Genomic DNA, 113,051 nt, shown 5'->3' on the forward strand with positions numbered 1-113,051 from the left:
CTAACAAAAAGGAATCCATCAACCGACAAACGTCGATCAACGGGGTTGTGCATCATGCACTGGCTTTTAACACACTGTTGAGTTCTCAAGAAACGCACGCGTTCATCCTCACCAAAACCCCGAACCCGGGATCCTCGCTCAGAGGCGTTCATTTCGTTGTGTCTTAACTCTTTCAGCCGTTCAAGTCCCTGTCAAATTGACCGGACCTGCACAACCTGCGGGAATTAAGCGCCGCCCCCTTTCGGAGACAACCCCTCTAACTTACCAGCCCGTCCGAACCGGTGCGAAACCATGACGGACGACCATGAAGGTAGTGGGATTTGCCGGGCTTCTCCGCGGCTCCGAGGAACCTCCGGACCGCCCTGCGCGAAGCAACTCTAGCAGCCTGTGGCACCTGCTTCGGCCCACTCAGGTAATCAGGAGGTTCTTCCCTCGCCAGCGGACGCCCAAACCTTGCCGATGAACTCCCCTTGGCGGCCCCGCGGCGCAAGTCGACGGCAAGCCATCCGCAATCGCCCGCCGCTACGAATGTACCCACGAGCAGACTGCGCTCTCGGAGGTGCCCGCCATGACCCGCTCGGAGTTCGACGACATCCGCGCCTTCCTCGCCGACGAGACGACCCAGGCCGGAGACCTGCTGAGCATCGCCAGGATGCTGATCGACGATCTCGAGCACTCCCGCATGCGCGAGGCCATTCTACGCACCCACTACCTGCGCCTGCTGACGTCCGCACGGGCGACTGCGGCTGCCGACGCCGCGCACGCGCCGGATCCCATGGCGTTCCTCAAGCACGAGCTGGCTGAACACGGCCAGTTGCCCCAGGGCGAGGAGACCGTGCAACGCGTCCTTGCCGACGCCACCACGGCGGCCGCGTTGCTCGCGTGCTTGGAGGAGTCGCCTCAGCGGCCCCATCGTCGCGGCGTGCGCCTGCGACGCTGCGTCAGCACGGGCAGGACGCTCCCCCGCTGAAGGGCCCGGCGCGGTGACCCGATGACGACTCCCGGCATACCCGCCGTTGGCGGACCGGCTGCGAGACTTCACATATGTGGCAGCGAGGGCTGAACTGGGCAGCAATCCTCCTCGTCGGGATATTCGGCTTGATGTGGGTCGGCATCGTTGTTTACGCCGATCACTTCTCGTCCCTGTGGATGCGCATCGTGCAGGTCGTCTTCGGGCTCCTGCTCCTCGGCTGGGCCGTGCAGAAGGCGATCCAAATGATCGATAAGGCCTGAGCGCCATGGACGACAACCTCTACGAGATCGGCCGGGACATGGGGGACGACCTCCAGCTGTCGATCATCGACATGTACCGGGACCGGCTGCCCTATCTGCACCGCATCGCCGAGATCGACGACGAGGTCTCACGGGGCATCTCGCGTTGGGTTCGCGAGGAGGACCTCCGGGACTCCGACACGTACGTGAACCCGCTCGACGAGCCGGACGCCTACGCGGAAGCGGACGGCTGGAACCGGTGACCGCGCGACCGGCTCAAGGCTGGTATGGCGGCGCCACGTCCCACCCCATCTCGGCACGGGCGCCAGCGGCGGAGGCTCCGCGCCCGGCTGGGAGTTCTGTACGGCCAGCCGGGTGCCCCACTCGATGTAGCCGGCGAACGCCGCCCTGAACTCCGGATCGTCCGGCAACCCCACCTCGTCGGCCGAGTCCATGAGCAGGCTGACCCACCTGCGGCGTTGCGGCTCTGTGATCGCCCTGCCCAGGTGGTGGCGGAGCATGTTGGGGTATCCACCGCGTTCTCCGCCGGCCCATTCGCAGATCGTAGGAACTGCCTCATCCGACATGTAATCATGTAGGCGCGGCTGTGGACCACGGGACAAGGCAGGCCGTGAATACCAGTTATCGGTGAAACGGAAAAAGTCCCCGGCCACCGGGTGATCCGGTGACCGAGGACTTTCCTTGGTAGCGGGGACAGGATTTGAACCTGCGACCTCTGGGTTATGAGCCCAGCGAGCTACCGAACTGCTCCACCCCGCGTCGGTGTGTTGCTGACAACTATACAGCCTTCAGAGGAGTGCCCGTGACGGTCATACTCTGAAACGATCAGAGGCTCGGATCCGTTTCCGAATCCCGAGCCTCTGGCCTGGTAGCGGGGACAGGATTTGAACCTGCGACCTCTGGGTTATGAGCCCAGCGAGCTACCGAACTGCTCCACCCCGCGTCGTCTTGCTTTGTAAGCGTATCGGCGGCGCGGGGTGGGCGCAAATTGATTGCGCTAAGAGGTGCCTCCCGCCTGTGATCCGGTGGGTGACGGCGCGACTGACGGTGGTGCGGAGGCCGGCGGCGAGCTTGTGCCTGTCGGCGTCGCAGACGGCGTGGCCGAGGGTGATGGGCTCGGTGTGCCCGTGGGCGCCGGCTCCTGCTTGTTGGCCCCTTCCAGCGTCTTCAGGGCCTCCTCCAGCCGCTTCTGCGCGTCGCCGTAGGCGTCCCAGTCGGGCGGGCTCGCCTGCAGGGCCTTCTGCGCGTCGTCGTACGCCTTCTTCGCGTTGGCTATCGCCGAATTGAGCGCGGTGTTGGCCTCATTGGGCTGGGTCTGTTGCTCGTTCTGCTGGGGTTGTTGCTGTTGCTCGCCGCCGAAGACCTCTTGCAGCGCCTCCTCCAGTGTGCGAGCCACACCGATCTTGGAGCCGAACGACACCAGGATGCGCTGCAGGATCGGATAGGGCTCCTGACCGCCACCCGCGGCCACCTGGATGTAGACCGGTTCGACGTAGACCAGGCCGCCCGCGTACGGGAGCGTCAGCAGGTTGCCGTAACGCACCGACGACGCACCGACGCCCAGCAGGTTGAGCTCACCTGCGAAGCGGCTCTGGAAGGCGTTCTGTGCCTGGCCGGGGCCCGGAATGGGCGTGCTGGACGGCATGCGGAGGATGCGCATCCGACCGTAGCCGGAGCCGGACGACGAGTCGACCGCCATGAACGCCGCCAGGTTGGGCCCCTGCCGTGGAACGAAGGTCGTCGTCAGCGAGAACGTCGGCGTGCCGCCCGGCATCGTGGTGGTCAGGTAGTAGGGCGGCTGCTTGACGTTCTGCTCGCCCTGCGTCGGGTCGTTGGGGACGTTCCAGAAGTCCTGGCCGCTGTAGAAGGCGGCAGGGTCGGTGATGTGGTAGCGCGAGAGCGTGTAGCGCTGCACCTTGAACAGGTCTTCCGGGTAGCGCACGTGGCTGCGCAGGTCGGCGCTCATCTCCGAGGCCGGGCTGATGACGCCGGGGAAGGCGTTGCTCCAGGTCTTGAGCACCGGGTCGTTGTTGTCCCAGGCGTAGAGCTTGACCGTGCCGTCGTAGGCGTCGACCGTGGCCTTGACGGAGTTGCGGATGTAGTTGATCTGGTCACGCGGCTGCTGGGCGATGACGCGACGGTCGGTGGACGTGTCGCGCGTCATGTCGCCGAGGCTCTCGCTCTGCGAGTAGGGGTAGTCGTCGGACGTCGTGTAGCCGTCGAGGATCCAGGTGACACGCCCGTCGATGATCGCCGGGTAGGGGTTGCCGTCGAGCGTGAGGAACGGCGCGACCTGCTGGACCCTGTCACGCGGGTGACGGACGTAGAGGATCTTGGAGTTGTCGTTGATGTCGCCTGACAGCAGGATGTTCGCCTCGCTGTACTTGGCGGCGTAGAGGAGCCGGTTGATGAACGAGCCGACGGGCACTCCGCCCTTGCCGGTGTAGGTGGTGTTCTTCTGGCCCGTGCCGCCCGTCTCCGGGTAGTCGAGCTCCTGCGGGTTGTTGGGGTTGCCGCCGGCGATGACGTATTCGGAGGACGAGGGGTCCTCGCCGAAGTAGATGCGCGATTCCTTGAGCTTGGCGCTGTTCACCAGCGGGCCCGTGACCGGCATGTCCTTGGCGTCGTAGGCGGGCAAGCCGCTGGAGTCGACCTGGTTGCCGGGCGCGGCGACGAAGCCGTAGCCGTGGGTGTAGACCAGGGCCCGGTTGATCCAGTTGTTCTGGTCTTGGGGCGGGCTGGTCAGCTCGCGCACGCCGACGATGTGGTCGGTCAGCTTGCCCGTGTTGTCGGGATAGCGGTCGACGTCGAGCGTGTCGGCGAAGCTGTAGAAGCCGCGGATGCGCTGGGTCTGCTCGTACGTCGAGGACACGAGCGCCGGATCGAGCAGCCGGACGCCGGAGACGGACGCGTCGCCGTTGGATTCGACCTTGGCCGGGTCTGCCTGCGCGTTGTAGGTCTCGACCTCGGTCTTGTCGACGTTGTACGCCTCCCGCGTGGCCTGGATGTTGCGCTGGATGTAAGGGGATTCCTTGCCCTGCTGGTTGGGCTTGACCTGGAACTGCTCGACCAGCGCCGGGTAGACGCCGCCGATCAGGATGGCCGAGAGCACGAGCAGGCCCGCGGAGACCCCGGGCAGCATGCCGCCCGGCCGGAACACACCGGCGAAGAACAGGGCGGCACAGATCAGGGCGATGATCGCGAGGATGGTCTTGGCCGGCAGGACGGCGTTGACGTCGGTGTAGGAGGCGCCGTGCACGAATCCGCGGTCAGAGAAGACCAGGCCGTAGCGGTCGACGAAGTAGGCGACGGCCTTGAGCAGCAGGAAGACGCCCAGCAGCACGGACAGGTGCGTGCGGGCGGCCCTGGAGGCGTGGACGCCCGGCGACTGCAGGCGGAACCCGCCGTAGAGGTAGTGGGTGATCGCCGCGAGGATGATGGAGATGATCACCGCGGTGAACAGGAAGTTCAGCGCCATCCGGATGAACGGATAGTCGAACATGAAGAACGAGATGTCCATCCGGAACAGCGGGTCCTGCTTGCCGAACGCCTCGCCGTTGATGAACTTCAGCCACGTCTGCCACTGGCCGGCGAACGAGGAGCCGGAGAAGAGCGCGAGCAGCGCCATGCCGACGATGAAGATGAGCTTGCGGTGGGGGTCGAGCGCCATGCGGTAGCGGTCTGCGCCGCTGCTCCCGCCGAACACCGCGGGCCCGAACATCGGCCGCATCCGGAAGGCCAGCAGCATGTTGCCGCCGGCGATGCCGACCATCAGCGCCGCTCCGACCAGGAACAGCACGATCTGGGTCAGCAGGACGGTGGTGAAGACCGACGTGTAGTTCGTCGCGTCGAACCACAGGTAGTCGGTGTAAAAACCAGAGAAGAGAAAGAACAGGGCAACGATCACCACAAGGGCGATCGCCACCGGCAGAAGCAGTCGCGGTCGGCGGGGCAAGCGCATCGCCCTGCCGGCTCCTGGGGTCCGGAAGCTCAAGGCCAACCCCTCGTCGTCATGAAAATCGGTCCGTGTCTGGCAACCTACACCGCGGTGCCAGCCCTAGGGCTAACGCATGGGCCTTGCCGAAAGTTTCATCCAGCGTCACAAGCGGGCACGTTGCCCTTGCCCGTGCGCAGCGCGTCCAGCGCCAGCACCGCGTTGTGCAGCGTGTCGGCCTTGACCAGCCGGAGCCCGTCAGGGACGGCTTTCATGGCCTCGGCGCAGTTGTCGGCGGGCGTCAGGAAGACGGTGGCGCCCGCTTCCTTCGCCCCGACCATCTTCTGGGCGATGCCGCCGATCGCCCCGACCTCGCCCGTCGGCTGGATGGTGCCGGTGCCGGCGATCCGCTTGCCCCCGGTGAGCTCGCCAGGCGTGAGCTTGTCGAGTATGCCGAGCGAGAACATCAGCCCGGCACTGGGTCCGCCGACGTCGCCCACGTTGATGTCGACGTCGAACGGGAACTTGTACGTGGCCTGCATCAGCACGCCCACCAGGGTCTGCCCCTCGGGACCCGCGATCGTCGGCACGGTGACGTCGAGCTTCGTCCCGCCCCTGGTGACGTTGAAGACGACGCTCTGGCCCGGCTTGTGTGCCTTGACCGCGTCGCCCACGACATCGACGTTTTCCGCCGGCTTGCCGTCGACGGAGTTGATCTCGTCGCCCTTGCGCAGCTTGCCTTCGGCGGGCTTGCCCTTCTCCGTGGACACGACCGACACGACCATGTTGTAAGGGATCTTGAGCTCGTTGAGCGCGGCGGCCGTGGCCGAGTCCTGGGAGTTGGACATCTCGACCGTGTTTTCCTCCTCGACCTCCTTGGGATCACGGTCGGGAGCGAAGATGGTCTCCTGCGGGACCACCGCGACGGTCGGATCGATCCAGCCGCGCAACGCGGTCAGCAGGTCGATCTGGGCGGCAGGGCCACCTTGATAGGCGACCGTGACCAGGCTCAGCGCGCCCTTGGTGGGATAGGTCTGCCGGCCCTTGATCGAGATCACGGGCTTCTTGTCGACCTCGCCGATGGTGTTCTCCGTCGGGCCGGGGCTGAGCACGACGTAGGGGACCTTCTGGAGCGCGCCCACCACGCCGAGAGCGAGCACGAGAAACCCCGACAGCAGCAGGGTCAGGGCGCGTCGTGACATGGTGGAAAGCCTATTCGCCGGCACCGACCCATTCGGCCTCGCCGTCGGCGAATGACTGGTGTTTCCAGATCGGGACGTGCGCCTTGAGCTCGTCGATCAGCCGGCGCGAGGCCCTGAACGCCTCGTCACGATGCGGCGCGGACACCGCGACGATCACGGCCGTGTCGCCCAGCGCCAGGTCGCCCACGCGGTGGACGGCGGCCAGCGCCGTCACGGGGAAGTCGGCGGCCACTTTCTCGGCCACCTGCCGCAACTCGGCCTCGGCTGAGGGGTGCGCCGAATAGGAGAGCCGCACCACCGGCTTTCCCTGGTCCTGCTCGCGGACGGTGCCCACGAAGATCGTGGTGCCGCCGGCGGCGTGGTCGCCCACGGCGGCCAGCACCTCGTCCACGGACAGCGGGGTCTCACGAATGCCGAGCAACCGGATGACGTCCACGGAAAGAGAATACCAACAAGAAATCTGCCCGCCGGGCTGCCGCTCTAATGTCGTGCCTGGTCAGGGGCGTTGCAGCAGATCACCTGGGAGTTTTCGCACCGGCCCTCACTGCCGCCTCTTCTTCCGCACCTGGCGGACGATCGCGGCGGTGCCGATCACGGCGACGGTGGCGCCAGCGGCGGTGAGCGTCGCCTCCTTGACGGGCAGGCGCCTGCCGACCACGGTCGTCCTGTTCTCGCGCAGCTCCAGGAGCTGCTCGAACGCCGCCTCGTTGGTCCACGCCGGTTTCCAGCCCGCCTCGCGCAGCGCCGTGCAGTCGACCACCCACGGGTAGACGACGTAGTGCAGGTCGGTCGCGGGCGCCGGGGTGATGCCGAGCCGGTGCAGGCGCTGCGCCGTACCGAACGTCAGCCCCGCGGGCAGCTCGAACCTGCGGATGCCGGACATCTCCTCGACCTGCTCCTGCTCCATCCACCCGTCGCACCCGACCGCCACCACGCCCGTGACGGCTCCGCGCGCCGCCAGCTCCAGCGCCGAGAGCAGGTCGTCGATGTGGCAGAACTGCCAGTGAGGGTTGCAGCCCTTCACGGTCAGCAGCCTGGGCGACTCGAAGTGGCGGGTGATCACCGTGTCGACGCCGGGGCCGACCACCGCGGCCGGGCGCAGCACGGTCACCTCGAGGCCGGGATGGCTGCGGAGCGACCTGCGTACGAGCGACTCGATCTCCAGGAAGTCGCCGACGACGCCGGTGTCGGGCTCTGCCGTGACCGGGGCGTCCTCGGGCAGGGGCACCTCGTTGTCGGGCGCGGCGCCGTACACCATCGCGCTCGTGACCAGCACCACGCGGCGGACGCGCGCCGCGGCGCAGGCCGTCAGCACGGTCTGGGCGGCTCGCAGGTTGTAGGCGCGCCGCTCGCCGGGGTCGGAGTCGACGGTGTAGTCGCCGGCCAGATGAACGAGGACGTCGATGTCGGAGATCCGGTTCGCCAAGAGCGGATCTCGTACGTCGAGCACTCTCCAGGTGGCCTCGCCGACGTCGCCGCGCTGCTCGTCAATGGCCACCACCCTGCGGAAATCCGCAGCGGATACGAGCCTCGCGAGCAGCTCGCGGCCGAGGCCGGAGGCCGCACCGGTGACGGCTACGACGGGTTGACGCGGGCGTTTCGAGGTAGGCACCAGGTCCTCACTTTGCACTGATCCGCCGTAGGACGACTAACGTGGCGGATGTGGACTCCTCCATCCTGCACGAGGTAGAGCGGTGACTGACCTGCCAGGTCGCGAAAACGACCCTAACGAGAACCCGTTCGCCATGTTCGGCAACCCTGAGCAGATGGCTCAGGCGATGCGCCAGTTCGCCGACATGTTGTCGGCGCCGCAGGGTTCAGGCCCTGTCAACTGGGACATGGCCAAGAACATCGCCCGGCACTCCGTGGCCGCCGAGGGCGATCCGAGCGTCATGGAAGGCGAGCGCCGTCAGATCGTCGAGGCGCTCAGCCTGGCCGACCTGTGGCTGAACGAAGCGACGACGCTGCCCAGCGGCGTGTCCAATCCGCAGGCCTGGAGCCGGTCCGAGTGGATCGAGAACACGGTCCCGATATGGCGAAAGCTTTGCGAGCCCATCGCCGAACGCATGGTCGAGACCATGGGCGGCGCGCTCGGAGGCTCGGGGCTGCCTCCCGAGGCCCAGCAGATGGCCGGGCCGCTGATGGGCATGCTCAAGCAGATGGGCGGCATGATGGTCGGCCAGCAGATCGGGCAGGCGATCGGCTCGCTGGCCCGCGAGGTGGTCGGCACCACGGACATCGGGTTGCCCCTGTCCGACACGGCCGCGCTGCTGCCCGGCGGCATCGCGTCGTTCAGCGAGGGCCTCGAGGTGCCGTCCGACGAGATCAGGCTCTACCTGGCTCTGCGTGAGGCCGCGCACCACCGGCTGTTCCAGCATGTTCCGTGGCTGCGCTCGCACCTGCTCGGCGCGGTCGAGGAATACGCCAGGGGCATCACCGTCGACACCTCTGCCCTCGAAGAGCAGATCCGCGGTCTCGACATCAACAACCCCGAGGCCATCCAGGAGGCACTCAGCGGGGGCAACCTGCTCAAGCCCGAGGAGACCGAGCGGCAGAAGGCCGCCCTGGCCCGGCTGGAGACCATGCTCGCCCTGGTGGAGGGCTGGGTGGCCACCGTGGTCGACCAGGCCGCCCAGGGCAAGCTGCCCTCCGCCGTGGCCCTGGCGGAGACCGTGCGCAGGCGGCGCGCCACCGGCGGTCCCGCCGAGCTCACGTTCGGCACCCTGGTGGGGCTGGAGCTGCGGCCCAGGCGCCTGCGCGAGGCGGCCGCGCTGTGGCGCGCGCTGGAGAGCGAGCGGGGGGTCGACGGGCGCGACGGTCTGTGGTCACACCCCGATCTGATGCCGACGGCCGACGATCTCGAAGACCCCGAGGCGTTCGTACGCGGTGAGCAGGCCTGGGACATCTCCCAGCTGGAGGCCAAGCCGGACGACGAGGGCGAGGGCGACAAGAGTTGAGCCTGCACCGCGACGCCGTGGCGGTGCTGTCCGGCTGGACGGCGCCCACGCCCGAGGAAGAGGCGCTGCGTACGGAGTTCCTCGAGCACCTTCGCACCCACGACGACGCGATGACGCGTGCCTGCGTGCCGGGGCATCTGACGGCGACGACGGCCGTGCTGTCGCACGACGGCTCCCAGGTGCTGCTCACCCTGCATCCGAAGGCCAAGATGTGGCTGCCGGTGGGTGGCCACTGTGAGATCTCCGACATGTCGCTCGCGGACGTGGCGCTGCGGGAGGCATGGGAGGAGTCGGGGATCTCCGGACTCGAGTTGCTGCCGGGGCCGCTCGCCGTCGACAAGCACGTCGTGTGGTGCCATCCGCCGCACAGCTGGCATCTCGACGTCGAATACGCCGCCGTGGCGCCCGAAGGGGCAGAGGCCGTGATCAGCGAGGAGTCGCTCGACCTGCGCTGGTTCCCTGTCGACGAGATCCCCGAGCTGTCCGACGAGGCGACGCGGCGACTGGCCGCGCGCGGACGGGACGCGCTCGGCTCGCGAGCACTTGGCTAGAGTCCTCTTGGGTCGTTCCAAAGGGGGCTTGCGTGGAGACTTCCGCCGTCGGCGGCACGATCGTGGTGCCGGACCGTAAACGACGCAGATTTCCGGCGACGGCGTTCACCTGGCTGGCCGTGACCCCGTTCGCCGCCTGGGCCGTCGCCCGGGTGGCCGGGCTGGAGCGCGGGTCGCTGCCCACACAGCTCATGACCGCGACCCCGTACGCGGCGGCGGGCTCGCTGATCCCGCTGCTGATCGCCGCGGTCGGGCGCAAGCGAGCCGCGACCGCCGTCGCGCTGCTCGCCACGACCGCGCTCGGTTTCAGCGTGCTGCCGAGGGCGCTGGGCACCGCGGACGCCATGGCGGGCCGGCCGCTCAAGGTCATGACGATCAACATGTTGTTCGGCAGGGCCGACGTGGCGACGATCATGCGGCTCGTACGCGAGTTCGAGCCCGACGTGCTGAGCACGCAGGAGCTGACCCCTGGGGCCATCTCCGATCTGGACGCGGCCGGGCTCAAGGAGATCATGCCGCACCGGGTGCTGGAAGCCGAGTGGAGCGCCGGGGGGAGCGGGCTCTACTCCAAGCACCCGATGCGTGAACTGCCCGACGTGATGCCGGAGATCGGGCACCGCATGCCGGCCGCGCTGGTCTCGCTGCCCGGCGGGCCGCCGATCGAGTTCGTCGACGCGCATCCCTATCCGCCCCTTGGCCGCAACTACGCCGACTGGCACGAGGCGTTGGAGGCGTTTCCCTCCGCATCGCCCGAGCGGGTGCGGATCCTCGCCGGCGACTTCAACGCCTCGCTCGACCACGCGCCCATGCGCTCGTTGCTGGCACGCGGCTACAAGGACGCGGCCGACCAGGTGGGGGCCGGGCTGATCCCCACGTGGCCGGCCAACAAGCGGGTGCCGCCGATCATCACCATCGATCACGTGCTGGTCGACCAGCGGGTCGGGGTCAAGGAGGTCAGCGTGCACGACGTGCCGGGCACCGACCATCGTGCCCTGCTGGCCGAGCTCACCGTCCCCTGAGTCAGCGCGCGGAGATCAGAGCTCGCGTGTTGTCCCAGCCTTCGAGGCCGGGGTCGAGGCGTTCGACGTCGCCGCGGGTGCGCAGGCGGTGCCAGCCGGGGGTGGTGGCGACCCTGCGCGGCCCTGGAGCCCGGGCGCGCAACGTGGCCACCACGTCGGCGTCGTCGAGGTCGGGGTCGGCCCAGCCGGGTGCGGGAAGCGCGCAGGCCAGTGCCACGGCTCCGCCGCGCTCCGCTGGGCAGATCGTGATCTCGGACCTGCCCAGCTCCCTGAACAACTTTCCGACCAGCAGCGGAGGAAGATCGGGGGCGTCCGCGGCGATCACGGCGGCCTGGTCGGCGTCCAGGCGGGCGAGGATGCTCTTCAACGGCTCGTCCTCGTCGACCACGATGACCTGGGTGCCCGGCCAGACGATCGCGTCGAGCTCGGGCACGCTGGTGATCAGGACCGGGGTGACGAGCTCCAGCCCGGCGACCATCTCGTAGGTGTCTTCGGCCACCGCCTCGAGGAACACCGCCGGGTCGACGCCCGGGGGCGCCGCCTGCGACATGCGCCGTCGTGCCAGGACCGCGGCTATGCGCGTCAACACTCCTCCGGTGCCGTGTGGGCCGCGGCGGAGAATCCCTCGAGGAACCCGCGCGCCCGCTCCGCCTTCGGATACTGTTCTACCAGCGCCCAGAACTTGGGGCCGTGGCTGGGCACCAGCAGGTGCACCAGCTCGTGGATGATCACATAGTTGATGACCCATTCCGGCAGGCCCTTGAGCCGCGTCGAGATCCTGATCGTGCCGTTCTCCGGGGTGCACGAGCCCCATCGGTGCTGCTGGTTGTCGACCCAGCGCACGCTCACGGGGTCGGGCTTGCCGTCGAGATATCTGGCCGACAGCTCCTTGGCCCGTTCGAGGAGAGCCTCGTCCGTCGGCCGTCGCCGCCGCTCTTTCGCGGCCAGCCGATCCAGCATCCGGCTCACCCATTCATCCGCGTCTTCGCCGCTCAGCCAGGCGGGCAGGAGCACGATCGTCTTGTCACCGTCGCGGTAGGCGGAGACCGTACGCCTGCGACGAGAACTGCGACGAACCTCGACTGTCTCGGGGGGCACATATGCACGGTAGCCGAGACTGACGAAATTCCACAGAGGGTGGACGTTGTTTCTGCTGGTCAGATGATTAAGAGCCGGTGAATTTGGGCACACGCCTTTCCCGATGCGCGGCCAGCCCTTCGATCATGTCGGACGATGCCATGGTCACCGGCTGTGCCAGGGACTCCCACCTCAGCGCGGCTTCCAGGTCCTGATGGTCTTGGTTCAGGGCCACTTTCGTGAGTCTTGTGGCTATGGGTGCGTTCTTCGCGATCTTCCCGGCTATGGACCGTACTTCCGACATAAGGTCATCTTTCGGGAAAGATTCATTTACTAGTCCTTTAACCGCCGCTTCCGCACCTGTCACCGTACGGCCGGCCAGGAGCATCTCCCGCGCCAGGCCCGTGCCCGCCCTCCTGGGAAGCAGATACGTGGCCGCCATACCGGGATGGAGGCCGAGCGACGTGAACGGGGCCAGCAGTTTGGCGTCGGCGGCGGCGTACACGAGGTCGCAGGCCAGCGCCACGCACAACCCCGCGCCGACGGCGGGGCCGTTGACGGCGGCGATCGTGGGGACCTCGAGCTCCGTGACCATGAGCCAGGTGCGGTAGAAGTCGAGCATGCGGTCGCGCAACAACGGCACCGCCTCCGCGCCGCGATCGCCGATCCAGGACAGGTCGCCGCCGGAGGAGAACGCGGTGCCCGCCCCGGTGATCACGACGCAGCGGGCATCGCGGTCCTTGGCCAGCGACGACATCGTCTCGCGCCATCGGGCGGTCATGGCATCGGTCATGGCGTTGCGCATGTCGGGGCGGTTGAGGGTGATGAGGACGACTCCGTCGTCATGGCGATCAACCAGGAGCTCGGTCATGCCGGGAAGCGTAACCCGGCCCGGCCGTTATGCCACGGGCGTCCCCCGGCCCACGCGTCTGCACGCTCCTGTCCCGCCCAGCCGGGCGGTTCTGCTCCGGGAACGGGCTGAAGCGGGGCGTTGTCCACAGGTGCTCCGGCAGGTCCGTGGTTATCCACAGCCACGGAGGAATCCGCACGGAATCCTGCCGACGCGTGCGAGCCTTCCCGCCATGAGGCCACGTGTGAAGCCCGCCCTCCGGCGTATCGTCCGCGACGAGCACACCCTCCAGTTGGGTGTGCATCCCCTCAGGGCCGTCATGCTGAGCGGTCTGACCCGCCCGGTCCGCGCATGGATCGAGAGTCTCGACGGCACCCGCGATCTGGAGCGAGTCCTGCGCGATGCGGGCCGCGCAGGTCTTGAAGAAGACCAAGCCCGTTCCCTGCTCGACCAGCTCACCTCGCAAGGAGCCCTCCACGACGCCTCCGCCGGTCCTGGCGCCCTTCGTGACCTCCCGCTGGCCGAGCGAGACCGTCTGCGGCCGGATCTCGACGCCCTCGATCTGGCATCGACCTCGCCCGAAGGCGGAATCGCCGTGCTGGAGCGGCGCAGGCACAAGCGGGTGCGGGTCTATGGGGCCGGGCGGGTGGGAGCGCAGGTCGTGGCGCTGCTGGCGGGCGCCGGGGTGGGCAACGTCCGGGTGTTCGATCCGGGCGTCGTCCGGCCGGGCGACATCACGCCGGGCGGTCTGACGTGGGCAGAGCTGGGCCTGACTCGCGAGGCCGGCGCGGTCGCGGTCGCCAGAAGGCTCACCTCCGGCGGCCGCACGCCACCCGTCCCCGCGCCCGCTCCACCTCCACAAACGCGCTCCGCCACCGCTCACCGCGGATCGCCGGCCACGACTTCGGGTCAAAGGTCACGCGAAGCCCGTCCATCCGCCCTCGCGGCGCGGTCACGGCCGGCCGTCCCGTCATCTCCCGCGCCAGGAACGACCCGGCCATCCCAGCCATCCCGGGCGGTCCCCGATGGCGACAGCCCGCGCCGCCGCGGCCCCGACGGCGGCCGTCCGTCCCAGCCCGATTCCGACCGCGGCCGTCCGTCCCAGCCCGGCCCCGACGCCGAGTCCGACCTTCCGTCCCGGTCTGTGGGAGTCGCTGCGTCCTCGTCCGGTTCTCGGTCTGGTGCGGCGGCGTCCGCGGGCGGGCGTGGGATTCGTCGACCGCCTGCTCGGGACACCGGGCCTCGGCCGGGCAGGGCGGGTTCGCCTGAGGAAGGCGAGTTCACGCCGTCCGTCAACGCTTTGGCCGGAGGGCCGTATCTGGGGGACACCACGGATCGGCCCGACCTCGTCGTCCTGGCGCCGGTCGGCGCGCTCGACGGGGTGCTGGTCAACGAGCTGACCGCGCTGCGCATCCCGCATCTCCTGGCGTCGGCCTTCGAGGGCCATGGCGTCGTCGGTCCGCTGGTCCTGCCCGCAGAGAGCGCGTGCCTGCACTGTCTCGACCTGACCCGGCGCGACCACGACCCGGCTTGGCCTATCGTCACTGCGAGGCTGGGTGGTTATCCGGCCGGCGAGATCGCCTGCGACTCGACGCTGGCTGCCCTGGTCGCAGCCGCGGCGACCGGCCACGCGCTTGCTCATCTCGATGGCCGGGAGTCCGCTGTGACCAACGGCACAATGGACGTAACCCCTGATTGGCGTTGGAAAAGGCGGTCCTGGACCATTCACCCGCAATGTCGTTGTATGCGAAACAATCCTTATTCGCTAAGAATGGTCATGGCATGACAACCGCGACTGACGTGCTCAGGGACGACCACGAAGGGGGGAAGCGGATCTTTCGAGGTTCGCGCATGAGTGTGAGCGATCTTCCACGCCGTGCCGTCACGCGCTCCGCCAAGCTGGCCGCCCTTCCGCTCGGTTTCGCGGGGCGCACCGCCCTGGGGCTGGGCAAACGCCTCGGCGGCAAGTCCGCCGAGATCGTGGCGCAGGAGGTGCAGCAGCGTACTGCCGAGCAGGTTTTCAAGGTCCTGGGCGAGCTCAAGGGCGGAGCGATGAAGCTCGGGCAGGCGCTGTCGATCTTCGAGGCGGCGCTGCCGCAGGAGATCGCCGGCCCCTACCGCGCCACGCTGACCAAACTCCAGGACGCCGCTCCCCCGCTGCCCGCCTCCACGGTTCACACCGTGCTCACGGAACAACTGGGTGACGACTGGCGGCAGCACTTCCTGTCCTTCGACGACCGGCCGACGGCCGCAGCCTCCATCGGCCAGGTGCACAGGGCCGTGTGGCACGACGGCCGCGACGTGGCCGTCAAGATCCAGTATCCAGGGGCGGGCAAGGCGCTGCTCGGCGACTTCGCGCAGCTGGCACGCCTGGGCAAGGTGTTCGGGACGCTGCTGCCCGGCCTCGACATGAAGGCCGTACTGAGCGAGCTGCGGGAGCGGATCGCCGAGGAGCTCGACTATCTCAGGGAGGCCGAGGCTCAGCACGCGTTCGCGTTGGAGTTCGACGGCGACCCTGATTTCCACGTCCCCGACGTCGTCGCGGCCAACGAGATGGTGCTGGTCAGCGAGTGGATGGACGGCACACCGCTGTCCCGGATCATCACCGAGGGCACCAAGGAGCAGCGCGACCGGGCCGGCCTGCTTCTCGTGCGTTTCCTCTTCTGCTCCCCCGCGCGCGTCGGCATGCTGCACGCCGACCCCCACCCCGGCAACTTCCGCATGCTCGACAACGGCAAGCTCGGCGTTCTCGACTTCGGCGCGGTCAACCGCCTGCCCGACGGCTACCCCAAGTCGTTCGGCCAGCTGACCCGCATCTTCAACCAGGGCGACATGGAGACCGTCATGCGGGGCCTGCGCAAGGAGGGCTTCATCCGCGAGGACATCCAGATCGACCCCGACGCGTTGCGGGCCTTTCTCGCCCCCTATGTCGAGCCGACCGCGGTGGAGGAATTCACGTTCAGCCGGGAGTGGCTGCAGGCCCAGGTCGCCAGCGTCACGGACCTCCGCCCCACCAACGTGGTCCGCCAGCTCAACCTGCCGACGTCGTACGTGCTCATCCACCGGGTCCATGCGGCGGGCGTGGGTGTTCTGTGCCAGTTGGGCGCCACAGCACGCTTCCGCGACGAGGTGATCCGCTGGGTTCCTGGTTTCGCCGACGACCCCGATGACGAGGCCCTGGCCATCGGTTGACCGGGGCCCGTTCCCGTTGGGCTCGACGGCGCCGCCTTCCTGCCGCGACGGACTCTTGCGGCAGGTCGACCAGGATCGATGTGCGCCTGGCCTGGGTCGAACGGGTTCGCTGACTGGACGCAACCTGGCCGGGACCGGGCGGGCGACAGGCCACGGGTCAACGAGGTGCCTGGCCGGGCTCGTCGATGAGAATTCGACGTTCGCTCTACCGCGGCTTGACTACTCTATGTAATTATGTGAATGCAGAGAGTCACGATTTGGAACGTGGAAGGACCCCCATGGATAGATCCGCGCGTCTGCCAGCGGTTACCGCCTTCGCGGCGGCGGGCCTGCTCTTCGCCGCCCCCGCTGCGAACGCTGTTGTCGACCCGTCGGCCATCGCCATCTGCCTCGCCTCCAGCGTCGGCGAGCTCACCACCGTGGTCGACCCGTCGGCGCCGGGCGTGCCCGGCGACATCCCCGCCGTTCACTGCCTGACCGGCCCCTGACCAGCGCCGTGCCTTGAGAAGAGGCACGGCAGAGATCGTGGCGAGTGATCCCGCGGCCCCGTCGGATCGCTCGGCGCGCGCGAGGCACGCGACGCCCCGCACCCCTGACCCGGCGTCCGACACCGTGCCCCGCGATGTGGCAGAGCTGCCCAGCGATGCCGTCCCGCGAGGTCCGACCGTCCGCACGGATCACCGGGAGGCTCTGCTGGGCAGCTCGTCGTTGCGGGGTGAGATCGCTGGGCCAGGTGAGACCCGTGGGGCAACGTACCCGGGAAAAAGGAAGAGCCGGGCGCTGGACGCGCCCGGCTCTCATTGTTGGGAGCTCAAGGAGAGATCCTGCGCCGGCGGCAGGATCTCCCCGATCAGAACGGGTGGCTCAGGGCCTTGCGGAGGCGGTCGTTCGCCCGCCTGACCCCACGCCGTGCCCGCTCCACGCGACGGAGGCGCACGATGAGGCGTTGCTCCTCCGCCTCTCGATGAAGCGTTTGTATTCGGTCATTCACCAACTCATGGATGAGATCCGGCACTGCGAGGCTTCTCGTCGACTGAGTGATCATCAGGTTTCGCTTTCTTGCTCGTAGGTGCGGTGTTTCAGGCAGCGACCGGGTGCTTGCGGGGACGCCCGCGCGGACGCTTGCGAGGAATGATGGTTCCCCTGAGGATGAGCTCGCCGCCCCAGACGCCCCAAGGCTCCTCGCGCTCGAGCGCACGAGCCAGGCAGGCCTTCTGGATCGGGCAGCCGCCGCAGAGAGCCTTGGCGAACTCCACGTCCTCCGGCGACTCGGCGAACCACAGGTCAGGGTCGGTACGACAGGGGATCTCGGCTTCGTCGATCAGGTCCATGATCGTCTTCGCCCCCATCTGCTTTCTCCTTTGATCGATCTTGATCTTGTTCGGGCACCTCGTGGGTGGTCGGGGGATCACGGACAAACAAGAAGGCCGCGGATCCTGTCTGCGGATCCGCGGCCTGGTGGGGTCTTCCCGGTCAGGTTATGACCGGGGTATCCCGCCAGGGATGCGGACCGCGCAGTCCACCCTTGGTGAGCTGGTTGGCCGGCAGTTCGATACGAGCGGTGTAGACAGGAGCTGCCTGTGCGGCGGCAGCGCCGAAGTGGGCGTGCGCATAGGCGGCGGCCTGACTACGGACAGACTTCTCCTGCCGGAACTTCGTGGGACCATCGACGAGTCTCACCGAGTCACGGCACGCGGAGGCGAGCCACATCGTGGCTGGCATCTTGATGCTGATCACAGTGACTCTCCTCCCTCTGAGATCGTCGGAGCAGGACTGCCCGACTCGCTTGACCAAGACCCTAAACCGGGAACCCAGGAACCGGCAACATATTTTCTACCTGCGATTTCGTTACATTTCACAGGCTCCTCGGCCTGCTGTGGGCAGGCGATTCCGGCCTACTTCGTCTGGCGGATCATCGCCTCCTGGACGACCGAGACCACGAGCTCGCCGGACGCGTTGAACATCTCGCCCCGCGCGAGGCCCCGCGCCCTCCCCGACCATGGGGACTCCTGCGCGTAGAGCAGCCAGTCGTCGGCCCGGAACGGTCCGTGGAACCACATGGCGTGATCCAGCGAGGCGCCCACGATGTCCGAGGCTCCCCAAGCCATGCCGTGCGCCAGCAGTATCGTGTCGACCAGCGTGAAGTCGGAGGCGTACGCGGCCAGCACGACGTGCAGCAGCGGGTCGTCGGGCAACTCGGCGTCATAGCGGAACCACACGTTCGTCTCGGCGCTGCGCAGCTCCGGGTTCTGGTACGCCTCCCACGTGAGCGGCGAGGCGTAGCGCGCGTCGACCGGGCGCGGGCGTGACAACCAGTCGCGCAGATCAGGATGATCGGCGACCAGCTCGTACATCCTGTCCTTGAACGTGGGAAGCGTCTCGGGATCCGGCACCACCGGCATCACGGACGCCTGGTGCGCCACGCCCTCCTCGGCGACGTGGAACGACGCCGACATCGTGAAGATCGCCTTGCCGTGCTGGACCGCCACGATGCGTCGGGTGGTGAACGAACGGCCGTCGCGGAGGCGGTCGACGTTGTAGACGATCGGGATGGACGGGTCGCCCGGGCGGATGAAGTAGGCGTGGAGGGAGTGCACGTTGCGGTCCTTGGGCACCGTACGGCCGGCCGCCACCAGAGCCTGGGCCGCTACCTGACCGCCGAAGACGCGCTGAATGCGCTCCTCCGGGCTTCTCCCCCGGAAGATGTCCAGCTCGATCTGCTCAAGGTCGAGCAGGTCCAGCAACTCCTTCAGCGCCTCGTTCACGTGGTCGGTCCCCTTCGCTTCTCCGGTCTTCGGGACAAGTGTGACGTGCCGCTGGATTCAGGCCACAAGGGGGCCTGGCTTGTCTGATGATTTCGTGCCACGGTTTCGCCGGGGTCACGGGTCAGCCGACATTTCACACGCGTCGCGGGTGAGTACGCCCCCCGCACAGCACTGGCTGGCCCTTTTCTCGAGGGCGGTGAAGATCTCGTCCTCATCCGGCGGAGGCGGCGATCTGCACGCGGTGGTTGTCGCCGTCGGACAGGAACGCCGCCAGCGCCTGCCCCTGCTCGGCAACGGCGTCGCGGTCGGCACGGGAGAAGGGGCGCAGCGGGGTGACGTGCACGGTGTCCTCCTCGACGGTCCAGGTCGCGGCGACCCTGCCGTCGACCAGGACCACGCGCTCGCCGGCCACGGAAAGGCCGCGGTGGGCGTCGTCGACGATACGGCTGCGGTCGTGATAGCCGAGGAGCGCGTTGTCGAAGGCCGGCAGGAACCGGATCGGGGCTGGTGTGCCGCGATCGGGTCGTGGCGCGTCGGGGAGGTCCAGGAGTTCCCGGCCTCTCTCGTCGCGGAAGCTGATCAGCTCGCCGCGTATCGCGGAGACGGCGGCCGGCAGTCCGGCCAGGCCTGACCATGCGCGCAGGTCGGCGGTGGCGGCCGGGCCGAACGCGGCGAGGTAGCGGCGTACCAGTGCTTGGCCCGCGGGGTCGGAGCCGTCCGTGGCGGGTGGGTCGATGTCGCGGCCCAGCCAGGACGAGATGGGGACGTTGCGCACTCCGGCCTTCGTGCGCCAGAGCCCGCGTGGCGGAAGCTGCACCATCGGGATGAGGGCGGCGACCAGCATCTCTCCCAGCGGCCGCGGACCTGGCTCCGGCCAGCGGCCGGCGACCGCCCGCGCGAGCTCGGACATCGAGCGGGGCCGGCCGTCGGCCATCACCGCGAGCCCGGCCGCGGCGAGCTCGTCGAGATCGACCCCGGCGAGCTGACTCCGGTAGACCCCGAGCACCCGCTGGCGCAGCATGGCGTTGTGGCGGGCCCGCCAGGCCAGGACGTCGTCGGCGGTCACGAGGTGGACGGTACGGCGCATGAGATGGGTACGCACCACGCTGCGCCGTACCAGCAGGTCCGAGAGCACCGCCGGGTCGAACGCGCGCAGCCGCGACCACAGCCCGACGAACGGTTCCTGCGGCTCCTGGGCCTGCAGGCCGCAAAGGTGCTCGACCGCCTCGATGACCGGCAGGTCGGCGCGGTCGAGCAGTAACTGCCGGGCCAGCGTCGCGCGGTTGAGCGCCCTGGTGTCGAGAACGGTCATCGGATCACCATGCATCGACGCGCTCGCCGGCCGGTCTGCGGCGTGACTCGGGGCGCGTGACGGCCGAGACGCGGGTGGTTCCGATGACGTTGATCCCCGTGGCCCGGTGTGTGGAGTCGTTGTGGCCGGGGATGCCGGCCTGGCCGACCATCATGGTGCCCGGGCAGGACGTGGGCGGCCTGGATTCCGGTGCGGCCCAGCTTGCGCATGCTCATGCCCTGCTCCTTCTCCGGGGCTCTCTTTCCTGGGCTCGTTCCGGCCCGGCACCCGCAGGCGCCGGCCCTGTCGCGGTTCCCAGAGAGACCACCATCGCAGGAGTAGCGGACAGGTTGTGGCCGCTTCCGGCATCCGTCTCCTGAGCGTCCGTCCTGGACGGTCGGGCGACGCCGGGGTCCTCCTCGCCGGGTCACAGAGCCCGGACGGCCAGACCGGGGTAGTCGAGGACGAGCCCTGACGCGTCGTAGGCCAGGCGGCAGGCGAAGCCGAAGACCGGCGCCTCGTAGTCGTAACGTTGTCCCTGGCCGTCGCCGGCGACCCGGACGTAGCGCTGGTCGAGGCGCTCGACGGTGAGATCGGCGGCGCGGACGTAAGCGGCCGGGGCGCCGGCTCCGCCGCCCACGGCCAGGCGCATCCGGTGCACGGGGAACGTGTTGGTCACCGCCGACGACTCCAGATCCACGTCCAGGCAGCCGCCCAGGTGAGAGGCCGGCACGCCGTCGATCCGCCAGCCGCCGTCACCGTCGCTCTCCAGGACGGTGTGCCGGAGCCCGGCCGCCGACCGGCTCCTGATCTCCGCACGCCGGGTGGCCCAGTCGCGGTCCACGTCGATCGCGTAGTCGACCGCCCAGGTCATCCTGTCCTCGACGGCCGTCGTGCAGCCCTCGACGCGGTGTCCGCCTCCGCCCGCCGGACGGAAATAGACCACCTCGAAGCCGGTGCGCGCGCCGAGGTGTCGCCAGGCCGCGGTCTCCGGTGGAGGTGCGAAGGTCATGGACATGATCGTGTCAGTCCCTGGTGTGGTCAGTGATGGCGGCACAGGGCGAGGACGGCTTCGCCGTAGCGGTCGAACTTGACCTTGCCGATGCCCGCGATCGACAGCAGTTGTTGCTCCGTCTCAGGCGCGCGTTCCGCGATCGCCTGGAGGGTGACGTCCGTGAAGACGACGTACGGCGGGATCTTGGCTTCCTTGGCCGTGGCCGTGCGCCAGGCCTTCAGGCGTTCGAGGAGGGCCTCGTCGTAGTCGGCGGGACACGTCGAGCAGCGCCCGAGTTTCTGTTCCGCGGCCGCCACCAGCGTCTTCGCGCAGACGCGGCAGCTGACCGGCGCGGCCACCTGGCGGCGTTCGCGGGACGGCGATGCGATGCGGGCCTGGGTGGAGGCGCGGCCGGTGAGGCCGTCGAGGAATCGGGAGGGGCGGCGGCTCTTGCGCCCGCCCGGCGCGCGGGCGAGGGCCCAGGACAGGGAGAGGTGCTCGCGGGCTCGGGTGATGCCGACGTAGAGGAGGCGGCGTTCCTCCTCGATCTGGTCGGGGGTCTCCGCGTAGATGATGGGCAGCATGCCGTCGGTCAGGCCGACCAGCCACACGGCGTCCCATTCCAGGCCCTTGGCGGCGTGGAGCGAGGCGAGGGTGACACCTTCGACGGGCGGGGCGTGCTGCTCGGAGGCGCGGCGTTCGAGTTCGGCCACGAACGTGGGCAGGTCGGCACCCTCGGCGGCCATGTCCTCGGCGAGGTCGGCCAGGGCTTTCAGCGACTCCCACTTCTCCCGGGCCTTGCCGCCTCCGGAGGGGGGCGTGGGGGTCAGGCCGATGCCGGCGAGGATGTGGTGGACCTCGGAGGCCAGGGGTTCGCCGGCCGCGGAGCGTGCGGCGCCGCGCAGGAGGACGACCGCCTGGCGCACCTCGGGCCGTTCGAAGAAGCGCTCGGCGCCGCGCAGGACGTAGGGGATCTCGGCCTTGGACAGGGCCTCCTCGTAGGCCTCTGACTGGGAGTTGACGCGGAAGAGCACGGCCATCTCGCGCGAGGGCACGCCCTTGTCGAGGAGCTTCCTGATGGCTCTGGCCACGCCCACGGCCTCGGCGGGCTCGTCGTCGTAGTCGGCGAACGCCGGCCTCGGGCCGTCGGGGCGCTGGGCGACGAGTTCGAGGCGGTGGGGGGACCTGCCCTTGGCGATGACGAGGTTGGCCAGGTCGACCACCTGGGGGGTGGAGCGGTAGTCGCGCACCAGCTTGATGACGGCGGCCTCCGGGTGCTCCACCGCGAACCCGGTGAGGTAGCGAGGGCTCGCTCCGGTGAAGGAGTAGATGGTCTGGTTGGGATCGCCGACCACGCAGATGTCGTCGCGCCCGCCGAGCCAGGTGTCGAGCAGGAGCTTCTGCAGCGGGTTGACGTCCTGGTATTCGTCGACGACGAAGTAGCGGTACTGCTGGCGGATCTGGGCCGCCACCTCCTGGTGCTCGGTCATCACGGCCGCGGTCAGCTCGAGAATGGTCTCGAAGTCGACCAGGTGGCGTTCGCGCCTGATCTGCTCGTACGTGTCGTAGAGGCGGGCCACCTCCTCGGCCGGCACGGGAGGGGCGCGGTGGTGCTTGGCCGCGGCCGCGACGTAGTCTTCCGGGCCGATCTGGGTGACCTTGGCCCATTCGACCTCGGCGGCGATGTCTCGCAGCTCGGACCTGTCGGGATTTCTCCGGACCTGTCGGCAGGCCTCCACCAGCACCGGCAACTTCGACTCGATCACGGAAGGCGCCTCGCCGCCGATGACCCGCGGCCAGAAGTAGGTGAGCTGGCGCAGCGCCGCCGCGTGGAAGGTGCGCGCCTGCACCCCGGGCGCGCCCAGCGCGCGCAGGCGCTGGCGCAGCTCGCCCGCCGCGCGCGTGGTGAACGTCACAGCCAGGACGCTCCGCGCCTCGACGACGCCGCTGCGGACCGCGTACGCGATGCGGTGGGTGATCGCCCTGGTCTTGCCCGTGCCCGCGCCGGCCAGCACGCACACCGGCCCCCGCACGGCCTCGGCGACCGCCCGCTGCTCGGGATCGAGACCGATCAGAACGTCATCCACGTTGTTCACCGTTGTTCACCCGTACATATTCCCAAGGAGTGGCGGCCATGCGCTTTATTCTGGCAACATGCCTGCCGGCGTATGTTCATAGCCAACAAGATGCAAACTACTGGTCTCTTCCCCCACAATGGGGCCGACCATCTGCATGGGGGAAAGGAAGGCCGTGCGAACTGCGGTCACTGTGGGTGTTCTGACGCTCGCTGCCGTTGTGCTCACACCGGTCGTCGCCGCGAATGCGACCAGGGAGCCCACACCAGGCCCTACGGTGAGTAATCCCCTGTATCCGGATGGGCTTGGGGGTCTTGCGTTAGAAACCGTCGCGTACGGCCGCCACAAGCGCCAGAGCATGGACGTGTGGTGGACTCCCGACGGCATGGAGCGCCCGGGTGTCTTCCTGATCCACGGCGGTTGGTGGTCCAGCGGCGACAAGAGATACATGAAGGAGATCACCCGGAGCTACGCCGAGCTCGGCTACACGGTCTTCAACCTCAACTACCGCCTGTCCGGCGACGCCGCCTGGCCGGCGCAGCGCACCGACGCGCTGGCCGCGATCGCGACGGCCCGCAAGCACGCCGACAGGTGGGCGTTCGATCCGAGCAACTACGTGGTGGTCGGTTTCTCCGCCGGCGGCCACATCGCGGCCGCCGTCGGCACCTACGGCGACGGCATGGCCGGCCTCAAGGGCGTGGTGGGCCTGTCGCCGATCATCTCGCCGCTGCGCGCGTACGCCGACGGCGCGAAGGCCATCGAGCGGAACAAGCGCAAGCTGCGCACCGCCGCCATCCGCCTGGCGGGCAACTGCCATCCCAAGGGCAAGTGCTCGCGCGTGTGGGCCAGCATGGAGGTGGCCTGGCACGCCAGCCGCAAGGACGCGCCGGTGCTGGCCGTGCACTCGAAGGACGAGTTCGTGCCGCCGGTGCAGAGCCAGCTGCTCAAGCAGATGCTGGGCCAGGTCGGAGTCCCCGTGACGGTCTACGCCGCGCCGGGGAGCAACCACAGCGCACCCCTCTACCGCATGCCCGGCGTGGCCGAGCGCGTGCAGGCCTGGATCGCCGAGCGCATCGGCTAGACGGCCGGGGATCAGGCGGCCGGGATTAAGCCGCAGGGTCGCGTTGTTGCACCGAGCGCCTGTCTTCCTGACCTTGGAGGGATTTCCCAACATGGCGCTCACGATCTACAGCACCACGTGGTGCGGCCCTTGCAAGCGGCTCAAGTCTCAGCTGACCCGCGAGGGCATCAGTTACGACGAGGTCGACATCGAGCGTGACCCCGCCGCCGCGGAGTTCGTGATGAGCGTCAACAACGGCAACCAGGTGGTGCCGACCGTCGTGATCGACACCCCGGCCGGCCGCGTCGTGCGCACCAACCCGTCGGCCATCGAGGTCAAGGCCCTGCTCGCGCCCGCCTGATCACCAGTCGCCGGTCAGCTCGCCGCCGTACCACGTCTCGATCAGGCGGCGGGCTATCGACACCGGGGGCGGCAGGCGCAGCTCGCCCGAGTCGAGCGCCCGCACCAGCTCCTCACGGGAGAACCAGTGCGCCTCGGCGATCTCGTCGGCGTCGGGTGTCAGGGTGGTGGTCGTGGCGTCGGCGAAGAAGCCGAGCATGAGGCTGCGCGGGAACGGCCACGGCTGGCTGCCGAGATAGCGCGGGTTGGCGATCGTGATGCCGACCTCCTCCGCCACCTCGCGCGCGACGGCGGCCTCCAGCGACTCGCCCGGCTCGACGAACCCCGCCAGGATCGACAGGCGGCCCTGCGGCCACTGCGGCCCGCGGGCGAGCAGGCAGCGGTCGTCGGGGTCGCGGATCAGCATGATCACGGCTGGGTCGACGCGCGGGAAGTGCTGGCTGGAGTCCTGCGGGCAGACGCGGATGTGGCCGCCCGCCTGGATCGTGGTGCGGGTGCCGCAGCGCGGGCAGAACTCGTGGGTCGCGTGCCAGGCCTCCAGCGCCACGGCGTAGACCAGCAGGCCCGCGTCGCGGTCGCCGAGCAGGCCGCCCGCCTGGCGCAGCCCGGCCGGCACCGGCACGCCGTCGGGCGTGTCACGCAGGCTCAGCGGGACGGTCACGCGGCCGTTTCCGTCGCCTCCGGAGACGCCGGGCAGCGGCGCGGCGACCGCGAAGTAGGCGGCTCCGCTTTCCACGCCGAGGAGATAGCGCGGCCCCGGGGGCGCCTCCGCGGTGGTGAAGAGCACCGCCTGCACCTCATCTCCCTGCCGGCGCACCAGCGTGTGACCGTTGTCGATCACCAGCACCCTGGTCGCCGGATCGGACCACGCCTGCTCCAGCCGGCGTTCGTCGGCCCGCAGCAGCACGGATCTGTCGACGGTGCCCCGCGCCAGAAGCAGTGGTCCGATGAGTTGCTCTTCCGCGGTCGTCTCCACCGATCGTCCCCTCCCGAATTCCATGTCATCCTATGACCTCGCAGTTGGCGGCCGATTAACCTATCCGGGCGACGCGATGATCTCTCTGAGCTACGATCGATGAGTTAGGTAAGGCTTACCTGATTCTTCTGGGGGTCCTCGCGTTGCGGCTCTACCTGACCGCGCTCAAACCGACCGACTCCGTGACGGACGGCTTCCTGCCCGCGGCACGCGCGCTGGGCTGCGAGGTGACGATCCTGACGGACCGGCCCGAGCAGCATCCGCACGCGGTCGCGTGCGACGTGCGGGATCCGCGCGCGCTGATCGACACGGTCGAACAGCTCGGCAGACCCGACGCGATCTTCTCCAACTCCGACCACCTGCAGGCGGAGACGGCTCTGGCCGCCGACTACTTCGGGCTGCCCGGCAAGGACTGGCGGGCGTGCGTGGCGGCCAAGAACAAGTTCCTCATGCGGCGCCGGCTGCGGGAGGCGGGGGTCGAGCGGGTCTTCACCGTACGGCTCGCGCCCGGCGACCCGGTCCCCGGCGACCCGCCCTACCCGGTCGTGCTCAAGCCGCGCGAGGGCGTGGCCAGCGAGGACGTCATGCTCGTCGAGCGAGACCTGGACCGGGCCGTGGCCGAGCTCAGGAAGCGGCGGCCAGGCGAGGCGCTGGTCGTGGAGGAATACCTCGAAGGGCCGCTGCGCACGCTGGAGACGCTGGGTGACAGCACCGGGCTGCGGGTGCTCGGCGGGTTCGAGACGACGCTGGGGCCGCTGCCGTACTTCGTGGAGGAGCGGCTCGACTGGGCGCCCGACGGGCCGCACGAGCACGTGCTGGAGGCGTTGCGGGCGCTCGGAGCGGGGTTCGGGGCCTGCCACACCGAGTACGTCGTCACCCCGCGCGGGCCGAGGATCGTCGAGGTCAACTACCGGCTGATCGGCGACCACTGCGACTTCCTGCTGGGCGACGTGCTCGGGGCGCCGCTGTTCGCGTGGATCCTGCGGGTGCACCTCGGCGAGCCGGCGCCCGCGGCCCCCGAGGCCACCGGGTACGGCAGCGCGGTCAGCCTGGTCGCCGACCGGCCAGGGACGGTCAAGCAGGCGCCCGGCCACGATTGCGTCGTCGCCGGTGACGTACGGCTCTGGCACCGGCCGTTGCGGGCCGTCGGCGACGTCGTCTCCCTCACCCACACCAACCGCGACTACCTGGGCGTCGTCCGCGCGGTCGGGCCCGACCGGGCGCGGGTCGACGCGGCCATCGCCGACTACCGGGCCCGCCGGCCGTGGGTGCTCGGATGAGCGCCAGGGAGGCGTACCTCGCCGCGCGGGTGCTGAACGCCCTGCTGCGCGAGGACTACGGCGGGCTGTCCTCCCGCGTCACCAGGACCAGGGACGGCGTCGGACTGCTGCTGGCGGACGGCCGCTGGGTGCGCCTGGCACCAGGGCTGCTGTTCCAGGACTTCGTGGTCGCCGAGGGCGAGCGGCTGGGGCTGGAGCAGGTGCTGGAGACGCTCGTGGAGGTGGCCGACCCCGCCGACGCCGAAGGGGTGGCGGCGTTCTTCGAGGAGTGCCTGGCGGCGATGACCGCGCTGGAGGCGCACGACTCCCGGGCGGACGAGGTGCTGGGGCGGCGGCCGTCGTACGAGACGCGGGCCGCGTTCGTGGACCATCCGGTCTATCCGACCTCCCGCGCCCGGCCGGGGTTGTCCGAGGACGAGCTGGTGACCTACGCGCCGGAGTTCGGGCCCGCCTTCGAGCTGCGGTGGGCGGCCGTGCCGCGCGAGGCGCTCGCGCCGGGCTCCGCCGTACGCCTTCCCGCGGAGGCCGACCCCGGGCTGCCCGTGGGGCCGCACGAGGCGCTGTTCCCCGTGCACCCGCTGACCACCGGCGAGGTGCGGAAGATCGACGGCGTACGCCTGCTCGACCAGGCCGCGGTCACCGTGCGGCCCACCCTGTCCATGCGGACGGTCGAGGTCACCCCCCTGTCGCATCTCAAGCTGCCGCTGCCGATCAGCACGCTGGGGGCCAGGAACCGCCGCTCGATCAAGCCGGGGACGCTGGCCGACGGCGCCAGAGCCGAGCTGCTGCTGCGCGAGCTGGCCGATCCGGACGTGCTGCTGGCCGACGAGCAGACCTACGCGCAGACCGGGGACGAACATCTCGCGTGGATGGCCAGGCGGCTGCCCGCGGGCGAACTCGTGCCGGTCGCCGCGTTGACCGCTCCCGGCGTGCTCGACGAGGTGGGCGACGTGCTGCCCGGCTATCTGCGGCTGCTGTTGCGGTGGAACGTACGGCTTTTCGTGCGTTACGGCGTCGCGCTGGAGGCCCACCAGCAGAACCTCGCCCTGGTCCTCGGGGGAGACCGCATGCAGCTGCTCGTCAAGGACAACGACGGGCTGCTGGCCTCACCGGCGCGGCTGGCCGCCGCCGGGGTGGCGGTGCCGGAGTTCGGGGACGGGCGCATGCTGAACGACGATCCGCACGCGCTGGCCGACGTGTTCGTGACCATCACGCTGCACCTGGCCGCCGCGGCGGTCACGTTCGGGGCACTGCCGCACGCCCGCGCGTCCGCGCTGCTGCGCGACACGCTGGCCGAGGCGCTCGCCGAGTACGGCGACGACCCCATGGCCAGGCTCCTGCGCGCCCGCACGCTCGACGCGGCCAGGCTGACCGGCAAGTCCATGATCACAGCCGGGACGCTCGTGTCGAAGGAGCGGTCCGGCGCCCGCGACATCAACAAGTTCTACGGGACCAGCGGGCCCAACTATCTGAGGAGAGCGTGAATGCCGAGCCTTGAGGGACTGGCCGTGGCGGCGCCCTCCGCCCTGGCCGAGGAGGCGACGCTGGCGGCCCTGCTGCGCTGCTGCGTGCGGGAGGTGGCCGGGCCGCGCGGCCTGGTGTGGCCGGCGCCGCCGTACCTGCTGTTGCGGGTCGCGGGCACGCTGTTGCGCGTGCGTGCCCGCGGCGGCGCCGCGCTGCGTTTCGACGGCCCGCCGGAGCGCCTGGCCGGCGGCGCGTGGCAGGCGCTGACCACGGACGAGCTGATCGGGCTGGTCGAGGCCGAGCTGGGAGGGCTCGGGTGCAACGGCGAGTTCGCCGGTCAGGTGGCGGCCAGCAGGGACGCCGTGGCGGCGATCCTGACGGCCAGGGGCACGGCCGTGCCGCCCGCCGATCCGTGGCTGGCGTCGGAGCAGGCGCTCGTGTTCGGCCATCCGTTCCACCCCAGCCCGAAGGCGCGGGACGGGTCCGGCTGGTTGCGGTACGCGCCGGAGGCGCACGCCGCGTTCCCCCTCAGGCTGCTCGGCGTGCGGGCGGACCTCGTCGCGCAGGACGGGGACGCGTCGGCGCTCGACGCGATGGGCGACGCGCCGGCGGGCTACCGGCTGCTGCCCGCGCATCCGTGGCAGCTCGACCTGCTGCGGCCCGCGTTCGGTGCCGACCTGGTCGACCTCGGACCGGGTCCCGTGGTGCAGCCGACCTCGTCCGTACGGACGGTGTACGCCCCGGAGGCGGAGGTCTGCCTGAAGTTCTCCCTCGATGTACGGATCACGAACTGCGTGCGGAAGAACGCCTGGTACGAGCTGGCCGGGGCCGTGGAGCTGACCAGGCGACTAGAACCCCTCTTTCGTGACGTGTCGGCCCGGCATCCCGCCACCCGCTGGCTGCCAGAACCCGGTTACCGTTCGGCCACCCTCAGCTTGAGGCTGCTCGAAGGGCTGGGCGTGATCGTCAGGCAGAGCCCGTGGGCCGCCTGCTCCCCCGGCGTGACCCCGGTGCTGGCCGCCGCCCTCGCCCTCGACGCCCCCGCCCTGGATCCGCTGCCGTGGTGGGAGGCGTACGTGCGGGTGGTGGCGCTGCCGGTGCTGGAGCTGTACTTCGCGCACGGCGTGGTGCTGGAGCCCCACCTGCAGAACGTCCTGGTCGGCCTGGACACCTCCGGGCTGCCCGCGCAGGCCGTCTTCCGCGACCTGGAGGGCACCAAGCTCGTCGAGGGCCGGCACGACCTCGGCGGCCTGCACCCCGACGTCGCCAGGGCTCTCACCTACGACGCCGAGCGGGGCTGGGCCCGGGTGGTCTACTGCCTGCTCGTCAACCACCTCACCGAGATCGCCGCGACGCTCGCCGGACCCGACGACGCGCTGCTGCGCGCGTTGTGGCGCGTCGCCCGCGACCTGCTGGCCCGCCAGGCCGGCGAGCTGGGCCGGCCGCTGCCCCTGTCGGACCTGCTGGCAGGGGCGCCGCTGCCGGCCAAGGCGAACCTGGGCGTGCGCTGGGCCAGGGCGGCCGACCGGGCCGCCGGTTACGTCCCGATCGCGAACCCGCTCGCATGATCAGCGCCCGCGTCGAGGCCGCCGCCACGAGCCTGCCCGCCGTCCCGGCCTACCTCTATGACCTGCCCGCGCTGGACGAGCACGTCGCGTCCGTACGGCGGGCGCTGGGGGCGGCCGAGCTGTACTACGCCGTCAAGGCCAACCCCGACGCCGAGCTGCTGCGCGTGCTGGCCGGGCACGTGGACGGGTTCGAGGTGTCGTCGGGCGGCGAGCACGCCCACGTCACGAGCCTGTTCCCGGGCATGCCGGTGGCGCTCGGCGGCCCGGGCAAGACCGACGCGGAACTGCGCCTGCCGCACCACCGCCTCCACGTGGAGTCGCCGAACGAGCTGCGCCGCCTGCTCGCCACGGGCCTGGAGGCCGACGTGCTGCTCCGGCTCAATCCCGACCTGCCGGTGGAGGGGGCGGCACTCACGATGAGCGGCCCGTTCGGGATGGACGAGGAGGGCGTGGCCGAGTGCCTGCCGCTGTTCGGCGAGCGGGTGCGGCTGCGCGGCCTGCACGCTCATCTGGCCAGCGGGCTGGACGCGGACGAGTTGCTGCGGCTGGCCGGGATCCTGCTCGGGGGCGCGTACGACGAGGTCAACCTGGGCGGCGGCATGGCGGTCTCGTACGCCGCGCCTGAGACGAGGTTCGGCTGGGAGGCGTACGGGGCGGGGCTGGCGGCGCTGGGCCAGGGGCGGCGGTTGCGGATCGAGCCGGGCCGGGCGCTGACCGTCTACTGCGGCTTCTACGTGACCAGGGTCGTGGACGTGAAGCGGGTGCGCGGCGAGGCGTACGCGATCGTGCTGGGCGGCACGCACCACCTGCGCACGCCGGCCACCAAGGGCCACGACCAGCCCTTCACGGTGCTTCCCACGGGGTCAGGGCCGGGGGTCGCCGGCGAGCCGCTGACGTTCGTCGGCCAGCTGTGCACCCCGAAAGACGTTTTCGCCCGAAATATTGTGACCACGGCCCGCGTGGGCGACACCGTGGTCTTCGAGATGGCCGGCGCCTACGCCTGGAACATCTCGCACCACGACTTCCTCATGCACCCGAAGCCGGCTTTCCACTATCTGCGATCCTGACGCTCTCGACGAGCGCCACCAGGCCGTCGGCGTCGAGCAGGTCGACCGGGCGCACCGTGCGGTTCGCGCGTACGTAGTGGAAGGCCGCGCCCACCCGCTCCAGCGGCACGCCCGCCAGCTGCGACCAGGCCAGCCGGTACGCCGCCAGCTGCACCGACGCCGCCCTGGCCTTCCTGCCCCTGGGCGGCTGCCCGGTCTTCCAGTCGACGACCTCGTAGCCGCCGGGCCGCTCGAAGACGGCGTCCATCCGCCCGCGCACCAGCCGGTCGGCGATCATGGTCTCGAACGGCACCTCGAGCTCCACCGGCCGCCGGTCGGCCCACTCGCTCTCCTCGAACCGCTCCTGCAGCTCGGCCAGGCGCACGTCGGCCTCTTCTAGCTCGTCGTACAGGTCGAGCTCGAAGTCGTCGATCAGCCGCTGCTGGTCCCAGCGCGTCTCCAGCCACTTGTGGAACGACGTGCCCCGCCGGGCCAGCGGCGCGGGCTTGGCCGGGACGGGACGGCGGATCCTGCGGGCCAGCTCGCGCGGGTCGGCGGCCAGCGTGACCAGCGACGACACGGTCAGCTTCGCGGGCAGCTCGACGGTCGTCGCGGGCCGGCGCCGGTGCAGCTCGCGCTCGCGCAGGAGCAGGTCGGTGTCGCGTTCCCAGGCGCGCAGGCGCTCCTCCTCGAACGAGCGCAGCGGCTCCCCCGCCTCTTCCTCCTCGGCGGGTGAGCCGGCGAGCCTGCCCGAAAGCGCGTCCTCGACCAGGCGGGCGCCGTCGAGCACCGACTCGTAGCGCAGCCCCTCCGGCGTGACGGGCCAGACGGCCTCGGCGGGCTCGGCGAGCAGCGGGTTGGTGGCCCCCTCCGCGAGGTCTCCGGCCCAGAACGAGACGCGGTCGGCGGTGTCGCGGATCTCCAGCAGGAAGTCGGACGGCTCCAGCGGCTTCGTCGCGGTGCCCCAGCGGTAGCCGGAGGCGATCAGGTGATAGTGGGCCCGGGTCACCGCGACGTACGCGAGCCTGCGCTCCTCCATCAGGTCGCGCTCGCGGCAGCGCTCGTCGAACGCGGCCAGCTCCTCCTTGCTCAACCCTCCCAGCCTGGGCAGATCGGCGGCGTCGCCGCGCAGGGAGTAGGGGAGCTTGCGCGGGTTGTCCGTCCAGCGGCTGTTGGTGACCGGGGTGGCGGGGAACACGCTGCCCGTGGCGATCGTCCCCTTCGAGCTGACGAGCTGCGACAACCCCGGCACGACCACGATCGGCCATTCCAGCCCCTTGGAGGCGTGCACGGTCATCAGCTTGACGCTGTTGCTCTCACCGACCCGTCCGGCCTCCAGCCCGAACTCCTCGCTCTCGGCCGCCTGCAGGTAGGCCAGGAACGCGCCGAGCGTCGGGTCCTCGGAGTCGCCCGCGAATCTGGACGCCGCGTCGAGGAACGCGTCGAGGTCGGCCCGCGCCGCGAACGCGCTCACCGTGCCGCTGCGCGCTGCCACCTCGACGTCGAGACCGAGCCGCCGCTCGACCTCGGAGATCAGGTCGGGCAGCGGTTGCGCGGTGTGGGCTCTGAGCTGGCGCAGCTCGTGGGCGAGCGCGACGAGCCTGGTGCGGGCCAGCGGCGAGAAAGCCTCCAGCCACTCCTCCCTGTCAGGCAGCTCGTCCAGCGCGTCGACCAGGCTGCCGCGCTCCTCCGCCAGGTCGGCCACCACCTGGTCGAGCGGGTCGTCCTCGCGGTGGCTCTCGCTCAGCTCGCGGGCCAGGTCTCTCGCGTGCTCCCCCAGCACCCGCAGGTCGGCGGGGCCGATGCGCCAGCGCGGCCCGGCCAGCAGCCTGGCCAGGGCGTCGCCGGCCGTGGCGTCGTAGAGGACGCGCAGGGTGGCCACGATGTCGCTGACCTCGGGCACGGTGAGCAGGCCGCCGAGGCCGACCACCTCGACCGGGATGTCGCGATCCTCGAGCGCCCTGCGCAGGGCCGGGAACTGCGAGCGCTTGCGCGCCAGGATCGCGACGTCCTGGGGCTGCACGGCGAGCGTCTTCTTGCGCTCTTGCTCGCCCCATGGCATGCCGTCGGGGGCGACCTCCTGGCCGAGGATCCTGGCGATGCCGTCGGCGATCCACGCGGCTTCGTCGTCGGCGGTCTCGTGGAAGGCGCAGGTGACGCGGCCCCGGTCGACGCGGTTGGGGCCGGGGACGAGGACCGGCACCTCGCGGGCCTCCATGCGCAGCGGGAGCTGGACGCGGGCGGCGACGTCGAGGACGCGGTCGCCGTTGCGGAAGCTGACGCTGAGCTGGCGGACCGGGGCAAGCTCGCCCGAGCTTGTCCGGAAATCTCGGGAAAAGCGGCGAAGGTTGCCGGAGGAGGCGCCGCGCCAGCCGTAGATCGACTGGCAGGGGTCGCCCACCGCGGTCACCGGATGGCCGCCGCCGTAGAGAGAGCGCAGCAGCACGAGCTGGGCGTGGCTGGTGTCCTGGTATTCGTCGAGCAGCACCACGGAGAAGCGGGCGCGCTCGATCTCGCCGACCTCCTTGTGACGGGAGGCGATCCTGGCGGCCAGCGACATCTGGTCGCCGTAGTCGATGACCTCGCGGCGGCGCTTGAGCAGTTCGTACGCCTCCACCAGCGGCAGCAGCTGCTCCCTGGCCTCCTGGACGCCGAGCGGCCTGCGCTGCGCGAGCGTGGTGCGGCCGGGCAGCGCGGCGAGGCGGTCCTTCAGCCACCCGCCCAGCCGCCTGACGTCGGAGGGCGAGCGCAGGTGCTCCGACAGCTCGCCCGCCAGCTCCAGCACGGCGGCCGTGACCGACGGCGGCCCCAGCTCGATCTTGTCCATCGGCCCGTCGTACATCGCCACCACCCGCGACGCGAGCTGCCACGACACGGCGGGCGTGACCAGGCGCATGGTCGGCTCCAGCCCTTCGCGCAGCGCGTGGTCGGTCACCAGGCGGGAGGCGTAGGCGTGGTAGGTGGACACGGTGGGCTCGTTGTCGAGGGCGCCCGGCGCGAGCAGGCCGGCCTCCGCCAGGCCGGACAACCGCTCCCTGACCCTCGTGGCCAGCTCGGCCGCCGCCTTGCGGGTGAACGTCAGGCCGAGCACGTTCTCCGGCTTGACCAGGCCGTTGGCGACCAGCCAGACCACGCGGCCGGCCATCGTCTCGCTCTTGCCCGAGCCCGCGCCCGCCATGACGACGGTCGGCTCCAGCGGAGCCTCGATGACCGCGGCCTGCTCGCGGGTGGGGGGCAGGATGCCGAGCTTGCCGGCGAGTTCGGCCGGGGTCAGCACACCTGGCCCCCGTTGTCGTTGACCGGGCAGCTCGCCCTGGCCGCGCAGGTGCGGCAGCCGTCGTTGACCTTGGCCTGGAAGAACGGGCCCGACATGCCGGTCGCCACGGTGTCGACCAGGTCCGCGGCCCAGCCGGGGTCGCGGTCGTCGGCCAGTGCTCCCTGCCGCTGCTCCAGCGCGTCCTTCTTGCCCGCCGCCTTGCCCAGCTGCACCAGCGCGGCGCCGCCCGGCTCGGCCATGCCGTGCCGGGCGAACGCGCCGAGCAGCGCCGCGAGCTGGTAGACGCCCAGCTGCGGATGGCGGTCGAGATCACCCGCCCTGGGTTTGGCGCCGCCGGTCTTGAGGTCGATGATGACCGCGCGGTTGTCGCCGTCGCGCTCGACCCGGTCGACCCGGCCCTTGATCTGCACGCCGTCGGAGAGCATCGCGGTGAACGCCTCCTCCAGCGCCACCAGCTCGCGCGGATTCTCCTTGTGCCAGCGCAGGAACTTGCCGATCATCTGCTCGGCGACCTGGCGCTGTTTGCGGTTGTACCAGACGCCGCCGAAGTCGAGATCGTTCCAGACCTGGTCGAGGCGGTCGCCGAGGAGATCCTCGCTGGGCAGGTCGGTGGCCGCCAGGACGGCCAGCGCGTGGATGACGTTGCCCAGGCCCTGGGCGGTGCTGGTGCCCGCGGCCCCGACCGCCGTCTCCAGGAGCCAGCGCAGGCCGCACTTGGTGAAGCTCTCTACCGCCGACGGCGAGATGCTGACGACCCCGTCGGGCCAGCTCAGGGCACGATCGTCGGAGATGGGGGTGAGGGCGTACCAGTCGTTGGGGTGGGCTCCCTGGACCCCCGCTGCGGCCAGACGGGCGAGCTGGCTCGCGGCTTCCCGGCGCATTTTCGCCGGCTTGGTGGGGTCGGTCACCGCGCTGCGCAGGTCGGCCACGAGCGCGGACATGGTGAGCCAGCGGGCGCGGTCGTCGACCGTGGCCGTCTCCACCGCGCCCGGCATCAGCTCGCTCAGGAACCTGGACGGCCGTTCGTCGGTGTCGTCGCCGCCCACGGCCGTCACCACGAGCCTGCGCCTGGCCCTGGTCGCGGCCACGTAGAACAGCCGGCGCTCCTCGGCCAGCAGCTTGGAGGCCAGCGACGCGGCGCTCGGCTCGGCGCCCTCGACCACATCGACGAGGTCTTCGACGCCGAGCAGCGACCCGCGCAGGCGCAGATCGGGCCAGACGCCCTCCTGCACACCCGCGACCACGACGACGTCCCACTCGAGGCCCTTCGAGCGGTGGGCGGTCAGCACGCGTACGGCGTCGCCGTCGGGCGCCCGGTCGGCCAGCGTGTCGCCGGGGATCTCCTGGGCGGCCAGGTCGTCGATGAACACCTCGGGGCCCGCTTTGGGCATGCGGTCGACGAACCTGGCCGCGTGGTCGAACAGCGCCACCACGGCGTCGAGGTCACGGTCGGCCTGCGCGCCCCTGGGGCCTCCCGCCAGGCTCATGTCGGTCCAGCGCGCGGCCAGGCCGCTGCTCTGCCACACGGCCCACAGGAGGTCTTCGGCGGTGCCCTCCTGCTGTGCGGCCTCCCTGGCGGTGGCGAGGAGCCCCGCGACCCGCTCGGCGGGCAGGGCGATGTGAGGCTCGACGCGGGTGAGCTCGCGCGCGTCCTGCACGGCGGCGACGAGCAACTCGCCGGACGAGCGTGCCGTTGACGGCCGCTCGTCGTCGCCGGCGCCCGCCTCGCGCAGCGCGGCCACGGCGTCGTTCTCGGCGATCTTGAGAGCGCGGCGGAGCCGGCGTACGCCGATCATGTCGGTGCCGCCGAGCGGGCCCGTCAGCAGCTCCTCCGCCACCGGCTCGTCGAGCTGGGCCGGGTCGAGCGCGACCCGCAACATCGTGAGCAGCGGGCGCACGCCGGGCTCCTGGGCGATCGGCACCTCATCGCCCGCGATCATCGTCGGCACGCCCGCGTTGACCAGGGCCCGGCGCAGCAACGGCACCTGGCGTTTGGCCGAGCGGACCAGCACCGCCATCCGGCGCCACGGCACGCCGTCGATCAGGTGGGCCCGCCGCAGGGTGTCGGCCACGATGGCGGCCTCCTGGCTGGTGCTGTCGGCCAGCAGCACCCGCACGTCGCCGGCCTCCGCGTCGGGGAGCGGCGTCAGGTCGCGGTGGTCGTGCTCGTGCCCGTACGCGTGGTCGGGCATGGGGGCGACCGGCAGCCGGGCGGCGACCCGGCGCGAGGCCTCCAGGAGGTCGGCGCCGCTCCTGCGGCACACCCGCAGCGCCAGCACCGGCGCGGGGCGGCCGTCGCGGGCCGGGAAACGCTCGGGGAACTGCATGATGCCCTGCACGTCGGCGCCCCTGAAGCCGTAGATCGACTGGTCGGGGTCTCCCACCGCGACCAGGTCACGACCGTCGCCCGCGAGCTGGGCGAGCAGCAGCTCCTGGGCCGGGTCGGTGTCCTGGTATTCGTCGACGAACACCACGTCGTGCGCGGCCCGCTCGCGCGCCAGCACCCCGGGCCGGGCCAGCAGCGCCGAGGCGGCCCTGACGAGCTCGGCGTAGTCGTAGGTCTCCTCGGGGTCGAGGTCGAACCTGTCCTGATAACGCTCGGCGAACCGGCCGGCCGCCGCCCAGTCGGCGCGCCCGTGCCGCCGGCCGAGCGCGACGAGGCGCTCGGCGTCGAGGCCGCGCTCGTTGGCCCGCGACAGGAAGTCGCGCAGCTCCTCGGCGAACCCGCGGGTCCTGAGCGGCTCGCGCAGCGACGGCGGCCAGTCGAGCGCGCCGTTCTCGAGCTCGCCGTGGAGCAGGCGGCGGATCTCCAGGAGCTGCTCGGGACCGGTGAGCAGGCGCGGCGGAGGCTTGCCTTCGAGCACGGCCTCGCGGCGCAGGAGGGCATAGGCGTAGGAGTGGAACGTGAGGGCGAGCGGGGTGCGGGTGGTGCGGCGCAGCCGGGCGGTGACGCGCTGGCGCAGCTCCTCGGCGGCCTTCCTGCTGAAGGTGAGGATGAGCACCCGCTCGGGATCGAGACCCCGCCGCTCGATCCGGTCGACGACGCTCTCCACGATCGTGGTGGTCTTGCCGGTGCCGGGCCCGGCGAGGACGAGGAGGGGCCCGCTCCCGTGCTCGACCACGGCACGCTGGTGCTCGTCGAGCACAGGAGGCACAACAGGGCCGCCGTTGCCGCGACGCACCAGCCGCCAGGTCTGACCACTCACAACACTAGATTCCACCAGACCACAGGGGTAGATCGTGCCGACTTGCCCGGTCTCCTCGCGCGGATCCGCCTACCGTATCGAGGCAAATATCCAGATCCCCGGCGACACGCCGCCCCGCCGTTCGCTCCGGGCTTCATCCTGCCTACGCAGAGCGATGTCCAGTAACCTGTAGTCATGCGCTGGCTGGTCCACTCCGAGACGTCGCTCTACTCCGACGAGCGGCTGGACCTCAGGGTCGCCGACGTGGAGCTGCCCGACGGGCGCCACCTCGACCGCCGGCTCGTCCGCACCGCGCCCGGCGCGGGGGCCGTCGTCACCGACGGCCACGACCGGGTGCTGCTGGTCTGGCGGCACCGCTTCATCACCGACACCTGGGGCTGGGAGATCCCGCTCGGGCGGATCGACGAGGGCGAGATGCCGATCGCGGCGGCGGCCCGCGAGGTCGAGGAGGAGACCGGATGGCGGCCCGGCCCACTGCGCCCGCTGCTGTCCGTCCAGCCGTTCAACGGGCTCTCCGACAGCCTGCACCACGTCTACCGCGCCGAGTCGGCCACCCGCGTCGCGCCGCCCGCCGATCCGCCGGAGGCCACGCGGGTGGAGTGGCTCCACCTCTCCCTGGTCCGCGGGCTCATCGCCGACGGGGAGATGGTCTGCGGCACCAGCGTGGCGGCGCTGCTCTATCTCCTGGTGGAGCACACCCCTCACGAGGGCTCGGCGCGGCCGCCCGCCGAGCCCGCACACGATCCCGGCAGGCGCCTCCTCCTGCCCGACCTGCCCGACCTCTTCTGACGGCCGGCCGCCCCGTCAGGGGAAGAGGTGGTCCACCACGCGCGCCGTGGCCTTGCCGTCGTCCTTGGGCGCGAACGTGGCGCGGAAGGCGTCGTAACGGTCCGCGTGTGCCGCCGCCACCTCGTCGATCGACCTCAGCGCGTCGATCACCTCGGCCGACGTCGAGAGCACCGGCCCCGGCGCCTGCTCGGGCAGATCGAGGTAGAGGCCCCGCTTCGACGAGTATTTCGCCAGGTCGTAGCCGTAGAACACGATCGGGCGGCCGGTGCAGACGAAGTCGAACATGACCGAGGAGTAGTCGGTCACCAGGACGTCGGTCACCAGAAGCAACTCGGCGATGTCCGGATATGTAGTGACGTCGCGGGCGATGTCGGGGACAGCGGGCATGGCCTGCATCGGGTGGGCGCGTACGAGGATCTCGTGGTCGGCGCCCAGCGCCTCCCTTGCCTTGGCGAGGTCGAGCTTGACCATGGCGTTCTTGCGGTCGTAGTCACGCCACGTCGGCGCGTACAGCACCACCCGCTTGCCCGGGGCCAGCCCGAGACGCTCGCGCACCGCCGCCGCGAGCGCGTCGCGGTCGGGCGAGGTGAGCACGTCGTTGCGGGGCAGGCCGCTCTCCAGCACCTCACCCTTGTAACCGAACGCCTTGCGCAGCACCGGCGTGGCCCACGGCGACTGCGACAGCAGCAGGTCCCAGCCGCGCACCTCCGCCGCCTGCCGGTACCAGATCGGCGGCTTCGGGTCGCGCTGCATGTGGGGCTGGTCGTTGCCGAGGTGCTTGGCCGGGGTGCCGTGCCAGGTCTGCACCACGACCTGGTCCTCGCGGGCGCGGAACCACGTGGGCAGGAACGTGTTGGTGATGATGTGGCGCGACCTGGCCAGCGCCGCGTGGTGCTCGCGGCTGCCGGCACGCACGACGGTCGCGCCGCCCTCCGGCACGAACGCGCCGTCCTTGACGATCCAGATGTGCTCGCGGTCGTCGCCCCGCCGCAGCCGCTCCTCGTAGATGGCGCGGACGCTGTCGGCGTAGAGTCGCCCGTCGTTGACGACGTAGGCGGTCGCGTCCGTCAGGGGCTCGGTGCGCTGGGCCGGGTAGAACACGCGGCGCAGCACGTGGGTGCCCGCCACGCCGCGCTCGTCGGCGGGCCGGTCCTCCTCGACCGTCACCACCGGCACGTCGAACCGCGTGGAGATCATCCGGAAGGTGCGCCCGTCGAACGTGCGCGGGTCCTCGTCGAACGCGGGCAGCGCGGCGTGGTCGACGCGCAGCGGCACGATCTCACCCGAAGGGTGGCGCACCGACATGTTCCAGGTGCCGGACGTCAGCGGCACGGCATCGCCGAACCGGTCCATGGCCGCCGGCTCGACGCGTACGGTGAACGCGTCGCCGGACCGATCCATGGGGATCCAGTAGGAAAGCCCTGACCTGTGCCGCAACGTGAGCGTGCGGGGACCGGGCGCGTCGGGATAGTCGCCGCGCAGGACGAGCACCGGCCCTTCCCAGTCCGCCGAGGTGATCACCGGCCGGATGCGGTGGGCGGAGACGACGACGCGGTCACGCCGGTCGCCGAGCACGGTGATCTCGCGGTCGCCCACGGTCGCGCGGGTCTCGACAAGGTCGGCGAGCATGACCGACGCGGCGGGGTCGCCCTTGGGCTCGACCCAGAGCCGCCGGCCGTCCTTCTCCTGCAGCAGCGCGGGCACGGCCAGCCCGACGACGACCTGCGTGCCGTCGCCCGAGGGCGTGAAGTCGGCGGCGATGCGGTGACCGCCCAGCCTGGCGTGGCCCTTGGTCACCGTACGGCCGGGCAGGGAGATCTTGAGCTCGAGGCGTTCGCCGTCGAGGGACACGCCCTTCAGCTCGGCCCGGTTGGGCTGGAGCACGATCTGCAGCGCCCTGTCGGACGTCCAGACCGGCCTGGCCCACCAGCCGGGCTTCAGCAGGCGCCCGGCCGGGCGCTCGGCCCTGCCGATCGAGAAGCCGCGCAGCAGGCCGGTGGCCCGCGCTCCCCGGCTCCAGAACACGATCTCCGCGCGCCACGTCGTGGCGTCGGGCACGGAGGGCCGGTGGCGCATCCGGCGCCGCACGGCGGACACCGCGCCGCGCACGGCGCCGCGCCAGCGCAGCGACCACGGGCTGAGCTCCGCGGTGAATCCGGACCAGTCGTAGTTGCAGCCGGGCTCGCGCGCCCCGTGGGTGGCCTCGGGGGCGAGGACCCGGCGGGTGCGCATGCGGATGGGCGGCAACCACCGCGGGCCGCGCAGCACCACGGTCGCCCAGTTGAACCTGCGGCTGCGCACGGACAGGCCCGCCAGGTAGGCGAAGCCGGTGACGCGCAGCCTGCCGTCGACCCAGACGATGTCGTCGATGTGGGTCACCGGGACCAGGTCGGAACGGCGCAGCCGGAGCAGGTCGGACGGCAACTCGTCGCTGAAGGGCAGCTCGGCGTACCAGCGCAGGCCCTTGCGGATGCGCTTGGACGGCTCGGCCGCCGCGGCCACGACCGTGGTGAGCGTCTCGCCCTCGACGAGCTCATCGTCGGGGCGGTGCTCGATCAGGTGGCAGATGACGCGGCGCGCGACCGGCAGGTCACGTTTGACGCGCGCGTCGACGCCCGCCAGGTAGGGGCGGATGAGCTGGAGCATCTCGCGCCGGCGCGCCGCGCCTCGTTTGACCGCGAGGTCCATGCGGTTCCCCAGAGGGCCGCTCAGCACCTCGGTGTCGAACGCCGCGTCGCGACCGCCTGGACCGACCGCTCGCATGACCGCTTCGAGAGGCTCGCCACGATCACAAAGATCTTGGACAGCCTTCAGGCGGTCGGCGAGCGAATCGCCGCCCTGGCTTTGGGCTGTAACGCCGGTGGCCATGGGGAGGCACCGCCTTTCGGGCCGCCATCAGTGTTCTGCCCATGGTAATGCGCGTCACATGTCACAGAATCGCCCGTTCGGCGAAAGTGCTGGTCAAGCCGCTTACTGAAAATCCGCTGAACGCCCGTCCCAGCGGGCCAGTCGCATGTCCACCCGCTCGCCGCGCAGCGGAGTGCCCTCCTCGCGCCAGTGAGCCAGGCATCTCCGCAGGTGGTCAGGGGCGGCGCCGCTGCCGTCCGCGTGCACGACCCGCCACCACGGCACGCCTCCGCCCCACGTCGACATCACCGCGCCGACCTGACGCGGACCGCCCTCGCCGAGGTATTCGGCGATGTCGCCGTAGGCCATGACCCTGCCCGGCGGGATGCGCTCCACGAGATCGAGCACCTTCTCCGCGAACGGGTTCATGGAGTCCATGAGGCCGGCCCGGCGTCGATGATCTCGTCGAACTTGCCGATCTCCACCGTGCCGCCGCCCGCCTCGACCTCGATGACGCCGTCACGCAGAGCATAGACCTCGCCGTCCTCGCCCACGAGCCGGGCGCCGAGCGCGGCCGACAACCGCAGGAGCTGTGCCACCTGCCAGTCGGAGCCCGGCTCGCCGATCAGCTGGTCGTCCCAGCGTGCCACCGCGTGCGCGGCGCCCCCGTGACCGGCCACGATCTCGTCAGATCCGCGCAGCTCGAAACCGGCCGGAGCGATGGCCTTCGCGAGCTCCGCGAAGGCGAGTGGTGACTCACGCACCACCCGCAGCTCGTATCCCATGACGGGGGACCATAGCGGATGTTTACTCCTCCCGTCGTACGGAGCCTTTCACTCCTTGCGCTGATTGAGCATGATGATCGCGCCGCAGAACGCCACCAGCGCCACCAGCACGCCGCCGCCGTACAACACCAGGCGGAGCGGGTCGGGCCCCGGAGGCGCCGGGACGGGTGAGTCCTCGCCCTCCCCGAAGTGCTCCATCCCCGGCACGACGCTGCGTTTCGCGCCGGTCAGGCTTCCCGCGGCGTTGAGCGCGGCCGCCGCGTCGACCACGCCGAACCCCGTCTGGTCGTCGTAACCGGCGGCGGGCCGGCCCCTGGCGCTCGACGACAGCGCCTGGGCCACCTGCTCGGGCCGCATCTTCGGATGGAGCGACTTGATCAGCGCTGCCACACCCGCCACGAGCGCGGCGGCCGAGCTGGTGCCCTGCGACATCTCGTAGCCGCTCCTGCGCTTGACCACGGGCACGCCGACGCCGGGCGCCGCGACCATCACCGACAGGTTGTCGCTGCTGAACGTCGCCCGCCTGCCCTGCTTGTCGGTGGCCGCCACGCCGATGACGCCCGGGTAGCCGGCGGGGAAGCTCCAGTAGGAGGTGTCCTCCTTCTTGGCGTAGTCGGTCTGGCCGTCGTTGCCCACGGCCGCCACCAGCACGACGCCCTTGCCGAGCGCGTAGGAGACGGCCTCGCGCTCGGACCTGAGCGGGCCGTAGGAGCCGATCGACATGCTGACGACCTGGGCGCCGTGGTTGGCGGCGTAGCGCAGGGCGCGGGCCAGCGGGCTCTCCCGCGAGCGCCCCGCGTCCGGCGCCGGCGTGGCCATCGTGGGCTCCTCGTCGGTGACCAGGGGCAACGAGAGGATGCGCGCCTCCGGGGCGACGCCGGTGAACCCGCCGTCCTCGCCCGAGCCGGCGATCAACCCGGCCATGGCGGTGCCGTGCCTGCCCGGCGACACCTCGCGGCTCACCGCGCCCGAGGTCATGTCGGGGCCGGCGGTCACGCGGCCCTTGAGCTCTTTGACCTCGCCGTCCACCGCGCTGTCCACGACGGCGACGGTGACGCCCGCGCCTTTGGTGACCGACCAGGCCCGCTCGATGTTGAGCGCGTCCAGCACCCACTGCTGCTGGTCGCGTACGGGGTCGGCGGCGGGTCCCGCCAGGACGAGCAGCGCGGCCGTGAGCGTGCGTACGGCGTTCAGCACACGTTCCCCTGGGTACAGGGCGGCACCTTGGGCGGGTCCGCCAGGAAGTAGGCGATCTGGTTGCCGACCGACCTGGCAGCCGGCCACAACTCACTGTGCAGGATCTCCTCGGGCGGGACCGCGGCCCTGGTGCGCCCGTCGGCGTAGCCCGCCGTCGAGAACACGATGTACGGCCCCGCGCCCACCCAGCCGGTGCGCTGGCGCTGCTGGGGGCCGAAGCGCTCGGTCACCGTGCCGGGGAAGGCGACCGGCAGCACACCGACGCGGTCGTCCTTGGTGAGCTCGTCCGTCGCCGAGACCCTGGACTCCTCGTCCTCCAGCACGGCGACACCGACCGTGATGACGAACGCGGCCGTCTGGTCGGTGTACGTGGCCCGCAGCACGGTGACGCAGCCGTGGCTCCGCAGCACCCCGGCCACGGAGGCGTCGACGCCCTTGCCGCAGTCGGTCTCCGGTGCGATGCCGACGCGCCTGGCGTACTGCTGGGCGCGGTCGAGGCCGACGTACTTCACCTCTTCCGGGAAGACGCCCGTGGCCGGCCACGCCTGCCAGCGCCTGGCGATCTCCTCGTCCTTGTACTGGTTCTGCTCGGCGGCGGTCAGCGGGCGCGAGCGGGTCTCGGCGACCAGCCCGACCGAGCCCAGCAGCACGACGACGGCCGAGACGGCGAGGATGACGCCGAGCAGCACGACGAAGATGCGCCGGTAGCGGATGCCCTGCCTGAGGTCGTCCATCTGGGCGCGCTGCCGGGCCGCCGTGCGCGTGCGGGAATTGGCCGCGGGCCATGCGCGGACGCGTGACCTGCGGCCGGTCGCGGCGCCGAGCGGGTTGCTCCGTCGCTGCGTGGCCTCTCCCCCGGCGCGCGGAAGCCCTGAGGTCGTCCTACGTGCCTTCACCACCGCCTCGTTCCCGCGTTCGCTTGTCTATTTCGTCCCCCTAAGTAGGCGGATCATGCCTCTTGTGAGCTCTGCGCCCGGCGTACGCGCCTGACCAGGACGAAGATGACGGCCAGGGACAGAAGCGCGCCGGCGCCCGCCGCTGCGGCGATGGCGGAGTAGAGCGTCACCTGCCGCTGGTCCCTGGTGATGACCCTGACGGGGCCCGCGTGGCCGCCGGCCAGCGGCTTGGCCGGGTCGTGGGCCTCGGCGCCGGTGGCTGTCTCGGTGTGCCCGGCGAGCTTGCCGGCCTCGGCCAGCGCCCTGGTGGCGTTCACGACGCCGAAGCCGGTGGCGGTGTCGTAGCCGCCGGGCGGGCGGTCGGTGGCGCCGGTGGAGAGGGCGCGGGCGACGAGCGGCGGCGACATATCCGGATATTTCGCTTTAATGAGGGCGGCTACCCCGGACACCAGCGCGGTCGCCTGCGAGGTGCCCCTGCCGACCCAGTATTGGCCGCCAGGGCCCGCGCCCATGATGTCCACGCCCGGTGCGGACACCAGCACCGAGGAGTTGCGGTTGGAGAACGCGGCCCGCCGCAGCCGCCGGTCCGTCGCCCCCACCGAGACGACCCCGGGGAACGCCGCCGGGTAGGAGTAGGGCGCGAAGTCGCCGTCGATCTTGTTGTCGCCGTGGTTGCCGGCGGCGGCCACCAGCACGACACCCTTGGAGATGGCGTAACGGATCGCCGCACGCTCCTGCCGGGTCGCCAGCTCTTTGGAGATCGACATGTTGATCACGTCTGCTCCCTCGTCCACCGCGTAGCGAATGCCACGGGCCACCACGTCCTCGAAGCGCTCGGCGGAGTTGAACTCCCGGAAACCGGGCTCTTCATCCTCGAGGATGACCCTTACCGACAGTACGTGCGCTTCGGGCGCGACGCCGATGATCCCCCGTTTTCCCTCGGGCCCGTGGCCGTGCCCGGCGATCAGCGAGGCCATGTACGTGCCGTGCAACCTGCGTGGAATCACGCCCCGCGGGTTTGCGCCCACAGTGAAATCCTTGCCCACACGGACCGAGCCGGCCAGGTCACGATGGCGACGGTCGACACCGGAGTCGAGCACGGCCACCAGCACCCCCGCGCCCCTGGTCGTGCGCCACGCCTTGGCGAGGTCGAGCGTCTCGATCACCGCCTGCTGGCCGCCCCGCACGTCGTCGGCCCAGACGGGCGGCGTCGCGAGCAACAACGACCCGAGCGCCGCCACCACCGCGCCTCGCCTCAGCACAGCCCCGCCTCTGCCCCGCCTCAGCACACCCACTCCTCGGCCGTGCAGTCGGGCATCCGTGGCGTGCTCAGCTTCGACAGCACGTGCTCGGAGATCTCTGTGGCGAAGGCGAAGATGGCGGGCCGCTGCTCGCCCACGGTGTCGGCGGGGCGCCCGGCCACCTGGCCGGCCGTGGTCAGCACGAGATAGGGGCCCGCCTGGCGCACAGAACCCGCCTGGCGTACGGCAGGCGTGAACCGGTCGGCCACCGTACCGCGAAAGGCCAGCGGCCGCAGCCCGGGCTCGGGTTCGCCGCTGTCGGAGAAGGCGGACTTGGCCTGCAGGGCACCCCGCTCGTCGCGCATGGCCACGACGCCGATCGTCACGAGCACCCCGCGCAGCGCGTCGATGTAGGTCGCCCGCAGCACGCCCCGGCAGCCCGCCGCGCGCAACGCCGTGGCGGCCCCGGCGTCCACGGAGTCCGCGCACGAGGTGTGCGACGAGATGCCGATCCTCCTGGCGCGCTCTCGCCCGCCCTGCTCAGCGGCGTAGGCCAGCGTGGTGGGGAAGATGCGGCCCGTGGGCCAGGCGCGCCAGCGCTCGGCGATCTCGCGCTGGGCCGCCGCGTGCAACTCGGCCGTGCTCGGCCCGCGGGTCAGCTCCGTGCCCGCCGCGCTGCCGGCCACCCCGGCGGCCACCGCGCAGATCAGCGTCAGCGCGGAGGCCGTCACCAGGGTGGGCCAGGGGCGTGCGGAATCCACGGCGAGCGCCCCTTTGAGACCGTCAGTAGCTGGGCAGGCTCGGGTCGACCGTCTTGACCCAGCTCAGCACGCCGCCGCCGACGTGGACGGCGTCGGAGAAACCGGCGTCCTTGACGACCGCCAGCGCCTCGGCCGAGCGCGCGCCCGACTTGCAGTGCAGAACGATCTTCTTGTCCTGCGGCAGCTTCTCCAGGGCCGAGCCGTTGAGGAACTCGCCCTTGGGGATCAGCTTGGCGCCGGGGATGGAGACGATCTCATATTCGTTGGGCTCGCGGACGTCGACGACGTAGATGTTCTCGCCGCGGTCCATCATGCCCTTGAGCTCGAGCGCCGTGATCGTGGAGCCGCTGGCGGCCTCGGCGGCCTCCTCGGAGACCGCGCCGCAGAAGGCCTCGTAGTCGTCGAGCAGCTGCGTGACCGTCGGGTTTTTCCCGCACAGCACGCACTCGGGGTCCTTGCGGACCTTGACGTCGCGGTATTTCATCTCCAGGGCGTCATAGATCATCAGTCGCCCGACCAGCGGATCGCCGATGCCGGTCAGCAGCTTGATGGCCTCGTTGACCTGGATGGAGCCGATCGACGCGCACAACACGCCGAGCACGCCGCCCTCGGCGCACGACGGCACCATGCCGGGAGGCGGGGGCTCCGGGTAGAGGCAGCGGTAGCAGGGCCCGTGCTCGGCCCAGAACACGCTCGACTGCCCGTCGAAGCGGTAGATCGACCCCCAGACGTACGGCTTGCCGAGCAGCACCGCGGCGTCGTTCACCATGTAGCGCGTGGCGAAGTTGTCGGTGCCGTCGACGATGAGGTCGTAGCCGGAGAAGATCTCCATGACGTTTTCCGTGCTCAGCGCCGTGTTGTGGATCACGACGTCGACCAGCGGGTTGATCTCACGGACTGACGCGGCGGCGCTCTCGGCCTTCAGCCTGCCCACGTCGGACTGGCCGTGGATGACCTGGCGTTGCAGGTTGGACTCATCGACCACGTCGAAGTCGATGATGCCGAGGGTGCCGACACCTGCCGCCGCGAGATAGAGCAGCGCGGGCGAGCCCAGGCCTCCGGCGCCCACACACAGCACCTTGGCGTTCTTCAGCCGCTTCTGCCCCGCCATGCCCACATCGGGAATGATCAGGTGACGCGAGTAGCGGCGCACTTCGTCGACGGTCAGCTCTGCGGCCGGCTCGACCAGCGGTGGCAACGACACTTTCTACGCTCCCGTTTGCAGGGGGTCTTATCTCACCTTGAAACCTAGCTGGCGAGTCGGGCATTCCCCAATCGAGTCTCACCGATCAGACGGCGTGCCTCCGCCGCCACGACCTGCGGTGTCTCCATCATCGCCACGTGCCCGGCCGTGGGCAGCAACACCAGCCTGACCTTCCGGAATGTACGGTACGCCTTCGCGGCCATGGCCGGGCGGACCAGACGGTCGTGCCGCCCGTGCACGATCAGGGTCGGCGCCTCGACCTTCGCCGCCTGGCGCCAGAGGTTGTCCTCGCCGAAGCGGAAGTATTCGGCGACGATGCCCCGCGCGGAGGCGATCACGGCCTCACCGGCGTGGGGGAGGTCGTCGCGCCTGCGCTGCTCGTCGACGGCGTCGCGCAGGCGTTCGGGATGGACGGCGTCGGCGTCGGCGTAGACCATGGCGAGCGAGGCGCTGACCCGCTGCTCCGCCGGGAGCAGCCGCATCGTGCTCGCCGCCCACTCGCCCAGCCTGGGCAGCGCGGCGGCGGCCACGCGGACGGGACCGTACCTGGGGAGCAGGTCGGGCAGGGCGGGCGAGATGAGGGTGAGCGAGCGGACCAGGTCGGGACGGCAGGCGGCGACCCTGACGGAGACCGCGCCGCCGAGCGAGTTGCCGAACAGGTGGGCGGGTCCCGTCCGCTCCAGCAGACCGATCACGGCCTTGGCATGGCCCGCGACGGTGTAGTCGCCGTCGGCGGGGACCGGCGAGTGACCCGCGCCGGGGAGGTCGAGGGCGTGGCAGGTGACCTCGTCCTTGAGCTCGTCCATGAGATCGGTCCAGTTGGTCGCCGAACCCGCCAGCCCGTGCACGAAGACGGCCTGCTCCGTCGGGCCCTCCCTGACCGCGTGCGCGTGCGCCGCGCCCGGTCCCTCGCCGTGGGGTGGCCTGGCGGTGGAGGAACCGGCCCAGGTCTCGCCCGGGGCCGGCTGGGTGGATCGGACGTGCACCGAGCCGATCATGCGTCCCGGCCAGTGCGGGACCGGCTCCGCGGTCATCATCGAGCCTCCTTGGTCGCGCTGGAGCGTCTCTTCCCGTCTCCTCAACGATAACCACGCTCTTCTGAGGCAGCCGGCGCCGCGGCGGGCGGGCATGCTGGGCCCGTCGATCTGGACATATCGGCATATACCGCTCCATAGGCATCTAAGGGATCTCATGGCACCCCAAGACTGCGGCAAAAGCCATCGTTTGCCGTTTATGGCAGGCGTGGCTGGAAACCATCAGACCAGCGACACCCAGCGTAATCGCCGTAGCACTTACCGTTAATGGCGGGATCAACGAAGGGGCGGCGACGCCGCGCCCATTCAGGCATGCCCGCCGACGCACGAATGAGTGCCGCCGGTCGATCGCGCCATTCCATCGTGTCGGCGAATACGTGCACCACAAATACCGATCGGGGTATTGCGCCCGCGCGCCCAGGACACCGGACGCCAGGACGGGCAGTATCCGCCATTCCGTGCTGCGATCCTCTGGATAACGGCACAATCGGACATATCATGTCATTTCATTGGATAGATGTTTAAGCCGAGCAATAAGATTGTTAATGCACAGCAAAATAGGGTGATTCCTGTTTGCCCGCCCACAGCCCAGGAAATGACTTTCCACGGATGACTCTTCAGCAGCCGTCCAAGACCTGCTTTCAGGTCACCCGGAAACGTCGAGAACGGGGCAACCGATCCTTTAGGGGGAAAACGCAATGCCCAAGCTCAAGAGTGTTATCGCAGGCCTCGCCCTTAGCACGGCGATGACCGGCGGCGTGGTCGGCCTGGGCGCGACCAGCGCCGAGGCCAACACCCCGGTCCGCTCCGGCCCGTCCGTCGTCACTGGGGACGACGGCGGCTGGGGCTGGGGCTGGGGACACCGGCGTCACCACCGCCAGAAGTGCAAGCGTCACGGCCACCACGGTGGCGGCTGGGGCTGGGGACACCGCCGTCACCACCGCGGCAACATCTGCGTCGTCATCCGCAATGACAACCGCAACGAGAACGGCGAGCGCCGCCACCGCCACCACCACAACCGTGACTGGTGACATCACCGCGAATTGATGGAGCAGGAATGAGCACCCGTTATCCGTGAATGGTCGTCGTACACGGCGACGTGAACACGACCAGCGAATATCGGGCTCATTCTCCGCATCTCGCACGGCACTCCCGGCGAGGGCCCCACTGGCGTCAGCCAGGGGGCCCTCGCTGCATTTGTACGACACATGCTGTGGCAGCCATCCCCACAAAAGCCATACAGGTCTCTACTATCCGGCAAAACTGGACAATTGCGGTTAGTTGGTCATTGATTCGGATATATGTAGACCACGGATGAATCGCTAGCGAGACATCCGATCCCGCTTCCCGCCGATCCTTGTGATCGCAGGAAATGGGAGAACGGGGCAATCGATCCTTTAGGGGGAAAACGCAATGCCCAAGCTCAAAAGTGTTGTCGCAGGCCTCGCCGTCAGCACGGCGCTGACCGGTGGCGTGGTCGCCGCGGGCGCGACCACGACCGCTGCCAGTGCCGCCACCCAGGTCAGCGCGGACACGTCCGTCCTGGCGGGCGGTCACTGCCACAAGCGCCGCTGCGGTTGGGGCTGGGGCCGCGGGGCCCGGTGGGGCGGCTGGGGCAAGTGGGGCCGTCACCGCCACCACGGCCACGGCCGCATCCGGATCGTCATCGTCAACCGGAACCACAACGTCAACCGCTTCGACCACGACCGGTTCAGGTGATCGGGCTCACGCCATAACCTGAGCCCGGTGGCGCGCTCCCTGCGCCACCCCCGGAGTCCGCCAAGGCGATGAACTCCGGTTCACCACAGAGTGCCCGCATTCGCGGCGACCGACGTCCTCCTTTCGGAGTCTCGACGTCCACCCAGCGGATGCGGGCACTTCGCGTTCCTCGTACCGCACTCCGGGAGCCTCCTCGTCGCCGGCGACGAACACCGGACGGGCTGGGGAGCAAGGGCACGAACGGGCGGGCAGCACGGACACACGGGCGGGTCGACGGGCGCGCCTGCCACCGGCGCACACACGAGCAGGCCGACGCACCAGTGGGTCGGGGCACGCAGGCTGTAATCATCACCGCGTGAGCCACCCGCTCACCATCCAGTCCCCTGAGATCCACCCGCGCACGCTGCGTCCCGCCTCGCTTCGGGCGCCGTGCTTCTCGGCCCCTCTTGCTCCGGCACCGTCCCTCGTCCGTGCTCTGGGAACCATGCCCCCGGCCGGAGCCGGGCCGGCGCCCTCGATCGTGCCCATGCCGGTCGCGCGGCCGACATGCCCACCTGCGTGTGCCGGCCGCCTGGGGTGGCTGCGGTGGAAGCGTTGACGCGCGGTGGTGAAGGCCGGCGGCACTGGTCGAGCAGGGCGCTGCGGACCAGGTGGAGCGGCGGGGAACCGGCCCGAGCGGGGTGGGGAGGCGGTCAGGGTGGAGCGGCGGGGAGCTGCCGGGGTGGGGATGTCGGGGTAGGGGATGGCGGGGGTGAGCGGTCGGTGGTGGAGGCGTGGCAGAGAAGTCGAGTGCCCGCATTTGTGGGAGGACGTCGTTTTCTACGGAGAGATGACGTCGATCCCATCAAATGCGGGCACCCCTTCCCATGCAGGAGTACATCGCATTCAGCGGACTCCTACAGTGGCGCAGGGAAATTGCGCCACGGGCTCAGACCATGAGCGAGCCGATCACCTGAACCGGTCGTGGTCGAAGCGGTTGTGGTTGTGGTTCCGGTTGATGATGACGATCCGGATGCGGCCGTGGCCGTGGTGGTGCCGGCGCCACTTGCCCCAGCGGCCCCAGCCCCAACCGCAGCGGCGCTTGTGGCAGTGACCGCCCGCCAGGACGGACGTGTCCGCGCTGACCTGGGTGGCGGCACTGGCAGCGGTCGTGGTCGCGCCCGCGGCGACCACGCCACCGGTCAGCGCCGTGCTGACGGCGAGGCCTGCGACAACACTTTTGAGCTTGGGCATTGCGTTTTCCCCCTAAAGGATCGATTGCCCCGTTCTTTGTGCTCCCGGATAACCAGCAGATACCAGAATGCCGGGAAGCGGCACGGATTCCCCACTAGCGGCTCATCCGCATCCTGCATCTAACCGAGACAATGTCCATCTAACTGGAATTAGCAAGCCTTTTCCGGCCACATCCATCGTCATGGCTTTTACGCCACGCATCATGCAACAGAGCTCTTGGCCCACCACTTGCAAGACGGCAGCGAGGGCCCCGCGACGGATGCCGGCAGAGCCCTCACCAGTGATTGCCGTAGGACCTAGAAACAAAGCTCAGGACCGGCCCGTGCGATGAATGCACGGGCCGTTCCCGAGAGTCGAGAGTTCACCCGGCCAATTCCAGCTCCCCGCGAGCGGCGACCGTACGTGAAAGACGACTCCTCATTTCTGCGCCGTCCGGCGGATCACCCTACTCGTCTTCTGAAGCAGTGGCGGTGATGGTGATCGTCGGAGTCGGAGTCGGACGCGGGAACCTGTTGATGTTGCGGTTCCTGTTGTGGACCTTCACCCTCACATGCATCCTGTGGTGGTGGTGACGGCGCCATCCGCAGCGCCACCAGCCATGGCAGCCACCCGCGACCACGGATGTGCCGGTGTTGACCTGGGTGGCGGCACCAGCGGCGGACGAGGTCGTCGCCGCACCAACGGCGACCGCACCACCAGTCAGGGCCGTGCTGATGGCGAGGCCTGCGATAGCACTCTTGAGCTTGGGCATTGCGTTTTCCCCCTAAAGGATCGATTGCCCCGTTCTCGCGTTTCCCGATAAACAGAAAACAGTCTTGGACGGCTGCTGAAGAGTCATCCACGGAATGTCATTTCCGCCACGAAGGGAGACAAACAGCTATCGCCCCATTTTGCTAGGCATTAACAATGTTATTGCTTCTATTAAACATTTATCCAATGAAATGCTATGAATTATCCGGTTTGTCCGATTCGATGATTGATCATGGCGGCGGGGTTCGTTTTCGACTTCCGCGTCGGGCCGGCGCACGGCCATGGCCAGGCAGGGCCGGCGGTCCGGCGCGCGGTCCCTGACGGGCGTGTGTCCGTCCAGCGCGCACCTGCGCGACGCCCGGGACACCGGCTCCGCCTGAACGTCCCCGCCGCCGGAACCGTCTCCGGCCCGCAGCGCCTCCGGGCACAGGACGAAGACGTCAGGTGGTGAACCTCGAACCCCGGCGACGGGGCACGGCCGCGCGCCGTACACGATGGCGGGCCAGGGCCAGGGTGGGACGGTGCCATCACCGGCCGCCGTCACCGAGGCGAAGGTGCTCGCCGACCGCGGTTCGCCGGTCAACGGCCGCCGTCTGCCGCCGGTGTTGAGCCACATCCGCGACGCCCGCGTCCAGGCGCGCTGCCAGAGCGAACCAGGTTCCGCTGTCGAGGCGGCCTGCCACGTCGACAGGTAGGGCGCGTCCCGGCCCGCGCTCAGGCGGCTCCTCGGCCCGGGTGGAGCGCTACGCGGACTTGCGGGTCTTGCGCTTGGAAGCGGCCTTGTCCTCGTCCTTCGACTTGCCGCCGGCCTTCTTCTGCTTGGCCGGTTCGCCTTCGCGTTCCTTCTTGGCCGCCTCGACACTCGCCCTCAGCGCGGCCATGAGGTCCACGGCGGGTCCCGCTTCTTCCTCCTCGCGGGCGGCGACGACCTCCTTGCCCGCCACCTTCGCCTCGATGACCTGCTGCAGGGCCTCGCGGTACGTGTCGTGATACTCGCTCGGGTCGAAGTCGGACTCCATGGTGGTGATCAGCGACTCGGCCATCTTGAGTTCCTGCGCGCGTACCTCTATGTCCTCTTCCAGGAACGGGAAGTCGGGTGTGCGGATCTCGTCGGGCCAGAGCATCGTCTCCAGCACGAAGATGCCGTCCCTGACCCTCAGCGTGGCCAGCGACTCCCGCTGGCGCAGGGCCACCTTGACCACGGCCACCTGGCCGGAGCTCTCCAGGGCGTCGCGCAGCAGCACGTACGGCTTCGCCCCCTGCGCGTCGGGCTCCAGGTAGTACGACTTGGCGAAGTAGATGGGGTCGATCTGGTCCGCGGGGGCGAACTGGAGCACGTCGATCCGGCGCGAGCTGCTGAGCGGCAGGTCCTCGAAGTCCTCGTCGGTCAGCACGACCACCTCGCCGGTGGCGAGTTCGTACCCTTTGGCGATGTCCGAGTAGGGGACTTCTTCGCCGTCGACCGTGCACACGCGCTTGTACCGGATCCGCCCGCCGTCCTCGCGGTGCACCTGGTGGAACGTCACGTCCTTCTGCTCGGTCGCCGAGTAGAGCTTGACCGGGATGGTGACCAGCCCGAAGGAGATCGCACCTTTCCAGATGCTGCGCATACGCAACTCCTCAGCACTCAACGGTCCACCGATGGGCACATACCCGTCATGGGGCAACCAATGCCATACCCGGTCGAACCGATGTTGGCTGTGCCCGGGGAACTACCCTCTGATCGCGACATGTACGGGCTTGAGGTCAAGTGGGATGGCATCCGGGCTCTCGTACACATCGAGGACGGCGTACGGGTGACGGGGCGGCATGGGGTCGAGTACACGCGGCGCTATCCGGAGATTTCGGGCTTTGGGGTCAAGCACGCGATCATCGACGGCGAGGTCGTGGCGCTGGACCCGCAGGGCCGGCCCAGCTTCGTCCGGCTGCAACACCGGATGCACCTGACCGATCCCGACCCGGCCATGCTGAAACGGTATCCCGTCACGTACATGCCGTTCGACCTGCTCTATCTCGACGGCATGCCCCTCTTCGACCTGCCCTACCGCGACCGCAGGGCACTCCTCGACGAGCTGGACATCGGTGCGCCCCCGTACTTCCCCGGCGACTCCGACCTGCTGTCGGCCACGTACGAGCAGGGTCTGGAGGGTGTGGTCGCCAAGCGGCTGGACGCGCCCTACCGGCAGGGCACCCGCTCACCGTGGTGGGTCAAGGTGAAGAACCTGAGCACCAGGGAGGTCGTGATCGGCGGCTGGAAGCCCGGCAAAGGCCGCCGGTCCGGCGGGATCGGGTCGCTGGTCATGGGGATGTTCACCGGCGCAGGCCTGACGTACGTGGGACACGTCGGCACCGGGTTCACGGACGCCGTACTGGACGATCTCCACGGGAGGCTGCGCCCGCTGGAGGTCGCGCGCAGCCCGTTCTGCAACGAGGTTCCGTGGCGGAACCGGTGGGTTAGGCCTGATCTCGTCGGGGAGGTGGCTTACACGATGTGGACCGAGGAGCAGCGGCTGCGGCACCCCGTGTGGCGCGGGCTGCGCCCCGACAAGCTCCCCTCGGAGGTGACGCCATGAAGGTGCCGGTCAAGGTCGACGGGCGCGAGCTGGCGCTGAGCAACCTGGACAAGGTGCTCTATCCCGACTACGGCTTCACCAAGGCCGAGATCATCGACTACTACAGCCGCATCGCCCCTGTCCTGCTGCCGCATCTCGCGGGCAGGCCCCTGACCGTCAAGCGGTTCCCGAACGGCGTCACCGGCCAGTCCTTCTTCGAGAAGAACGCCCCTGACCACACCCCCGACTGGGTCAGGCGGGTCAACCTGCCCGCGCCCGGCAGCACCAAGAACCGCGAGAGCATCGACTTCGCCGTCGTCGAGGACCTGCCCACGCTCGTCTACTACGCCAACCTGGCCGCGCTCGAACTGCACGTTCCCCAGTGGCGCGTCGACGACGACGGCGAGGCGCTGCCGCCCGACACGCTCGTGTTCGACCTCGACCCCGGCCCGCCCGCCACGATCGTCGAGTGCTGCCGGGTCGCGCTCATGCTCCGCGAGGTGCTCAAGGGCGAAGGGCTCGTCGCGGTGCCGAAGACCAGCGGCAACAAGGGCATGCAGCTGTACGCCGAGTGGGACTGCCGCGAGGAGCCCTCCGCCTTCGCCAAACGGCTGGCACAACTCCTGGAGAAGGAGCATCCCCAGGAGGTCGTCAGCGTGATGGCGAAGAAGGCCAGGCCGGGCAAGGTGTTCATCGACTGGAGCCAGAACAGCCCGGCCAAGACGACCGTGGCGCCCTACTCGCTGCGGGCCAGGGAGCGGCCGACTGTCTCGACCCCCCTGTCGTGGAAGGAGGTCGAGGACTGCGAGCGCGCCGAGGAACTCGTGTTCACGGCGCCGGACGTACTCGCCCGAGTGGAGAAACGCGGCGACCTTTTCAGCCGGGCGTAGTCTGGACGCGTCCGCACCAAGAGGGGGACCGACATGTCAGAGATGGACATACGCGGGGACGCGAGCACCTACGAAGAGGAAGAGGAGCGTTTCTCGATCGAGACGCCCGAGGCCGACGCGGCCGAGCAGCAACGTGAGATCCGCCCCGTCGGCAGGCTGCGCAGCGAGCTGCCGCTCGACGTCGATCCCGCCGACGCGGCCGACCAGGACCGCGTCGTGGAACTCGACGATGACGACTATCGCTGAGCCGGTGCCGGTGAGCCGGCTCCACGGCTATGACCTGTGCGATGGCGGCTCGTCTGTGACCGTTGTCACCGAGGGCCCGTTGACGCGCCCGTAGGATGTCCGCACAGCCCCGCTGAGAGACCTATGGAGACCCGCGTGACCGCAACCCCGGACGCGAAGCCCCGGGGCACCCGGCTGCCCCGACTCGCCCGACGCCGGCAGCTGCTGAGCGCCGCGCAGGAAGTGTTCGTCGAGAACGGCTACCACGCGGCCGCCATGGACGAGATCGCCGACCGGGCAGGCGTCAGCAAGCCGGTGCTCTACCAGCACTTCCCCGGCAAGCTCGAGCTCTATCTGGCGCTGCTCGACCTCCACGTCGACGACATGGTCAACCGCTGCCGCGAGGCGCTGGCCTCCACTCAGGAGAACAAACTGCGCGTGCAGGCCACGTTCAGCGCGTTCTTCGACTTCGTCTCCACCCAGGGCGAGGCGTTCCGCCTGGTCTTCGAGTCCGATCTGCGCAACGTCGCGCCGGTGCGGCAGCGGGTGGAGCGGTCGCTGCGCGAGTGCGCCGAGATGGTCAGCGCGGTCATCCAGGAGGACACCGGGTGCACCAGCGACGAGGCGCACCTGCTCGGCGTCGGCCTGGTCGGCATGGCGGAGGTGAGCGCCCGCTACTGGGTCACCACGCAGGGCTCGATCCCGAAGGACGCGGCCGAGCAGCTCATGGCTCGGCTCGCCTGGCGCGGCATCAGCGGTTTTCCGCGTACGGCATAACCCGTTCGCTGGGCGCGATCGCCGGCGGTGCTCGCCGGGACGAGCGGTCACCATTGGGGTGAGCCAGCCCCGTCGACTAGGGAGCCAGGATGGAAATCAAGATCGGCGTGCGTTCCGTGCACCGCGAGCTCGTTGTCGAGACCGACCTCACCGCAGAGCAGGTGGAGGAGGAGATCAGAAACGCACTGTCGGTCGAGCGCGGCGTGTTCGCCCTGACCGACGTCAAGGGCAGGCGCATCGTCGTGCCGGTCGCATCGCTCGGGTTCATCGAGATCGGTGAGGACGAGTCGCGGCCGGTCGGGTTCGGCGGCACGCTCTAAAGGCTTGTGAGCGGGGTGCGGCGCACGCGCCGTGCCCCGCCTCCCCCTCACCCACGTGCGCGGCTCCGCCATGCCCGCACCGGTTTGGCTCGGCTCCCGGCTCAGCCCTGCGCGGGCGGCTTGCCGATCAGGCAACCCCGGGGCCTGCGCGGCCGGGGCACGGCATCTCGCCTGGGCTCCGTGGCCGGGCAGGCCGCGCTCTGTCTCCGCAGCACCGCCCGCGGTGTCCAGCGGGCCGGCTCACATCTCGTCAAGATACTGCCGTAGCGGCGCGAGGCCCTCATGTCTGGCACGGTACAACCGTTGCGTGCCCTTGCGCCGCCCTATGCGGGCAACGCGCCTGCCTCAGATGCCCATGGCCGCCATACGCTTGTTGTGCGCCTCGGTCAACTTCGCGAAAAGTCGGGATATATCCGTTTGGCCCTCGCCGGCCGACTCCATCAACAGCAGCGCCAGCTCCGGCCGGGCCGAGGCCACCTGCTGGCCCTGGCTGAGCGCCTCGCCGACGAGCCGTCGCGCCCACAACGCCAGCCGCCCGCTCGCCGCCGGGTCCGCCTGGATGCCCGCCCGCACCCCTTCGACCGCGAACTTCGACCGGCCCTCGTCCACCAGCACCTCGTCGACCAGCTTGGCGATCGACGGGTCGAGGTGCCTGGCCGCCTCCCGGTAGAAGTCGAGCGCGATGCCATCTCCCACATACGTCTTGACCAGCGCCTGCAGCCAGTCGGCCGGCCTGGTCTGCGCGTGCCAGGCGTCCAGCGCCGCGACGAACGGCGTCATCGCCTCGGCGGGATCGGCGCCCAGTTCGGCGAGCCGGTCGCGCAGCAGGCGGAAGTGGGCGAATTCGGTGACGGCCAGCTCGCTGAGCGCCGCCCGGTCGGCGAGAGAGGGCGCAAGAGACGCGGCGTCCTCGGTCATCCGCGCGTGGGCGCTCAACTCCGCGTAGGCCAGCACACCGAGCAGGTCGACGACTCCAGGAGACTCCTTCATAACAAGGCAGCGTACTTGGGGGAATCTTCGGGAACATACGTAAGCTCGGTCAGCGTTGTGGTATCGAGTACACTGCTCTGTGAAAGTGCGACCGCACTGTGTAAATTCGGGGGGTTTCCCCCGATTGACCCCCGTTCCCCGGGTGCGCGGTCGCTGATGACGCGAGAGGGCTGGCTCTACCGCGCGGACCCACGACACGGGGGCTGTTTTCCGCCCGTCGGTCCCGGCAGGCCCGCCTTCATTTGAGACTGAGGCAGGCCACGCTGACGACTTTCCGAGACCTCGGAGTCACACCAGAGATCGCCGATGCCCTTGAGACCGAGGGCATCGTCGCACCGTTTCCCATCCAGGAAATGGCACTCCCGCTCGCGCTGAGCGGCCAGGACCTCATCGGTCAGGCACGCACGGGCACGGGAAAGACCTACGCGTTCGGCATCGCCATGCTGCAAGGCATCGGCAAGCCGCGCAAAAACCGCAAGAAGCCGCGCGGGCTGGTCGTCGTACCGACCCGCGAGCTGGCCGTCCAGGTCAGCGAAGACCTCGTCACCGCCGCGGGCAAGCTCGGTTCCCGGGTTCTGACCGTTTACGGCGGGCGGGCGTACGAGCCGCAGATCGAGGCGCTCAAGGCCGGGGTCGACGTCATCGTCGGCACCCCCGGCCGCCTGCTCGACCTGGTCAAGCAGAAGCATCTCGACCTGAGCCAGGTCACCACCCTCGTCCTCGACGAGGCCGACCGGATGCTCGACCTCGGCTTCCTGCCCGACATCGAACGGATCTTCAAGCTGATCCCGGCGCAGCGGCAGACGATGTTGTTCTCGGCCACCATGCCGGGCGAGATCGTCGCGCTGTCGCGCAAATACCTCAACCGCCCGACACACGTACGCGCGGAGCTCGAAAGCGGCGAGGGCGAGACCACGCCGCTCACCCGCCAGCTCGTGTGGCGTGTCCACCGCATGGACAAGATCGAGATCCTCGGCCGGCTGCTGCAGGCCGAGGGCCGCGGGCTCACCATGGTCTTCTGCGAGACCAAGCGAGCCTGCGACATGGTCGCCGAGCAGCTCGACACCCGCGGCTTCGCGGTCGCGGCCGTGCACGGCGACCTCGGTCAGGGCCAGCGCGAACAGGCGCTGCGGGCGTTCCGCAACGGCAAGATCGACGTGCTGGTGGCCACCGACGTGGCCGCCCGCGGCATCGACATCGACGACGTCACCCACGTGGTCAACTACGACTGCCCCACCGACGACAAGACCTACGTGCACCGCATCGGCCGCACCGGCCGGGCCGGGCGCACGGGCATCTCGGTCACGTTCGTGGAGTGGGAGGAGCTGACCCGCTGGAAGATGATCAACCAGATGCTCGGGCTCGACTTCGCCGAACCCGAGGAGACCTACTCCACCTCGCCGCACGTCTACACCGAGCTCGACATCCCCGAGGGCACCAAGGGCGTCCTGCCGCACGCGAGCCGCTCGCGCGCGGGGCTGTCCGCGGAGCGCATCGAGGACCTCGGTGAGACCGGCAGGATCCGCGGGCGCGGCGGCCGCCGCCGCGACGAGCGCGAGGAGCGCCCCGCCCGCACGCCGCGCCAGCGCCGCCGCACCCGCGGCGGCAGGGAGCTGGCGGAGACCGCACCCGCCGAGACGACGGAGGTCGAGCCCGTGAAGGCCAAGACGGAGGAGACTCCCGCCATCTTCTCGCCGGACGAGATCCAGGCCGCCGAGCCGAAGCGGAGCCGCACCCGCAGGGGGGCGGCGTCCACGGCGATCGAGCAGGCGCTGGCCGATTCGCCGGAGGCGCCGGCGAAGCCCACCCGCTCACGCCGGTCCGCCAAGCCCGAGGCCGACACCGGGTCCATCACCGGGCCCATCACCGGGCCCATCACCGGGCCCGGCACCGGTGCCGGCACCCGCTCGAAGCGCGACGCCGGAGCCGAGTCAGCGCCGGTCGCTCCCGCCGCGCCTGTCAGCGAGCCCATCACCGGGCCCACTACCGGGCCCACTACCGCACCCACTACTGGGCCCGAGCCGGTGACGCCGGCCGCGGGCGAGCCGAGCTTCCTGTCGACGCCGCCGCCACCGGCGCGCAAGGAGCCCGACCGCATCATCCCGCCGAGCCCGTTCGCGGTGATCTTCCAGTCACCCGATCTGGCCACGGACGACGACGACATCGCCCCGTCCGCGGCGACCGAGCGCAAGCAGCAGCGGCGCCAGTCCCGTGGCGGCAACGGCGGTGGCGGCAACCGCCGCCGCACCGGCTGAGGAGGCGACGCGAGAGGCGCGCACCCCGAGCGGGTGCGCGCCTCTCGCATGCCGGGCGACGGGCCGTAAGGGCCCCTCATACGATGCCGCAGCGCACCCGCCGAGATGACCCCGCCCACGTACGCAGGCGGCCCCAGGAGGCGCTCAGCGCCCGCCACGGGGGTCTGGGGGCGTCCCAGGCCTCAGACGGGAGGGTTTCCCGCACCGCGCACAGCTCGTCTCTCCTGAGAACTCGCACCGGCGTCGTGGCCATGCCGGTGTCGAGGCGCTGACCTCTGGGTATTGTTGCCCCACGTGAGTACGCCGCGATTCCTCGACCTGCCGCCTGGCGTCGCATCACAGAAGATCGAAACGCCACAGGGCACGTTCGCGGTCCTGGAGGCGGTTCCGGTCAGTGGTGTGATCGAGCGCTGGCCCGCGCTGCTGGTCCCCGGCCTGACGGGCAGCAAGGAGGACTTCCTCGCGGTCCTGATGACGCTGGCCCAGTCGGGCCGCCGGGTGGTGGTCGTCGACCTGCGCGGCCAGTACGAAACGCCGGGCCCGGACGATCCCAGGGCCTACACGTGCGCCGCGCTCGGGTCCGACATCGACACGCTCGCCCAGGTCGTCGGCGGCGGCGAGCCCGTGCACCTGGTGGGCCACTCCTTCGGCGGCCTGGTGGCCAGGGAGGCGGTGATCGACGGGGTGACGAAGTTCGCGTCGTTCACGCTGATGAGCTCGGGTCCAGGCCCCATCGAGGGCCGGCGGGCGCGCAACGCCAGGACGATCGCCGAGGAGGTGCCGGCGCTGGGCCTGGAACACCTGTGGCACCACAGGTTCGAGCCCGAGGCGCTGGCCGGCGACGTGTCCGACGACATCAGGGAGTTCCTGCACAGGCGCCTGATCAGCAACTCGCCGACCGGCCTGGCACGGATGGCCGAGCAGGTGCTGACCATGCGCGACCGCACCGACGAGCTGCGCCAGATCGAGGTGCCCACGCTCGTCCTGTACGGCGAGCACGACGACGGATGGCCGCCGGAGGCGCAGTCGGACATGGCCGCCAGGCTCGGAGCCGACTCCGTGGTCGTGCCGGGCGCGGTGCACTCCCCCGCCGTGGAGGCGCCGGAGACGACGGCGGCGGCGCTGGTGAGGTTCTGGAATTCGGCCGAGAAACAGTACTTGGACACAAGGTCCACTGCCGTGTAATCCTGCGTTCACCATGAGGGGCATCGAAGACATCGTCGTCCAGCCGCCGCAGAGCGCGACGTGGCAGGTGCATCTCGACCGCTCGATGTGGGTCGGCGGCGTACGCGGGCTCATGTTGCAGGCGCTGCACCCGCCGGCGATGCGCGGCGTCTGGCAGAACTCCACCTTCCAGGACGATCCTTTCGGCCGCCTGCGCCGCACCGCCGACTTCGTGGGCCGGGTGACGTTCGGCAGCCCGGAGGAGGCCGACGAGATCGGCCGGCGGGTGCGCGGCATCCACCGGGCCCTGCGCGTCCACGATCCCGACACCGGCGGGACGCACCGGGTCGACGACCCCGAGCTGCTGCTCTGGGTGCACTGCGCGGAGGTCTCGTCGTACCTCGAGGTGGCCAGGCGCGGCGGGCTCGGGCTGACCGAGCGGCAGGCCGACCGCTACCTGCGCGAGCAGCGCAAGAGCGCCACGTACGTCGGCCTGCATCTCGACGACGTGCCCGGCTCGTGCGCGGAGATGGACGCCTACTTCAAGCAGATGCGCCCCAGCCTGCGCGTGACGGAGGAGGCGGCCTCGACCGTGCGCTTCCTGATGTGGCCGCGGTTGCCGCGCGAGCTCAGGCTGCTGTCCCCCGGCAAACCCGGCTACTTCCCCTTCGGCGCGCTCTGTTACTTCACGCTGCCCGACTGGGCCAGGCGCATGTACGGCGCGCTGCCCGAGGTGCCCGCGGCGGCCGTGACGGCCGGGCTCGCGGCGTTCAGGCTGGCCATGAACGCGCTGCCCGAGCCCGTGCACGACCGTGCGTTCATGCCGGCCACGCGGCGGATGTTGCGGGCCTCCAGGGAGCGGCTCGGCGCCGCCGGCTACGACGTGAGCAGAGGGCTCAAGGGGCTGACCGATCCCCGCCGCTGGCCGAAGTCCCCGGCCGCCTGACGGGCGCGAGCACGCCCGCGACCAGCACCGCGGCTGACACGCCTGCCATGGCCCAGCCGCCCGTGTCCAGGCTCGTCCCGTCGAACAGCACGCCGAGCAGCGCGGACGCGGTCGCCGCACCCACGTAGCGGGACGCCTGGAAGAAACCCACCGCACTGCCCGTGTCGCGCCCGCCCGCGTGCACGAAGACCAGCGAGTTGAGCCCGAACTGGCTGAAGGCCGACGCCACGCCCAGCAGCGCCGCGACCACCGGCACCAGCATGACGGGGCCGACCGCGAGCATCGCGCAGGATCCCGCCACCAGCAGCGCGCCGCTCACCATCAGCACGGCCCGCATGCCGAGCCTGGCCGCCAGCGTCACCGCGACGGGGGTCGCGACGATCGCCAGCACGGACAGCGGCAGCACCAGCAGCCCGGCGACGTGCGCGGGCACGCCGCCGACTTGTTGCGCCCAGAGCGGCAGCGCGAGGAACGCCAGGTAGAAGACCACGTTGACGAGCGCGTACTGGCCGTAGGTGGCCAGCAGCCGCGGGTTCTGGCGCGGCAGCAGGGCCTGCCGTGCGCCGTCCACGCGCACCTTGGGCAGCCACCGCAGGGCGGCGGCGAACGCGACCGCCGCGAGCGGCACGTTGACCAGGAAGATCGCCCGCCATCCCCATAAGGAGATCAGGAATCCGCCGAGCACGGGTCCGATGGCGGCGCTGGCGGTGAGCACCATCGAGATCATCGCGATGACGCGCGGCGGCGGCCTGCCGTCGGCGTCGGCCATCGCCGCCTGCACGATCACCATGCCCGCGGGCATGGTGGCGCAGCTGCCGAACGCCTGCAGGAGCCGCACCGCCACCAGGGCCGGGTAGGTGGGCGCGAGCGCGGCCAGCACGCCGGTGACGGCCATCGTCACCAGCCCGGCGCAGAACACCAGTCTCGGCCCGAACCGGTCCGCCAGCGTTCCCATCAGCGGCGGCACCATGATGCCGATGAAGTAGAAGCCCCCGGCCAGCCAGGTGACGGCGGCGATCCCGACGTCGAACTCGGCCTCGATGCCGGCCAGGGCGACCGCGATCATCGATGAGTTCAGCGGGTTGAACAGCGAGCCCAGCGCCACCGCGGCCGGTAACCGCTCCACGCCCTTCACGGTCCGGCCCTCACCGCCAGGGGGTGAGCCCGGCTAGTCGGCAAGCCCGTCCCAGGGGCGGCGCTCCGGCCCTGCGGCCTGCCCTTCGGGGCAGTGGCGGCGGAAGTCGCACCAGGAGCAGATGGGGCCGGGGGCAGGCGCGAACAGCTCGTCGACCTCCGCCGGCACGGCGGCGGGTCCGACGGGTGGCCGGGTGGACGGCCGCTCGCCTGGCGGGGCCGCGGGTTTGCGCGCGGGCGCCGCCACGAGCTCGCGGTAGCGTTCGTCGGCCTCGGCGGCCTCGGTCGCGACCTCCTCCGCGCGCCGCAGGTGGCGGGTGAGCGACTCGTCGGTGTGCCGCCACTGGACGATCTCGCCGGTCGGCAGGTGGTGGAGCTCGACGGTGCGGCAGGGCGTGCGCATCATCGTGGAGGCGGCGATGGCGTAGGCGGCCAGGGCGAGCGAGGAACGGGCGTCGTCCTGGGTGAGCGGGCGGCGGCCGGTTTTGTAGTCGACCACGACCAGCTCGTCGCCGCGCCGGTCGAGCCGGTCGATGCGGCCGGACAGGGCGACGACCTTGGTGCGGGTGGCGACCGTGCGCTCGACGCCGACCGGATCGTCAGCAGGATCTAAAGTCGCGACATATCCGGACACGAGGTCGCGAGCGCGGCCCAGCCACCGGCCCGACTGCTCGGCGTCCTTGAACCCCTCGGTGATCCACCCGTTCGTGACGAGGACGGCCGCCGTCAGCGGGGTCCTGCGTTCGTACGGCTCCCGCCACCAGCCCGCCAGCGCGTTGTGCACGCTCGCCCCGACGCTGTTGTGCGCCCAGGCGGGGCCCTTTGACGGCTGCGGCCGGTCGAGATAGGTGAACCGGTAGCGGCGGCGGCAGTCGAGCCAGGTGTTCAGCCGCGACGGCGTGCAGGAGTAGAGCCGCCGCGGCATCCCTTCCAGCGGAAGCTGCGTGTTCATCCGCCCTCACCCCCGCGAGGCGGCCGGACGGGACCCGTCCACCCTGCTCATGGCCTCACTCGTCGCCGGGTCCGAGGCGGATGCCGGAGATCTTGGTGCCGTCGGTGAGCGGGCCGTCGTCGTCGGCGGGCTCGGTGTCGACGCGGGTCAGCGACCCGGACACCCAGTCGTCGAAGTGCGGCTCCAGGTCGCCGACCGTGACCTCGTCGCCGTGGACGGCCAGCACCCGCGTCTCGCCGGGCAGCGTGAACAGCCGCCCGCCGATCGAGGTCAGCTGGTCGGCCAGGGCGGGATATTCGCCGCCCAGCTTGCCGGGGCCGTCGGCCTGCAGGGCCTTGCCGGTGAACACGGCGCCGAGCCCCTCGCAGTAGAGCGACACGCCGCCGGGCGTGACGCCAGGGGTCTCCATGACGTCGAGCTGGACGTCGGCCACCTCGAAGACGCCGTCGTCCTCCATGTCGATGTCGGGCCAGGTCTCCGACCAGGTCTCCCGCCACAGCGGCTTGTCCTTGGGATGCAGGGCGACCACGGCCTCGTCTCTGCTGGCCACCTCGATGGCGGCGCCGACGTGGTCGGGCAGGCCCGCCGTGCAGATGACGGCCAGCACCTCACGCTCGCCCACCTGCTCAAGGATCTTGTCGGCGTCACGCGCCGCGTCGATGACGATCACTTCGTCGTCGTCACCCACGATCCAGGTGTTGTTCTCGACCTTGTGCTCGGTGCCGTCGATGTCGACGACGCCCTCGGTCACCACTCGCTCGATACGCGCTGTCACGCCTCCGAACTCTAGCCCGTCTACACGAGAGCGCGAATCGCCGTCGCCCGTCCTACTCCTCGAGCCGGGGAGAGAACGCACCGAATGGGACATCCAGGTCGTGATCCCGCGCGTCGATCAGCGACAGCTCGGTCAGCGCGATGAGGCAGCCGGCGTCGGCCGGCCAGGCGATCGTCCACAACCAGTTGCCGAGCGCCTCGCCGGCGTAGACCGCCCGGTCGGCCTGCCCGTTCACGCACCACATGGCGGTGGGATGGCCGAGCACCTGGATCTTGGCGTTCGGCGGGCCGGCGTCGAACCCCGAGCCCGGGTCGGGGCCGTCGAGGCCGGCGAACGCCGCGCCCAGCCCGATGCCCGGCTCCTCCGCGATCACGAGCAGGTCGGCGGGCCCTTCCATGAGCGACGGCCCGCTCAGCGCGACCACGCTGGCGCGACCGCCGGTGCGCTGGTCGCCCACCTCGCCGAAACCGGTCACCAGCCAGCCGGCCGGCAACGGCCATGGCAGCCACACGGGAACCACGGAGCTCTTGCGGATCGCCTCCAGCGCCGTGCTGGTCGGCGGCCATGGAGGCTGATAGGGCAGGACATCCCCGTGCGTGTCGCATCGATACGCACTCGACCAGGCGCTCGGCTCGTGAAGCCGGCCAGAACATCGTGGGCAGGTTGCAGCCGCTCTCACAGCTACCCACGGTGCTTCCTTCTGCGGCGTTGCGTCAAGGGCGGTTCTCGTTATCTCGTCGTAATCTTGGTCATGTGCGCGTAAATTGTATTGGGGCGATAGTTTTTGATGCCTTTGACCGAATTCTCCTTGTGCAGCGGGGGCATCCGCCCGGCATGGGCCTGTGGTCCATCCCCGGCGGCAGGCTGGAGCCCGGCGAGACCGACGCCGCGGGACTGCGGCGCGAGGTCCTTGAGGAGACAGGGCTGCACGTGGAGGTGGGCCGCCTGGCCGGCGCGGTTGAGCGCCCCGGACCCGGCGGGGTCACGTACGTGATCCGCGACTATCTCGCGGCCGTCACCGGCGGAACCCCCGCGGCCGGTGACGACGCCGCGGACGTGCGGTGGTGCGGCATGGACGAGCTGGCCCGGCTGCCGCTCACCGAAGGACTGCTCGACACGCTGACGGGCTGGGGCGTGTTGCCGCGCTAGCCGGCTCCTACCTGCTGGCGGACAGGCTGGAGGTCCACAGGATCAGATGGTCGGCGTTGTACGTCGTCGACCGGCCGAGGGCCACCACCTCCGCCCCTGAGGCGTCGACACGCGAGACCGCCACCGCCGACAACCACTGCATGCCCTGCCCCGCCAGCCTGTCCTTCGTCAGCTCCATCCGGTTCCACGACAACCCGTCCTGCGAGGTCCAGGCCGCGCTGTCGCCCTCACCGGGCGCGCCGTGCCAGCCGACCGCCACCAGGCCCTCATCGGCCGCCGCCAGGTCATAGACCGCCGCCGCCTGCTCCGCGGGCAGCCAGGCCGTACGCCACGTGGCACCGTCGTCGTCGGAGGCGGCCGCGAACGCCCGCCGCGCGCCGTCCACCAGCGCCGTGCCGATCGCCACCAGCTTGCCCTGGTACGCCGTGACCCGCCGCAGCCCCGCCGAGGTGGCGCCGGGCGGGGACACCGCGTCGCGAGCGGTCCAGTTGACGCCGTCGTCGGAGTGCCACACGACGCTGTTCTCCTGCTCGGCGGCGCCCGAGCCGCCCACAGCCACGAAGCCGTCGGAACTGGCGACCGCGTCGTGGACCCGCACGCCGGAGCCGCCGTGCGGCAACTTCTCCGATCTGGTGAACTTGCGCAGGTCAGGGGTGAACCAGATGGCCGTGCTCGACGCGCCCGCCTGGTCCTTGGACTCGCCCACCAGGACGTACCCCTGCTTGCCTGCCGTCACCACGTGCGTCGTCAGCGAGGGGTGGTCCTTGTCGCGGGCCAGGTCGCCGGAGACGTCGAGCCTCTTCCAGCTCTCGCCGTCGGCGGAGGTGACGAGGAGGGGGTCGGTGACGGCCACGTTCGTCTCGGTGGCGCCGACCGCCAGCCAGCCCCGCTCCCCATGCGTGACGTCCTCCAGCGACTGCCTGCCCGGCCCGCCGAGGCTCATCGACTTCCAGCTCTGCCAGTTCTTGATCGTCCACAGGCCGGCGTCGCCGGACGCCGAGCCGACGGCGACGTACCTGCCGGAGAAGCTGGCCAGCGCGGTCGTCTCGCGCGCGATCCGCGACAGGCCCTCGACCTCGCCGAGCTTGACGCGCGCCGCCGCACCGCGCGGGGGCGCGGCCATGAGCACGAGCTGGTTGTCGACGTCGGACGCCGCCTGGTCGCCGCCGGCGAACAGGGTGCCGCTGTCGGAGATCGTGAACCCGCGCAGGGTCGCGCCCCGCAGGTCCGCGAAGTCGGCCCGCTTGTCCCAGTCGCGGGCGTTCGTACTGGTCAGCACGGTGTACCTGCCGAGGCCGGCCTGCGTGATCGCCGCGACGCCGGACTTGTGGGAGATCAGCGACTCCACGCCGGGGCTCTCGCCGCTCAGGCCGCCGATGGTGCCGCACTGCTTCCACTGCGCCCCTGTCGGCGAGCAGTAGACGCGTACGTCACCCGTGACCGTGCGCTGCCGCGTCGGCACCAGGACGAACTGCTTGGGCAGCAGGCCCAGCGTCCCGGTGCGCGGCACGGCCTCGGGGAGCTGGAAGCCGGTCGCCTGCCAGTGACGGCCGCCGTCAGCCGAGCGCAGCACCCGCGATCCCTCGCCGACCGCGGGTTGCCCGACGGCCACGACGGTGTCGCCCCTGGCCACCACGGCTCTGATCTCGCCCACTTCCAGCCCTCTGGTCTCGACGCGCTCCCACCTGGCGCCGTCGTCCGAGCGCCAGGCCGCGGGCCCGGACCCGCCGTCCTCCCCCGTCGTACGCCCCACCGCGACGAACCCCGAGGCCGTCCGCGCGATGTCGTGAATGTGGTCACCGGCCCGGAACGCGGCCCCGCCCGGCTGCTCCACGGCCGTCCAGCTGAACCCGTCGGTGCTGGTCCACAGGCCGCGCTCGCCCGCCAGGCCGTCGCCGCCGCTGGCCAGCCACCGCCCGTCGCCGCCGACAACCCGCTGGACCGTGGGCGAGGAGACGCCGTTCACCTGCCCGAGCTGCCAGGTCTTGCCTCCGTCCGGCGAGAACAGGAACAGCGGGCGCGGCGTGGGGCTCGTCGTGTCGCTGCCGACCGCCACCACCGCCCGGCCCGCCGAGGCCATGTCGTTGAGCTTCTGGTTGACGCCGTCGCCGGCGGCGGGCACGGTGAACAACTCGTCGCCCGAACGCCCGGTGCCCGCCTCCAGGCGCAGGCCGGGGGCCTCGTCGCCGCTCCACTGCCACACGAGCACGCCGGCGGCCACCAGGACCGCCGCGGCCACCGACAGGACGATGGGGGTCGCCCTGCTGCCGCGGCGCATGGGGCCCGCCCTGCGGACGGCGGCCGGCGCCGGGCCCCTGTGGTGCCTGCCGCTCGACCCCTGCGGGCGGGGCGGTCCGGTGGCGACCAGGAGGTCGGGGCGTGTGGGACGTCCCGACGGCGGCCGTCCGACGCGCCGCACCTCCGGCTCGCCCTCCTCCGGGTGCTCCTCCCGCGGCTCGGGCACCGGCTCGGTGTCGGAGGGCTCCTCGACGGGGTAGACCCGGACGTACGGGGGGATGCGGGTGCCCTGGAACGCCTCCGCCTCCTCCACGGCGTCCGGCTCCGGTTCCGGGGGCGGGCCGCCCGCCACGAGCTTGTCGGGGCGGTTGACGACGCGGCGTGGGCGGCGGCGCGGCTCCACCTCGGAATCCACCGTCGGCGAGCTGTACGGCCGGCGCCCCTTGGGCGGTTCCTGCGGCTCGTCCTCCGGGACGGGAGCGGCGAACGGCGGCATGTCCCACGGTGATGCCAGCGGTAATCCCCTGGCCCGGTCGTCGGTGGGCCCCGGCGGCGCGTGGCTGATCCTGGGCTCTTCAGTAGATTGCGGTTCCGACGCCCCCTCAGAACGCGGGTCGTCGTCACCCGGCGGTCGCCGTGGCGGTTCGCTGGGGCCGGAGGCCACGCGCCGTACCTCCTCGTCGAACGTGTCGTACGGGTGGAACTCGTCGATCAATCGGGTCGTGTCCGGGCATGGGAACGGTCGAAACGACTACCTCCGGGAAACCCTCGCCGTCCCCACAGGATCCAGACCAGCATGACTCGGCCGGAATAGCGAGACCTCTCTAGCGAGATTCCCGGCACCCCGTGCCTGATTTATCCAGAAACAGTGCTTATTGACCGCTTTTTGGCTAGATACAACACACCGCCCGCGTAAACCGCGAGCTGCACCGCGGTACCCAGCAGCGCCTGCCAGGGCACCGGCACGTTCGGCTGGTCGAGGGCCTCCTCCAGGCTGCCGGCCGCCGCGCTCAGCCCGAAGGCGAGCACGTTGTTCATGACGTGCAACCCGATCGCCGCCTCCAGACCCCCCGTCCGCACCGTCAGCCATCCCATCACCGCCCCGAACACGAACACGTCGACCAGCCCGGCCGGCTGATACCCGTGCAACGACGCGAACAACGCCGCCCCGATGAGGATCGACCAGATCGGATTGCGCACATGCGCGCCCACCGCCTGCACGAACCAGCCGCGGAAGACGTACTCCTCGGCGGCCGCCTGGAAGGGCACCAGCAGCACGATCACGATCAACGCCGGCAGGAAACCCTCCCAACCGGCCCAGCCGAACATCTCGCTGCTCTCGCCCGAGGCCGACATGACCAGCAACTGCGTGCCCTGGCCGGCCGCCAGCGCCAGGACCGCCAGCCCCGCGCAGCGCGCCATCCAGGACCAGCGCAGCCGCCCGGTCACGGACGAGACCGTGCCGGGGCGGCGGCGCTGGATGAGCGCCACCGTGCCGAGCACGAGCAGGATCATCGGCGCGAGCGACAGCAGCAGGACCACCAGAGCGAACTCCGGATTGCCGGAGAGCTGCCCGCTGGGCTCGATCGTGAACGGGATGCCGGCCAGCAGCGACACCAGCATGCCCGCGAACACCACCACCAGGCCGAGCGTGAAGAACCCCGCGGCGATGATGAGCGTCCCGACGATCGCCCGCCACGGATGGGACGCGGCGGTCCTGGCCATGTGGTCGTAGCGGGCCCCACGCGGTGTCGGCAGGAACCAGGGCTGGCGTCGGGGCGGGTACGGGTAGCCCGGCGGCGGCGCGCCGTACGGGAACTGTGGCCCTGGGTTTTCCTGCATCCATCCATTCTGTCCGCTTGGTGAGCATTAGTTCACAGACGGCGCGCTCTTTTAGGCGGATGCTCGGGATCGTAGGCATTCGAACCTGGGAGCAGTCCATGTCAAGGCTGGGACCTGTCATCACCCTCGCGGCAGGCGCGGTGCTCGCCGCGGGACTCGGTGTCGCCAGCGTCAACGCGGCACCCGCGGCCGACAACACGGCCGCGAACACAGCCGCGGAGGCGCCCTCCGCAGAGGAGACCACCCCCGCGCAGGAGAACACCACGGAGTCGCCTCCCACGGCGACGAACACCGCGCAGCCCTCCCCCTCACCCTCCCGCACCGAGCCCAAGAAGATCACCAGGGCCGACTACGGCGGGCGCGTCAAGGGCAACGGCGGCCTCATCGCCATCTCGATCAGGAACGGCAAGGCCATCGGCTACTTCTGCGACGGAAGGACCGAGGCCTGGTTCAAGGGCAAGGAGTCGGCGGGCGAGCTGTCGCTGACCGGCTTCGGCAGCGCCAAGGTCACGGCCGCGCTGGGAGGCGGCAAGGCCAGGGGCACGGTCGCCCTCGGCGGCGAGAAGTGGAGCTTCGTCGCGCCCACGGTCGTCAAGCCGTCGGGCCTCTACCGCGCCACCGCGATCGTCAGGGGCGCCAAGCTCAGGGCGGGCTGGATCGTCCTGAAGAACCCGCAGGGCGGCTTCACCCAGGTCGGCGCCGCCGTCCTCGGCGAGGAGCAGCTCGACATCCCACGGCTGGACGGCGAGCGGCCCACCACCCCCCTCACCGTGGACGACACCACGGTCTACCCCAAGGACGTCGACGGCTTCATCGAGGAGATGTCATGACAGCCATCCACCAGCGGCCCTCCCGCAGCCTGACCCCGCTGCTGTGGCCGCTGATCGCCGGAGGGCTGGTCGTGGTCGCGCTCGGCGTCTTCGGGCGGGCCCACACGCCCACCGGGTTCGCGGTCGGCGTGGCCGGCTTCTCCGCCGCGCTGCCGATGAAGGTCTGGCTCACCACGGGCGCGTTCGTCCTGGCGATCGTGCAGGTGGTCTCGGCCCTGTCGATGTGGGGCAGGCTCGGCGTCACCGTCCCGCCCGGCGTGCACCGCTGGTCGGGCCGGATCGCCTTCCTTCTGACGATCCCCGTCGCCTTCCACTGCCTCTATGCCCTGGGCCTGCAGTACGACGTGCCCAGGGTGCTGGTGCACTCGCTGCTCGGCTGCTTCTTCTACGGGGTGTTCACCGCGAAGATGCTCGCCCTGCCCAAGCGCGGCGCGCCGGGCTGGACGCTGCCGGTGCTCGGCGGGGCGGCGTTCACGGTGCTCGTCGGGCTCTGGCTGACCTCGTCGTTCTGGTTCTTCACCGCCATCGGCTTCAAGGTGTGAAGGAGGTCGTACGGGTCAGCCCGGCGGCCCGCCCCTTGGCCGCCACGACGAGCGCCATCTTGCGGGAGGCCTCGTCGATCATCTCGTCGCCCAGCATGACCGCGCCGCGCTTCTCGACCGTGGTGTAGTAGTCGTACGCCTCCAAGATGAGCTCGGCGTGGTCATAGTCCTCCTGCGCCGGCGAGAACACCTCGTTGGCCGCGTCGACCTGGGAGGGATGCAGCACCCACTTGCCGTCGAACCCGAGCGCGGCCGCCCTGCGCGCCACCTTCACGAAGCCCTCGACGTCCTTGATCTGCAGGTAGGGGCCGTCGATCACCTGCAGGTCGTGCATCCTGGCCGCCATGAGCAGGCGCATGAGGATGTAGTGGTAGGCGTCGCCCTCGACGTAGCCGGGCGGCTGCTCGCCGACGACGAGCGTGCGCATGTTGATCGAGGCCATGAAGTCGGCCGGGCCGAAGACCAGCGTCTCCAGCCGCCGCGACGACCCCGCGATGGCGTCGACGTTGACCAGCCCGCGCGCGTTCTCGATCTGCGCCTCGATGCCGATGCGGCCCACCTCGTGGCCCATGGCCTTCTCGATCTGGGCGAGCAGCGTGTCGAGCCAGACGACCTCGGTGGAGTCCTGGACCTTGGGCAGCATCAGGCAGTCGACGAACTCCCCCGCGCCCTCGACGACCTCGATCACGTCGCGGTAGGTCCACTGGGTGGTGAGGTCGTTGACCCGGACCACCCGCGTCTTGCCCGACCAGTCGCCCTCGCGCAACGCGGTCACGATGTTCTTGCGCGCCTCCTCCTTGGCCTGGGGCGCGACGGAGTCCTCCAGGTCGAGGAAGACCTCGTCGACGGGCAGGGTCTGGGCCTTGTCGAGGAAACGGGGGTTGCTGCCTGGCACGGCGAGCACCGAACGACGGGAGCGCATGCGCACACGGTACTCGTCCGCGGCCCCGGCTCGGCCGTACAGTCGGAGCTGTGAGCGACAACACCTCTGCGATCCAAGAGGGCGCGAAGAAGTCGGGCATCCTCTGGCTCACCCTCGACCGCCCGCGGCTGGCCTGGCACTCCTGGCACGACGGCGCGATCTACGTGGTGACGGGCGGCGAGGAGCAGCAGTTGCCCGGTCTCGACCGGCTCGACCGGGTGCGTGTCACGCTGCGCAGCAAGGACAACGGAGCCAGGCTGGTGGAGTTCGACGCCGCGGTGTCGGTCGTCGACCAGGCCTCGGACGCCGACGCCGTGGCGGTGCTGGCGAAGGAGCGGCTCAACGCCCGCGACGGCGAGGGCCTCACCGAGCGCTGGGCCCGCGAGTGCACCGTCGTGCGCCTCACCCCGGAGCGGTGACCGCGGCCGGTTCCTCGATGACCTGGGGTTCGGGCGCCTCCGGGGGCTGGGCGGAGGCGGTGGCGGTCTGGGCGAGCAGCGCACCCGAGAGCACGATCAGCCCTCCCACGATCTGGAACACGCCGAGCGTCTCCCCGACCAGCGCCCAGGCCACCACCGCGCCCGCGATGACCTCCAGGGACGCGACCGTGGCTCCCACGGCGGCCGACAACCGCCGCACGGCGTACATGCTCAGGATGTACGCCATCGAGGTCGCGACGACCGCCATGCAGAGGTAGGCCCCGATCACCGGCAGCGTGACGGCGCCCTCCGGGGTGGCGGAGACCGTGAAGGCCTCCCAGGGGATGTTCCAGGGCTGCGAGACCGGGATCAGCAGGACGGCCGCGCCCAGCAGACCCCACGCGATCAGGCCCAGCGGGTCGATGTCGTCGCCGAAGCCATCGCACATCAGGAAATATCCGGCGCAGCACGCCCCGGCCAGCAGGCCGAGCAGCAGGCCCAGCGCATCGATCCGCAGCCCCTGCCAGGCCTCGACCACGATCGCGAGGCCCACGACCGCCACGACCGCTCCGACGTACGCGGCCCGGGCGAGCCTGATCCTGCGCACGACCCGCACCCAGGCCACCACCATCACCGGCGCCATGAACTCCAGCAGCAGCGCGACCCCCACCGGCAGCCTGGTGATGGCCACGAAGTACAGTGACTGCACGCCCGCGACGCCCATGAGCGCGTAAAGGCCGAAGAACGGCAGTTTGGACCGGGCGATCCGCAGCGCGCTCGGCCTCACCACGGCGAGCACGGCCACCAGCAGCAGCCCCGCTCCCGCCATCCGCGTCCAGACGGCCTCCATCGGCGCCAGCCCGGCAGCGATGAGGTACTTGGCCATCGGCCCGGCGAACGCGAAACACCACGACCCCACGAACGCGAGCGCCAGCCCCGCATACCTCATCGCACACCATCCGAACCGTAATGACCGTAAAGCGGGTTTGATACTGACACGTCCGGCGTACGGGGCGCAACGGGATAGCCCTGTTAGCCTGGCCACGTGCAGATCTTCGTGGGCCGGCTGCAGGGCACCCCGGTCTTCGACCCCGCCGGCGACCAGATCGGCCGGGTGCGCGACGTCGTGGCGGGCCTGCGCCTCACCCGCCGGCCCAACGTGCACGGCCTGGTGGTCGAGGTGCAGCCGCGCCGCCGGGTCTTTCTGCCCATCACCCGCGTACGCCGCATCGAGGCCGGCGCCGTGGTCTTCACCGGCCGGCTCAACATGCGCAGGTTCGAGCAGCGGGCCACGGAGACACTGGTCATCGGCGAGATGCTCGACCTCACCGTGACCTGCGACGACCAGCCGATGACCGTCTACGACGTGGCCATGGAGGAGGTCAAGCCGTCCACGTGGGAGATCACCAAGGTCGCGCTCCACCGGGGCCGCCGGCGCGACCTGCGGATCGTCGACTGGACCGAGGTGACCGGGTTCGACACGCTGCAGAAGGACCAGGGGGCCGCCGGTCTGATCGCCGCGTTCGAGTCGCTGAGGGCCGCCGACATGGCCAGCGCGCTGCACGGGCTGCCGACCAAGCGCCGCGTCGAGATCGCCCGCGCGCTCAACGACGACCGGCTGGCCGACGTGCTGGAGGAGCTCCCGCCCGCCGACCAGATCGGCATCCTCGGCACGCTGGAGCCCGAGCGGGCCGCCATCGTGCTGGAGGAGATGGCGCCCGACGACGCCGCCGACCTGCTGCACGACCTGCCTCAGGAGCAGGCGGCCAGGCTGCTGGCGCTGATGGAGCCGGAAGAGGCCGCCCCGGTGCGGCGCCTGCTGACCTACCCCGTCGACAGCGCGGGCGGCGTGATGACCAGCGAGCCGGTGATCCTGCCGCCCACCTCCACGGTGGCCGAGGCCCTCGCCCACATCCGCCAGCAGGATCTGACGCCGGCCGTCGCGGCGCAGGTCTACGTCACCAGGCCGCCCACGGAGACGCCGACGGGCACCTACCTGGGCGTCTCGCACTTCCAGCGGCTGCTGCGCGAGCCGCCGTCCACGATTCTCGGCGGCGTGCTCGACCCCTCGATCGACCCCATCAAACCGGAGTTCACGCTGCGCGAGGTCACCTCCTACCTGGCCAACTACAACCTCGTGGCCGCCCCGGTCGTGGACGAGTTCGGCCGGCTCGTCGGCGCGGTGACCGTCGACGACGTGCTCGACCACCTTCTTCCCGAAGACTGGCGCGAAGGGGCCGACCATGACGTCTGAACGCCTCGACCAGCCTCGTGACCTGCGGCGGTCGTTGCGGCCGCACTATGACCCCGAGGCCTTCGGGCGGCTGTCGGAGCGGATCGCCCGTTTCCTGGGCACCGCCCGGTTCATCGTCTACATGACCGTCTTCGTGGCGACCTGGGTGACCTGGAACGTGGCCGCGCCCGATCACCTGAAGTTCGACCCCTACCCGTTCATCTTCCTCACGCTGATGTTGTCACTGCAGGCCAGCTATGCCGCGCCGCTGATCCTGCTGGCCCAGAACCGCCAGGACGACCGCGACCGCATCCAGTACGAGCAGGACCGCGAGACGGCCGAGCGCAACCAGGCGGAGATCGAATATCTGACCCGCGAGATCGCCGGGCTCCGCCTGGCCCTGAACGAGGTGGCCACCCGCGACTATCTGCGCTCCGAGCTCGGGCGCCTGCTGGAGGAGCTCAGGGAGCGCCGGTGATGTCGAGCTTGGCGAGCATCGACCGCACCTCGCCGATCTCGTCAGGGCCCAGCATGTCGAGGAACTGGGTCCTGATGCCGCGCAGGTAGGTCGGCGTCGCCTCGGCCAGCCTGGCCTCCCCGCGCTCGGTCAGCACCGCGAACAGCCCGCGCGCGTCGTCGGCGCAGGCCTCCCTCGCCACCAGGCCGTCGCGCTGCAGCCGGTCGATGAGCCTGGTCAGCCCGCTGCGGGAGAGCAGCACGCGCTCGGCGAGATCGTTCATGCGCAACCGCCGCTCCGGCGCCTCGGCCAGCTGCATGAGCACGTCGTACGACGCCAGCGGCAGGTCGTGGGCGACCAGCAGCTCCGCCTCCAGGTGACGGGTGATGCGCACCTGGGCCCGCTGCAACATCCGCCAGACCGCCAGCTCGTCGGCGGTGAGGCCTTCGTGGCGCAGAAGAGTCACGGAGTAACCTTAAGACGTTGTTGCACGAACATCTAACAGCTCGGATTAACCCAGCGAGGCCGCCGGTTCATACGATGGAGGGGCATCCTCACTGGCGTCCAGCGCCTGTCACACATATACCGACAAAGGAGGGACGGCACTCCCTCGTGCCGAGACTTCGATGGCACTAACCCAGGAAACCGTGACGGCCGCTCTCGCCACCGTCATCGACCCCGAGATCCGCCGCCCGATCACGGACCTCGGCATGGTCAAGAGCATCGAGATCGCTTCCGGCGGCGCGGTGCGCGTCGGCGTCTACCTCACGGTGGCCGGCTGTCCGATGAAGGACACCATCCGCCGCGACGTGAAGAACGCCGTCGCCAAGCTCGACGGCGTGACAGACGTGCAGCTCGAGCTCGACGTGATGAGCACCGAGCAGCGCAAGGCCCTGCAGACCAAGCTGAGAGGCGACCGGGGCCCGGAGAAGGAGATCCCCTTCAACCAGCCCGGCTCGCTGACCCGCGTCTTCGCGGTGGCCAGCGGCAAGGGCGGGGTCGGCAAGTCGTCCGTCACCGTCAACCTGGCCGCCTCCATGGCCTCGAGCGGCCTCAAGGTCGGCATCGTCGACGCCGACATCTACGGCCACAGCGTGCCCCGCATGCTGGGCGCCGCCGAGAAGCCCACCAAGGTCGAAGACATGATCATGCCGCCGGTGGCCCACGACATCAAGGTCATCTCGGTCGGCATGTTCAAGCCGGAGGGCAACACGGCGGTGGTGTGGCGCGGGCCGATGCTCGACCGGGCCCTGCACCAGTTCCTCGCCGACGTCTACTGGGGCGACCTCGACGTGCTCCTGCTCGACCTGCCCCCGGGCACCGGCGACATCGCCATCTCGGTGGCGCAGCGGCTGCCGTCGGCGGAGATCCTGGTCGTGACGACGCCCCAGATGGCCGCCGCCGAGGTGGCTGAGCGCGCCGGCTCCATCGCCGCGCAGACGCACCAGCAGATCGCCGGCGTCATCGAGAACATGGCGTGGCTGCCGTGCCCCCACTGCGACGAGCGCATCGCGGTGTTCGGCGAGGGCGGCGGCCAGACGGTCGCCGACGCGCTGACCCGCACCCTCGGCGCCAGGGTGCCGCTGCTCGGCCAGGTGCCGATCGACCTGCGGCTGCGCGAGGGCGGCGACGAGGGCAAGCCCCTGGTCCTGACCGACCCCGACTCGCCGGCCGCCGCGGAGCTGCGCTCGATCGCCGGCGCCCTCAGCAAGCGCTCCTCGAGCCTCAAGGGCCTCCAGCTCGGCCTCGCGCCCCGCGGCTGACCCGCGACCCCGCCGCCCGGCCCGCGCCTGAGCTCACGAACCGCTGACGTTGAGCGCGGACCGGGCCGTCTCGGAGTCCTCGGCGAGGTCGAGGAGCATGGCGGCGGTGTCGGCTCGGCTGTGCGGGCGGGGCTTCGCCAGCAGGCCGGTGCCGGTGGTGATGGCGCCGGTCGCGGGCCTGTCGACGAGCCGGTTCAGGCGGGCGATGGTCCAGTCGAGGTCGGCTGCGGAGACGACCCGCTCCATCCGGGACACGTCGGCGTACGGCGTGGCCAGGACGCGGCGCAGAATCCAGATCGGCACGCGGGGCCGCACGCCCACAATGGGATAGGCGCTGACGACGACCAGCCGGCGGACACCGGCGTCGGCCATGGCGGTGATGAGCACACGCGCCGACTCGGCCGCCAGGTGGGGGTCGCGGCGGCCGCCACCGGGCAGCAGCGAGATCACCGCGTCGACGCCGGCAAGGGCCGCGCGCACCGTGTCCAGGTCGCGGCCGTCGTTGTGCACGATCTCCGCCGGCGCAGCGACCGCGTCCAGCGCGTCAGGCCGTCGGGTGAACGCGACAACGTGGTGACCGCGCCGCCGCGCCTCTGCCAGCAGGCACAGCCCGGTGCGGCTGGTCGCGCCCAGAACCACGATCTTCATGATGGCTTCTCCTGGTCGAGGTGGTGGAGCAGGGTCAGCAGCAGGCCATGCAGGGCGGCGGTGTCGTCACTGGATCTTCCGCCGAACGGAGCGAGCATGCGCTCGTCGAGCGCCACGACCTTCTGCCGGGCGGATTCGACGAGCTCGGCTCCCGCGCCGGTGAGGGTGAGACGGACGGCCCTGGTGTCGTCGGGGTCGTCCTGACGCTCGATGAGCCCGGCCTGTTCCAGCGTGCGAGCGAGCTTGGAGACGTACATCGGTTCCAGGCCGGCGAAGTCGGCGAGCCGGCGCTGGGAAGGTGACGCCCCGTTACGGGACAGCTCACACAGGGCCGCCAGCAGGCCGTACTGCGCGTTGGTCAGCCCCAAGGGGGCCAGCGCCCGGTCGAGCGCGGTCCTGCAGCGCAACGCCACCTGCCAGAGCAGCCATCCGGTCGAGGGCACCTGCTCCCGTTCGAGATCCACGTCAAGTAGTAAACTTTATTACTATAACCATGGCAACTATTCGCCCGGCACGGGTTGCCGCAATCACCGCTGAAAAGCACGCCGGCCACGGCCGGCGCAAGGGCGCGACCGTCGCCGCCGAGCGGGATCGCCCGGGGCGGCCGGCGTCACCCGGTGCCGTCAGGTGGCCTCGGAGTCATAAGGGGGGAGCTCGCCGTAGCCGAGCTCGTCCACCGGGTCGGGTGTGGCGGGGGCCGTGGACGCCGGCTCCAGCTCGCGCGGCTTGTTGTTCCAGTCGTCCTCGATGTCGTCGAGGAGATGTTTGCGGACGAACGTGCGCGGGTTGAGGTCGGCGGGGTCGAAGTTCGAGAACTCCGGGCCCAGCCCGGCACGCAGGTCGTCGCGCGCGTTGGTGGCCATGCGCCGCAGGTTTCGCAGCGTCCGGCCCGCCTGCGAGGCGGCCTGAGGCAGTTTGTCGGGGCCGAAGACGAGCAGCGCGATGACGATCAGCGCCGCGAATTCCCCCCACCCGAGTCCGAACACCGTGAGCTCCTACCGCAGTCCAACCTCTCCGAGGACAACCCCGGCCTATCCACAGACTAAGGGCTCTCCGGCGTAGGTCGGTCGCCGCCCCATGGTCATTTCTGCTGCGAATCCCGTGCCCAGCCGCCCGATCCGCTCCCGCGCGCAGCCGCCCGGTCCGCCACTTGCCCCCGCCACTTGCCCACGGACCAACACCCGCGGGCCGGAACACCCGCACACCGCGCGAACAGCCGGGCCGCCACCCCGCACACGAACCACCGCGCGGGGACCGGGGTGCCTGGTCACCACGCGGACGGCCGAGCCCGGTTCGTTACGGCGGCACGGCGGGGAAGCCGGTGAGCGTCACCCTGGAAGGCCGGTCAGGCACGCCGGCGGGTGGGGCCAGGTCGGCTGTGCCGTGAAGGGAGGAGCGATCGGCTGCTGTGGCGGAGCAGCCGATCCACAGACGACCGAACGCGCTCAGGACGGGGTCGGGGCGGGCTGGTCGTCGGCCTCGACGGTCAGCGTGGCGCTCTGCTCCTGGCCCGCGCGCTGGAACTTGATGTTGATCGTGGAGCCGGGCGCCTTGCTGCGGATGAGCGCGATCAGCTCGTTGCCGTCCTGCAGCGCGAGCCCGTCGATCTCCAGGATGATGTCGCCCGCCTTCAGCCCGGCCTTGCCGGCGGGCCCGTCGGCGTCGACCGGCTGCTGGCCGCCGACCGGCTCCGAGGCGATGCGTACGCCCTGGCCCTTGTAGTCGCGGTCGAGGAGGATGCCGATCTTGGGACGCTTGGCCTTGCCGGTGGCGATCAGCTCTTCCGCCACCCGCCGCGTCTGGTTGACGGGGATCGCGAAGCCCAGGCCGATGCTGCCGCTCTGGCTGTTCAGCGAGCGGCTGAGGGTGGCGATCGCCGAGTTGACCCCGACGACCTCGCCGCGGCCGTTGACGAGCGGTCCGCCGGAGTTGCCGGGGTTGATGGCGGCGTCGGTCTGGATCGCGCTGATGTAGGCGGGCTCCTCGGAGCTGGCGCCGGTGTCGTCGCCCGCGATGACCGGGCGGTTGAGCGAGCTGACGATGCCGGTCGTCACCGTGCCGGTCAGTCCCAGCGGGGAGCCGACGGCGATCACGGGGTCGCCGACCACGACCTGGTCGGAGTTGCCGAGGGTGATCTCGGGCGTGCCGAACGTGTCCTCGGGCTTGATCACGGCGAGGTCGGAGCCGGGGTCGCGGCCGACGATGCGGGCCGTGGTGGTCTTGCGGTTGTTGAACATGATCCTGATCTCTCCGCCCTTGGCGGCCGGGGAGACCACGTGGTTGTTGGTCACCACGTAACCGTTCTTGATCACGAAGCCGGATCCCGAGGCGCCTTCGGTGGCCATGCCGTTGCCGGCCTCGATGGAGACCACGCTCGGCAGCACCCGGGCGGCCACGCCCGCCACCGAGTCGGGGGCCCGGTTGGTGGCGCCGGTCGGCACCGGGCCCAGGCTGTAGCCGGGGTCGTTGTCGCTGGTCGGCTTGGTGAGCAGGTAGGTGCCCACGCTGCCGAGCAGGGAGGCCACCAGGGCGATGACGACCGCGGTCGAGATGAGAAAGCCGGTGCTCGGGATGCGGCGCGGCCTGCTCCCGTGGCTGTGCGCGCCCGAGGGCGGCGGCGCCCAGCCCGCGCCCATGCCGAGTGCCTGGCGCGGAGGCGGCGGTGGCGCGCCTCCGTAGGAGGGCGGGCCGCCGAAGAGCGGGGCTTCGTACGCCCGCGTGCCGCCGTCAGGGCGGCCGAACGCGAGATTCTCCTGCGTGCCGCCATCGGGACGGCCATAGCCACCCTCGCCGCCGTCAGGACGGCCATAGCCGCCCTCACCGCCGTCAGGGCGGCCGAACGCGGGATTTTCCCGCGTGCCGCCTTCCGCGAGCCCGAAGAACGGCCCGTCCTGGGAGCGTGGGTCCCGATCGGACGGCGGGCCGCCGTAAGGGCTCGCGCCCGGCTCGGACGGCAGGCCGTCATGGGCGCGGGCACCCGGGTCGGGCGGGCCGAAGGAGGGTGCACCGGGCCGCGGGCCGCTCTGGCCGGAAGTGTCCGGCGCGGCCCCGCCGTCGGTGGGCGAGCCGCCGGACGGGCGGCTGTCGTACGGTGGCGTGCCGGGACGCTCGGAACGGCCGGACGGGTCGCCCCAGGAGGTGCCGAAAGAGGCGGGCGGCTCGGGCCGCTTGCCTTCGTGCTCGGGCGCGTCCTCCGCGGGCAGGAAGTCCGGCCGCCCCTGTGGCTCGGGGTAGTCCGACGTCGTGCGTCCTTCGTTGGGGCGCGTCTCGTCGGTCATCTAAGTCTCACCACTCCTTGGCTCGGCCACCGCAATCGTCGCTCTTGCGGCATACGAGGGTCATAAAGCATTTGTCAGGAATCGCTTGTGACAAATCCCGAACCCAGATCGTATGCCCCACGCGTCGTTGACTACGCCACCCCAAGTATCCCAGGCATGGTGCGATCTCAAGGTGTGGCGGTGGGGGGAGCACTCGTCGGCGAGTTGCGATCGGGCTGCTGGAAGAGCTCGACCGGAGGCGCGGGGTTGCTCTGGCCCACGCCGGTGGCTGCGAAGAACGTGCCGAGCGCGACGGCCGCGGAGACCACCCCGACCGCCACGTAGGTCGTGCGCCGCCTACTACCCCCGCGCCCAGGGCCCGTGGCCCCACCAGCGGCGTCCCGGCGCGGGCGGTTGTCGAGAGGCGCGATGCTGTGCGGCCCAGGGATCGGCACCCCGCCGAAGGTGCGAGTGGGGAAAGGGCGCTCCCTCGGGGGCAGCGGCCCTCCCGGCTCCGCCATCCGGAGCAGGGACATCGTCAGGTCGGCCGGCATCGCGGGATCGTCGAGCGAGCGCAGGCGCGACTTCAGCGCCCGCATCGACTCGACCTCTCGCCGACAGTCAGCGCAGAAGGTCAGATGGGCAAGCGCGCGCTCGCGTTCGGTGTGGTTGAGCTCCCCGTCGACAAGCGCGGATACGCGTTCTCCAAGATGAGCCATATCAGTTTTCCTCCCCACGGGTCACGGTCGGGGGGAGTTGAGAATTACGGGGGGCTCGGTGGTCGAGCGCCTCCCGCAACTGCGCCCGGCCACGGTGAATCCGGCTTCGGACCGTGCCCAGCTTGACGCCGAGCGTGGCCGCGATCTCTTCGTAGGACAGGCCCTCGATGTCGCAGAGCACGATCGCGGCCCGGAACTCCGGGGCGAGCGCGTCGAGGGCGGCCTGGATGTCGGGCTCCAGATGGGCGTCGTCGAGCGCCTGGGCAGGAGACGGCTCACGACCGCGCAACCGCTCGGCGGCGTCGTCGGCCAGCCCCTCGAACCTGATGCGCTGCTTGCGCCGCGCCATGTCGAGGAACAGGTTGGTCGTGATCCGGTGCAGCCATCCCTCGAAGGTGCCGGGGGTGTAGCTCGACAACGACCTGAAGACCCGGACGAAGACCTCCTGGGTCAGGTCTTCCGCGTCGTGGACATTGCCGGTCAGCCGGTACGCCAGCCGATACACCCGTGCGGAGTGGGTCCGCACCACTTCCTCCCATGTGGGAGGAGTCCAGTCAGACGACACCGGAGTATCTGTCTGGTGGTCGCTTTCGTCCACCAGAACTCCTCTCTCTGGGACCACCGCTACCGCCATAGTGCCTGGTTTCGTCCCTTCGTGCGCACTGCCTGCCTTCCGGACCGGCAAAGCCCGTTTAAACCTGCAACGCCTCAGGTCCCTCCTGAGTTCCCGTCCCGGCGTGTCTCCCATAGGCTGCGATCGACACCAATCACGTGTATGACCTTTTGCGACAATCGCACGAAAGTGGGGGGAGGCGGCCGATGACCACTCCGGTGGAGGCCACTCTGGCCTATGCGGAGCAGTTCCATCATGAGGATGAGATCGTGCACGCTGCGCGGCAGCGCGGGCTCGAGATGGGGGCCACGCCCATCCTTCCCGGTGGCGGGGCGGCTCTGTGCTTCCTGGCCACCGCGGTCAACGCCAAGTCCGTCGTCGAGATCGGCACGGGCTGCGGCGTCTCCGGTCTGTGGCTGCTGCGCGGCATGCGCACCGACGGCACGCTGACGAGTGTCGACGTCGAGCCCGAGCACCAGCGGCTGGCCCGGCAGGCGTTCGCCGAGGCGGGCTTCTCGGGCGGGCGGGTGCGGCTCATCTCGGGCCGGGCGCTCGACGTGCTGCCACGGCTGTCGGACGGCGGCTACGACATGGTGTTCGCCGACGGCGCCAAGCACGAATACGCCGACTACCTCTCCGAGGCGGTCCGGCTGCTGCGCGTGGGCGGCATCGTGGCCTTCGACAACATGTTGTGGCACAACCGGGTGGCCGACCCGGCGCAGCGTGACCCCGAGACGGTGACGCTGCGCGAGGTGGGCAAGCTGGTGCAGTCGGACGACCGGCTCCGCTCGGTGCTGATGCCGCTGGGCGACGGCCTGCTCGCCGCCATCAAGATCGCCGACTGACGCCCGTCAGGTGCGCGTGAGCCACTCCAGGAGCACGCGCACGCCGAAGCCCGTGGCGCCCTTGCTCAGGGTGCCCTCGTCGACCGTGCTGCGCCCGACGCCGGCGATGTCGAGGTGCGCCCACGGCCGCTGCCCCGCGAACTCCCGCAGGAACAACGCCGCCGTGATCGACCCCGCACCGAACCTCGACCCCGACTCGACGTTGCTGAGATCGGCGATCGGCGACTTCAGCGCGGGCACGTAGTCCTCGATCAGCGGCATCCGCCAGAGCCGGTCGTCCGCGGTCTGGCCGGCGTCGACGAGCTGCTTGGCCAGCGCGTCGTCGGTGGAGTAGACGGCGCCCATGTTGCGCCCGAGCGCGACGGTGATCGCCCCGGTGAGCGTGGCGACGTCGACCACCGCGTCGGGGTCGAGGACGGCGTCGGCGTAGGCGAGCGCGTCGGCCAGCACCAGGCGTCCCTCGGCATCGGTGTTGAGCACCTCGACGGTGCGGCCGCCGTAGTGCTTGATGACGTCGCTGGGCCGCTGCGCCGTGCCGGACGGCATGTTCTCGGCGGCCGCGACCAGCCCGGTGACCCGCACCGGCGCGCCCAGCCTGGCCAGCGCGCCGAGCACGGCGATCACGGTCGCGCCGCCAGCCATGTCGGTCTTCTGGGTCTTCATGTTGTCCGTCGGCTTCAGCGACAACCCGCCGGAGTCGAACGTGATGCCCTTGCCCACCAGCACCACGTGCCGGTCGGCCGGCCGCTCGGGCGTGTAGGAGAGCTGGATGAGCCGGGGCGGGCTGGCCGAGCCGCGGCCCACGGCGAGAATGCCGCCGAAGCCTTCGGCCTGGAGTCGCTCTTCGTCCCACACCTTGACCGGCAGGCCGCTCTCGGCGGCCCGCTCGGCGAGCCAGGCGGGGTTCTTCACCGAGGACGGCGTGTTGGCCAGGTCGCGGGCGAGCGCCACCGCCTGGGCGACCACCTGCGCGCGGCGCACCTGGGCCTCGTCGGCCCCCGCGAACGCGAGCGTCCGCACCGCCGGCTTGCCCACCTTGCCGATCTTGTACGAGTACGCCGCCAGCAGCGCCGCCTCGGCGAAGGCCGCCACGTCGCCGCCGGGCGGCACCACGGTCAGCGTGTCCTTGCCCTTGACCCTGCGCGTGAGCGCCGCACCGGCCCGGCGCAGCGCGCGCGGGGAGCCGTCGCCGACGCCGTAGAGCAGCACGCGGCGCACACCGCCACCCCGTGCCACCGGGACCTCGACGACCTCTCCAGCCTCTCCCTCGGCCTCGTAGTGTGCCAGCAGGTCGGACACGGGCAGGTGCAGCTCGACCGCGTACGCTGGGGTGAGGTCAGAGGTGTAGGGGACGGCCAGCAGCTCGGGATCGTCGGAAACCTCGGCGACCACCGACGCAGTGGTCTCTATGGGCACGGAATCTCTCCTCGAACGTCAGCGACCCTGGCGCCGGATTATCGCCAGGGTCGTAGAACCAAAAAGGTGTCTCTCGGGAGCGCTCAGCCGACGACGTTCTTCAACGCCTCGCCGAGCGCCTTGGCCTCGTCGGCGGAAATCTCCACGACGAGCCGGCCGCCACCTTCCAGGGGGACCCGCATGACAATGCCGCGCCCTTCCTTGGTGACCTCGAGCGGACCATCGCCGGTCCGCGGCTTCATCGCCGCCATGCGTGTTTCCCTTCCTGCCTTGGGCTCCCGCGGCCCGCGATTTCCGACCGCCCATCGGGGGTGGTCGGCGCATTCACGTCTTCTGTGATGTCCTATTCTCCCGCATCGAGAGCGCTCATGGGTAACGATCTCCTCCCAGAATGCGTTGTCGAGGTCGGCGATCGCGTCCAAACTGGACTTCGTGCACGCTCGCGCCGCTCTGTTCGACCTCTATGGAGACCACCTTCGCTCGCGCGGTGGGCAAGCCACCGTGGCCGCTCTCGTCCGGCTCATGAAGCCCCTGGAGATCGCCGCTCCCGCCGTGCGTACGGCGGTTTCACGCATGGTCCGGCAGGGCTGGCTGCAACCGGTCAGGCTCCCTCAGGGCCCCGGCTACGGGCTGACGCCGAAGTGCGTCAGGCGCCTGGATGAGGCGGCGCTGAGAATTTACCGAGCCGGAACGCTGATCTGGCACGGCAGGTGGCATCTGATCGTCTTCGGACCCGTCAAGGACCGCCCTCGCAGGGAGCGGCTCCGCGCCGATCTGACGTTCCTCGGCTACGCCGCGCTGTCGGAGACGGCCTGGATCGGCCCGCGCTCGTCGATCGAGCTGGACAACCTGCTCGAGAGCGAGGGCGTGCGGGCGGACAGGTTCGACTCGGCGCTGGAGGGCGACCCCCGCGAGCTCGTCGCCAGGGCGTGGGATCTGGCCGCCATCGGCGAGGCGTACGAGCATTGGCTGGCCGAGGCTGACACGCTGATCAGCGGGCTCCCGGAGGGGGCATCGGCCGACCAGGTGTTCGCCACCAGGAGCAGGCTCGTGCACGGCTGGCGCAACTTCCTGTTCCGCGACCCGGGGCTGCCGCCCGAGCTGCTGCCCGCCGGATGGCCGGGCGAGAAGGCCAGGGTCTATTTCGAGCAGGAAGCCACCCGGCTGCTGCCCGCAGCAGCCGCGTTCGTCGACAGGGAGTTGCTTTGATCCGCTATGACGTGGCCGACGCCGTCGCCACCATCACCCTCGACCGTCCCGACGCGATGAACTCGCTGACCACCGAGACCAAGCAGGCCCTCCTCGACGCGCTGCGCCGGGCGGCGGCCGATCCCGCGGTCAGGGCCGTCCTGCTCACCGGCTCGGGGCGGGCCTTCTGCGCGGGCCAGGACCTGCACGAGCACGCCGGCAACCTGGAGGCGGGCCGCGGCCTGGGCAACACCGTGCGCGAGCACTACAACCCGATCGTGGAGCTCATCACCACCATGGGCAAGCCGGTGGTGGCCGCCGTCAACGGCGTCGCGGCGGGCGCTGGCGCGTCCCTGGCCTTCGCCTGCGACCTGCGGGTGGCGTCCGACAGGGCCAAGTTCGCGCTGGCGTTCGCGGGCATCGGGCTGGCGCCCGACTCGGGCGCGTCGTGGACGCTGCAGCGGCTGATCGGCCAGGGCAGGGCCGCCGAGCTGATGTTGCTCGGCGAGCCTGTCGACGCGGCCCGCGCGCTGGAGCTGGGCCTGGTCACGCGCGTGGTCCCCCAGGACGACGTGCTGAAGACCGCGCGGGAGCTCGCCGGGTCGCTGGCCCAGGGCCCGACCGTGGCGTACGCCGCCACCAAGCGGGCGCTGGCGTACGCCGCGACGCACGCGCTGCCCGACTCGCTGGCGCTGGAGGCCGACCTCCAGGACGCGTGCGCCGCCTCACGCGACCACCAGAACGCCACCAGAGCCTTCCTCGCCAAGGAACGCCCCACGTTCGAGGGCGCCTGACGGGCACGACCGTTCGTTCCTACGCCGGCTGTTGGACACCGCCTGTCGGGCGCCGGCCGGGGCTGCCGCCGGAGAAACCGCCCGCGCACGCTCGCCGGCGCCGCTAGCGTGCCAGGCAGCCCTCGATGTGGTCGTTGACCAGGCCGATGGCCTGCATCAGCGCGTATGCCGTGGTCGGGCCGACAAAGGTGAAGCCGTGCCTCTTCAGCTCCTTGGCCAGCGCCTTGGAGCCGGGGGTCGTGGCGGGCACGTCGGCCATCGTCCTCGGCACGGCCGCGTCGGGCTCGGCGAAGCGCCACACCAGGTCCGACAACCCCTCGGGCAGCTCGAGCGCGGCCCTGGCGTTGTTGATCGCGGCCTCGATCTTCGCCCGGTTGCGGACGATGCCAGGGTCGCCCAGCAGCCGTCGGGCGTCCTGCTCGGTGTACGCGGCGACCTTGACGATCGAGAAGCCGTCGAAGGCGGCGCGAAAGTTCTCCCTCTTACGCAAAATCGTCAGCCACGACAGGCCCGACTGGAACGCCTCCAGAGCCACCCGCTCGAAGACCGCGTCGTCACCCTTGACCGGGCGGCCCCACTCCTCATCGTGGTAGGCGAGGTAGATCGGGTCGGACATGCCGGGCCACGTGCAGCGGATCGGCTCGGTCACGACCGATCGTCTCCCGTCGTGGAGCGCACGGGCGTCTCCGCCTCTTCGCGCACCTCCCCGGCCACCGGCTCGCCACCCGTCTCCGGCTCACCGCGCGTCTCCGAGCCGGACTCCGGCTCGCCGTCCATCTCCGTGCCGCCCTTCGGCGCAGTGCCGGCCTCCGCGGCGGACGTCCCCGCGCCGCCCGTCTGCGTACCGGTCGTCCCCGTGCCGGTCGGCTCGGCGGGCTTGTCTTCCCGCTCACCGTCGGGGGGCACGTCCTGCGCACCTTCGCCGTCCTGCGGCGCGCCCTCCGGCTGCTCCGCACGCTCGCCACCGTCCGCGGCCCCGTTTCCGAAGCCGGGGCCGTCGCCTTCCCGGAGCTCGTGTCCGGCCGGTGAGGCGCCGTTGGAGGCCTGCTCGACGGCGGCATCCCGAGGCGAGACGCGCCACTGCGCGTACTGGCCCTCCGCGTCGTCGTCCCGGGGCCCTCCACCGGGCACCGGGTCGCCCGACTCGGGCAGCTCCCTGTAGGCGGCAGGGGCCTGCGGCGCGTGGTCCGTGCGCAGACCGGCACCCGGTGCGGCGTGGCTCTCCTGCCGCGCGTACAGCCGGCTCGACAGCAGCTCGGAGACGCGCTGCTCCAGCACCGCGATCCGGCTGTCACGGGCGCTGATCGCGCCGGCGGCCCTGCGCAGGGTCTCGTCGACGCTCTGCGTGTGGTAGCCGACCAGGTTGACCGGCAACTGCAGCGCCATGAAGTCGACCGCCGTGAGTTGCGCGGGCTCGGGAAGTTCGAGAGGCGGCACGTCCGGCGGGAACTCGGTCAGCTCACCGCCCCTGCCAAGGGAGACCAAGACCACGCATGCCAAGATGGCGATCGCGGCGATGGCGAGTACGACCAGCACATTGGCATCGTACTCATACGGCGGGGCTCGTTCAGCATCACCGCAAGCACCGCAATCCGGTCAGCCGGTCGCCTCGCCGAGTTCGGCGACGCTGGGCCGCACGGGCTGCGAACGGGCTTCGAGATGGGCGAACGCCTCGTCCACGGTGGAGGTCCAGGAGATCGCGTCGAAGACGTCGGCGCGGGTGAAGCCCTGGTCGTACATGGTGCTGACGAGGGTCCTGAGCGGCTCGTACAGGCCCCAGGGGTCGAGGATCACCAAGGGGCGGTCGTGGATGCCGAGCACCCGCGCGGTCCAGATCTCGAAGAGCTCCTCCAGCGTGCCGATGCCACCCGGCAGCACGAGGAAGGCGTCGGAGCGGGCGTCCATGACGCCCTTGCGCTCGCGCATGCCGTTGGTGACGATCAGCTCGTCGGAATCGTCGTCGGCCACCTCGATGTCCACCAGCACCTGCGGGATCACACCGACCGTGCGCCCGCCGGCGGCCCGGGTGGCCGAGGTGACCGCGCCCATGCAGGAGACGGTGGCACCGCCGCTCACGAGCGTGTGGCCGCGCTTGGCGAGCTCGGTGCCGACCTGCCGGGCCAGCTCGATGTATTTCGGGTCGATACGCAGACTGGAGGCACAGAAGACGCAGATGTTCACGAAGCGCCAGCCTATTGGGGCTCTGCGGGCTGGGCGGCGGCGGACGCCAGTTCTTCCTCCTGCTGCTTCGACCGTGCCCGGTCGGCGTCGGCGATGATGCGCACGGCCTCGTCGACGTCGTCGGTGACGGTGATCAGATCGAGATCCTGGGGGGCGATCTTCCCGGTGCCGAGCAGAGCGGACTTGACCCACTCGAGCAGCCCGCCCCAGAACTCGGTGCCCACCAGCACCACGGGGAAGGAGGTGACCTTGCGCGTCTGCACCAGCGTGAGCGCCTCGAACAGCTCGTCGAGCGTGCCGAAGCCGCCGGGCAGGGCGATGAAGCCGCAGGAGTATTTGACGAACATCGTCTTGCGCACGAAGAAGTAGCGGAACTCGATGCCGAGGTCGACGTAGTCGTTCATGCTCTGCTCGAACGGCAGCTCGATGCCGAGCCCGACGGACACCGCGCCGTCCACGTCACGCGCGCCCCGGTTGGCGGCCTCCATGACGCCGGGCCCGCCGCCCGTGATGACGGCGTAGCCCGCCTCCGCCAGCGCCCGGCCGAGACGGCGGCCCTGCGTGTAGTCGGGGGACTCCTCACCGGTGCGCGCGGAACCGAAGACGGTGACCGCCCGCGGCAGCTCGGCGAGCTGGCCGAAACCCTCCACGAACTCGGCCTGGATGCGCAGCACCCGCCACGGGTCCATGTGCACCCAGTCGGACGGCCCCTGCCGGGCGAGCAGGCGCTGGTCGTGCGTGGAGGTGGGGACGAGGCGACCGCGGACGACTGCCTGCCCCTGACGGCGTTCCCGACGTGACTGTTCCATGCGGGTCACGCTAGTCGCCTTCGGACGCCGCCGGTTCCACCTCCGCTCGGCGGACGGAGCCGTACGGTGCCGGCGGACGGAGGTGCTTATCAGGACGAAACCGCAGGTAGGCGCCTTGACACCGGCCAATAAAAATTCTTGGAAGAAGCAGGGAACCGAATTTCGACTCCCCCGCGTCTAATTGCCGAGGGTGCTGCTCGGGACTGAAAGTGGTCTTCCCCGCCAAATGGCCGGCGAGGAAGGCCACTTTCATGTGGACAGCCAGTCGAGCATGGCCCGCTCGCTCTCGACGATCTTCGTCAGCGACACGTACTCCCCCTGCTGGTGCGCCAGGTTCGGATCGCCTGGCCCGTAGTTGACGGCGGGCACCCCCAGCGCGGAGAAGCGGGCGACGTCGGTCCAGCCCAGCTTGGCGCGCGGCGTGCCGCCGACCGCCTCGGTGAAGGCCGCCGCCACCGGATGCGTCAGGCCCGGCCGCGCCGCGGGCGCGGCGTCGACGAAGGTCACCTCGAAACCGTCGAACACCTCGCGTACGTGCTCCTGGGCCCGCTCGATCGACAGGTCGGGTGCGAAACGGTAGTTGACGGTCACCACGCACTGGTCCGGGATGACATTGCCCGCGACCCCGCCGCGCACGCCGACCGCGTTCAGCCCCTCGTGGAACTGGAGACCGTCGACCACCGGCCGCCTGGCCTCGTACGCGTTGAGCCTGGCGAGCACCGGCTCGATCCCGTGAATGGCGTTGACCCCCAGCCACGACCTGGCGCTGTGGGCGCGCTTGCCCGTCACGGTGACCTCGGCGCGCAGCGTGCCCTGGCAGCCGCCCTCGATGACGCCGTCGGTCGGCTCCATCAGCACCGCGAAGTCGGCCTCCAGCCAGCCGGGGTGGTCTCTGACGACCCTGGTGAGGCCGTTGCGCTCGGCCTCGACCTCCTCGCAGTCGTAGAACACGTACGTGATGTCCCTGCCCGGCGCCGGGACGGCCGCCGCCAGCTTGAGCGCGACCGCCACGCCGGCTTTCATGTCGGACGTGCCGCACCCGTACAGCAGGTCTCCCTCGACCCTGCTCGGCAGGTTGGCGGCGACGGGGACGGTGTCGAGGTGCCCGGCGATCAGCACCCGCTCGGGGCGGCCCGCCCGGGTGCGGGCCACGACGGTCTCCCCCGACCGGTCGACCTTCAGGTGCGGCAGCGCCGACAGCGCCCGCTCCACCTCGTCGGCCAGCCGACGCTCTGCGCCGCTGACCGACTCGATGTCCACGATCGCGGCGGTGAGCGCGCGTACGTCCTGCGTCAGGTCAAGCATCAGGTGTTCACTCCGTGTTCGCGCAGCACCTCGTTGAGCGCCGCCTTGTCGTGCCGTTGCCCCGGCTCCAGGTATTCGAGCACGAGCACGCAGGGCAGGCCGAACGTGCCGCCGGGGAACTCCTTCTGGCGGGTGCCGCCGACCGCCACGCACCACGCGGGGATGCGGCCGCGGGCGACCTCTTCGCCCGTCCGCACGTCGATCACGGGGATCGAGCCGGAGAGGATCGTCCCCGCGCCGACCACCGCGCCCTGCCCGACCCGGGCTCCCTCGACGATCATCGCCCGGCTGCCGACCAGCGCGTCGTCCTCGACGACGACGGGGACGGCGCCGGGCGGCTCCAGCACGCCGCCGATGCCCACCCCGCCGGACAAATGCACGTTTTTGCCGATCTGGGCGCAGGATCCGACCGTGGCCCAGGTGTCGACCATGGTGCCCGCGTCCACGTACGCGCCGATGTTGGTGAAGGACGGCATCAGCACCACCCCGGGCGCCACATAGGAGCCCCACCGGGCGATCGCCCCCGGCACCACCCGCACCCCGTCGAACGAGCTCTTGAGCGGGTGCCTGTCGTGGTGCTGGAAGTCACCCACCTGCGAGCGGGCCATGCCGAGCACCGTGAAGCTGAGCAGGATCGCCCGCCTGGCGCGCTCGTCCACGACGACGTCGCCGCCGACCAGGCGGGCCGCCCTGGCCTCGCCCTTGTCGAGCAGGTCGACGGCGCCGACCACCACGTTGCGCGCGTCGACGTCGGCGGGCGACAACTCCGCCCTGCGCTCCCACAGCTCGTCCACCACCGGCGAGATCGGTGACGAGGTGCTCACGTGACTCATGGCCTCGGAGCTTATCCGTCCGGGTAGGTTCTTCAGCGTGCGCGTGCGCTTCTCCCGTGGGGTCATCACCATCGCGATCATCGTGATCGTTCTCGCCGTGGCCATTTCCGTGGGCCTCTACCACCTGCTCAAGCGGACACCCCAGCTGGCCGAGCGGCACGCGTACTGCGTGGTCAACACGCCCGACGGCGTCCGCAACCTCGATCCCGAGCAGGCGCAGATCTCGGCCACCATCGCGGCGGTCGCGGCGCGGCGCAGGCTGCCGGAGCGGGCCGTGGTGATCGCGTACGCGACGGCGATCCAGGAGTCGAAGCTCTACAACGTCAACTTCGGCGACCGCGACTCCGTGGGCGTGTTCCAGCAGCGCCCGTCGCAGGGCTGGGGCAAGAAGAAGCAGCTCATGGACCCCGTCTACGCCACCAACAAGTTCTTCGCCGCCCTGGTCAAGGTGAAGAACTACCGCAAGCTCCCGCTGGCGGAGGCGGCGCAGGCCGTGCAGCGCTCGGCGGGCGGTTACGCCTATGCCGCGCACGAAAGCGAGGCCGAGATTCTCGCCGCGGCGTTCACAGGGCGCGTTCCGCAGGCGGTGCACTGCTGGTATCCCGCCGGCAGGACGCCCGCTCCGAAGTCGCGGGCCGCCGCGGCCCGCAAGCAGCTCGCCAGGGCGCTCGGCAGCACGGCGATCACCACGAAGCGGCGCGGCTGGCTGGTGGCCGCCTGGTCGGTGGCCCACGCCGAGAAGTACGCGCTCAACCGCGTCGGCTACAACGGTGCGACCTGGGTCAACGACTTCGAGCGCGACGGCTGGCAGGCGGGCGGCCAGGCGAGCGCCCGCCGGGTGGACCTGTCGTAGCGCCCGCGGAAGGCCAGGTCAGAAGGCCCGGCCAGGACGCCCGGTCAGGACGCCCTGCGCACGATGGAGATCGAGCCGGGCGGCAGCGGCTGGGCGTAGCAGGCCGTCCATGAGCGGCCCTGGATGCGTTCGAAGGAGAGCAGCCGCCCGTCCGACGCGCGGTAGTCGGCGAAGTCGAGCAGGCCCCTTTCGGGGTTTCCCGTGTCGCCCTCGCTCCTGAACGCGGCCGTGCCCCGCTCGATCGGGAAGAACTCCACGCCCTCCATGATCAGCATGCTCTTGGCCGGGACCATGCCCTGGGTGGGCACGTCGGTCCAGAGCAGCACCTCGAGGTGCGGCGGGTCGCCGTCGAGCACCTCCACCGACAACCACTGCAAGCGCCGCGAGCCGTCGCGCAGGAGATATTCGGTCCACTGGTTGCCCTGCCACGAGACGTGCATGGAGCCGAGCACGCGCGCCGGCGAGCCCTGCACCTCGATCCGGTCGCCGACCTGGATCGTGCGAGGGTCGGTGTAGTCGGTGCCGGCATGCCCGGGCGCGATCACCGGCGCGGCCAGCGGGGTCTCGACGGGAGCGACCTCAGCCGGCGGCGCGCTCGTCCGGCCCTTCCTGTCCTGTCGCAGGGTGGCCAGGAAGGCACCCAGCAACAGCAGGATGGTGACGATGCTCAGCCCGAGTACGACCATGGAGGTCATGCTCATCGATCAGCTCGCTCCACTCGCGGTCTGTCTCGGCAAAAGCTCTTATCAATTTATGCGTCAAGCCCGCGCGGCGGGCTATGTCGCGCGATCCTACTGGAGGCGGCGCACGGCCGCACCGATCCGCTCATCAGTGGCCGTGACGGCGATGCGGATGTGCCGCTCACCTGCCGGTCCGTAGAACTCGCCCGGCGCGACCAAAATGCCGATTTCGGAGAGCTTGCCCACCTGGTCCCAGGCGCTCTGCCCGTTCGACGCCCAGAAGTACAGCCCGGCCGTCGAGTGGTCGACGCGCCACCCGGCCCGCTCCAGCGCGGGCCGCAGCAGGGCGCGGCGGGCGGAGTAGAGCTCGCGCTGCCGGTCGGCGTGCGCGTCGTCGCCGAGCGCGGCCGTCATCGCCGCCTGGACGGGGGCGGGCATGATCATGCCCGCGTGCTTGCGCGTCTCCAGCAGCCGCTTGACCAGGACGGGGTCACCCGTCACGAACCCGGCTCGGTATCCGGCCAGGTTGGAGCGTTTGGAGAGCGAGTGGACCGCGAGCAGCCCTTCGTGGGAGCCGCCGCAGACGTCGGGGTGCAGGATCGAGACCGGCTCCTCCTCCCAGCCGAGCTCGATGTAGCACTCGTCGGAGGCCACGACCGTGCCGCGCTCGCGCGCCCACGCCACGACCTTGCGCAGGTGCTCGACCGGCAGCACCTTGCCCGTCGGGTTGCCGGGAGAGTTGACCCAGACGAGGTCGGCCCGCTCTGGGCCGAGCGCGAGCGTGCTGTCGGCGGCGGTCGCCACCGCACCGGCCAGCCGGGCGCCCACGTCGTAGGTGGGGTAGGCCAGCTCGGGGATGACCACCCGCCGTGCCCCGAGGTAGGTGGGCAGCCAGGCGACGAACTCCTTGGAACCGATCACTGGGAGCACGTCACGCTGGTCGACGGTGACGCCGTGCCGGCGGCGCAGCCACCCCGCGGCGGCCTCGCGCAGCGCCTTGGTGCCGTGGGTGAAGGGGTAGCCGGGACTGTCGGCCGCCTGGACCAGCGCGTCCTGGACGTTCTGGGGCACGGGGTCGACGGGCGTGCCGACCGACAGGTCGACGATGCCGCCGGGATGTGCCAGCGCGCGCTCCTTGTACGGCTCCAGCTTGTCCCAGGGGAAGTCGGGCAGGTTGTTCACGGTTCTCCAGGGTGTCACGTTGCCGTATCGAGCGCCGGGCATGCCTCGAGAACGGGGCGCACCCGGCCTGGATGCCCCCGCTCGCTCCGTGCCGGGACCGTCAGTGGCCCTCTGCCTGCGGCGGCAGGGCGGCCACCACCGGGTGGTCCTTCTCGATCTTTCCGACCTTCGAGGCGCCTCCGGGCGAGCCGAGGTCCTCGAAGAAGTCCACGTTCGCCTTGTAGTAGTCCTTCCACTGCTCGGGAAGGTCGTCCTCGTAGAAAATGGCCTCGACGGGGCATACAGGCTCACACGCGCCGCAGTCCACGCACTCGTCGGGGTGGATGTAAAGCATGCGCTCGCCCTCGTAGATGCAATCAACGGGGCATTCCTCGATGCACGCCTTGTCCAGGACGTCCACGCAAGGCTGCGCGATGACGTAGGTCACCTCGAGCTCCTTCTCTCCGCACCATGACATGACTCTGACCGCGGTTTGCTACGCCCTAGTATTGCCGTGCTTGCCGACTGGCCGAAACGGAGGGTGGCAAACTCGTGGCGGCACGGCTCGTCATCGCGATCACAAGTCAGGACATCGGCGCACGGATCACCACCCGCAGGCGCGTTCCAGAAGGCTTTCGCGACGCGGTGGGCATCCTCGTGTCGTGGGAGTCAGGGGTGCTGACCGTCCGCAAGAGGGACGGCACTCTGGTGGAGATTCCTGAAGAGACACTCGTAGCCGCCAGGGTCGTTCCGGCCGCGCCTCCTCGACCTGAACGGATGTAGCGGTAAGTATTCATTGTGTGACTGTACGTACCTGCGCCGCCGCAGCAGCCATCCTCGCCAGCGCCGGATGCGGCGCGTCGTCCACCGACTCCGCCTCCACCGAGGCCAAGAACCTGCCGCCCGTCAACGCCCAGGCCGCCTCCATGAAGGCCGGCTTCGGCACCATGGAGCGGCTCGTCGAGGCCGCGACGCGCGAGGGCGAGCTCAACGTGATCGCCCTGCCCCGCGACTGGGTCAACTACGGCGAGATCATCGACACCTTCGCCGACAAGTACAACATCAAGGTCAACGAGCTCGAGCCCAACGCCGGCAGCAAGCGCCAGCTCGACGTCGCCGCGCAGCTCAAGCCCGACGTGTTCGACCTGACGATGGACGTGGCCGTCGCCGGAGCCGGGCGGTTCGCCCCGTACAAGGTGCAGGGCTGGCAGGACCTGCCCGACCAGGTCAAGGACCCGTCAGGCGGCTGGTACGCGGCCTACGGGGGCTACATGTCCATCGGGTACGACCCGCGCGCTGTCAAGCCGCCCGCCTCCTTCGCCGACCTGCTGAAGCCCGGCTATCGGGTCGCGCTCGACGGCGACCCGCTGCGCTCGGCGTCGGCGTTCGACGGCGTGATGGCCGCTTCCATGCGGGCCGGCGTGCCGCAGCCGGCGCAAGGGGTGTCGCTGTTCGCCAAGCTCAAGCAGGCGGGCAGGCTCACCGAACCGGCCAAGGCCAACACGATCGTCGCCTGGGACCACCTGAACGCCGCCCGCAGCGCGCACCAGCCCGACGGCTGGAAGGTGACGATCCCTCGCGACGCCGCGCTCGGCGGCTACCACGTGCAGGCGATCAGCAAGACGGCGCCGCATCCGGCCGCCGCCCGGCTGTGGCAGGAGTTCCTGTTCTCCGACGAGGGCCAGAACCTGCTCATGAAGGGGTTCGCCCGGCCGGCGCGCACCGAGGCGATGCGCATGAAGGGCACGCTCGACGCCGAGCAGGCCGCGAAATTGCCCAAGGCGCCCGGCCCTCCGGTCATCCTGACGATTCCGCAGGCAGACGCGGCGAAGGCGTACCTCAAGCGGCAATGGGCGAAGAGCATGGGATGAGTCCGATGTGACTTGATATGTCGTAGGGACGTTCAGGCTCTAAAGTGAACGGACAGCACGGCCACGGGGGCCCGATGTCTGATCGAATGTGAGCTGATCGTCTTGCGATACGACACGCCGAGTTTGGAGCGGTGGAACAGTCGCGCCTACGACAGCAGCTTCGGCTACGTCTCGACCCAGGGCGCGCCACTGGTCGACCTGCTCGACCCGCGACCTGGAGAGCGCGTGCTCGACCTCGGGTGCGGCACCGGAGTGCTCACCGCCCAGATCGCCTTCAGAGGCGCCGACGTGCTCGGCATCGACGGCTCAGCCAAGATGATCGAGAAGGCGCTGGCCCAGTATCCGGGCATCAACTTCATCGTCGGTGACGGGCACGACTTCACCGTCGTCGAACCGTACGACGCGGTCTTCTCCAACGCGGCGCTGCACTGGATGAGCCGCGACCCCGGCACCGTGATCGCGAACGTCCGCGAGGCGCTCACGCCTGGCGGACGTTTCGTCGCCGAGATGGGCGGAGCGGGCAACTGCGCCGAGCTGACCGCGGCCATGCTCACCGCCTGGCGGGAATACGGCCTGCGCGAACCGGACCTGCCGTGGTATTTTCCCACGCCTGCCGAGTACGCCCGGCGTCTCGAACAGGAGGGTTTCGTCGTCAGGTTGCTCGAATACTTCGACCGGCCGACGCCCCTCGACGAGTGCCCGGGCGGAGCCGCCGACTGGGTGAACACGTTCGCCGCCTCGGTGCTCGAGGGGCTCCCGCCGAACATCGTGGGGCCCCTGCTGCGGCGCGTCAACGAACTGGCCGCCCCTGCGCTGCGCAGGGAGAGCGGCTGGATGGCCGACTACGTGCGCCTACGCTTTGCCGCTGTTCGGCGCTGATGCGTAGTGCATGATGCGTAGGGCTGTTTTGCCGGACTATGGTCTGTTCCGTGGGCGGCGAGACTATGGCTGCACCGCTGCGGCGGCGTGAGGGGCTGGTGAACGGAACGGGATGAATTTCTGCCTGAGCGACCTCGTACCACCGTTGAGGTGGAGCGACGCGTCGACGATCACGCTACTCACCGGGCAACCGGACCTGCCGGACGCGTGGTGGCGCACCCTGCCCATGCCACACGTGCTCGCGGCCATCGGCCCGGAGTCGCTGGGCGAGCTGCTCACGGAGATCGCCCTGGAGCACTGGCCCGCGGCGACGGTGGGCGACGTCCTGCCGGCACTGCATGTCCTGGACCCCGACGAGGCCGACGAGCCCGCCGTCGCCATCGCGCTCGACCGGGCCGGCTCGTGGGCGGGACTGCTGGCGCTGACCAGCCGGGAGCTGGTCGACCAGCCTTTCATCCAGGCGCGGCCGGTGCTGAACACGCTGTTCTCCGCGGTCCTGGTCCGCCTCGCGCGCCCGCGTCCTGAGCACCCGGTGCCGGCGGCCGAGGCCGCGGCCTCGGCCGGCCCGATCGTGGCCCCCGCACCGGCCGCAACGGCGCACGGCTCCGAGCCCGTCGCCGCCGGCCGGGAGCCCGCGCGGGCGGCCGGGGAGCCGCCCCGCGAGACCTCGCGGAGAGGGCGCGCCTCTCAGGCGCGTGCAGCCGAGCACCCGGCGGAGGGCGCCGAGCACTCCGTCGCCGCCGTCCGGCCGGGCGCTGAGCACTCCGCCGCGGCCGACCAGCGGGGCGAGGGTCAGGATGCCGTCGAGGCGGGTCAGCTCCGCGGGCGGGCCGCCGAGCACGAGACGCCTCAGGCGGCCGGTGAGCGTGCCGCCGAGGCGCCGGCACGGTTCGCCGCCGAACCGGGCGAAGCCGCGCCAGTGACCGACCGCGACGCTGAGGCCGACCGCGACGCTGAGGCCGCGAGTGCCGAGCAGGTCGCGGAAGCCGGCGCCAATGCCGCGAGTGTTGCGCAGGTGGTGGAGTCCGCGGCTGAGGCCGTGAGCCCGGAACGGGTAGCGGAGCCTGAGGCTGCGGAATCCGCGGCTGAGGCCGTGAGCCCGGGGCCGGTCGTGGAGGCCGAGGCCGAGGCGGGCGGCCCCGCGCACGGTGTGGAGAGCCCGGAGAAGGGTGCTGAGAAGGGCCAGGAGAAGGGCGCTGACCAGCCGGCCGAGCTCCGGTCCGAGAACCCTCCGTTCGAGCAGCCAGAACAGTTCCAGAGTGAGCAGGCTCGCCCGGCGGACTTCCCGCAGGCACCAGCCGAGCAGGCGGAGGCCGAGCAGGCGCGACCCGACGCGCAGCCGTCGGAGGGGTATTCCTCCGTAGAGGCTGCGCCCGCCGCGGAGGCGGGGCAGTCGTGGCAGCCGTTCGGCGGGCGGGCGGAAAGCGCGGGCGACGCCCTCGCGCCCGGTCAGGACGTGCTGGAGTCCTCCCCCGAGGCTGCGGAGCCGGTGAGCGCGGCCGGGCAGGAGCCCGCGCACCAGCGCAACGCCGCGCCGGAATCCGAGCCCCAGGTCGTGGCAGCGCCGGAATCCGAACCTCAGGCCGTGGCGATGGAGTCCGGACCCCAGTCCGACGCGGCGCCGGAGCCCGGGCCTCGGGCCGATGCGGCGCCGGCGCATGAGTCCCAGGGCGATGGGGCGGTGTCCGGACCGGGCACCGTGGAGCCCGAACCGGTGGCGGAGGCGGCCGGGCGCGAGCAGCCGTTGCCGGCGCTCATCGAGGCCGCGTTCGCCGGGCTGGACGACAAGAGCTGGGCGGTGGCGCAGAACCGGATCTTCACCGACGAGCCCTCGGCGGTGGACCAGCTGGCCAAGCTCTTCGCCGTCCCGCCGGCGGAGATCGCCGCCACCGAGGACGAGCTGCGCGCCCGCCTCGACCAGTGGCTGGCCAGCGAGGAGGCGGCGCCGTACCGCGCCCACCTGGACGACCTGGTGCGGACGCTGGGCCCGGCCGCCCCCAAGGAGCAGCTCATCGGCGCGGCCGACTGGCACCAGGTGGAGATCCGCGCGCTGGAGGTGCCCGCCTGGCAGTTCGTCCTGGCGACCCTCGCACCCCAGCCCCAGCCCCAGCCCCTGCCCCAGCCTCAGGCCGCCCAGGCCGCCCAGGCACCGCAGGCGCAGGCGCAGTCGGCGTTCGGCCCGGTTCAGGCGGCTCCCCCGCCGGCCGGCCCGCCGCAGTTCCAGGCGTTCGCGCCGGTCGCGCCTGCGGGCGAGTCGAACGGCGGCTCCGCCGACGAGGGCGGCCAGCCGTACCAGCCGTTGAAGGACGTCTCCCAGACCCGGCGCTGTTTCCGGCAGCCTGACGGGCGCTGGTGGTTGCGCATCGACGTGACCGCCGAGCAGCTCGCGGGCGGCGAGTGCGCGCTGCCGACGGGGTTCGCGTCGTACCTGGGCCTGTCGCCGGGTGAGAGCAGGACGGTCAGGAGCGCCGCGGGCGAGCTGACGATGACGTGGCACGGCAAGCCGGTGCTCGAGTCGATCGAGCGCCTCCTGGTCGACGTGGGCGCGCGCGAGGGCGGGCACCTGTTCCTGACCTTGTCGGACGAGGGCGTGCTCAGGGCCAGGCACCTGCCGGTCGCCGCCCAGGGCGCGGAGAAGATCACCAAGGCGCTGCGCCTGGTCGGGTACACCGCCCCGGGAGGCACCAGGGACCAGGCGGCCCGGGTCATCGCCACCAGGATCGGGATGACGGGCCCGGTCAGCCTGCCCGACCTGCTCACCAGGCTCCGCGAGCGCGGGGACCGCGACCTGCTCGCTCTCCTGGACTGAGCCGGTGCCGCGGCTCGCGATCGGCCCTGGGTTTCCCAGGGAGCTCAGCGCACTGGCGCCGCCGGTGCGCAGGGATGCCGTGGTCGCGCTGCGCCGGTTCCTGCTGAACGTGGCCGGCGCCCCGCATCCGCAGCGGGTGCGGGGCGCCAGGGACGCGAGGGTCGCGACGCTGCGCCTGGCCGAGGGGCATCGCGGGGTGGTGGTGCGGCAGCGGGACGTGTTCTGGCTGCGTACGGTGCTGCCCGACCCGGAGGCCTGGTCGTACGCGCAGCGTCACAGGTTCGGCGTCAACCCGGTGCTCGGCGTGATCGAGGAGTGGGACGCCGAGGCGCTCGAACGGGTGGAGCCCGCGTTACGCAGGTCGGTGCGCAAGCCTGGGCTGTTCGCCCCGATCTGCGACGGCGATCTGCTCGCGCTCGGCCTGGACTTTCACGCGCTGCCGCTGTTCAGGCTGGTCACGACCGAGGCCGACGTGGCGGCGCTGGAACCCCTGCTGCCGCCCACCCAGCACGCCCCGCTCGCGGTGCTCGCCCGTGGCGGCACGCTGGCGCAGGCGTGGCGGGAGCTGGACGCCTGGCGTGCCTCGTCCGAGGAGCCGGGGCCGGTCGACCCCGACGATCTGTACGCGGCGCTGCTGCGCAGCCCGGACCGGGCGGTGTTCGTGGCCGGCAAGGTGGAGCTCGACCGGGTGTTGCGCGCGCCTGACTGGTGCACGTTCCTGCATCCGCCGCAGCACCGGCTGGCCAGGGCCGCGCGCTACGAGCACCCGGTGCTGGTGGTGGGCGGAGCGGGCACGGGCAAGACCGTCGTCGCCCTGCACAGGGCCGCTCATCTGGCCGCGCACGGCGCGGGACCGGTGTTGCTCGTGACGTTTTCCCAAGGGCTTGCCGAAGAACTGTCTGCGAAACTCGACCTTCTGATCGATGATGAGGTGGTGCGTAAGCGGGTCGAGGTGGACAACGCCGATCGCCTGGCCATGCGGATCGTGACCGACGCGGAGGGCCGGCGACCGGCGCTGGTCGGGCAGGGGGCGCGCTCGCTGGCCGAGCTGACCGACGAGGCGCTCAGGCTGCTGTCGCGCGCGACGGGCGACCTGCTCGACGACGTCGATCCGGGGCACAAGCCGTACCGTCACATCGTGGTGGACGAGGCGCAGGACGTCAGCCCGGCCCAGTGGCGGCTGCTGCGGGCGGCGGCGCCGCACGCGCGCGACGACCTGTTCGTGGTCGGCGATCCGCACCAGCGGGTCACCGACGCGCGGGTGGCGCTGGGCGCGGTCGGCATTCCCGCCGTCCAGCACACGCTCAAGCTCTCCTGCCGCCTGCCGCAGGAGCTGCTGTCGTTCGTGGTCAGGCTGCGCGGCGGCGGCCTCGCGCCCGGCCTGGTCAAGGGCGCCACCGACATGTACGGCCTGCGCTCGGCTCGCGACGGCGCCCGGCCGGTGGTCAGGGCGTACGCCACCCAGGAGGAGGAGCTGGAGGGGCTGCGGACCGTGGTCGAGTCGTGGCTGGCGGACGGCGTGCCCGCCGAGGAGATCGCGGTCGGCGCCCGTGACGTCCGGCATGTGCGTGCCGCACGGCGGGCGCTGTCGGGCCTGGACGTGCGCGCGTGGGCCTTCCCTCACCTGAAGGGGCTCGAGTTCGAGCGGGTGGCGCTGGTCGGAGTGGCGGAGGGCGTGGTGCCCGAGCCGCCGCCGGAGGAACCGCCGGAGGATCCGCACTCCAGGGCTCGTGCGCTGCAGCGCGAACGGAGCATACTGTTCGTCGCCTGCACCCGTGCCCGCTCGATGCTCTATATCTCCCATTCCGGACGAGGGAGCCCCTTTTTGTCCCTCTGATCACATAGTCTGAACTGCGGATATAACGTCCCATTGCCGGTTGGACCTCAATGAACCTCAGCCTGAGCGACCTCGCGCCACCACTGCGCTGGACCTCCCCTGGTCAGATTGCGCCGATCGTGGAGGAGCCGCAGCTGCCCGAGGCCTGGTGGCAGGCGATTCCTCTCGACCGTGCCTGCGCCATCGCCGGCACGCAGACCGTGGCGGGCCACCTGGCCGGCCTGGCCATGGCCTGCTGGGGTCATCTGATGCTCGGCGACATCCTGCCGCTGCTGCGCTTCTCCGACCCCGCCGAGGCCGAGCGGACGCCGGAGACGCTGGGCAAGGACGTGGTGCAGAAACTGTTCACCGGCGTGTTCGAGCGGCTGCTCGAACCCCTCCCCGAGGCCGTGCCCGCGCCGTCCAGGGCGGACAAACCGCTGCCCGAGCTGATCGACGACCTGTTCGGAGCGCTGGACGACCGGCAGCGGGCCATCGCCCGCGACCGGCTGTACGCGACGCAGCGGGCCACGCTCGACGAGCTGGCGCAGCGGTTCTCGGTGACGCGCGAGCGGATCAGGCAGATCGAGCGCGACCTGCGCGAGCACGTGGAGGCCTGGCTGGCCAAGCCGGAGGCCGCCGCGGTGGCCGCGCACGTGTCGTGGCTGCGCGGCCGGCTGGGCTCGGCCGTGCCCGCCGACGACCTGCAGGCCGCGGTCCCGTGGCACGCCGCCGAGCTGCGCAGCCTGGGCATCCCGGCGTGGCGGTTCGTACGCACGCTGCTGACCGGCTACGAGCAGTCCGACGGCTGGCTCGTGGCGGGCGGGGCGGACGACCTGAGGGAGAAGACCCGCCAGCTGTTCGCCGACGGGCCCCACCCCCTCGCCGAGGCCGTGACCATGGTCGCCCAGCTCGGCGTGCGGGAGGACGTCGCGGAGCGGTGGATCCTGAGCGTGCCGCACCTGCGCGTGCTGGGCACGCACGTGGTGCCGTGGCCGCGCAGCGTCAACGAGAAGGCGGAGGCGGTGCTGGCGGTGGCCGGCACGCCGCTGTCGCCCGAGGAGATCCAGGAGCGCATCGGCGAGGACTACAGCCTGGTCGGAATCCGCAACCAGCTCACCGCCGACGACCGCTTCCGCCGGATCGACCGCAACAAGTACGGCCTGACCCGCTGGGGCGGCGACGAATACCTGGGGATCAGGGAGATGATCGCCCGGGAGATCGAGCGGGCCGGCGGCGAGGCGTCGGTGAGCACGATCGTGACCAACCTGACCTCCCGCTACGACGTGAGCGAGAGCTCGGTGCGGGCCTACTCCGGCGGCCCCGGGTTCGAGCGGACGCAGCGGGGCTGGATCCGGGTGGCGGGCACCTCGCCGAGCGGGGAGGCGGAGCCGTACCATCCGCGCAAGGGCGTGGCGGAGACGCGGCGCAGCTTCCGCTCACGCGACGGGCGCTGGTGGCACCGGGTGGACATCAACGCCGAGCACCTGCGCGGCTCCGGCACGCCGCTGCCGACCGGGTTCGCGGCGTACCTGGGGATGGCGCCAGGCGGGTCGCTGACCGCCTCCACGCCGTCAGGTGACGTGGTGATCAGCTGGCACAACCAGCCCACCATGGGGTCGATCCGCAACGTGCTGGCCGACTTCAAGGCGAGCGACGGCGACCACGTGTTCCTGACCGTGTCGGACGGCGGCGAGTTGCTGACGCGCCACATGCCCGCCGCGCCGCCCGGCATGCCGCCGCTCAACCGGGCCCTCTACCTCATCGGGATCACCGCACCGGTCAACTCGGAGATCGAGGGGTTGCGGCTGATCGGGGCCAGGATCGGGGCGTCCGACCTCGCCACGCGCGACGAGATCCTGGACAGGCTGCGCGAGCGCGGCGACAGGGACATCCTCGGTTTCCTGGGCGGATGACCTCGGGCTAAGCTCGGCAGATGGTGCGGATCTACGACACGCGCACCCGGCAGGTCGAGGAGATCGCCGCCGGGCGGGCGGTGCGGATGTACACGTGCGGGCCGACGGTCTACCGCCACGCGCATGTGGGCAACCTGCGCACCTACCTGCTGTCCGACCTGCTCAGACGGGTTCTGGAGCTGCGGCGGGTGCGCGTGCTGGCCTGCCAGAACATCACCGACGTCGGCCACCTCGCCGACGACGCCGACCAGGGCGAGGACAAGGTCCTCGCGCAGGCGCGGGCCGAGGGCCGCCCGGTGAGCGAGCTCGCCCGCTTCTACGAGGACGCCTTCAGACGTGACACCAGCGCGCTCGGCCTGCGGCCTCCCGAGCACATGCCGCGCGCGAGCGAGCACATCGACCTGATGATCGAGCTGATCGCCAAGCTGATCGAGAAGGGGCACGCGTACGCGGTGCCGGACGGGTCGGTCTTCTTCGACGTACAAACCTTTCCCTCGTACGGCGAAATTTCCGGTAACCGGCTGGACGCGCTCAAGCCCGCCCACCGCATCGACGCCGTCGACCCCCGCAAACGTTTCCACGCCGACTGGGCCCTGTGGAAACCCGCCACAGGCGAGCTGAGCTGGGACGCGCCGTGGGGGCGCGGTTTCCCCGGCTGGCACGTGGAGTGCTCGGCCATGTCGCTGCGCTATCTCGGGTCGCGCTTCGAGATCCACACCGGCGGCATCGACCTGAGGTTCCCGCACCACGAGGACGAGCGGGCACAGTCCGACGCGGCCGCCGGGCACGAGGTCGTGCGCCACTGGGTGCACGGTGAGCACCTGCTGTTCGACGGGCGCAAGATGGCCAAGTCCACCGGCAACGTGGTGCTGCTCTCCGACGTGGCCGACGCCGGCCTCGACCCGCTGGCGCTGCGCCTGGCCTTCATGGAGCACCGCTACCGCCAGCAGCTCAACCTGACCTGGGAGACGTTGCGGGCCGCCGACCGCACGCTGCGCAGGTGGCGCTCGCGGGTGGCCGAGTGGTCGGAGTCGGTCAGCGCGCCCATGCCCCGCGACCACGTGGCGCGGGTGGAGGCGGCCATCGAGGACGACCTCGACACGCCGTCGGCGCTGCGCGCCCTGCGGGAGCTGGAGCGGGACGAGTCGGTGGCGCCTGGGGCGAAGCTCGAGGCGTTCCTGCACCTGGACCAGGTGCTGGCGCTGGACCTGCCGAGCGAGATCGGCAAGACGCGGGTGCTGCCGCCAGGGGCCGGGGAGTTGCTGGAGGCCCGCGCCCGGGCCCGCGAGGCGAGAGACTGGGGGGCGTCCGACCGGCTCAGGGACGAACTCGCCGAGATGGGGGTCCGCGTGGCCGACACCCCGGAGGGGCAGACCTGGGCCTGATCTTCGGGTCCTGATCCTGTGGCCGGCGCTCCGCGCGCCCGTTGCGACGTTCCAAGGAGTGATCTTCGGCTGTCAGACTTGATGCCAGTTTCGGCATGATGGAGGTAGTCGGTGAGGCCCTATGCGTGGATGCCGTGGCCGTTGCGGTGGTTCGCTCGGGTGTTGACCGTTCTGCTCGCGCTGGCGCTGGTGCTTGCGGGAGTGCTTGTCGTCACGGTGCGGACGTCGTTCCCTCAGGTGGATGGATCGCTACGGTTGCCGGGTTTATCCGGAAAAGTGGAGATTTATCGCGATAAATCAGGGATTCCGCACATCTACGCTGGCACTGCTGCGGACCTGTTCATGGCCCAGGGGTTCGTCCACGCCCAGGACCGCTTCTTCGAGATGGACTTCCGGCGCCACATGACCGCCGGCCGCCTCTCGGAGCTCTTCGGAGCCTCAACGCTCAAGACCGACAAGGCGCTCAGGACCATGGGCTGGCGCCGCGTCGCCGAACAGGAGCTCGGCGGGCTGGCCCCGGAGACGCGCGACAACCTCAACGCGTACGCCAAGGGCGTCAACACCTGGCTCGCCGCCAACCCCAACGCCTCCGACCGCAGCCTCGAATACTCCGTGCTGAAGCTCCAGAACGGCGCCTACCAGCCGGAGAAGTGGACCGCGGCCGACTCCGTGGCCTGGCTCAAGGCCATGGCGTGGGACCTGCGCTCCAACGTGGAGAGCGAGATCGACCGCGCGCTCGCGCTCACCAAGCTGCCCAAGGAGCGGGTCGACCAGCTCTACCCCGGCTATCCGTACGACCGCCACTCCCCGATCGTCACCCAGGGCACGCTCGCCCGGGGCCACTTCGACCAGGAGGCGGAGCCACGGCGGCGGGCCGGCCGGCTGCTCACCCAGGCGGCCGCGGCCCTTGACGCCGTGCCGGACACCATGAGCACCGAGGACCGCGAGGGCATCGGGTCGAACTCGTGGGTGGTCTCCGGCGCGAACACGGCCACCGGCAAGCCGCTGCTGGCCAATGACCCGCACCTGGCCCCGCAGATGCCCTCCGTCTGGTACCAGGCGGGGCTGCACTGCAGGAAGCTCACGGAGGAGTGCCCGTACGACGTGACCGGGTTCACCTTCTCCGGTGTGCCCGGAGTGATCATCGGGCACACCGACAAGATCTCGTGGGGCTTCACCAACCTCGGGCCCGACGTGGCCGACCTCTTCCTCGAGCAGGTGGAGGGCGACACGTACCTCTACCAGGGCGAGCGGCTGAAGCTGGCGACCAGGCAGGAGCAGATCAAGGTGGCCGGCGGCGACCCGGTCACGATCACGGTGAGAAGCACCCGGCACGGGCCGCTGATCAACGAGGTGATCGACACCGCCCGGCCCAGCGGCGAGGCCAACGCGGTGGCCCTGCAGTGGACGGCGCTGACGCCGGGGAGGACGGTCGACGCCATTTTCGAGCTCAACAGGGCGAGCGACTGGGAGCAGTTCAAGGCGGCGGCAGCGCTGTTCGACGTGCCCGCCCAGAACCTGATTTATGCCGACACATCAGGCAAGATCGGCTACCAGGCCCCCGGACGCATCCCCGTACGCGAGAACGGCGACGGCACCTGGCCGGTCCCCGGATGGACGGGCGAGTACGACTGGAAGCCGGAGCCGATCCCGTTCGACCGGCTGCCGTCCGTGGAGGACCCGGCCGACGGGTTCATCGTCACGGCGAACAACGCCGTCATCGACCCCGCGCGCTACCGCCCCCTGCTGACCAAGGACTGGTCGTACGGCTACCGCTCCGAACGCATTCGCGACCTCATCGAGGAGGCGCTCGAGAAGGGCCCGATCGACGCGGCGGCCATGGCGCGCATCCAGCAGGACACCTACAACGGCTTCGCGGAGACGCTGATCCCGGCGCTGATGCGGGTCGACCTGGCAGGGCCCAGCGGCCAGGCCAGGCAGTTGCTGAAGACGTGGGACAGGCGGGAGGACCTCGACTCCGCGGCGGCCGCGTACTTCAACGCCGTGTGGCGCCAGGTGCTCGTGCTGACCTTCAACGACGACCTGCCCGAGCAGGCCAGGCCGGCCGGCGGCGACCGATGGTACGAGGTCGTCAGGCTGCTGCTCGCCGCCCCCGGCGACCCCTTCTGGGACGACGTCACCACGAAGAACCGCAAGGAGACCCGCGACGACATCCTGCGCCAGGCGATGGCCTCGGCTCACCAGGAGCTGGCCGACCGGCTCGGCGACGACGTCACGTCGTGGCGCTGGGGCGACCTGCACCGGCTGGAGCTGGTCAACGGCTCGCTGGGGACCTCGGGCATCGCGCCGGTCGAGGCGCTGTTCAACCGCGGCCCGCTGTCCGTGGCCGGCGGCAAGGACGCGGTCAACGCCACGGGGTGGAACGTGCAGAGAGGGTACGAGATCACCGCCGTCCCGTCGATGCGCATGATCGTCGATCTGTCCGACCTGGACAGATCCCGGTGGATCAACCTGACGGGCGCCTCCGGGCACGCCTTCCACGACAACTACGGGGACCAGGCGGAGGTCTGGGCGCGAGGAGAGCTGCTGCCGATGTTGTCCACGCCGGAGTCGGTCAGGAAGGCGGCCGTGCACACGCTCAGGCTCAACCCCTGAGGGCGTTGTTTTACAGCGGCTGTCAATCGCCGCTCCTGCGCGTTCGCCACCGGAGGGGAGCGCGCGGGTAGCCGCCGTCCTCCAGATCGGCGAGGCGCTCGAAGACGTTGTAGGACGCGCGGTCCCCGCAGACGATCGCCGAGACGAGCATGGCGACCAGATAGAGCGGCAGCATGGGCAGCCCCGCGCACCACGCCCACTGGGTTGCGTGCCGGTCCTCGTGCAGGACGAGCCGGTGGTTCAGCGAGTTGCTCCTGGTCAGGACCACGTTTCCGATGGTGAACGCGCTCGCGGCAGGGAAACGGTAGCGGTAGCCGAAGGCCAGGATCAGCCCGTTGGGGCCGGGTTGCCGGGTGGCGCCGCCGATGCGGGCGATGAGCAGGCCGAGCGGGGTGGCGAGGTTCAAAGAGTTCGCCACACGCCGGAACCGGAAGCGCTTGTCCATGCGTCTCAGTCTTGACCGATCTTGACAACTCGGAATAATGGCCAGGGTCCTGAAATCTCCCACAAGAGCAGGATTATGAAACTCTCCATCCTGGGCGCGCTGCTCGGCACCGTCGCACTGGCAGGAGCCGGCGGAGCCGCGATTTCCCAGACGTCAGCGACCGAACCCCTATCCTCTGGCAGCCCACTAGCCGCGAGGGTCGCGTTAACCGACGGCCCGACCGAGACTCCAGTTCCATCGGAAAGTCCCACGACCGGGGAGTACACCGCCAAGACCAAGGTGGTCAAGAAGAGAGGCGTCTCCTATCTGGACGTCTCCCTCACCCACGAAGGGCCCGCGCTCCTCACCGTCAAGCAGAGGGTGTGCAAGAGGAGGTCGTGCAAGACCGCGACCGCCGACATCCCCGTCATCGACGGGGCGGCCGAGTCCACGAAGAGGCTGGGCCGGGGCACGTACAAGAAGCGTGGCAAGGCGCGCGTCGAAGTGACGCCCATCCCCCTGCCGACCGTGACGGAGAGGGTCACGGTGACCATCACCGAGCCCGGCCCTACGGTCACGTTCACGTGCCGGCCCGGCGACCCCCCGACGGAGACGCCCCCACCGACCGACACGCCGACCGACACACCGCCACCGACCGACGCCCCCACGGACACGCCGCCGCCCACTGAGGCGCCGACCGAGACCCCGCCGCCCCCGACGCCCACGGAAACCGCCACCGACACCCCTCCGAGCACCGAGCCGCCGACGGACACCGCGCCGCCTCCGAGCACCGAGCCGCCGGCCGACACCGCGCCGCCGACGGACGGCGTGTCGCCTTCGGCGAGCCCCACGGAGGAGATCCCCACCTGCCCGCCCGCCTCGCTGCCGCCGACCGACGTACCTCCCACAGGGCCTCCCACAGGGCCTCCCACAGGGCCTCCCACCGAGGCCCCGTCGGACGCGCCGCCCACTGCGCCGCCCACTGCGCAGCCCACTGGGGCGCCTCCGACACAGACCGTGACACCGACGGACACCGGCGTCCCCACGGACACGGGCGCTCCGTCGCCGTCGGAAAGCGTCCCCGCCCAGTAACGCGGGAACGCGACCCGTGATCGGGCCAGGCCTCGTGCCTGGCCCGACTCATGCGACCCTGCTCCATGACGTGCGGGCGCCCGCGCGCATACGGCAGGTCAGAGCTTCCTGTAGCGGCCCTCGTGGTAGAGCAGCGGCGCCTCCTCCGAGGGCGTGCTGAGCGCCCGCACCTCACCCACCACGATCGAGTGGTCGCCGGCGTCGTGCACCGCCGTGGTGACGCACTCCACGGTGGCGATCGCCCCGTCGAACAGCGCCGCACCCGTCTCACCCCGGTGATGCGCCCACCGCGCGAGTTGCCCGTTCAGCGGCCGCCCGCGATGGGCGAAGAAGCGTGAGACGTCCTCCATCGAGGCCGGCAACACCGACACCCCCCACGTCCCGGTCTCCAGCACCGCGTCATGGAACCTGGCCACCTTCTCGGCGCAGAAGAGCACGAGCAGGGGTTCGAGGGAGACGGAGGTGAAGGAGTTGATCGTCATCGCCAGATCGACGCCGTCGCGCCACGTCGTGACGATCGCGACTCCGGTGGCGAAGCGGCCGACGACCTTGCGATGCGTTGCGGGGTCCACGTGCCGCTCAGTGAAATGCACAAAGATTACTTTATGCCCCTACATCGGATTAGTCGGAGAATACCCTCTCAACAGCCACGAACCCCGACTTGACGAGGGCGAAAGCAGATAGGCCCCGACAAGGGCCAGCAAACCTCCGTAGAGGTAGATGTAGCCGGGAGCCCCCTGCGCGATCACCAGGTCACCCGCCCCCAGCTCCAGCGTGAACGGCATCGTCACCAGCAGCCACCCGATCGCCGTCGCGACCGCGCCCAGCCGGGCGCGCATCAGCCGGCCCGCCCCCAGGCCCACCCCGAACAACGCCAGCACCCAGACCACCGCGGCCACCGGGACCCCGTCCATCTGCCACACCGGGTGGGTGAAGCCGCCGACGACCGCCATCACGATCCCGAGCACGAACAGCATGCCGTACGCCGCCCCGCCCAGCGCCGACTCGACCTGGCTGTCATGTTCCATAGCGATCGAGATTAGTGGATACCGGCGAACAGATCGTTCTCGCGGTTGTACGGCTCGCCGAGCCCTCCGGCCTCCACGGGCGGCCCCGGCACCGGCAGGCCCGGCGACCCGATCGCCAACGTGTAGTGCTCGACCCCCGCGATCTCCTGGCCGATGTTGTTGGACAGCGTGAACCACGGCTGCGCCACGGTGATCTGCGTGCCGTGAGCCCGCATGGCCTCGATCTTGTTGCCGATCCAGGGGCGCGCGTCGATCTCGGTGGTGATGTCCTGGTCCGCGCAGCCGTAGGCCATGTCCTCGACGTCCTCGACGAGGAACCCGACCGCGGCCTCCCGCAGCGCCTCCGAGGTTCGGCGCAGCGCGGACCTGGCGACGGCGGTGTGGTAGAGCTTCGCGATCCACCACGGCTCGCCCGAGCCGAAGCCGGGATCCGCGGCCAGCTCGAACGCCCTGCGCGAGACACGGTGCGCCTGGATGTGGTCGGGATGGCCGTAGAAGCCGTTCTCGTCGTACGTGACGAGCACCTGGGGACGCACCTCGCGGATGACCTTGACCAGCTCGCCCGCCGCCTCGTCGAGGTCCGCCTGCCAGAACGCCTTCGGGTGGTCGTTGGAGGCCACGCCCATCATCCCCGAGTCGCGCCAGCGCCCGGGTCCGCCGAGAAAACGGTGATCCTCGACGCCCAGCGCCTTGCAGGCGGCGGCGAGCTCGCCGATCCGGTACGGCCCCAGCGCGTCATCCCTGTCGGCGGCCAGGTGAGCGAGGTCGGCGGGGATGATCTCCCCTTCCTCGCCGAGCGTGCAGGTCACCAGCGTGACGTGGGCGCCCTCGGCGACGTATCGCGCCATGGTCGCCCCGGTGCCGATCGACTCGTCGTCCGGATGGGCGTGCACGAGCAGGAGCCGTCGATCAGTCATAGCCCCGAGCGTAACAATGGTGCGTTCCTGGCAGGATTGGCCCCATGAGTGAGAGCTTCCCGCGACTGTCGGCCAGGACCCGCCGGTTCACCCTCGGAGTGCCCAGGGGTTTCACGATCTCCCCTGACGGCGGCCGGGTGGTCTTCCTGCGGTCGAAGTCGGGCGACGACCCGGTGACCTGCCTGTGGGAGCTCGACACCGAGACGCACGTCGAGCGCCTGGTCGTCGACCCGCGCGCGCTCGACGCCGACGAGGAGGACCTGCCGCGGGAAGAGCGGGCCAGGCGCGAGCGCAGCAGGGAGTCCGCGGGCGGCGTCGTCGCCTACGCCACCGACGCCGCGGTGACCAGGGCATGCTTCGCCCTGTCCGGCGGCCTGTACGTGGCCGACCTGGCCGGCGGACAGGCGTACCGGCTCGACACGCCTGGCGCGGTCATCGACCCCCGGCTCTCCCCCGACGGGCGGCACGTCGCCTACGTCAGCGGCGGCGCCCTGCGCGTCCAGGACGTGCTCTCCGGCGCCGACCGCGCGCTGGCCACGCCGGAGTCGCAGACGGTGACGTACGGGCTGGCCGAGTTCATCGCCGCGGAGGAGATGGACCGCATGCGCGGCTACTGGTGGGCGCCGTCGAGTGACGCGCTGCTGGTCGAGCGGGCCGACGAGGCTCCGGTCAACGTCTGGCACATCGCCGACCCGGCCAACCCCGACCGTCCTGCCACGGTCCAGCGCTATCCGGCGGCCGGCACGCCCAACGCGGTCACCGAGCTGTTCGTGCTGGGGCTCGACGGGTCGCGGGTCGCGGTGCCGTACAGCGAGGAATACCTCACCACGGCGTCCTGGGACTCCCACGCGCTGTCGATCGTGACGATGACCCGCGACCAGAAGACGATGCGGCTGCTCTCGGTCGATCCGGCGACCGGCGCGACCACGCTCGTCCGCGAGGACACCGATCCCGCCTGGGTCGACATCGTGACGGGAGTGCCCGCCCACCTCGACGACGGGTCGCTGGTCTGGGTGGCCTCCGCCGACGGCGGCCACCGCCTGTACGTCGGCGACCACCCGGTCACCCCGCCGACGTTGCAGGTGCGGGCCGTGCTCGGCGTCGACCACGACAGCGTGCTGTTCAGCGCGAGCGGCGACCCGACAGAGATCCAGCTGTGGACGTGGGACGGCCACTCGCTGCTGCCCGTCTCGACCCGTTCCGGGGTGTTCTCCGGGCGCATGTCGGGCGGGGTCGGCGTGCTCACCGAGCAGAGCCTCGACACCGAGGGCGTGTCGGCCACGGTCGTGAAGCGCGACGGCACGGCCGTGCCGATCCCGTCGTTCGCCGAGCGCCCCGGCCTCGACATGCGGGTCTCGCTCGGCCGTTCCGGCCGCCGCGACCTGGCCACCGCCGTGGTGCTGCCGTCGTGGCACGAGCAGGGCTCGGGCCGGCTGCCGGTCCTGATGAATCCGTACGGCGGCCCGCACGCCCAGCGGGTGCTCAACCAGCGGAGCATCTTCCTGGAGAGCCAGTGGTTCGCCGAGCAGGGCTTCGCCGTGGTCGTGGCCGACGGGCGCGGCACCCCCGGCCGCGGCACGGCCTTCGAGCGGGCCGTGCTCAACGACCTGGCGACCCCGGCGCTGGAGGACCAGGTCGACGCCCTGCAGGGGGTGGCCGAGCAGTACCCCGACGACCTCGACCTGACGAAGGTGGCCATCCGCGGCTGGTCGTTCGGCGGATACCTGGCCGCGCTCGCGGTGCTGCGCCGTCCCGACGTGTTCCACGCGGCGGTCGCCGGAGCGCCGG

General features: G+C 70.6%; 107 protein-coding genes and 2 tRNA genes (1 of these 109 running past the window's edge). 48 read left to right on the top strand and 61 right to left on the bottom strand.

Features of this window, described 5'->3' with window-relative positions; translation table 11 throughout:
• Positions 1 to 568: 568 nt before the first annotated feature.
• The 3 genes from ACZ6SA_RS20180 (at position 569) to ACZ6SA_RS20190 (ending at position 1,475) form a co-directional block, all read left to right on the top strand.
• Complete coding sequence (locus tag ACZ6SA_RS20180; RefSeq protein WP_465829540.1) at positions 569 to 970, top strand: hypothetical protein; 402 nt, start codon at positions 569 to 571, stop codon at positions 968 to 970.
• Between the two features lie 74 nt (positions 971 to 1,044).
• On the top strand, positions 1,045 to 1,233 hold the full coding sequence (locus ACZ6SA_RS20185) for a hypothetical protein (RefSeq protein ID WP_347646452.1): 189 nt from the start codon (positions 1,045 to 1,047) through the stop codon (positions 1,231 to 1,233).
• Positions 1,234 to 1,238: 5 nt separating this feature from the next.
• The gene (locus tag ACZ6SA_RS20190) at positions 1,239 to 1,475 is read left to right on the top strand and encodes a hypothetical protein (protein ID WP_347646451.1); all 237 of its coding nucleotides are present in this window, start codon (positions 1,239 to 1,241) and stop codon (positions 1,473 to 1,475) included.
• A 440-nt stretch (positions 1,476 to 1,915) separates the two neighbouring features.
• Here the strand turns inward: ACZ6SA_RS20190 and ACZ6SA_RS20195 are convergent.
• The 6 genes from ACZ6SA_RS20195 to ACZ6SA_RS20220 form a co-directional block, all read right to left on the bottom strand.
• Positions 1,916 to 1,992 (bottom strand) — tRNA-Met (locus tag ACZ6SA_RS20195).
• A 107-nt stretch (positions 1,993 to 2,099) separates the two neighbouring features.
• A tRNA-Met gene (locus ACZ6SA_RS20200) sits at positions 2,100 to 2,176 on the bottom strand.
• 54 nt (positions 2,177 to 2,230) lie between these two features.
• Positions 2,231 to 5,194: a UPF0182 family membrane protein gene (locus ACZ6SA_RS20205; protein ID WP_347646449.1), complete on the bottom strand. Its 2,964-nt coding sequence runs from the start codon at positions 5,192 to 5,194 to the stop codon at positions 2,231 to 2,233.
• Positions 5,195 to 5,322: 128 nt separating this feature from the next.
• Complete coding sequence (locus tag ACZ6SA_RS20210) at positions 5,323 to 6,369, bottom strand: YlbL family protein (protein ID WP_347646448.1); 1,047 nt, start codon at positions 6,367 to 6,369, stop codon at positions 5,323 to 5,325.
• Between the two features lie 10 nt (positions 6,370 to 6,379).
• Positions 6,380 to 6,805 carry a molybdenum cofactor biosynthesis protein MoaE gene (locus ACZ6SA_RS20215; protein WP_347646447.1) on the bottom strand — a complete coding sequence of 142 codons (426 nt, stop codon included), beginning with the start codon at positions 6,803 to 6,805 and terminating at the stop codon, positions 6,380 to 6,382.
• A gap of 105 nt (positions 6,806 to 6,910) precedes the next feature.
• The gene (locus ACZ6SA_RS20220; protein ID WP_347646469.1) at positions 6,911 to 7,984 is read right to left on the bottom strand and encodes an NAD-dependent epimerase/dehydratase family protein; all 1,074 of its coding nucleotides are present in this window, start codon (positions 7,982 to 7,984) and stop codon (positions 6,911 to 6,913) included.
• 130 nt (positions 7,985 to 8,114) lie between these two features.
• Between ACZ6SA_RS20220 and ACZ6SA_RS20225 the strand changes: the two genes are divergently transcribed.
• Genes ACZ6SA_RS20225 through ACZ6SA_RS20235 form a run of 3 tightly spaced genes read left to right on the top strand, consistent with a single transcriptional unit; the run spans position 8,115 to position 10,896 of the window.
• Positions 8,115 to 9,326 carry a zinc-dependent metalloprotease gene (locus tag ACZ6SA_RS20225; protein ID WP_347646467.1) on the top strand — a complete coding sequence of 404 codons (1,212 nt, stop codon included), beginning with the start codon at positions 8,115 to 8,117 and terminating at the stop codon, positions 9,324 to 9,326.
• Positions 9,323 to 9,877, top strand: a complete 555-nt coding sequence (locus tag ACZ6SA_RS20230) for an NUDIX hydrolase (RefSeq protein WP_465829544.1) — start codon at positions 9,323 to 9,325, stop codon at positions 9,875 to 9,877. Before ACZ6SA_RS20225 ends, ACZ6SA_RS20230 begins: the two co-directional genes overlap by 4 nt.
• Before the next feature lie 32 nt (positions 9,878 to 9,909).
• Positions 9,910 to 10,896 (top strand): endonuclease/exonuclease/phosphatase family protein, encoded by a 987-nt coding sequence (locus ACZ6SA_RS20235; RefSeq protein ID WP_465829546.1) that lies wholly within the window; start codon positions 9,910 to 9,912, stop codon positions 10,894 to 10,896.
• A gap of 1 nt (position 10,897) precedes the next feature.
• Here the strand turns inward: ACZ6SA_RS20235 and ACZ6SA_RS20240 are convergent, their stop codons facing one another.
• From ACZ6SA_RS20240 to ACZ6SA_RS20250, 3 genes are all read right to left on the bottom strand, one after another.
• Positions 10,898 to 11,482: a glycosyltransferase family protein gene (locus ACZ6SA_RS20240; RefSeq protein ID WP_347646445.1), complete on the bottom strand. Its 585-nt coding sequence runs from the start codon at positions 11,480 to 11,482 to the stop codon at positions 10,898 to 10,900.
• Positions 11,479 to 11,994, bottom strand: a complete 516-nt coding sequence (locus tag ACZ6SA_RS20245; RefSeq protein ID WP_347623147.1) for a M48 metallopeptidase family protein — start codon at positions 11,992 to 11,994, stop codon at positions 11,479 to 11,481. The genes ACZ6SA_RS20240 and ACZ6SA_RS20245 overlap by 4 nt, the downstream gene beginning before the upstream one ends.
• A gap of 67 nt (positions 11,995 to 12,061) precedes the next feature.
• Positions 12,062 to 12,844 carry an enoyl-CoA hydratase/isomerase family protein gene (locus ACZ6SA_RS20250; protein WP_347646444.1) on the bottom strand — a complete coding sequence of 261 codons (783 nt, stop codon included), beginning with the start codon at positions 12,842 to 12,844 and terminating at the stop codon, positions 12,062 to 12,064.
• A 223-nt stretch (positions 12,845 to 13,067) separates the two neighbouring features.
• Between ACZ6SA_RS20250 and ACZ6SA_RS20255 the strand changes: the two genes are divergently transcribed.
• The 3 genes from ACZ6SA_RS20255 to ACZ6SA_RS20265 all read left to right on the top strand — a co-directional run bounded on the left by ACZ6SA_RS20255 (position 13,068) and on the right by ACZ6SA_RS20265 (position 16,503).
• Positions 13,068 to 14,609, top strand: coding sequence for a ThiF family adenylyltransferase (locus ACZ6SA_RS20255; protein WP_465829549.1), 1,542 nt, complete (start codon positions 13,068 to 13,070; stop codon positions 14,607 to 14,609).
• A 71-nt stretch (positions 14,610 to 14,680) separates the two neighbouring features.
• Positions 14,681 to 16,015: an ABC1 kinase family protein gene (locus ACZ6SA_RS20260; protein WP_347646442.1), complete on the top strand. Its 1,335-nt coding sequence runs from the start codon at positions 14,681 to 14,683 to the stop codon at positions 16,013 to 16,015.
• Positions 16,016 to 16,293: 278 nt separating this feature from the next.
• Entirely contained in the window at positions 16,294 to 16,503 is a 210-nt protein-coding gene (locus tag ACZ6SA_RS20265) for a hypothetical protein (protein ID WP_465829552.1), read from the top strand.
• A gap of 591 nt (positions 16,504 to 17,094) precedes the next feature.
• Here the strand turns inward: ACZ6SA_RS20265 and ACZ6SA_RS20270 are convergent.
• From ACZ6SA_RS20270 to ACZ6SA_RS20295, 6 genes are all read right to left on the bottom strand, one after another.
• Positions 17,095 to 17,364: a WhiB family transcriptional regulator gene (locus tag ACZ6SA_RS20270; protein ID WP_132333100.1), complete on the bottom strand. Its 270-nt coding sequence runs from the start codon at positions 17,362 to 17,364 to the stop codon at positions 17,095 to 17,097.
• Positions 17,365 to 17,488: 124 nt separating this feature from the next.
• Complete coding sequence (locus ACZ6SA_RS20275) at positions 17,489 to 17,752, bottom strand: hypothetical protein (RefSeq protein WP_347646440.1); 264 nt, start codon at positions 17,750 to 17,752, stop codon at positions 17,489 to 17,491.
• Positions 17,753 to 17,910: 158 nt separating this feature from the next.
• On the bottom strand, positions 17,911 to 18,780 hold the full coding sequence (locus tag ACZ6SA_RS20280; RefSeq protein WP_347646439.1) for an acyl-CoA thioesterase: 870 nt from the start codon (positions 18,778 to 18,780) through the stop codon (positions 17,911 to 17,913).
• A gap of 211 nt (positions 18,781 to 18,991) precedes the next feature.
• On the bottom strand, positions 18,992 to 20,092 hold the full coding sequence (locus ACZ6SA_RS20285) for a winged helix DNA-binding domain-containing protein (protein WP_347646438.1): 1,101 nt from the start codon (positions 20,090 to 20,092) through the stop codon (positions 18,992 to 18,994).
• A 406-nt stretch (positions 20,093 to 20,498) separates the two neighbouring features.
• On the bottom strand, positions 20,499 to 21,083 hold the full coding sequence (locus tag ACZ6SA_RS20290; RefSeq protein ID WP_465829555.1) for a putative glycolipid-binding domain-containing protein: 585 nt from the start codon (positions 21,081 to 21,083) through the stop codon (positions 20,499 to 20,501).
• A 29-nt stretch (positions 21,084 to 21,112) separates the two neighbouring features.
• On the bottom strand, positions 21,113 to 23,152 hold the full coding sequence (locus tag ACZ6SA_RS20295; protein ID WP_465829557.1) for an ATP-dependent DNA helicase UvrD2: 2,040 nt from the start codon (positions 23,150 to 23,152) through the stop codon (positions 21,113 to 21,115).
• Between the two features lie 346 nt (positions 23,153 to 23,498).
• On the opposite strand from ACZ6SA_RS20295, the gene ACZ6SA_RS20300 reads away from it, so the two are divergent.
• Both ACZ6SA_RS20300 and ACZ6SA_RS20305 read left to right on the top strand, forming a co-directional pair.
• A complete protein-coding gene (locus ACZ6SA_RS20300) occupies positions 23,499 to 24,221 on the top strand; it encodes an alpha/beta hydrolase (RefSeq protein ID WP_443152423.1) in 723 nt (240 codons plus the stop codon).
• Between the two features lie 91 nt (positions 24,222 to 24,312).
• The gene (locus ACZ6SA_RS20305) at positions 24,313 to 24,561 is read left to right on the top strand and encodes a mycoredoxin (protein ID WP_347646435.1); all 249 of its coding nucleotides are present in this window, start codon (positions 24,313 to 24,315) and stop codon (positions 24,559 to 24,561) included.
• Here the strand turns inward: ACZ6SA_RS20305 and nudC are convergent, their stop codons facing one another.
• Positions 24,562 to 25,536: an NAD(+) diphosphatase gene (gene nudC, locus ACZ6SA_RS20310; RefSeq protein ID WP_347646434.1), complete on the bottom strand. Its 975-nt coding sequence runs from the start codon at positions 25,534 to 25,536 to the stop codon at positions 24,562 to 24,564. It lies immediately after the preceding gene.
• A 143-nt stretch (positions 25,537 to 25,679) separates the two neighbouring features.
• On the opposite strand from nudC, the gene ACZ6SA_RS20315 reads away from it, so the two are divergent.
• The 4 genes from ACZ6SA_RS20315 to ACZ6SA_RS20330 are packed head-to-tail and all read left to right on the top strand — an operon-like array spanning position 25,680 to position 30,915.
• On the top strand, positions 25,680 to 26,816 hold the full coding sequence (locus ACZ6SA_RS20315) for a siderophore biosynthesis protein (protein ID WP_465829561.1): 1,137 nt from the start codon (positions 25,680 to 25,682) through the stop codon (positions 26,814 to 26,816).
• Complete coding sequence (locus ACZ6SA_RS20320) at positions 26,813 to 28,300, top strand: IucA/IucC family protein (RefSeq protein WP_465829563.1); 1,488 nt, start codon at positions 26,813 to 26,815, stop codon at positions 28,298 to 28,300. Before ACZ6SA_RS20315 ends, ACZ6SA_RS20320 begins: the two co-directional genes overlap by 4 nt.
• Positions 28,301 to 29,848: an IucA/IucC family protein gene (locus ACZ6SA_RS20325; RefSeq protein ID WP_465829565.1), complete on the top strand. Its 1,548-nt coding sequence runs from the start codon at positions 28,301 to 28,303 to the stop codon at positions 29,846 to 29,848. It abuts the gene before it with no gap.
• Positions 29,845 to 30,915, top strand: a complete 1,071-nt coding sequence (locus ACZ6SA_RS20330; protein ID WP_465829567.1) for a type III PLP-dependent enzyme domain-containing protein — start codon at positions 29,845 to 29,847, stop codon at positions 30,913 to 30,915. The genes ACZ6SA_RS20325 and ACZ6SA_RS20330 overlap by 4 nt, the downstream gene beginning before the upstream one ends.
• On the opposite strand, the gene ACZ6SA_RS20335 is transcribed toward ACZ6SA_RS20330, so the two are convergent.
• Both ACZ6SA_RS20335 and ACZ6SA_RS20340 read right to left on the bottom strand, forming a co-directional pair.
• The gene (locus tag ACZ6SA_RS20335) at positions 30,875 to 34,171 is read right to left on the bottom strand and encodes an ATP-dependent helicase (RefSeq protein ID WP_465829569.1); all 3,297 of its coding nucleotides are present in this window, start codon (positions 34,169 to 34,171) and stop codon (positions 30,875 to 30,877) included. The genes ACZ6SA_RS20330 and ACZ6SA_RS20335 overlap by 41 nt on opposite strands.
• Entirely contained in the window at positions 34,165 to 37,377 is a 3,213-nt protein-coding gene (locus ACZ6SA_RS20340; protein WP_465829571.1) for an ATP-dependent helicase, read from the bottom strand. The genes ACZ6SA_RS20335 and ACZ6SA_RS20340 overlap by 7 nt, the downstream gene beginning before the upstream one ends.
• A gap of 174 nt (positions 37,378 to 37,551) precedes the next feature.
• Here ACZ6SA_RS20340 and ACZ6SA_RS20345 point away from each other — a divergent pair, with 174 nt between their 5' ends.
• Positions 37,552 to 38,166, top strand: a complete 615-nt coding sequence (locus tag ACZ6SA_RS20345) for an NUDIX domain-containing protein (RefSeq protein ID WP_347646427.1) — start codon at positions 37,552 to 37,554, stop codon at positions 38,164 to 38,166.
• 15 nt (positions 38,167 to 38,181) lie between these two features.
• On the opposite strand, the gene ACZ6SA_RS20350 is transcribed toward ACZ6SA_RS20345, so the two are convergent.
• From ACZ6SA_RS20350 to ACZ6SA_RS20390, 9 genes are all read right to left on the bottom strand, one after another.
• Positions 38,182 to 40,929 (bottom strand): CDP-glycerol glycerophosphotransferase family protein, encoded by a 2,748-nt coding sequence (locus tag ACZ6SA_RS20350; RefSeq protein WP_347646426.1) that lies wholly within the window; start codon positions 40,927 to 40,929, stop codon positions 38,182 to 38,184.
• Positions 40,930 to 41,136: 207 nt separating this feature from the next.
• On the bottom strand, positions 41,137 to 41,451 hold the full coding sequence (locus ACZ6SA_RS20355; RefSeq protein ID WP_347646425.1) for an MGMT family protein: 315 nt from the start codon (positions 41,449 to 41,451) through the stop codon (positions 41,137 to 41,139).
• Positions 41,439 to 41,798: a hypothetical protein gene (locus ACZ6SA_RS20360; RefSeq protein ID WP_347646423.1), complete on the bottom strand. Its 360-nt coding sequence runs from the start codon at positions 41,796 to 41,798 to the stop codon at positions 41,439 to 41,441. The genes ACZ6SA_RS20355 and ACZ6SA_RS20360 overlap by 13 nt, the downstream gene beginning before the upstream one ends.
• 48 nt (positions 41,799 to 41,846) lie before the next feature.
• The gene (locus ACZ6SA_RS20365) at positions 41,847 to 42,995 is read right to left on the bottom strand and encodes a S8 family peptidase (RefSeq protein WP_347646422.1); all 1,149 of its coding nucleotides are present in this window, start codon (positions 42,993 to 42,995) and stop codon (positions 41,847 to 41,849) included.
• On the bottom strand, positions 42,989 to 43,891 hold the full coding sequence (locus tag ACZ6SA_RS20370; RefSeq protein WP_347646421.1) for a hypothetical protein: 903 nt from the start codon (positions 43,889 to 43,891) through the stop codon (positions 42,989 to 42,991). Before ACZ6SA_RS20370 ends, ACZ6SA_RS20365 begins: the two co-directional genes overlap by 7 nt.
• Before the next feature lie 53 nt (positions 43,892 to 43,944).
• On the bottom strand, positions 43,945 to 45,153 hold the full coding sequence (locus ACZ6SA_RS20375; protein WP_347646420.1) for a S8 family serine peptidase: 1,209 nt from the start codon (positions 45,151 to 45,153) through the stop codon (positions 43,945 to 43,947).
• A gap of 20 nt (positions 45,154 to 45,173) precedes the next feature.
• The gene (locus tag ACZ6SA_RS20380; protein ID WP_347646419.1) at positions 45,174 to 45,893 is read right to left on the bottom strand and encodes a hypothetical protein; all 720 of its coding nucleotides are present in this window, start codon (positions 45,891 to 45,893) and stop codon (positions 45,174 to 45,176) included.
• 22 nt (positions 45,894 to 45,915) lie between these two features.
• Positions 45,916 to 47,097 carry an adenylyltransferase/sulfurtransferase MoeZ gene (gene moeZ / locus ACZ6SA_RS20385; protein WP_347646418.1) on the bottom strand — a complete coding sequence of 394 codons (1,182 nt, stop codon included), beginning with the start codon at positions 47,095 to 47,097 and terminating at the stop codon, positions 45,916 to 45,918.
• Positions 47,098 to 47,141: 44 nt separating this feature from the next.
• Positions 47,142 to 48,134 carry an alpha/beta fold hydrolase gene (locus ACZ6SA_RS20390; RefSeq protein WP_347646417.1) on the bottom strand — a complete coding sequence of 331 codons (993 nt, stop codon included), beginning with the start codon at positions 48,132 to 48,134 and terminating at the stop codon, positions 47,142 to 47,144.
• 695 nt (positions 48,135 to 48,829) lie between these two features.
• Between ACZ6SA_RS20390 and ACZ6SA_RS20395 the strand changes: the two genes are divergently transcribed.
• Positions 48,830 to 49,162, top strand: coding sequence for a hypothetical protein (locus ACZ6SA_RS20395; protein ID WP_347646416.1), 333 nt, complete (start codon positions 48,830 to 48,832; stop codon positions 49,160 to 49,162).
• Positions 49,163 to 49,544: 382 nt separating this feature from the next.
• A complete protein-coding gene (locus ACZ6SA_RS20400) occupies positions 49,545 to 49,850 on the top strand; it encodes a hypothetical protein (protein WP_347646415.1) in 306 nt (101 codons plus the stop codon).
• Between the two features lie 948 nt (positions 49,851 to 50,798).
• On the opposite strand, the gene ACZ6SA_RS20405 is transcribed toward ACZ6SA_RS20400, so the two are convergent.
• Positions 50,799 to 51,083: a hypothetical protein gene (locus ACZ6SA_RS20405; protein WP_347646414.1), complete on the bottom strand. Its 285-nt coding sequence runs from the start codon at positions 51,081 to 51,083 to the stop codon at positions 50,799 to 50,801.
• A gap of 445 nt (positions 51,084 to 51,528) precedes the next feature.
• A complete protein-coding gene (locus ACZ6SA_RS20410; RefSeq protein WP_347646413.1) occupies positions 51,529 to 51,834 on the bottom strand; it encodes a hypothetical protein in 306 nt (101 codons plus the stop codon).
• A 520-nt stretch (positions 51,835 to 52,354) separates the two neighbouring features.
• On the opposite strand from ACZ6SA_RS20410, the gene ACZ6SA_RS20415 reads away from it, so the two are divergent.
• Complete coding sequence (locus ACZ6SA_RS20415) at positions 52,355 to 52,528, top strand: hypothetical protein (protein ID WP_347646412.1); 174 nt, start codon at positions 52,355 to 52,357, stop codon at positions 52,526 to 52,528.
• Positions 52,529 to 52,576: 48 nt separating this feature from the next.
• Here the strand turns inward: ACZ6SA_RS20415 and ku are convergent, their stop codons facing one another.
• Positions 52,577 to 53,443 (bottom strand): non-homologous end joining protein Ku, encoded by an 867-nt coding sequence (ku, locus tag ACZ6SA_RS20420; protein ID WP_347646411.1) that lies wholly within the window; start codon positions 53,441 to 53,443, stop codon positions 52,577 to 52,579.
• A gap of 120 nt (positions 53,444 to 53,563) precedes the next feature.
• Between ku and ligD (ACZ6SA_RS20425) the strand changes: the two genes are divergently transcribed.
• The 5 genes from ligD (ACZ6SA_RS20425) (at position 53,564) to ACZ6SA_RS20445 (ending at position 56,597) form a co-directional block, all read left to right on the top strand.
• Complete coding sequence (ligD, locus tag ACZ6SA_RS20425; RefSeq protein ID WP_347646410.1) at positions 53,564 to 54,406, top strand: non-homologous end-joining DNA ligase; 843 nt, start codon at positions 53,564 to 53,566, stop codon at positions 54,404 to 54,406.
• Positions 54,403 to 55,275, top strand: coding sequence for a non-homologous end-joining DNA ligase (ligD, locus tag ACZ6SA_RS20430; protein ID WP_347646409.1), 873 nt, complete (start codon positions 54,403 to 54,405; stop codon positions 55,273 to 55,275). Before ligD (ACZ6SA_RS20425) ends, ligD (ACZ6SA_RS20430) begins: the two co-directional genes overlap by 4 nt.
• 33 nt (positions 55,276 to 55,308) lie before the next feature.
• Positions 55,309 to 55,521 carry a hypothetical protein gene (locus ACZ6SA_RS20435; RefSeq protein ID WP_347646408.1) on the top strand — a complete coding sequence of 71 codons (213 nt, stop codon included), beginning with the start codon at positions 55,309 to 55,311 and terminating at the stop codon, positions 55,519 to 55,521.
• Between the two features lie 135 nt (positions 55,522 to 55,656).
• On the top strand, positions 55,657 to 56,277 hold the full coding sequence (locus ACZ6SA_RS20440) for a TetR/AcrR family transcriptional regulator (protein ID WP_165975053.1): 621 nt from the start codon (positions 55,657 to 55,659) through the stop codon (positions 56,275 to 56,277).
• Positions 56,278 to 56,366: 89 nt separating this feature from the next.
• The gene (locus ACZ6SA_RS20445; protein ID WP_347623185.1) at positions 56,367 to 56,597 is read left to right on the top strand and encodes a DUF3107 domain-containing protein; all 231 of its coding nucleotides are present in this window, start codon (positions 56,367 to 56,369) and stop codon (positions 56,595 to 56,597) included.
• Between the two features lie 345 nt (positions 56,598 to 56,942).
• Here ACZ6SA_RS20445 and ACZ6SA_RS20450 read toward each other — a convergent pair whose 3' ends face one another.
• Entirely contained in the window at positions 56,943 to 57,587 is a 645-nt protein-coding gene (locus tag ACZ6SA_RS20450) for a ferritin-like fold-containing protein (protein ID WP_347646406.1), read from the bottom strand.
• Between the two features lie 353 nt (positions 57,588 to 57,940).
• Between ACZ6SA_RS20450 and ACZ6SA_RS20455 the strand changes: the two genes are divergently transcribed.
• From ACZ6SA_RS20455 to ACZ6SA_RS20465, 3 genes are all read left to right on the top strand, one after another.
• Entirely contained in the window at positions 57,941 to 59,842 is a 1,902-nt protein-coding gene (locus ACZ6SA_RS20455; RefSeq protein ID WP_465829581.1) for a DEAD/DEAH box helicase, read from the top strand.
• Positions 59,843 to 60,136: 294 nt separating this feature from the next.
• Positions 60,137 to 61,027 (top strand): alpha/beta fold hydrolase, encoded by an 891-nt coding sequence (locus ACZ6SA_RS20460; RefSeq protein WP_347646404.1) that lies wholly within the window; start codon positions 60,137 to 60,139, stop codon positions 61,025 to 61,027.
• A 13-nt stretch (positions 61,028 to 61,040) separates the two neighbouring features.
• Complete coding sequence (locus ACZ6SA_RS20465; protein WP_465829584.1) at positions 61,041 to 61,952, top strand: oxygenase MpaB family protein; 912 nt, start codon at positions 61,041 to 61,043, stop codon at positions 61,950 to 61,952.
• On the opposite strand, the gene ACZ6SA_RS20470 is transcribed toward ACZ6SA_RS20465, so the two are convergent.
• Genes ACZ6SA_RS20470 through ACZ6SA_RS20485 form a run of 4 tightly spaced genes read right to left on the bottom strand, consistent with a single transcriptional unit; the run spans position 61,903 to position 65,492 of the window.
• Positions 61,903 to 63,078 (bottom strand): MFS transporter, encoded by a 1,176-nt coding sequence (locus ACZ6SA_RS20470; RefSeq protein ID WP_465829586.1) that lies wholly within the window; start codon positions 63,076 to 63,078, stop codon positions 61,903 to 61,905. The genes ACZ6SA_RS20465 and ACZ6SA_RS20470 overlap by 50 nt on opposite strands.
• Positions 63,079 to 63,120: 42 nt before the next feature.
• Positions 63,121 to 64,038, bottom strand: a complete 918-nt coding sequence (locus ACZ6SA_RS20475) for a RecB family exonuclease (protein ID WP_347646401.1) — start codon at positions 64,036 to 64,038, stop codon at positions 63,121 to 63,123.
• 55 nt (positions 64,039 to 64,093) lie between these two features.
• The gene (locus ACZ6SA_RS20480; protein ID WP_347646399.1) at positions 64,094 to 64,813 is read right to left on the bottom strand and encodes an MBL fold metallo-hydrolase; all 720 of its coding nucleotides are present in this window, start codon (positions 64,811 to 64,813) and stop codon (positions 64,094 to 64,096) included.
• A gap of 52 nt (positions 64,814 to 64,865) precedes the next feature.
• Entirely contained in the window at positions 64,866 to 65,492 is a 627-nt protein-coding gene (locus tag ACZ6SA_RS20485; protein ID WP_347646398.1) for a DUF6758 family protein, read from the bottom strand.
• 74 nt (positions 65,493 to 65,566) lie between these two features.
• Here ACZ6SA_RS20485 and ACZ6SA_RS20490 point away from each other — a divergent pair, with 74 nt between their 5' ends.
• Entirely contained in the window at positions 65,567 to 65,962 is a 396-nt protein-coding gene (locus ACZ6SA_RS20490) for an NUDIX hydrolase (RefSeq protein ID WP_347646397.1), read from the top strand.
• Positions 65,963 to 65,969: 7 nt separating this feature from the next.
• On the opposite strand, the gene ACZ6SA_RS20495 is transcribed toward ACZ6SA_RS20490, so the two are convergent.
• Together ACZ6SA_RS20495 and ACZ6SA_RS20500 are read right to left on the bottom strand one after the other, a co-directional pair.
• The gene (locus ACZ6SA_RS20495; RefSeq protein WP_465829589.1) at positions 65,970 to 68,915 is read right to left on the bottom strand and encodes a WD40/YVTN/BNR-like repeat-containing protein; all 2,946 of its coding nucleotides are present in this window, start codon (positions 68,913 to 68,915) and stop codon (positions 65,970 to 65,972) included.
• 140 nt (positions 68,916 to 69,055) lie between these two features.
• On the bottom strand, positions 69,056 to 70,042 hold the full coding sequence (locus ACZ6SA_RS20500) for a lysostaphin resistance A-like protein (protein WP_465829591.1): 987 nt from the start codon (positions 70,040 to 70,042) through the stop codon (positions 69,056 to 69,058).
• A 98-nt stretch (positions 70,043 to 70,140) separates the two neighbouring features.
• Between ACZ6SA_RS20500 and ACZ6SA_RS20505 the strand changes: the two genes are divergently transcribed.
• Positions 70,141 to 70,872, top strand: a complete 732-nt coding sequence (locus ACZ6SA_RS20505) for a hypothetical protein (protein WP_465829593.1) — start codon at positions 70,141 to 70,143, stop codon at positions 70,870 to 70,872.
• Positions 70,869 to 71,414: a DUF6529 family protein gene (locus ACZ6SA_RS20510; protein WP_443152393.1), complete on the top strand. Its 546-nt coding sequence runs from the start codon at positions 70,869 to 70,871 to the stop codon at positions 71,412 to 71,414. The genes ACZ6SA_RS20505 and ACZ6SA_RS20510 overlap by 4 nt, the downstream gene beginning before the upstream one ends.
• Here ACZ6SA_RS20510 and ACZ6SA_RS20515 read toward each other — a convergent pair.
• Positions 71,404 to 72,336, bottom strand: a complete 933-nt coding sequence (locus tag ACZ6SA_RS20515; RefSeq protein ID WP_465829596.1) for an HpcH/HpaI aldolase/citrate lyase family protein — start codon at positions 72,334 to 72,336, stop codon at positions 71,404 to 71,406. The two genes, ACZ6SA_RS20510 and ACZ6SA_RS20515, sit on opposite strands and share 11 nt — an antisense overlap.
• Positions 72,337 to 72,386: 50 nt before the next feature.
• Here ACZ6SA_RS20515 and ACZ6SA_RS20520 point away from each other — a divergent pair, with 50 nt between their 5' ends.
• A complete protein-coding gene (locus ACZ6SA_RS20520) occupies positions 72,387 to 72,755 on the top strand; it encodes a hypothetical protein (protein WP_347646391.1) in 369 nt (122 codons plus the stop codon).
• Here ACZ6SA_RS20520 and ACZ6SA_RS20525 read toward each other — a convergent pair.
• Positions 72,739 to 73,704, bottom strand: a complete 966-nt coding sequence (locus ACZ6SA_RS20525; RefSeq protein WP_465829598.1) for an EamA family transporter — start codon at positions 73,702 to 73,704, stop codon at positions 72,739 to 72,741. The two genes, ACZ6SA_RS20520 and ACZ6SA_RS20525, sit on opposite strands and share 17 nt — an antisense overlap.
• Before the next feature lie 96 nt (positions 73,705 to 73,800).
• Here ACZ6SA_RS20525 and ACZ6SA_RS20530 point away from each other — a divergent pair, with 96 nt between their 5' ends.
• Positions 73,801 to 75,009 (top strand): magnesium transporter MgtE N-terminal domain-containing protein, encoded by a 1,209-nt coding sequence (locus tag ACZ6SA_RS20530; protein ID WP_443152391.1) that lies wholly within the window; start codon positions 73,801 to 73,803, stop codon positions 75,007 to 75,009.
• Complete coding sequence (locus tag ACZ6SA_RS20535) at positions 74,999 to 75,466, top strand: DUF1003 domain-containing protein (RefSeq protein WP_347646389.1); 468 nt, start codon at positions 74,999 to 75,001, stop codon at positions 75,464 to 75,466. The genes ACZ6SA_RS20530 and ACZ6SA_RS20535 overlap by 11 nt, the downstream gene beginning before the upstream one ends.
• On the opposite strand, the gene ACZ6SA_RS20540 is transcribed toward ACZ6SA_RS20535, so the two are convergent.
• Positions 75,450 to 75,911: a MarR family winged helix-turn-helix transcriptional regulator gene (locus ACZ6SA_RS20540; RefSeq protein ID WP_347646388.1), complete on the bottom strand. Its 462-nt coding sequence runs from the start codon at positions 75,909 to 75,911 to the stop codon at positions 75,450 to 75,452. The genes ACZ6SA_RS20535 and ACZ6SA_RS20540 overlap by 17 nt on opposite strands.
• 160 nt (positions 75,912 to 76,071) lie before the next feature.
• Between ACZ6SA_RS20540 and ACZ6SA_RS20545 the strand changes: the two genes are divergently transcribed.
• Positions 76,072 to 77,208 (top strand): Mrp/NBP35 family ATP-binding protein, encoded by a 1,137-nt coding sequence (locus tag ACZ6SA_RS20545; protein ID WP_347646387.1) that lies wholly within the window; start codon positions 76,072 to 76,074, stop codon positions 77,206 to 77,208.
• 33 nt (positions 77,209 to 77,241) lie between these two features.
• Here the strand turns inward: ACZ6SA_RS20545 and ACZ6SA_RS20550 are convergent, their stop codons facing one another.
• From ACZ6SA_RS20550 to sigE, 6 genes are all read right to left on the bottom strand, one after another.
• Entirely contained in the window at positions 77,242 to 77,856 is a 615-nt protein-coding gene (locus ACZ6SA_RS20550) for an NAD(P)-dependent oxidoreductase (RefSeq protein ID WP_465829602.1), read from the bottom strand.
• Positions 77,853 to 78,320, bottom strand: a complete 468-nt coding sequence (locus ACZ6SA_RS20555; RefSeq protein ID WP_465829604.1) for a MarR family winged helix-turn-helix transcriptional regulator — start codon at positions 78,318 to 78,320, stop codon at positions 77,853 to 77,855. The genes ACZ6SA_RS20550 and ACZ6SA_RS20555 overlap by 4 nt, the downstream gene beginning before the upstream one ends.
• A 159-nt stretch (positions 78,321 to 78,479) precedes the next feature.
• Complete coding sequence (locus ACZ6SA_RS20560; RefSeq protein ID WP_347646384.1) at positions 78,480 to 78,842, bottom strand: sec-independent translocase; 363 nt, start codon at positions 78,840 to 78,842, stop codon at positions 78,480 to 78,482.
• A gap of 459 nt (positions 78,843 to 79,301) precedes the next feature.
• Positions 79,302 to 81,134: a S1C family serine protease gene (locus ACZ6SA_RS20565; protein ID WP_465829607.1), complete on the bottom strand. Its 1,833-nt coding sequence runs from the start codon at positions 81,132 to 81,134 to the stop codon at positions 79,302 to 79,304.
• Between the two features lie 167 nt (positions 81,135 to 81,301).
• On the bottom strand, positions 81,302 to 81,832 hold the full coding sequence (locus ACZ6SA_RS20570) for an anti-sigma factor family protein (protein WP_465829609.1): 531 nt from the start codon (positions 81,830 to 81,832) through the stop codon (positions 81,302 to 81,304).
• 1 nt (position 81,833) lies between these two features.
• Positions 81,834 to 82,466: an RNA polymerase sigma factor SigE gene (gene sigE, locus ACZ6SA_RS20575; protein WP_347646382.1), complete on the bottom strand. Its 633-nt coding sequence runs from the start codon at positions 82,464 to 82,466 to the stop codon at positions 81,834 to 81,836.
• Positions 82,467 to 82,651: 185 nt separating this feature from the next.
• On the opposite strand from sigE, the gene ACZ6SA_RS20580 reads away from it, so the two are divergent.
• Positions 82,652 to 83,290, top strand: a complete 639-nt coding sequence (locus ACZ6SA_RS20580; RefSeq protein ID WP_347646381.1) for an O-methyltransferase — start codon at positions 82,652 to 82,654, stop codon at positions 83,288 to 83,290.
• Between the two features lie 6 nt (positions 83,291 to 83,296).
• Here ACZ6SA_RS20580 and ACZ6SA_RS20585 read toward each other — a convergent pair whose 3' ends face one another.
• Both ACZ6SA_RS20585 and ACZ6SA_RS20590 read right to left on the bottom strand, forming a co-directional pair.
• Entirely contained in the window at positions 83,297 to 84,706 is a 1,410-nt protein-coding gene (locus ACZ6SA_RS20585; protein ID WP_465829612.1) for a leucyl aminopeptidase, read from the bottom strand.
• An 83-nt stretch (positions 84,707 to 84,789) separates the two neighbouring features.
• A complete protein-coding gene (locus ACZ6SA_RS20590; RefSeq protein ID WP_020545024.1) occupies positions 84,790 to 84,957 on the bottom strand; it encodes a DUF3117 domain-containing protein in 168 nt (55 codons plus the stop codon).
• 181 nt (positions 84,958 to 85,138) lie between these two features.
• Here ACZ6SA_RS20590 and ACZ6SA_RS20595 point away from each other — a divergent pair, with 181 nt between their 5' ends.
• Positions 85,139 to 85,915 (top strand): PaaX family transcriptional regulator, encoded by a 777-nt coding sequence (locus tag ACZ6SA_RS20595; protein ID WP_465829616.1) that lies wholly within the window; start codon positions 85,139 to 85,141, stop codon positions 85,913 to 85,915.
• Positions 85,912 to 86,688: an enoyl-CoA hydratase-related protein gene (locus ACZ6SA_RS20600; protein WP_443152385.1), complete on the top strand. Its 777-nt coding sequence runs from the start codon at positions 85,912 to 85,914 to the stop codon at positions 86,686 to 86,688. Before ACZ6SA_RS20595 ends, ACZ6SA_RS20600 begins: the two co-directional genes overlap by 4 nt.
• Positions 86,689 to 86,791: 103 nt before the next feature.
• Here the strand turns inward: ACZ6SA_RS20600 and ACZ6SA_RS20605 are convergent, their stop codons facing one another.
• From ACZ6SA_RS20605 to ACZ6SA_RS20630, 6 genes are all read right to left on the bottom strand, one after another.
• Positions 86,792 to 87,304 (bottom strand): DNA-3-methyladenine glycosylase I, encoded by a 513-nt coding sequence (locus tag ACZ6SA_RS20605; protein ID WP_465829986.1) that lies wholly within the window; start codon positions 87,302 to 87,304, stop codon positions 86,792 to 86,794.
• 29 nt (positions 87,305 to 87,333) lie between these two features.
• A complete protein-coding gene (locus ACZ6SA_RS20610) occupies positions 87,334 to 88,224 on the bottom strand; it encodes a hypothetical protein (protein WP_465829618.1) in 891 nt (296 codons plus the stop codon).
• A 60-nt stretch (positions 88,225 to 88,284) separates the two neighbouring features.
• A complete protein-coding gene (locus ACZ6SA_RS20615) occupies positions 88,285 to 88,869 on the bottom strand; it encodes an LOG family protein (protein ID WP_347646374.1) in 585 nt (194 codons plus the stop codon).
• Positions 88,870 to 88,880: 11 nt separating this feature from the next.
• Positions 88,881 to 89,678, bottom strand: a complete 798-nt coding sequence (locus ACZ6SA_RS20620) for an LOG family protein (protein WP_347646373.1) — start codon at positions 89,676 to 89,678, stop codon at positions 88,881 to 88,883.
• 249 nt (positions 89,679 to 89,927) lie between these two features.
• The gene (gene dapE, locus ACZ6SA_RS20625; RefSeq protein WP_465829621.1) at positions 89,928 to 90,983 is read right to left on the bottom strand and encodes a succinyl-diaminopimelate desuccinylase; all 1,056 of its coding nucleotides are present in this window, start codon (positions 90,981 to 90,983) and stop codon (positions 89,928 to 89,930) included.
• On the bottom strand, positions 90,983 to 91,816 hold the full coding sequence (locus ACZ6SA_RS20630; protein ID WP_465829623.1) for a 2,3,4,5-tetrahydropyridine-2,6-dicarboxylate N-succinyltransferase: 834 nt from the start codon (positions 91,814 to 91,816) through the stop codon (positions 90,983 to 90,985). Before ACZ6SA_RS20630 ends, dapE begins: the two co-directional genes overlap by 1 nt.
• A gap of 37 nt (positions 91,817 to 91,853) precedes the next feature.
• On the opposite strand from ACZ6SA_RS20630, the gene ACZ6SA_RS20635 reads away from it, so the two are divergent.
• Positions 91,854 to 92,669, top strand: coding sequence for a hypothetical protein (locus ACZ6SA_RS20635; RefSeq protein ID WP_347646370.1), 816 nt, complete (start codon positions 91,854 to 91,856; stop codon positions 92,667 to 92,669).
• A 44-nt stretch (positions 92,670 to 92,713) separates the two neighbouring features.
• Here the strand turns inward: ACZ6SA_RS20635 and ACZ6SA_RS20640 are convergent, their stop codons facing one another.
• From ACZ6SA_RS20640 to fdxA, 3 genes are all read right to left on the bottom strand, one after another.
• On the bottom strand, positions 92,714 to 93,370 hold the full coding sequence (locus ACZ6SA_RS20640) for a DUF4178 domain-containing protein (protein WP_347646369.1): 657 nt from the start codon (positions 93,368 to 93,370) through the stop codon (positions 92,714 to 92,716).
• A gap of 90 nt (positions 93,371 to 93,460) precedes the next feature.
• The gene (gene dapC, locus ACZ6SA_RS20645) at positions 93,461 to 94,531 is read right to left on the bottom strand and encodes a succinyldiaminopimelate transaminase (RefSeq protein ID WP_347646368.1); all 1,071 of its coding nucleotides are present in this window, start codon (positions 94,529 to 94,531) and stop codon (positions 93,461 to 93,463) included.
• Positions 94,532 to 94,631: 100 nt separating this feature from the next.
• Positions 94,632 to 94,958, bottom strand: coding sequence for a ferredoxin (fdxA, locus tag ACZ6SA_RS20650; protein WP_132335925.1), 327 nt, complete (start codon positions 94,956 to 94,958; stop codon positions 94,632 to 94,634).
• Positions 94,959 to 95,062: 104 nt separating this feature from the next.
• Between fdxA and ACZ6SA_RS20655 the strand changes: the two genes are divergently transcribed.
• The 8 genes from ACZ6SA_RS20655 (at position 95,063) to ACZ6SA_RS20690 (ending at position 107,802) form a co-directional block, all read left to right on the top strand.
• On the top strand, positions 95,063 to 95,293 hold the full coding sequence (locus tag ACZ6SA_RS20655; protein WP_347646367.1) for a putative acetyltransferase: 231 nt from the start codon (positions 95,063 to 95,065) through the stop codon (positions 95,291 to 95,293).
• A 17-nt stretch (positions 95,294 to 95,310) separates the two neighbouring features.
• Complete coding sequence (locus ACZ6SA_RS20660; RefSeq protein WP_465829627.1) at positions 95,311 to 96,381, top strand: ABC transporter substrate-binding protein; 1,071 nt, start codon at positions 95,311 to 95,313, stop codon at positions 96,379 to 96,381.
• 102 nt (positions 96,382 to 96,483) lie between these two features.
• Complete coding sequence (locus tag ACZ6SA_RS20665) at positions 96,484 to 97,260, top strand: class I SAM-dependent methyltransferase (RefSeq protein ID WP_347646365.1); 777 nt, start codon at positions 96,484 to 96,486, stop codon at positions 97,258 to 97,260.
• Positions 97,261 to 97,372: 112 nt separating this feature from the next.
• The gene (locus ACZ6SA_RS20670; RefSeq protein ID WP_465829630.1) at positions 97,373 to 100,069 is read left to right on the top strand and encodes a DNA polymerase III subunit gamma/tau domain-containing protein; all 2,697 of its coding nucleotides are present in this window, start codon (positions 97,373 to 97,375) and stop codon (positions 100,067 to 100,069) included.
• A gap of 4 nt (positions 100,070 to 100,073) precedes the next feature.
• A complete protein-coding gene (locus ACZ6SA_RS20675; RefSeq protein WP_347646363.1) occupies positions 100,074 to 101,906 on the top strand; it encodes a UvrD-helicase domain-containing protein in 1,833 nt (610 codons plus the stop codon).
• A 50-nt stretch (positions 101,907 to 101,956) separates the two neighbouring features.
• Positions 101,957 to 103,801: a sigma factor-like helix-turn-helix DNA-binding protein gene (locus ACZ6SA_RS20680; protein WP_465829632.1), complete on the top strand. Its 1,845-nt coding sequence runs from the start codon at positions 101,957 to 101,959 to the stop codon at positions 103,799 to 103,801.
• Positions 103,802 to 103,821: 20 nt separating this feature from the next.
• Positions 103,822 to 105,186 (top strand): cysteine--tRNA ligase, encoded by a 1,365-nt coding sequence (cysS, locus tag ACZ6SA_RS20685; protein ID WP_465829634.1) that lies wholly within the window; start codon positions 103,822 to 103,824, stop codon positions 105,184 to 105,186.
• 129 nt (positions 105,187 to 105,315) lie between these two features.
• Positions 105,316 to 107,802 (top strand): penicillin acylase family protein, encoded by a 2,487-nt coding sequence (locus ACZ6SA_RS20690; protein ID WP_465829988.1) that lies wholly within the window; start codon positions 105,316 to 105,318, stop codon positions 107,800 to 107,802.
• Between the two features lie 22 nt (positions 107,803 to 107,824).
• Here the strand turns inward: ACZ6SA_RS20690 and ACZ6SA_RS20695 are convergent, their stop codons facing one another.
• The gene (locus tag ACZ6SA_RS20695; RefSeq protein ID WP_347646360.1) at positions 107,825 to 108,247 is read right to left on the bottom strand and encodes a hypothetical protein; all 423 of its coding nucleotides are present in this window, start codon (positions 108,245 to 108,247) and stop codon (positions 107,825 to 107,827) included.
• A 75-nt stretch (positions 108,248 to 108,322) separates the two neighbouring features.
• Between ACZ6SA_RS20695 and ACZ6SA_RS20700 the strand changes: the two genes are divergently transcribed.
• Positions 108,323 to 109,318: a hypothetical protein gene (locus ACZ6SA_RS20700; protein ID WP_465829636.1), complete on the top strand. Its 996-nt coding sequence runs from the start codon at positions 108,323 to 108,325 to the stop codon at positions 109,316 to 109,318.
• A 98-nt stretch (positions 109,319 to 109,416) separates the two neighbouring features.
• Here ACZ6SA_RS20700 and ACZ6SA_RS20705 read toward each other — a convergent pair whose 3' ends face one another.
• The 3 genes from ACZ6SA_RS20705 to mshB are packed head-to-tail and all read right to left on the bottom strand — an operon-like array spanning position 109,417 to position 111,263.
• Positions 109,417 to 109,911 (bottom strand): flavin reductase family protein, encoded by a 495-nt coding sequence (locus ACZ6SA_RS20705; RefSeq protein ID WP_347646358.1) that lies wholly within the window; start codon positions 109,909 to 109,911, stop codon positions 109,417 to 109,419.
• Between the two features lie 18 nt (positions 109,912 to 109,929).
• Positions 109,930 to 110,346 carry a DUF6113 family protein gene (locus ACZ6SA_RS20710; RefSeq protein WP_347646357.1) on the bottom strand — a complete coding sequence of 139 codons (417 nt, stop codon included), beginning with the start codon at positions 110,344 to 110,346 and terminating at the stop codon, positions 109,930 to 109,932.
• Between the two features lie 11 nt (positions 110,347 to 110,357).
• Entirely contained in the window at positions 110,358 to 111,263 is a 906-nt protein-coding gene (mshB, locus tag ACZ6SA_RS20715) for an N-acetyl-1-D-myo-inositol-2-amino-2-deoxy-alpha-D-glucopyranoside deacetylase (protein ID WP_465829639.1), read from the bottom strand.
• Between the two features lie 44 nt (positions 111,264 to 111,307).
• Here mshB and ACZ6SA_RS20720 point away from each other — a divergent pair, with 44 nt between their 5' ends.
• Positions 111,308 to 113,051, top strand: partial view of a S9 family peptidase gene (locus ACZ6SA_RS20720; protein ID WP_465829641.1) — the 5' portion only. 320 nt of this gene lie beyond the right edge of the window; only the first 1,744 of its 2,064 coding nucleotides appear in the window; its start codon is at positions 111,308 to 111,310; its stop codon lies off the right edge, out of view.

The organism is Nonomuraea sp. NPDC049378, assembly GCF_055586745.1.

Coding starts and splice junctions, on each gene's coding strand:
- ACZ6SA_RS20355 (WP_347646425.1), bottom strand. CDS start 41,451: ATGGACTCCATGAACCCGTTCGCGGAGAAGGTGCTCGATCTCGTGGAG.
- ACZ6SA_RS20350 (WP_347646426.1), bottom strand. CDS start 40,929: ATGCGAGCGGTCGGTCCAGGCGGTCGCGACGCGGCGTTCGACACCGAG.
- ACZ6SA_RS20305 (WP_347646435.1), top strand. CDS start 24,313: ATGGCGCTCACGATCTACAGCACCACGTGGTGCGGCCCTTGCAAGCGG.
- ACZ6SA_RS20390 (WP_347646417.1), bottom strand. CDS start 48,134: ATGATGACCGCGGAGCCGGTCCCGCACTGGCCGGGACGCATGATCGGC.
- ACZ6SA_RS20680 (WP_465829632.1), top strand. CDS start 101,957: ATGAACCTCAGCCTGAGCGACCTCGCGCCACCACTGCGCTGGACCTCC.
- ACZ6SA_RS20500 (WP_465829591.1), bottom strand. CDS start 70,042: ATGCAGGAAAACCCAGGGCCACAGTTCCCGTACGGCGCGCCGCCGCCG.
- ACZ6SA_RS20400 (WP_347646415.1), top strand. CDS start 49,545: ATGCCCAAGCTCAAAAGTGTTGTCGCAGGCCTCGCCGTCAGCACGGCG.
- ACZ6SA_RS20515 (WP_465829596.1), bottom strand. CDS start 72,336: ATGCGCTCCCGTCGTTCGGTGCTCGCCGTGCCAGGCAGCAACCCCCGT.
- ACZ6SA_RS20210 (WP_347646448.1), bottom strand. CDS start 6,369: ATGTCACGACGCGCCCTGACCCTGCTGCTGTCGGGGTTTCTCGTGCTC.
- ACZ6SA_RS20570 (WP_465829609.1), bottom strand. CDS start 81,832: ATGGCTCATCTTGGAGAACGCGTATCCGCGCTTGTCGACGGGGAGCTC.
- ACZ6SA_RS20450 (WP_347646406.1), bottom strand. CDS start 57,587: ATGAAGGAGTCTCCTGGAGTCGTCGACCTGCTCGGTGTGCTGGCCTAC.
- ACZ6SA_RS20710 (WP_347646357.1), bottom strand. CDS start 110,346: ATGGAACATGACAGCCAGGTCGAGTCGGCGCTGGGCGGGGCGGCGTAC.
- ACZ6SA_RS20300 (WP_443152423.1), top strand. CDS start 23,499: ATGGACGTGTGGTGGACTCCCGACGGCATGGAGCGCCCGGGTGTCTTC.
- ACZ6SA_RS20285 (WP_347646438.1), bottom strand. CDS start 20,092: ATGACCGTTCTCGACACCAGGGCGCTCAACCGCGCGACGCTGGCCCGG.
- ACZ6SA_RS20345 (WP_347646427.1), top strand. CDS start 37,552: ATGCGCTGGCTGGTCCACTCCGAGACGTCGCTCTACTCCGACGAGCGG.
- ACZ6SA_RS20695 (WP_347646360.1), bottom strand. CDS start 108,247: ATGGACAAGCGCTTCCGGTTCCGGCGTGTGGCGAACTCTTTGAACCTC.
- ACZ6SA_RS20550 (WP_465829602.1), bottom strand. CDS start 77,856: ATGAAGATCGTGGTTCTGGGCGCGACCAGCCGCACCGGGCTGTGCCTG.
- ACZ6SA_RS20205 (WP_347646449.1), bottom strand. CDS start 5,194: ATGCGCTTGCCCCGCCGACCGCGACTGCTTCTGCCGGTGGCGATCGCC.
- ACZ6SA_RS20180 (WP_465829540.1), top strand. CDS start 569: ATGACCCGCTCGGAGTTCGACGACATCCGCGCCTTCCTCGCCGACGAG.
- ACZ6SA_RS20320 (WP_465829563.1), top strand. CDS start 26,813: ATGAGCGCCAGGGAGGCGTACCTCGCCGCGCGGGTGCTGAACGCCCTG.
- ACZ6SA_RS20265 (WP_465829552.1), top strand. CDS start 16,294: ATGGATAGATCCGCGCGTCTGCCAGCGGTTACCGCCTTCGCGGCGGCG.
- ligD (WP_347646410.1), top strand. CDS start 53,564: ATGTACGGGCTTGAGGTCAAGTGGGATGGCATCCGGGCTCTCGTACAC.
- ACZ6SA_RS20410 (WP_347646413.1), bottom strand. CDS start 51,834: ATGCCCAAGCTCAAGAGTGCTATCGCAGGCCTCGCCATCAGCACGGCC.
- ACZ6SA_RS20535 (WP_347646389.1), top strand. CDS start 74,999: ATGACGTCTGAACGCCTCGACCAGCCTCGTGACCTGCGGCGGTCGTTG.
- ligD (WP_347646409.1), top strand. CDS start 54,403: ATGAAGGTGCCGGTCAAGGTCGACGGGCGCGAGCTGGCGCTGAGCAAC.
- ACZ6SA_RS20565 (WP_465829607.1), bottom strand. CDS start 81,134: ATGACCGACGAGACGCGCCCCAACGAAGGACGCACGACGTCGGACTAC.
- ACZ6SA_RS20465 (WP_465829584.1), top strand. CDS start 61,041: ATGAGGGGCATCGAAGACATCGTCGTCCAGCCGCCGCAGAGCGCGACG.
- ACZ6SA_RS20225 (WP_347646467.1), top strand. CDS start 8,115: ATGTTCGGCAACCCTGAGCAGATGGCTCAGGCGATGCGCCAGTTCGCC.
- ACZ6SA_RS20605 (WP_465829986.1), bottom strand. CDS start 87,304: ATGTCCGACCCGATCTACCTCGCCTACCACGATGAGGAGTGGGGCCGC.
- ACZ6SA_RS20475 (WP_347646401.1), bottom strand. CDS start 64,038: ATGAACACGCAGCTTCCGCTGGAAGGGATGCCGCGGCGGCTCTACTCC.
- ACZ6SA_RS20405 (WP_347646414.1), bottom strand. CDS start 51,083: ATGCCCAAGCTCAAAAGTGTTGTCGCAGGCCTCGCCGTCAGCACGGCG.
- ACZ6SA_RS20360 (WP_347646423.1), bottom strand. CDS start 41,798: ATGGGATACGAGCTGCGGGTGGTGCGTGAGTCACCACTCGCCTTCGCG.
- ACZ6SA_RS20505 (WP_465829593.1), top strand. CDS start 70,141: ATGTCAAGGCTGGGACCTGTCATCACCCTCGCGGCAGGCGCGGTGCTC.
- ACZ6SA_RS20270 (WP_132333100.1), bottom strand. CDS start 17,364: ATGGGGGCGAAGACGATCATGGACCTGATCGACGAAGCCGAGATCCCC.
- ACZ6SA_RS20590 (WP_020545024.1), bottom strand. CDS start 84,957: ATGGCGGCGATGAAGCCGCGGACCGGCGATGGTCCGCTCGAGGTCACC.
- ACZ6SA_RS20290 (WP_465829555.1), bottom strand. CDS start 21,083: ATGACCTTCGCACCTCCACCGGAGACCGCGGCCTGGCGACACCTCGGC.
- sigE (WP_347646382.1), bottom strand. CDS start 82,466: ATGGCGGTAGCGGTGGTCCCAGAGAGAGGAGTTCTGGTGGACGAAAGC.
- ACZ6SA_RS20445 (WP_347623185.1), top strand. CDS start 56,367: ATGGAAATCAAGATCGGCGTGCGTTCCGTGCACCGCGAGCTCGTTGTC.
- ACZ6SA_RS20620 (WP_347646373.1), bottom strand. CDS start 89,678: ATGGAACAGTCACGTCGGGAACGCCGTCAGGGGCAGGCAGTCGTCCGC.
- ACZ6SA_RS20435 (WP_347646408.1), top strand. CDS start 55,309: ATGTCAGAGATGGACATACGCGGGGACGCGAGCACCTACGAAGAGGAA.
- ACZ6SA_RS20640 (WP_347646369.1), bottom strand. CDS start 93,370: ATGAGCATGACCTCCATGGTCGTACTCGGGCTGAGCATCGTCACCATC.
- ACZ6SA_RS20510 (WP_443152393.1), top strand. CDS start 70,869: ATGACAGCCATCCACCAGCGGCCCTCCCGCAGCCTGACCCCGCTGCTG.
- ACZ6SA_RS20525 (WP_465829598.1), bottom strand. CDS start 73,704: ATGAGGTATGCGGGGCTGGCGCTCGCGTTCGTGGGGTCGTGGTGTTTC.
- ACZ6SA_RS20185 (WP_347646452.1), top strand. CDS start 1,045: ATGTGGCAGCGAGGGCTGAACTGGGCAGCAATCCTCCTCGTCGGGATA.
- ACZ6SA_RS20690 (WP_465829988.1), top strand. CDS start 105,316: ATGCCGTGGCCGTTGCGGTGGTTCGCTCGGGTGTTGACCGTTCTGCTC.
- ACZ6SA_RS20580 (WP_347646381.1), top strand. CDS start 82,652: ATGACCACTCCGGTGGAGGCCACTCTGGCCTATGCGGAGCAGTTCCAT.
- ACZ6SA_RS20700 (WP_465829636.1), top strand. CDS start 108,323: ATGAAACTCTCCATCCTGGGCGCGCTGCTCGGCACCGTCGCACTGGCA.
- ACZ6SA_RS20395 (WP_347646416.1), top strand. CDS start 48,830: ATGCCCAAGCTCAAGAGTGTTATCGCAGGCCTCGCCCTTAGCACGGCG.
- ACZ6SA_RS20630 (WP_465829623.1), bottom strand. CDS start 91,816: ATGAGTCACGTGAGCACCTCGTCACCGATCTCGCCGGTGGTGGACGAG.
- ACZ6SA_RS20455 (WP_465829581.1), top strand. CDS start 57,941: ATGGCACTCCCGCTCGCGCTGAGCGGCCAGGACCTCATCGGTCAGGCA.
- cysS (WP_465829634.1), top strand. CDS start 103,822: ATGGTGCGGATCTACGACACGCGCACCCGGCAGGTCGAGGAGATCGCC.
- ACZ6SA_RS20545 (WP_347646387.1), top strand. CDS start 76,072: ATGGCACTAACCCAGGAAACCGTGACGGCCGCTCTCGCCACCGTCATC.
- dapE (WP_465829621.1), bottom strand. CDS start 90,983: ATGCTTGACCTGACGCAGGACGTACGCGCGCTCACCGCCGCGATCGTG.
- ACZ6SA_RS20250 (WP_347646444.1), bottom strand. CDS start 12,844: ATGACCGAGCTCCTGGTTGATCGCCATGACGACGGAGTCGTCCTCATC.
- ACZ6SA_RS20190 (WP_347646451.1), top strand. CDS start 1,239: ATGGACGACAACCTCTACGAGATCGGCCGGGACATGGGGGACGACCTC.
- ku (WP_347646411.1), bottom strand. CDS start 53,443: ATGCGCAGCATCTGGAAAGGTGCGATCTCCTTCGGGCTGGTCACCATC.
- ACZ6SA_RS20325 (WP_465829565.1), top strand. CDS start 28,301: ATGCCGAGCCTTGAGGGACTGGCCGTGGCGGCGCCCTCCGCCCTGGCC.
- ACZ6SA_RS20670 (WP_465829630.1), top strand. CDS start 97,373: ATGAATTTCTGCCTGAGCGACCTCGTACCACCGTTGAGGTGGAGCGAC.
- ACZ6SA_RS20330 (WP_465829567.1), top strand. CDS start 29,845: ATGATCAGCGCCCGCGTCGAGGCCGCCGCCACGAGCCTGCCCGCCGTC.
- mshB (WP_465829639.1), bottom strand. CDS start 111,263: ATGACTGATCGACGGCTCCTGCTCGTGCACGCCCATCCGGACGACGAG.